Consider the following 115,343-nt stretch of genomic DNA (forward strand, 5'->3'; position numbering starts at 1 on the left):
TGCGGCTATCCTGGTGAACGCCTACGGAATCCAAGGCTCAAGTTTTTTTGTCATTCCCTCTCTCACCTACATTTTAGCCGCCCTGATCTGTGAAACTTACCGATGGCAAGCCGCTTATTCCCAAGCCACACTACTGGGCGCTTTAATTGCCATGAGAGTGGTAGGAACATCAGCACAACAAAATATCTGGCTCTATTTGCGATCGCGCCTGATCGATAACTGGATCGGAATCGCTGTGGGAATTGCTGTGGCCTTACTATTTTGGCCCCAGAATACTCGATCCGATCTCAACCGGAACTTGATGGGAATCCTTCAAGATATACCGCGCTTGTTCCAAAAAATCCTCGATCGCTACTTAAAAACTGATGGCGACGAGCGGGATTATCCTCTTTCTATTGAGCAGAACGAGCTTAACTTATTCAATCAGATTAAAAAATCAACACAAACTAGCCTTTCAATGCTCACAAAAGCAACCCATGAATTCGGTAGTGAGATATTGGTGGCAGAAAATTGGAGTGAAATCTTGGCAATTCAGAACCAATTGACTCGACAATTAGCTGATCTGATGGCTTTTAAGGGCGAAAAGCATGAACAAAATTTAGTGCGTCACTTCAGGGCGGAATTAAACCAATTGGCGATTCATCTTACCGACAGCTTTGATAGCTTGAGGGATCTGAGTAACGGCCAAAAAATCTTAGCTACCCCTTACCTGACAGAATTAGAAGAAGATTTAGCGAATATTGGGGGTAAACTTGATCATCTCCGAACAAGTGGAGAGATTGACCGGTATGATGTTCAAGAATCACTACAGTTTTATCAATTTATTCAACTTGTATCTCGATTTATCCAACAATGCGAGGGATTAGGAGGCAGGATAATCGATAAAACCAAAGTAGCTGCAACTTTCAGGCGAAGACACCTGATTACCTTTCCCAAATGGGCCCCTATACCCCTAAAACGCCTGAGAGAAATTGTCAGTCTTGGCGTGGTTATTGGTTTGTTACTGGCTATTATTCGTCACATCGAGTTTCCCTATCCTTCTGCTTACGAAAAAGTGGCAGATATTGTGATCATAGGTGCAGTGGTCACTGTCATTCAACCGACAAGGGGGCGAGCGATCGCAATCGGTTGGGCGGCTACTGTTTCCTTGAGTTTGACGATTCTCTGTATTTACCTGTTGGTCAAGTCCTTTGGTTATAATCCTTTTAGTAGCAGTCTGGCTTATTTTTTCGCCTACTTTAGTTGTGCTTGGCTGGGGTTTACGCCCATCGCTCGCATCGGTGCGATTGTAGCAGCCGATGCCATCGGGAAGGATATTTTTCCTTTTTTCGAGCAAGGAATTTGGGCTGCACTGATTTCAGTTCCCGTAGGTGCGTTTCTGGGGGTGTTGCTGACCACTGTATTTATGACAAAATCGGCTACAAATCAACTGGAAACAGATTTTTCTGTGACTTTTAAGAAAATGGGACAGCTATATCAAAAACTGCTGACAGGCTATTTTCAGGATAGGATACCACCGTCAGATATCGCCCAACTGAAGCAGGCAATCACAGTGGCGATCGCCCAACATCCAGCCTCGGTTAAGATTGCCAGTCTCGAACAAATTTCCACAGTTTTAGCAACCAAACACCAAAATTTTTGGAATTTTTCTATCGGCTACGAACAAAAACTCTGGGCTCAATTGGATGCTTTACAAGATGGGCTACAGCAACCGCTTCCTGAACCGATACGACAAAAGTTTTTACCTGAATTACAAGCGATCGCACAACAGACCGCGATCGCTTTTGATGAAATGGCTGAGGCGATCGCTTCCCAGGTCATTCTCAACCCACCAAAGTTAGGATTGCTCATCCAAGAAATTGAATCTCTTGAGAAGCAGTTACTGAGCTTGCGGGTTGAAAGTCGAAGTTATCCCTTAAATGAGCTAATCGCCTTTAGCTCGGCTTTTATGACGATGAAAGCCATTGCCAGCAACTTAAATCAAATGAGTCAAGACTTACCTGCCTACACCCAATAGGTAATAGGCAAATATTATCAGCCTGAAGGATTTCTGCTCTCAGGGCTGTATATTCAGTAGAGTGTAGAGTGTAGGGTGCGTTAGGCGGCTATCAATTTAGTCAAAAAACCAAAATTAATAATTCGCCGTAACGCACCCTACAAGATCAGCGATCGCACTTCCTCTACTAACGTTAAAGGCAAGATTGAGAAACATCTCTCCCTTGCCTTACGAACTTAGATTGGGTTACAAGAACCCTAGAGATTTAGCGATTGCAATGAGTGCAGCGATAGCCTGTAAGAAGGGTAAAAAACGCCTAATAACTAATCTAAATCTTCGATAATAAGATCGAGAAGTTTTATCTAGACGCTTGATACTCACCTTTAGCCTTTGGCAAAAAGACTGAAGTGACTGGTTTGATTTGCGCTGCCCGTTGCCGTTGAGCTTACTTCCCTTTAACACTGTCTTCCTCCGGATCGAGTGAACCGGCATTGCTCTCCCTTTGCAGGAAAGATAACAGTGGAGATCAGGGACTAAGGATTAACCCGATTGCCCACACAGCGGACTATCTTTCGATAGTCGTGTTAGTCTGCCGTCTTAGTCCCATCAACTCGGAAAGGTGTGGTGTACCCCTTGTAGACAAAGGATAGTTTCTTAATTATAGCGGATCGAATCAAGCCCGCAATTACAGTTTGCCAGTACCTCCGTTCCTGAATCTAACTCAATATCTCGTGTTCTTGAGCATAGCGCCAGACTACGCGATCGCTACTTTCCATCGACAATCTAACCTCTCTAAAGGTGACAAATTGGACAGACTGAAACTCAAGTTAACCGCGTTTTGCCAATATACCAAGAAAAATCAGCTTCAATCAATGTGCATGGTGCGTTCCCCAAAATCTATTGGTGGAACAGTAGGACTTGCATTAGGGAACGCACCCTACGGCTACAAGGGAAAGTGTAGCTTCACGGCGCAAATTCACAACTCCGCGTATCATGAATTCTTATTTAAGCTCCGCGAACCAAAGTGATACACGGCACGGTGTCCAATCCGAATTCCAAAAGGCTGGGCATCAGGGTTACGCTCAAATAGCCGATTGGTTGCAGCTACGACCGTTTCATCAACCTCAAAATCTCCGGTTTCGATGTCGATCGCGATAATTTTACCCTCATTACCCGCTTCGACTTGCTGCCGAATGCCAGACTCGTAGAGTTCTTTCCCCCGACGAGCCATCTCCTCTTTGCTGTAACGCCTTTGCCGAACTGTCATAGCCTTGCCCCATTGACTGCCTTCTCCATTTTAACCCAGCAATTCTCATTTTGAAACGATTTTGCGTTGTTTCAGCGATCTAGAGATTCGTTAAGAATTATTAACCCCTCTAGGTGCAAGGGTTTTAATGTCATGAAACCTTAAAATGAGAACTGCTGAGACGTTTACGCAATCACTGCGAGATTTCTAATTGATACTGGACATGATGTGGTTCTTGTTGCTCAGCTTGAACTCATGAGTTTCTCTCCTATGTCTGTTCAATAAGTTTTTGCGGCTGTCTAACGGTGAAGTGCAGCGGCGGCAGATAACCTCTAACTCAGCACCAGCAGCTTTCGTCCGCTGCCACGCAGTGTTAGGTGGCTGGCAAGAACATCAACAACCTACTCCAAAAGAGCTTTAGGGCTAACTTTAGGGCTAACTGCAAACTCTAGCTGTGAACGGTAGAAACAAACATCGAACTCCATAAAAAAATTCACCTGCCCCAGAATGAGCGGAACATTTGTAGCCTGTGTCCAAGCAAAAACCAGTTGAATAGGCTCAAACTGCCCAACGACGGCTTGGGCAAGCACGACACGCGCCTCGTACTGAGCCAAATTTCCTGTCAAACTCAGTGCTGTTGTTTGTCGTTCCCAATTGTACCCAAGCTCGACCCCTATTGAATACGGCAGCACATTAACACTTGCACCAGTGTCCAGCAGTCCGGATGCTGCAATAGAAACCTGTTGATGAACCAGGGTGAATGGCAAGTAGGGGCGAAAACTAGCTTCACCTAAAGTGGCATCGCCAGCAAGAAATGGATACCGCTCGGTGTTAGGCATGGTTTTGAGCTTTGGTAGCCTGTAGCGCTTTTAACATTGTATCCGCAGCCTCATCCGCGCCATAGGGAGACCATACTGGATAAGCTTGTTCAGGCTTAATTAGCTCGGTTTCCTGCTGGGCTAGCTCAGAGATCAGAAACTGCATAATGTAAAACTTGTCTGAGCGGCTCAGTTCTCTTAATGTCGCGATTAATTTTGATGAAACCATATACTCGTGAAGCTAGGGTTACTTTTCTATTGTAGTCGCTCCAGTCCGGGGCAGCGGTATTAGCTGATTGTACCTGATGCGTTTCATTTTTGAATCGGCGGAGTTTGTACCATAAAAAAATTATGAGAGTTGAGCTATTTCTCGATCATGATGATGGGATATTTCTTGGTACAGAGACTTTGCAATGCTTTGATATGTTTTGGCAAGGTCATCACACTTCACTACTCGAAAAAGGGTAAATATAACTTGTCCAAAAATAGGATCTTCGTCGATCGCTAAAATCACCCTTAGCTTTTGCGAAACCTTCAACGTGTACAGAGAAGATTCATATCCATTTAGTCCTGATAACAGAGGGAAGCGATGAAGCTTACGATAAACGTGCTTTTTTTGAGTTGGGAATAGACTGGCACAATCATTGATTTTTTTGACTGTTATAGCTTTGTCGTCTTTGCCCAGTTGGTCAAGATCCTTTTCAAATCCGCTCGTTGACTCAATTACAATGTCCACGATATGAACCGCCTATCTATGATAACTGCTGACACTTAATCTCTAGCATAGCAATAAAATCCTTTTACTATAGTAGAATGACGTAGATCGCACCGTTACATTTCATTAACGCACCCTACAAGATCGACGATCGCACTATCACCAATTTCTCTACAAGCGTCAGCATATCCTTGGTAGCACCATTGTTTTAGTTCATGCCCTCTTCTTTGGGAATCTCTTTGCATTTCCAGTTGTTGCTGTTGGGACTGTCTTAAATGGGAGTCACTAACTTGCCCCGGAACTGTTTTACACTCTGGATATTTCTCAGAGAATCTTCCTAAGGTTTCTTCAAGAGTATTGCGCCAATTTTCCCAACTCTGAGCAGTAGAAGGTTCTGATGGTCTATTGTTCACAAAATACATTCTTATTTCCATGTCGTAATAGGCACATTGTTCTTGTGATAAACGTGGGGTTCTAGCCCGATTATTGGAAGTGGTTCTAGCCCGATTACTAGAATTGGAAGTATCCTTCTTGGGGGTTGTTGTAGTGCTTCTCTCAGAATTGATTACTGTTTGTGATGCTCTACCTCTAGGTAACTTAAATTTTTGTTCAGAATTGATTACTGTTTGTGATGCTCTACCTCTAGGTAACTTAAATTCTCGTGCAGAAACTTCATTACCACAGAAACTCAAATTTATTGCAGTTCCAACAAAAACTAGAAAAATCGTGAATTTTGACGTTTTCATGTGATTGAATTAATTGAATTAAATTTCTTAAACTTCTTGAAGTCTAACGGCAGTAAGTTGAGCCGCCGCAATTAAGTTTTGACTTTTGAAGATCACATTTGAGAAGTCGGCTCCAACGCATTGTTAGACTTCTGCCTTTGGGCGATTTGCATGAGTAGTCGAAGTGCCTCATTAACCGAGTCACTTGTTGGAAATGCCCGAGCAACATCTGGATCGAGTAATACTACATTCGTTCCTGCCCTGTAGCGCTCGACATATTTTCCTCTAACACCGCCCTGCATCTTGCTAAAGTCATACTCAAGCCTTAAGTCGTCTTCTAGCTCGTGGTTACTCTCCATCTTCATAAAACCTCCGCTCATTTCGGGTTGCCTCTCGTGCGCTAATAATCCGAACTCGATCTGCTCGATCTGTATGAGAGACTATTAGGATTCGACTAGCACTGGATACCCCAATAATAACGTAACGCTCCTCACTATAGGAATGATCTGGGTCAGGGAATGTTATAGATAAAGGATCGTTGAAGACAGTAGATGCCTCGTTGAATGAAACACCATGCTTTTTCAAGTTTGAGTTTGCTTTGTCTGGATTCCATTCAAATTGCATCTAAACAACACTTGCTACTCCACTTCAAAACTCAAGTTTAGCATCAAATTTGTTGGATTCCATGCTATTTAAGGGGTTAAACTCACTTAAGCTCCTAATTTGCTATAACCAGTCTAGGAGAGCCGTGTTTTCAAAAGTGAAAGGTGCGTGGGACGCACCCTACAAGATCGGCGATCATACTATCTAAATTACTTCTTGTACTTTATTTTAAGTTTATAACTACTTTTTCCTTTTTGTCCCAGTGTTACATTTACGTTTTGACTGGTTTCCAAACCCTTTAAATCGAGACCTTGAACTATTTCCTTGTTTAATTCTATCTCAAATTCTTCCACATTGTTCTCTTTCCCTGCTCTAATGATAGCCGCAATATTTTGAGCATCATCATCGGTAACAGATACATTCTGGGAGGCACTGGATAAAAACTCTGCAATGGCACCAACAGTACCTGCAACAACGCCTAGTACAAAAAAACCCGGCGTTACTGCGTGCATATTACCAGCAACAGAAAGACCCGGCGTTACTGCGTGCATATTACCAGCAACAATAGCATCAGCACCAGTAATACCAGCACCACCACCACCGACAAGGATAGGTTTGCTCTTTTCTCCACTCATTTTGCTTCTCCGGTAAAAAGTTTTTTAGGGAGTCTAACTATATATTATGCGGAAATTTTCCGTATATTACGCCAAATACACATTTTTTTAAGAATCTTTCCGTATATTACGCTCAAATGGAGCGATCGCGAGAAGTTTTCCGTATAATATTACGATAAGCGTGTTATGCCGATTAGCGTACTCTTTTATGAACCCTCCCCCACCCCGAAAACTCCTGGGGGTAGTGCGAGAGACGATCCGCCCTACCGCATTACTCCTACCGCACCGAACAAACATATCTGGACTGGATTAAGCGTTATCTGCTCTTCCACCAGAAAAAACATCCCCGTGAGATGGGAAAAGAAGAGATCAAGTCCTTTTTGAGCCATCTTGCCGTTGATAAAAACGTTGCCGTCGCTACCCAAAACCAAGCCCTCAACGCCATCCTCTTCCTTTATCGAGAAGTTCTTAAAATTGAACTGGAAAATATCGGTGCATATTTACGGGAAAAGCGCTCCAAACGTCTGCCCACCGTCCTCACCAAAGAAGTAAAAATGGCTGATGATTTTAGCGATCGCATAACAAACCGCGATCGCTGCCCAGGTAATTCTCAACCCACCAAAGTTAGGATTGCTCATCCAAGAAATTGAATCTCTTGAGAAGCAGTTAATGAGCTTGCGGGTTGAGAGTCGAAGTTATCCCTTAAATGAGCTAATCGCCTTTAGCTCGGCTTTTATGACGATGAAAGCCATTGCCAGCAACTTAAATCAAATGAGTCAAGACTTAGCTGCCTACACCCAATAGGGGCTAAATCCCTTCTTTTCTGGCTAAAAGGACGGGACAATTGACATTAACCCGCACATAATCCGAGAGGGAAGTACCGAGAAGGCGATCGAGATCTGGTAAACTCTTAGCCACGGAAGGACGGCGATCGGGCGACCCCAACAGTAAGAGATCCACATTATAATCATCGACGAGTTTGCACAGTTGTTCCCCCGGTTTACCCCCCGTCACCAGACAGCGATAGGGTATATTCATCCGTTTCACTTTTGCTACTGCTGGCCCTAAAATCGGGTTTTCTTCCATTTCTTTGGCGGAAGTGGGGGCAAATTCTGGTTTTAAGTCGGGGTTGACGCGGGCCAGAATTAACTCTGCTGAAGGATAATCCCGCAGGAGATGAATAGCCAGATCGAGAGCTAAATCAGCCGAGCTAGACTTGTCGAGAGCTACCATCACCTTTTTGATTTTTTTGACGTAAATATCGTCTTTTACCAATAACATCGGGTGATTAGTCAGTTGAAAGACGTATTGACTGACGGAATTTTCTAGAATTGCCTCCAGTCGCTTCAGTCCTCGGGAACCCATCAGGATCAAATCGGCCCCGATTTCGTCGGCAACTTGACAGACGGTATCTTTGGGATCCCCTTGCCGCAGAATCGTGGAGACTTTGCTCGGTTCAATTTTGACTTCTTGCAGGATTTTAGTCAGCATTTGGGTTCCCTCTTCCCATTTACTGGCCAGAGCTTCGGTGGTAATCTGAGGGGGAACAACCCGGAGAATGGTAATCGACGCTTTCCGGATAGCCGGGAGATCCATCAATGCTTGTAGCATTTCTTGGGTTTGACCTGCGCCGGAATCAGCGTATAGTATTTTCTCTAGCATAAGATTAAACTCGGTCTATGATCTTAATGGTTTTCGCTAATTTTCAGCATACTGCTAATGTTGTTCCCGAAATTTAACAACTTATTAAGCGCTTTTTCTTAGCTTCATGCGATGCCGAAGGCACTGCGTAGCAGCTCGCATTTAAGGGCATTTTAAGTATTTATGCTTAATTGACTAGAAATACTTGGCTCAAAATCATCGGATCAAGCGTTCATTTGTATTATATTTTGCCTGCAATGCTGGCGCTCTCTTTTAATCACAGCTAAATCGACCATTGAATTGATGATTATTCATTCTTAATTCTCCAGCAACCACGAGAATTTTTATTTTTACAAGAGGTGTAGTTATGTCTTTATCAATTCGGGTAATTATCCTAGTAGCGACGACAATTTATCAGGCGCTATCTGTTTGGTTAGAAGAACAAAAAGCACCGCCGGGTAATTTGGTTAATCTGGGTAAATATCGCCTACATTTTTGTCTAGCGGGAGAGGCTAATCCCACTATTATTATTGACCATAGTTTAGGAGGAATTGAGGGATACTTTTTGATAGAAGAATTATCACAATTAGCTAGGGTTTGTATTTATGATCGAGCGGGTTATGGTTGGAGCGATTCTAGTCCATATCCCCGGACTAGCTACCAAATTGTTCAGGAATTAGATAAATTACTAACCCAAGCAAAAATAGAACCACCTTATATTTTAGTTGGTGATTCTTTTGGCAGTTATAATGTTCGACTGTATGCTCATCTGTTCCCAGAAAAAGTAGTAGGTTTGGTACTCACAGATGGTTTACACGACAAAGGAATGCTGAAAATGTCGCCAGCATTAAAGGCATTAAAATTATTTTTCATCTCGGGATTTTTGATGTCGATTATCGGCTCAATTTTAGGCATTATCCTAGTTTTGAGGGTTCTAGGATTTTTTGAATTATTAAAACCAGAATTGCGTCGCTTTTCCCCAGATTCTTGTAATCGAGTTAAGCGTTCTTTCTGTCGCGCTAAACACTGGATGACTATGAGTCGAGAAATGCTTAATCTCGATCAAAGCGCTCGTCAGGTGAGTGAGGCTAACAATTTCGGTAATTTACCGATAGTTAGTATAAAAGCTAATTCTTTTTTTAAACCTTCCCTTTGGACTCGCTTTATTCCCCTCAAAAGTGCCAACCGACTCCGGGAGGAGATGCACCTAGAATTAGGCAAGTTATCCAGAGATTTTCTGGAAATACAAGCGGATAAAAGTAGTCATTTTGTCTGGATGGATCAACCGGATGTGATGATCGATGCGGTCAAAATTTTGCTTGACAAAATTAACTCTGTGTGCTAAGTAATTACTCACCGTTCGCTAATTTCTCGAACCGAAAATTTGGTAAATTGTCTTAAATGCAGTCTAGCAAACGCATTGATTGTTCTACTCGGATATTTGTTAGTACAAAAAGACCATTTTGAGGTTAACGAATTGATTGGGGTTTGAGCGAGCCAATTGGAGATCGCACTCTCGACACTGTTCTACCTACCTTATTCGCTAAAAAGCATACAGTATAAAGGTAACAGCAATTTTAAAACCCTTCCCTTAAAAAATTAAGCGAACAATGAGTTGTGACACTTAGACTGCGGAGTATGGGACTTCTGCTGACGCTAAGATAAAGTCAAATCTCCCAATCACTTTAAAACCTTTGTGATAGGCGTTTGCATTTTAGAGGAGTAAATTAAACCTGACTCATTCTAGGAGTCGATAGCGATTAGTTTCAGCGACGTACTTCCGACCTGGAATTTCATCGGGGGGAATTTGATTGCGTAGCACTAGACGCATATCCCTGACAACCCGGGGGACATTCAGATAATAGCCATGCTCTGAAGGATCGGTAAAACTAGATACCACGCGGGTACAATCGATCGGATAGACATTGCGAGGAAGTTGTCGAGGCTGGATTGGACCATCTGTCCCCAGACGGGCGGTATTGCCTTTAAGCTTATCACTGGCCCAGAGAGCGAGGTCGTTGCGGTTGAAATAGACACTTGTCCGGCGCGTGATGCGGGGTAGAGAAAACAATTTGTAGTCGAGATCGAAAGCATCATCATCCTCATCAGCTGCCATCATCAGAACCTGATCGAACAGTCTGGGCAGTTGGTTGCTTACTTGTCTTCTCAATTCCTGTAAAGCATGGCGCAATACATAATTGCCCATGCTGTGGGCAGTGAGATGAAGTCTCTGTTGGCACCGCGCCTCAGTCTGATTAATGAAATCGGCAACTTTGAGGAAGCCGCGGGCAAATGCCGCCCCAGAAGCGGCAGCATCTTGGCGATCATTCTTGTAAGCGATCGCATTGGCGGCTCTCGGATCGGAAAACAGAAGCGCACCGTCTGAAGGCCAGGAAAACAAACATATATTCAATTTGAGGGGAGGCTCGGTATCGCCAGGGTCTCTGGCAGTCAACACTTGGTGCAGTTGAGCTGCAGCCGTGAGAGCAGCACGAAATGAAACGTTGAAGCCGTGAATGAAGATCAGCGTATCTTTGGCATTCTCGATCATCTGTTTGCGGACTTGCAAGGCGATCGCCTGACTGCCCAAAACGGGCGGATCACCCAGCAGATTTTCTGGGGCAACTTGGATTTGATACTGAGAAAAGTTCTCACCCGTTACCTCGGCTTTTCCAAAACGCAAGTTAGCCAGTCCATCCTGACTAAAGGTACTCCCGAAGTCAAAACCCGCCTCTAAATCATTTGAGATAACTAGGTTGCGGTTTGTAGCAAAGTAAATCGTCGTCATGCAAAATCTCCATATTTTCTTCGGTTTTTTGGGAACAGGATAGGCTAAACCACTTTAGCCCATTGCCCCTGCTCTTTTCCCTGTCTAATCCCGTGTTCAACTATATTTTTAGTCTTGATTTACAAGGCTCTCAGAAATTAGCACAGATAAAGCATCCTCGGGAACCTTGATTCTGTAGTTTTTAGTTGCACATCAGGTTGTTTAACAATTTTACTTCCCCTTTGCGCGGGTAGTTTTGCCAACTTTAAGGTAAGTAGAACAGTGCCGAAAGTGCGATCGCCAATGGGTTCGCTCAAACCCTAATCAATCAGCAATTCTCATTTTGAAACGATTTTGCGTTGTTTCAGCGATCTAGAGATTCGTTAAGAATTATTAACCCCTCTAGGTGCAAGGGTTTTAATGTCATGAAACCTTAAAATGAGAACTGCTGCTAATCAATCCGTTAACATCAAAGTGGTCTTTTTGTACTAATAAATATCCGAGTAGAACAATCAATGCGTTTGCTAGACTGCATTTGAGACAATTTACCAAATTTTCGGTTCGAGAAATGGCTCTCTTGGGTTTGGTGGGTAAAATGTATTCTAAGATACCTTCGTCCTAGCGAGGGGGTGGAACGAACCACAAAGACACAAAGGACACAAAGATTGATCGATCATATTGTAAGTAAAACTTATCACACAGAACCTAGAAGAGCCGAGAAATGAACGAACGGTGAGTTAATAGGGTAAAATTAACTTCTTGGTTAGGATGGACGAGAGGCAAGAGATTCGATCGAGATTAGCTGAAATCCTAGAGACTTATTGCCTAATTAGGGTTTGCTGAATAAATCTAAAAACCTTGTTGGATAAAACTTTTAGACTTTTTTGCTATCAAAAAGTGTCAGCCACTGGAGTGAACGGGGGGAGAATAAAACCCTACACCCTACACCCCACCAACAGACTTTTTCAGCAAACCCTAATTATTGAGGGTAATAATCTGAGCGCTAAAACCCTGTTTAGTTAAATCTTGTACCCGTTGTTTAGCTTGGTATTGTTGCTGAAATAACCCCACTTGAATAACATTTTCTCCCGCGCGGATAAATGCGAGGGGTTCAATTTCTTTGATTTTTGCCAACGCTGCTGTACTATTACTCTGAACTTCAACGCGAAAGAGTTGATTAGTCGCAATAACCCGCTGCTGTGGTGGGGGAGAAGGGGGTTTATTGGTGCGATTTTGCGGTGTGGGAGCAGGTGGATTGACAGTTTGACGATTATGATTATTAACCAGCGTAGCATCGGCAGGACGCACGGTAGCGGGAGCTTGAAAAACGTATTCTCTCAGGGGTTGATTACTGGAAACTGGATCCGCCACCGGGGGGCGAACTGATGGAGAATTAACCGGGGGTAAATTTAAGGGTGAACATTGGGAACAATTAACAGCACTGGGACTGTCTGAACGTTTAGTTGGTTGTCTCACCGCCGGCGGTGGGGGCAAACGACGACCGGGATAAAGATTCTGGGCAAAAGATAAGTTTGCTTTTAGCAGCAGCGTTCCTTGAGCGATTATCCCGACTTTTAACCAAAATAAAGCCGAGAAAAACAGTAAGTTTGTTCTCATCATGCTGGTTTGTCCTCACACGAGATTTGGGTACACCATGTCCAAATTTTAAAGGAGGAGATGCTAGTCTAGAAAGTATATTGGTTAAAAATCATTACAAGATTTATGGGAAAAGTTGTTGTCGGTCTATCGGGGGGAGTAGATAGCTCTGTTGCCGCTGCCGCCTTACACGCTCAAGGTTATGATGTTATTGGCTTGACCCTGTGGTTAATGAAGGGTAAAGGTCAGTGCTGCTCCGAGGGAATGGTAGATGCGGCGTTTATTTGTGAGCAGTTGGGGGTTCCCCATCATATCGTCGATAGTCGCGAGCTTTTCCAAAAAGAAATTATTGATTATCTAGTTTCCGGTTACGAAGCGGGAATCACACCGCTGCCCTGTTCTCAGTGCAATAAAGCGGTAAAATTTGGACCGATGCTGCATTATGCTAGGGAAACCCTAGAAACAGACACTATTGCCACCGGTCACTACGCTAGAATTCGTTTTTCTCCTGAAAATAACCGTTATCAACTGCTGCGTGCCGTCGATAAAAATAAAGATCAATCCTATTTTCTCTATGATCTAACTCAAGATGTACTGCGTGGGACTTTATTTCCCTTGGGAGAACAAACCAAGGCAGAAACCCGCAGAATTGCCCAGGAATTTGGCTTAAAAACGGCAGATAAACCCGATAGTCAGGATTTATGCTTGATTGAAGCTCACGGAACTATGCGATCGTTCTTGGATAAGTATATCGCCGTTAGTGAGGGCGATATCGTCGATCTCGATGGCAAAGTTTTGGGTAAACATAGCGGTATCCATCATTATACGATCGGACAACGCAAAGGCATCGGTATCGCCGCCGCCGAACCTCTCTATGTGGTAAAACTTGATCCCGTCATGAATCGGGTTATCGTCGGTAATCGCGAAAGTGCCGTTAGTGCCGATTGTCTTGTCGGACGGATGAACTGGGTTTCTATTGCTGAACCCACCACCCCTATCCGCGCGCAAGTACAGGTCCGTTATCGTTCTCCGGCCGTTCCTGTCAATGTTATCCCCCTAGAAAATAATCAAGTGAAGCTGGTTTTTGATGAACCACAATTTAGCATCACCCCGGGCCAGGCAGCCGTGATTTATGAAGGGGAAATCGTCATCGGTGGGGGGATTATTTCAGGAGCCACCCCATAGGGAGAGCCACCAATTCACAGAATAACCTGATTATGGTTCAGGGGTCATTCTGCCAATTAGGGACTCTCCCCGGCAGGTTTAGCTAAAAATTAACGACGGGGTACAGAAGCCTCGATGTTAATATTCATAGCGGAGACTCTTGGTACAGGATTTCCTTTGGCGCTACCGAGACCCCGGGCCATGGCCAAGAAGCTGGAAGGATCGCCAGCTTTGGGTTTTTGCTCTTGGGGAACATAGCGACGGACAGCATTCTGCCAAACGATTTGGGGGAAGCCCAAAATACCACGATAGTAGCCATCGTAGCGAGGCGAGGTGATGTTGAATGGACGTTCACCAATTTCGCGGCTGGCTAGGGTGCGACGACGTTGGTAGGGAACGGTATCATAACCAAAGCTTTGCAGATACTCGTCACTGTTGAGAAGTTGATCGACAAAACCTTGAATACCTTTGGTGGCAACGACAATCGACCAAGCAATTTTTTCTCTTTCGCTATAGACATCGCGACCGAGAACTCTTTGTACTACCTGTTCGACAAAGCGATAGTTGCTGTTTTTCTCGTAGAAGCTGTTATAGAAGGTTTTCGATAACAGTAAACCACGAATGAAATCCCGCACCGATAATTGTCCATTGCGTAATTGGGATTCGAGGAAGGGTTCCCGATCCCATTTGAAGGCATGGAAGAAAATCTGACGGTAAGCGGCTTCGATTAAATCGTCCAGGTCGCCAGGGGAGAGGACATTTTCCGTCGTGTAAACTTTCGGTTTTTCGTCTCCACCGACATCATAACCAGCTACCCGCACGTTTTGGGACTTGGGGGCGTAATTTAAAAGAGGAATGGCCAAGGGTAAACCTCCGTATCCTTAGAAATGCTTAAAAAACTTTCCTCCTAATGATAAGGGAGTAGGTGTCAACTAGAAAAGAAATATTAAAAATTCTTACAATTGTTAAGAAAACTTGCTTATCATCCGGGGTGTTGGGGAGCGCCTGAGCAGGGAGATGGGAGAAAAAACTGATGACTGATGACTGATAACTGATAAGTAGGTAGGCGTTAAAGGTTGTCAGACACCCCCCTTATCAAGGGGGGCAGGGGGGATCCCCCCGCCTATCGGCACCCCCCTTATCAAGGGGGGCAGGGGGGATCGAACCTAAAATCCATTTTTAATTTAATTATAACCAGCTACTTAACTGAATTTACCAGCCACTAATCGAATAGGATGAAGGTTCGGGGGAATCACTAGAGACTGACTCCGATGACTGATTGCGGGATTCAGCACAAAAAGTGGCCGTATTAAAACCGCCAAAACGTTGAACTGTGCTAGTGCGGAGACGTAAATCGGCATCGGCAAACCAAAAACGCTCGATCGAGGTCATAGTTTCGTATTCTGTAATTAAGACTAAACCTTCCTGTTCATCAATGTGATAACGGCCCGCCACGGGAATGATTTCCGCATAACCTCGCTCCCGCAACAGAACACCAGCTTGGGGATTATCTTCGTCGGGAATTAGCGCAAAAACGGTGGTTCCTTGATGATTTTCGTTTTCTTTGTCCCACTGCATCGAACCATCCCAACTGACAAAGGCACCCCCCACAGTCTTAGCGGGATCGACTTCGTGCATTTCACAGATAGCGATAATTTTCGGGTTATCGGCGCTTAAAGCTTCCACATAAATCTCGGAATCGCCAGTTTCTGAGCGTCGAAAGGGTAAATGATGGGTGGTGCGCTGAGATTTCCACTGTCCCGCACTTTTCTGAAAAAAGGTCATCCCGTCCATAGTTTTTATCCTCTGTTTTTTCCATCTATTTTAACGCCATCGTCGTTTTCTGTAACCCTTGTCCTCCTCTCTCTCTCATTCATCCCCAAAATAATCATGATCAATTCTCTTGATTTCATAGATTTTTTGGGTCGATACACCTAAGTTATAATCAATCATCAATTGACTTAATTCTTCCCCATCAATCAGCACTATTTTTATCTCATTTCTAGGAGCATATTCTAAAGCCTCTTGGGTAAAATAGGAAGTGGTGATGAAAATACCTTTTTTGGCTCCTTGTCCCGCTAATGCTCCGACAAATTTCTGGATTTCTGGACGACCAACGGCATTATTATCAGCCCATCTTTTGGCTTGAATATAGATTATATCTAAACCGAGTCTATCTTCTTTTATTATCCCATCAATCCCTTGATCACCGCTCTTACCTACTGCCTTACCTGCATCTCTAATCGAGCCACCATAACCCATTTTTACCAGTAATTCTACTACTAATTTTTCAAAAGCATCTGGGGATAATTTTCGCAGAATAAAAAGTAAGTCTGTTGCTAATACTTGACGAATTTCTTGATAGGATTTTTCTAGTAATTCCTCGGGATTTTGCTCTTGATCAGAAGTTGATAAATTTCTTTCAAGAGTAATAGTTTCATTTTGCTTATTGACTCTAGTAAATTCTTGAAACTCAGGAAATTGCCTGAGAAATTTTGTATCAATTCGAGCAGGATTTTGAGATAAGATTTCTTTTCCTTTCTCAGAAATTACAAAAGTTGCCCTTTGGGGTGAGTCAATTAATCCCGCTTTCTTTAAATAGGTTTTTGCCCAACCGACTCGATTAGCAAAAATTTCCTGTTGTCCACTGGGAAGCATTTCTTTTCTTTCCGCTTCCGTGACTTGAAACTCTCTGACCAAGGCTTCAAAAATTTCTCGATATTTATAAACTTTGCCATCTGCAAGTATTTTTAATAGGGGCAACATAATCGATTGAAAATCGGGAATGGGCATAGTTCAGATGAAAAGCGGGGGCAGTCATCGCAATTATACAGCAACAAGCTCCAAAAATTTAGATAGATAATAATACCAAATCTGTTTTTAATAGTGCGATTAACTCCCAGTCGAACTTTAAAAACCCACTCCCTACTCCCCTAATTCCCCACTTCCCAGAAAAGCCTTTTCAGTGATCAGTAAACAGTGAACTGATAACTGATAACTGATAACTGATAACTGATGCAAAACTGACGGCTTTAAATATAACTTAACTCAGTAAAAAAGACCTATTCGGATGGACAAGAAAGCCTTTTTTTAGGGCCTCTCGTCCTAATAACATCCGAAAACCCATAACATCACGATTAGTCAAGGTTAATTCGATCGGCCATTGACGACCGCCAAGCAATACACTTGTTCTGATAACTGGACGTAGTTGACTTTGACCACCGGAATTTTTTACCTGTCGCCATTCGAGGATTTCTGCGGTGATGGTGACAGTGTGGTGACTATCTTTTTGGTAGGGATGAACTTGAAAGCGCAGCCAATTGCGATCGCCATCTCGAAAAGGATGCAGATGAAAAGCGTGTAGGGCCGAGGAGCGAGCGCCTGTATCAATCTTGGCTTTAATTTTGGTAATGCCTAAATCGGGTAAATCCAGCCATTCTCGCCAACCGATGATGATTTTATCGGGTTTCATCCGTCTATTTAGTTTTTTCTTCTTCAATCTCCCGCTGCATTTGGGCGATTTCTTCGGGAGTCATCGCTTCCAGACGTTTTTTAAAGACGGCATCTTCGTAATCTTTGCGCTGTTTGCCGTAGGTCATATTATCGGTGGCGACTCGAAACAGATAGGTAAAAATCCAACCGATGACACCACCCACCAACACCGCTTGACTCCAAATTCCCGCCGAAGCACTATCTAAACCGGTTTTTTGCAGGATAATGTAGAGGATGCCGCCCATAGCAAACATCCCTATACCGATCCCGATGACATCAATGCGTCTCATGGGTTTTTTGGGTTGATAACTTAAGCTTTGAGGGTACGACGTTGGGGACGGAAGTTAAGGAAAGGACTTAACAACAGCATCCCGGGAAAGAAAAAGCTCATCAGAAAGTACATAAACCCTCTTTCCCAAGAAGATGCCACATACCAGCGCGTATTGAGGTAGTAGTAGATAACGGCGGGAATGACGAGCAAATACAAGACACTGAGAGATAGGTAGATCAGGGCGATGATAATGGTTTCTTGCGTCAGAATTGATTGCATAAGGATTGATTTTTATCAATGGCTGTCGGTGAACTGCAATTCACCTGCTGATTATTTTACCCTGTCTTTCCCCCTTTGCGGCGATCGAATTGGCGGGCTAAAATAATTTACTGAAAATACTCTTGCTAATTAAATTATTTGTGATATGATAGGAAATTGTCGGTTAAATAACGGGGGCGTGGCGGAATGGTAGACGCTACGGACTTAAAATCCGTTGAGCCTTATAAGCTCGTGAGAGTTCGAGTCTCTCTGCCCCCATCGATCGAAGTCTATCTCTCCCTGCCCCCTAGTAAAAACTTTTTCAGCCAGCCCTATCTAAAATATCCAATAATTCTAGGGGATGATCAATGAGATGATCGGGGTTAAATTGAGTGAGAATTTGAGGGGAATTAAAGCCCCAAGCGACTGCCACCACCTGCACTTGACTTTTTTTGGCAGCAGTAATATCTCTGGTTTCATCGCCGACATAAATCATTTCATCGGGACAGAATTTATTTTGTCGGATCAGGCGATCAATAATTTTGTGTTTGCCGAATAAAGGCGTTCCCGAACAGATAAAATCAAATAAGTTTAAGAGTTGGTTATTTGCTAAAAATATGGTGACATTTTCTTTAGTATTAGAAGTTATTATTCCCAATCTATAGCCTCTTTCTTTAAGAGTAAGGAGGCAGGGATGCCAGCCATGGAAGGGTTTTAGGCAGTCAATTTGTTTATTTAATTCCCGTTTAACTCGATAGAGTAAAAAAGGTATTTTAACGGGGGAAACTTGGGATTGTTTAATAATTTCTTGGGAACTAAGGTTTTTTAGTCTGGCCAAATCTTCCTCGTTGACGGGTTGATAACCAAAATTTTTAGCCAAACGATTGACAATCTCCACGAAAGTATCGTGGGTATCGGCGATAGTACCATCAAAATCGAACACGACTACTTTAATTGTCATCTTGTGCGGGGTTCGGGGAATGAGCTAAATTAGCCTGGGCATTACGTCGCCACTGCTGGGGTTTAATTCGACGTAGGGCTGACGAGATGAAACGACGATCCCACTCCTCTATAGTTAGATTAGCTAATTCATCCAACCTTGGCGAAAGGTTTTCCGGACGAGGTTGAAAATACTCCACGTCGGTAACTTGGGCAAAACGTTGATTCCAAGGACAGACATCTTGACAGATATCGCAGCCAGCTACCCAACCTTGTAAATTCTTGGCAATTTCTGTAGGCAAAGTTACAGCACGATTTTCGATGGTATGGTAGGCAATACAGCGATTAGCATCCACCACAGAGGGACTAACTATTGCTTGGGTGGGACAGGCGCTTAAACAACGGCTACAGGTGCCACAATGGGCGCTATGGGGTCGATCGGGTTCTAAAGGTAAATTAGTTAATATTTCCCCTAAAAATACCCAACTGCCGTAATTGCGAGTAATTAAGTTACCATTCTTGGCAATCCAGCCGATCCCTGCTCTTTGCGCCCAAACCTTATCCTGTACTGGTCCAGTATCCACATAGTAACGGGTTTGAATTTGCTCCCCCTGACTTTCTAACCATTGACTGAGGGCTTTTAATTTTTTACTTAATACTTTGTGATAATCCCGTCCCCAAGCATAACGGGAAATTTTGCCATGGTTTTGTTCTTGACTGTGTTGCTGGGGAGTGTAGTAGTTAAGGGCGAGACAAATTAGCGATCGCACTTCCGGCCAAAGAGTTTTGATATCCTGTCGTTTCGGGTTAGTCATCCAATCCATATCAGCGTGATAACCCCGCTCTAACCAGCTTTTTAGATGAGATGCCGCCGAGTCTTGACTATCCACAGAGGCAATACCGACCCCATGGAAACCTAACTCTAGTGCTTTTTCTTTGATTTGTGTTTCTGTCACCATAGAAATATCTTAAGTCAAGTATTTGTAACAATTATTTACAATGATCGATTTATCGAGCCAAATCCCAGGCTGAACAATTAGAAACCATGATTAACGAAGAAACTGTGGTTCCCGTCCCCGCTATATCGTCCTCATAAGTAGTCGTGCAAAATTAATTTCCTAGTCAAGATAGGCAAAAGGCAAGAGGCAGGAGGCAAGAGGTGGTTAGATATGTGTAATTAATTTTGCTTAGGTACTTACTAAATCCAGTTATTAAAAACTGATTATTTATTTTCCGTTTTGCATGAGTGCATGAGTAGAAAACGGGTTTCTCCGAGAAACCCGTTTTCTGTGCGTTACTCAACGGATTTAGTATAACTATTGACTTGCTCAATTAACACCCGTCCCTAAAATGACTTGTACTTTGCTAGTACAATTATAGTAAGAAGTAAAATAAGAAAAATTAGAATAAATAACCATGTCTCAACCGATTACCATCGAAGATATCTATAAACTTTTTGAGAAAACTAACGAAAAGTTTGAACAATCACGCCAAGAATACGATCGCCGGGCTGCTGAAGCTAAGGCCGAAGCCGATCGCCGAGCCGCCGAAGCTAAGGCCGAAGCCGATCGCTGGGCCGCCGAAGCCGATCGCCGGGCTGCTGAAGCTGATCGCCGTTTGGCCGAGCTAGAGAAAACAGTCGCTAATACCAGTCGTGCGGTGGATAGTTTAACCACTCGCTGGGGAAGATTTGTCGAGGAATTAGTCGAACCTGCTGTTATTGGCCTATTTCGTGCCAAAGGTATCGATGTTAAAGAAACCTACAGTCGTGCCAGGGTAAAACGGCAAGGAATAGCCATGGAGATTGACATTTTAGCCGTCGATGAAACCGAGGTAGTTTTAGTAGAATGTAAGTCTCGTTTATCGAAAGATGATGTCAACGATTTTTTAGAAAAATTAAGTCGATTTAAACAAGCATTTCCCCATTATAAGAACTATCAGGCTTATGGTGCAGTGGCGGGAATAGAAATAGATGAAGGAGTAGATCGTTATGCCTATAAACAAGGTTTATTTGTAATTAAACCATCGGGAGAAACGGTAGAAATCATTAATGATTCTGGTTTCGAGCCTAAATTATGGTAGGAGAAAGATGTTCCCCTCATCTGGCAAAGTATTGGCAGCAGGTCTAATTTTTCCAACCTAGCACTAGACTAACCTATGGATATGATGCAGAATTACTATTCATATCTTGCTTCAGTAACATCTTACCTAACTAATTTTTGAGGATTCAAAAACCGCAAAAATAAGGACTAAATCACCTAAAATCTGTGAATAGAGCATTTTAAATTCTCCTGACTACTGACGGCCGACTCTTAACCATAACAACAATTTTTGATTTTGACCAGAGGTCTAGTAACGTCTTGTCCTAAAATTGCCAATAGCCAGTTTCAATGCACAAGAGTCTGATGGCTAAAAACTGGCTCCAGTTTTTGCCCGGGATAGCACAGCTTGATCGCAGTGGATCGTAAAATGGGATAATGCTAACTTTGAGAGTCAAAGAGACTATGAGTGAATTCGACTACGATTTAATTATTATCGGTGCTGGAGTTGGTGGCCACGGAGCAGCCCTACACGCGGTCAAATGTGGGCTAAAAACGGCTATTATCGAAGCCAAAGATATGGGAGGAACCTGTGTTAATCGCGGTTGTATTCCCTCTAAAGCTTTACTGGCAGCCTCGGGACGAGTGCGAGAATTAGCCGATAGTGACCATCTGAAAAGTCTAGGTATTGCCATCGGTGGCGTTAATTTTGACCGTCCGACCATTGCCGATCATGCTAACAACCTTGTCAGTAAAATTAGAGGCGATCTCACTAATAGTCTTAAACGTCTCAAGGTTGATACTATCCACGGTTGGGGAAAAATCGCCGGCCCGCAAAAAGTTAGCGTCATCGGGGATAGTGGCGAAAAAATCTACACCGCTAAGGATATTATGCTCTGTCCAGGGTCGGTTCCCTTTGTCCCACCGGGGATCGAGATTGATCATAAAACGGTTTTTACCAGCGATGAGGCCGTTAGATTAGAAACTTTACCCAAGTGGATTGCAATTATCGGTAGTGGTTATATCGGTCTGGAGTTTTCGGATATATACACCGCTTTGGGTTGTGAAGTGACGATGATCGAAGCTTTAGATAGTCTCATGCCTGGATTTGACCCAGAAATCTCGAAAATCGCGGAAAGAGTTCTGATTAAACCTAGAGACATCGAGACTTATGTGGGAGTTTTGGCAAAAAGTATTAAACCGGGGAATCCTGTGGCCATTGAACTGGTGGACGCAAAAAGCAAAGAAGCGATCGAAATTTTAGAGGTAGATGCTTGTTTAGTCGCTACAGGAAGAATCCCAGCGACAAAGAATCTCGGACTGGAATTTGTCGGGGTAGAACTGGATAAACGCGGTTTTATTGCCGTTAATGACAAAATGCAGGTAATTCAGGACGGTGAACCGATTCCCCATCTCTGGGCCGTGGGCGATGCTACGGGTAAAATGATGTTAGCTCACGCTGCTTCGGGTCAAGGGGTAATAGCCATTGAAAATATCTGTAATCGCCCAAAAACCATCGATTATCGCAGTATTCCCGCTGCTGCTTTTACCCACCCCGAAATTAGTTATGTGGGTTTAACGGAACCGCAAGCAGAAGCCTTGGCACAGGAAGAAGGGTATAAGGTTGCTGCTGTCAAGACCTATTTTAAGGGAAATTCCAAAGCTTTAGCGGAAGGAGAAACGGAAGGCATCGCTAAAGTCGTTTATCGTCAGGATACGGGGGAATTACTCGGTGTTCATATTATCGGTATCCACGCATCGGATTTAATTCAAGAAGCGGCCAATGCGATCGCTGAACGTAAATCTGTCCATGAACTCGCTTTCCGCATCCACACCCATCCGACTCTCTCAGAAGTCCTCGACGAAGCTTACAAACGCGCTGAAGTGGCAGCGTAGAGTCAGTTATCAGTTATCAGTGATCAGTTAAGTACCTAAGCAAAATTAATTACACATATCTAACCACCTCTTGCCTCTTGCCTTTTGCCTATCTTCACTAGGAAATTTATTTTGCACGACTACTTATCAGTGATCAGTTATCAGCTTCTGAAGGCAAGAGGTAACAGGCACTCGTGCAAAAGACAGAATCTAGCAATTTTCCAAGTTTCCGACTCCTGAATTCTGACTCCTTTCTCTTTTTTTACTTTTTACTTTCAAGATTATGTTTGGATTAGGTTGGCCAGAAATAGTAATTATTGCTGTGGTTGTTCTCCTGATATTTGGACCAAAAAAAATACCCGAATTTGGGGCAGCTTTGGGGAAAACTTTACGGGGATTTAAAGAAGAAATCAATCAAGATGATCAAGAAATTGAAGACAGTGACGAGAAGATGAGATAGACTGCGGCTGTCAGGGCGAATGCAATTCGCCCCTACAATAATATTATTGCGCCAATGGTAGGGGCGAACCGTGGTCAGTGAGTTGATCGAACTGCGTGCGCCCAAAAATTGAGATGCACCCAAATTATCCCTATTCTTCTTCCTTCCACACAAAAACCAGAATATCCGTTATCAGTTATTAGTTATTAGTTATTAGTATTAAATAGTAGTTTTCCACTGTCTTTTCACTGATTACTGATTACTGATTACTGATCACTGAATATCTGCTTCTCCCCCGACGACCACATCGCGGATGCGGAGACTGGGGCCACCGCAGCCGACGGGTAAACCACTTTGACCCCCTTTTCCGCAGCCTCCCGACTCATCCCAGTAGAAATCATCCCCAATTGCCTCAATATTGGCTAGGGTTTTAAAGACATTACCGGAGAGAGTCACATCTTTAACCGGTTCAGCAATTTCTCCATGGCGAATCATCCAAGCTTCCCCGGCGCTAAAAGTGAACATTTCGCCGTTAGTCATGCCTCCCTGCCAATTTTGGGCATAAACTCCCGTTTTTATCCCCGAAAATAACTCTTTAACCGCAGTGGTTCCCCGTTCAATCCAAGTGTTGGTCATGCGGACAATGGGCGGATAATGATAATTGAGACAACGGGCGTTACCGGTCGGTTTTTCGCCTAATTTGCCCGCCGTTTCCCGCGAATGCAGTCTTCCCACCAAAACCCCATCTTTAATTAACTGAGTCGTCGTCGCAGGGGTTCCCTCATCGTCATAAAAATAACTGCCCCGATGACCTTCTGGACCTGCTCCGTCAAAGATTTGCAGGTTATCTGGTCCAAAACGTTTGCCCATACTCATCACCTCCAAAAGGTCGGGATTTTCGTATAACATATCTGCCTCGGAAAGGTGGCCAAAAGCCTCATGGACGAACAGACCGGTTAAAATGGGATCGATGACGACGGTGTAGGTATCGCCCTTGACAGGGGGCAGAACTAGGGCTTGTAGGGCCCGTTTAGCCGACCCTTGCACCTGTTCTTCTAAATTGACCAGATCCTCGAAAGCTTTTCGGGAACCGGTGGTTTCCCGGCCCGTTTGTACACTGTCCCCATCCCTAGCGGTGGCCGAAAAACGCATTTCTACGTCTGACCATTTTTGTTCGATTAAAGTCCCGTCAGAAGTGGCTAAAAGAATATGTTGACTACTATCGCTGTAACGGACGGAAGTGGTGGCAATACTGGCATGGTGTTGACGCAGTAAGTTATTATAGCGATCGCAGAGTGCTTTTTTATCAGCTAATGCCACTAAACGCGGGTCTGTTCCCGTTAAAGGCAATTCACAGGAGATAATTACAGGTTCTACCGGAGCAATCAGGGTTTCTTCTTCCCCAATTAAACGGGCAGCAGCGATCGCATCTTCTAATCGTTCCTGTAAACTGGATAATTGATTAAAGCTGGCAAATCCCCAACCTCCTTTATAACAAGCGCGTACCTGACCACCGATAGCAATACCTTCGCTGAGGGTTTCCACTCGTTCGGAACGCAGTAGAATATTCGTCCCCCGCGCTTCTTCTAGACGAATTGTCAGGAAATCAACGCGGTTTTTATAACGGTTAATCAGTTCACTAATTAGGTTTTTATAGTCGGTTATAGTATCGGTCATAGGAATTATGAATTATGAATTATGAAGTGGGGTGATGGGGTGTGGGGTTTGGGGTGATGGGGTAGTGGGGAGATGGGGTGTGGGGTGTGGGGTAGTGGGGCATTTGGCTGAAATTTCCCTAAACCCCTATATCCCTAAACCCCTATATCCCCTTTCTAACTGATAACTGATAACTGATAACTGATTACTGATTACTGATAACTGATAACTGATAACTGAAATTAGGCGAGATAATCCTGTAAAGCTTTCACCTCTAAAGGTTCTGATTGCAGGGATTTTAAGGCCGCTACTGTCGCTTTTGCCCCAGCGATAGTGGTGATAATTGGTAACTTATAATCGAGGGCAGTACGGCGAATTTGTCGGCCATCGTTTTGGGATTCTTCACCACTGGGAGTATTGACAATAAACTGAATCCAGTCATTTTTGATCCAATCGATAACGTGGGGACGGCCTTCGTGAATCTTTAGCACTAAATCGATATTTTCGCAACCGTTTTCTAACAAAACTTCACGAGTTCCGGAAGTAGCGACGACGCGAAAACCGAGGGATTGCAGATCCTTAACCACGGGAACCATGGGGGTTTTATCGCGATCGCTCATCGAGACAAAAACCGTCCCACTGGTGGCTAAAATCACGCCGGCGGCCATTTCCGCTTTAGCGAAAGCTTTGCCAAAATCGCTGTCAATCCCCATTACTTCGCCTGTAGAACGCATTTCTGGTCCCAGGAGAGTATCAGCACCGGGGAACTTCTGGAAGGGTAAAACCGCTTCTTTCACGGCGATATGACGGGGAATTGCTTCGCTGATGATACCCAATTCCGTCAGGGTTCGGCCCGACATGACGAGGGAGGCAACTTTTGCTAAAGGAACTCCCGTTGCTTTGGAAACGTAGGGAACAGTACGACTAGCGCGGGGATTCGCTTCTAAGATATAAACTGTCTCTCCCTGTACCGCATACTGGATATTCATCAAACCGATTACTTTTAACGCTTTCGCTAGTTCCACCGTCCATTGTCGAATTGTGGTTAAAACCGAGGCGCTCAGGGACGTATGGGGGATAGAACAGGCAGAATCGCCCGAATGTACGCCCGCTTGTTCGATATGTTCCATTAATCCCCCGATAACGACTGTTCCCGTGGCATCTGAGAGGGCATCCACATCCACTTCGATGGCATTTTCGAGGAATTTATCGATTAAAATCGGGTGATCCGGTTCTATCTGTACCGCATACTTCATATAGCGTTCCAATTCGCTATCGGAATAGACGATTTCCATTGCCCGACCGCCCAAAACGTAGGACGGACGTACTACTACAGGATAACCGATGCGTTGAGCCACTGCTTGGGATTCTTGGAAATTGCGGGCAATACCGTTGAGGGGTTGTCGGATATCTAATTGTCGGAGGATTTGTTCAAAACGTTCCCGATCTTCGGCGGCATCGATCGAATCGGGTGAAGTTCCCCAAATTTTGGTATTTACCGGACAATTAGGCGATTCTAAATATTTTTGCAGGGGAACTGCCAGTTTTAAGGGAGTTTGCCCACCGAATTGAATAATTAAACCCTCTGGTTGTTCCGCTTCGATGATATTTAAGACATCTTCTTTAGTCAGGGGTTCAAAGTAAAGGCGATCGCTGGTATCGTAATCGGTGGAGACAGTTTCCGGGTTAGAGTTGACCATAATCGTCTCAAAACCGGCTTGACTGAGGGAAAAAGCGGCATGACAACAACAGTAGTCAAATTCTATCCCCTGGCCGATGCGATTGGGACCACCACCGAGGATCATCACTTTACGTTTATCGGAGGGTAAAACTTCCGATTCTACCCGTTCGTAGGTGGAATAATAATAGGGTGTTAGGGCTTCAAATTCTGCTGCGCAGGTATCCACCATTTTATAGACTGGAACAATACCTAAACCCTTGCGATAACTTCTCACTTCGTCCTCGCTGCTGTTGGTGGCGAAGGCGATTTGGCGATCGCTAAAACCCTGTTGTTTAATAGCGAATAGGTTCTCTTGGCTGAGACTTTTCAGGGGAGTTCGCTTGAGAAACTTCTCGGTTTCCATCAAATCAGCCAATTTATCGAGGAACCAGGGATCAATCCCGGTTAGTTCGTGGATTTCCTCCCCATTCATGCCCAATTTAAAAGCATGATAGATACTATAAACTCGTTCGGGGTTAGGTGTTCGCAAACTAGCCCGGACTTCCGAGAGGGGGGGGAGAGTTTCGACTTTATCGCAACCAAAGCCAAAACGCCCCGTTTCTAGGGAGCGCAGAGCTTTTTGAAAGGATTCTTGGAAAGTTCGACCGATAGCCATGGCTTCCCCGACGGATTTCATCTGGGTGGTTAGAATCGGTTGGGAGCCGGGGAATTTCTCGAAGGCAAAGCGAGGAATTTTGGTGACGACGTAATCGATAGTCGGTTCAAAGGAAGCCGGGGTTTTTTTGGTGATATCGTTGGGAATTTCGTCTAAAGTGTAGCCTACTGCTAGTTTAGCGGCAAATTTAGCGATCGGGAATCCCGTGGCTTTTGATGCCAGGGCCGAAGAACGGGATACCCGGGGATTCATCTCAATCACGATTACGTCGCCGTTAGTGGGATTAACGGAGAATTGGATGTTCGATCCGCCGGTTTCTACGCCAATTTCCCGAATAATTGCCTTAGAATAGTCCCGGAGGCGTTGGTATTCTTTATCGGTTAGGGTTTGGGCGGGCGCAACCGTAATCGAGTCGCCGGTATGAACCCCCATCGGGTCAAAGTTTTCGATCGAACAGATGATCACCACGTTATCGGCTAGATCGCGCATAACCTCTAATTCGTATTCTTTCCAGCCAATTAGGGATTTTTCGACGAGAATTTGCGATGTGGGCGAACAATCTAGCCCATACTGAGCCATCGGTTCAAATTCTTCTTGGTTATAGGCAATACCGCCCCCGGTTCCCCCTAAAGTGAAGGCCGGCCGGATAATGAGAGGATAGGAACCGATCTGATGACCGATCGCTTTTGCCTCCTCTAAATTGTTGGCAATCCCCGAAGGACAAACGGGAACACCGATTTTCTCCATTGCTTTTTTGAATAGTTCCCTATCTTCGGCTTTTTCAATAGCGGGAAGTTTTGCCCCGATCAGTTCCACGTTATATTTTTCTAAAACGCCGCTTTTGGCCAAAGCTACCGCAGTATTGAGGGCAGTTTGACCACCCATAGTCGGTAGAATCGCATCAGGACGTTCTTTAGCGATAATTTTCTCGACAATTTCCGGCAGAATTGGTTCAATGTAGGTGCGATCGGCCATTTCTGGATCGGTCATGATCGAGGCGGGGTTAGAATTGACTAAAATTACCTCATAACCTTCTTCTCGTAGGGCTTTACAGGCTTGAGTTCCCGAATAGTCGAATTCACAGGCTTGTCCGATGACAATCGGGCCAGCGCCCAAGATTAGGATTTTCTTTAAGTCATCACGGCGTGGCATAGGCTTAGGGTTGCTTGACGATAAACCCCAATCATTGTATATCTTGTCACCCTCGATCCCGCAAAGCTTTATTTAGGTTTAATGACCTTGTTTGCTTGAGCAGGCGGTCAGCGGTCGGCAGGAGATTATTTTTATTTATTCTTCCCACTCCCCACTCCCCAATTCATAATTCATAATTCATAATTCCCACACCCCACTCCCCCATCACCCCACTTCCGACTCCCCAATTCATAATTCCCACTGATAACTGATCACTGTTTACTGATCACTGATATCGCGTACAATGATAAGATTGTTTTCAAAGATACAATAGGCGTTTGTCTTCGCTAGAGAGTTTATGAAAGTTGGCGATCGAGTTCGTGTAATTGAGTCCGTGGTAGTTTATCATCATCCTGAACACAAATCGAATCCTTTTGACGTGAAAGGACTAGAGGGAGAGGTGAAAGCGTTTGTCACCGAATGGCGTGGCCGACCGGTTAGCGCCAACCTACCTGTCCTCGTCGAGTTCAGTAAAAAGTTTAAAGCCCATTTTCGAGATTTTGAGTTAGAAATCGTGGAAAAAGCCGCCGAATAGGGACTTTTTCGCTTATTTAAGCTACAAAGCGAATAAATTTATTTTTGCCCACCTGTAGGACTTTTCCGGCTAAAGCTTCGGCTGTCTCAAAACTTTTGTCCACATCGGTGATTTTCTCGCTATCGATCCTGACTCCACCCCCCTGAATCTGTCTTCTCCCTTCGCCGCTACTTTTACATAAGCCGGTGGCCGCAAGAAGATAGAATAGTTTTAGGGGAAAATTGACCGCTGCTAGGGAAAATTCGGGTACAGAGTCCGCAGCTGCCGTATTTCCCTGTAGAACTATCTCCTGCGCCGTTTTTTGTGCTTTTAATGCCTCCTCTGTCCCGTGAAACTGGGCAACTACCTCGATCGCCAGTTGTTTTTGTGCCTCTCGCGGATTGCTTGGCATAGCATCTAAAGGCAAATTTGTCAATAGTTCGTAATAATCTTTTAACAAAGCGTCGGGGGTTTTTTCCAGTTTCGAGTACATGGACAGGGCCGATTCCCGCAATCCCACATAATTATTCAGGGATTTGGACATTTTTTGGCTGCCATCGGTTCCGATTAAAATCGGTAAAAGTAACCCGAATTGCGGTTTTTTGCCGAAATACTTCTGTAAATCGCGACCGACGGCAATATTAAATTTTTGATCGGTTCCTCCCAATTCGACATCGGCCTCGACAGCTACGGAATCATAACCCTGCATTAAGGGATAGAGAAATTCATGGATAAAAATCGGGTTTTCCCGGTCGTAGCGTTCGGAAAAGCCTTCTTTTGCCAACATTTGCCCGACGGTCATGGTGGAGAGAAGTTCGAGAATTTGCGAGAGGTCTAATTTCCCCAACCATTCCGAGTTATAGCGAATTTCTAGACGATTAGGGGTGTTAAAATCTAAAATTGGGCGTAATTGTGCCAGATAATTCTCGGCATTAGCTCTCACTTCTTCGCTCGTCAATTGTTTTCTAACTTCCGATTTTCCCGTCGGATCGCCAATTCTAGCGGTAAAATCACCAATAATCACCACTGCTACATGACCGGCATCCTGGAAAGCACGCAGTTTCCGAAAAGGGATACTATGACCTAGGTGAATATCGCTGCCGGTGGGGTCAATACCTAGTTTAATTCTTAAAGGGCGATCAGTGGTTTGCAGTAGTTGGGTTAAATTTTCCCTAGGATCTTGGGAGTCGGGTTGATGGGGGAATAAATCACTGGTTCCACGGGTTAACCAGTCTAGGGAGGAAGATACGGTCATTGTTGCTCATTTTCCACAGCCTTCCCATTATAGTTTTTTATTATGTCAAGTAACAAGCAAAAGGTAAATAAACTGGTATCTTTAGTAAAAGTCGATAACATCTTGACAATTCTCTCGATCGAATATAGAGTCTTAAAATCTTCTTTTTCAAAATTATCAAAAAATTTTCTGTCTTGAATTGCGATCAGATAAGCCAATGAATCCTAGTTGTAATAACTCTATCCCCGTGCAGAGGATCAAAGTTTCTGTAATTGTCTCTACCTATAAATCAGCAGAGTTTATCCGGGGTTGTCTAGAGGATTTAGTTACTCAAACTCTTTATGAAAAGGGAGAAGTAGAAATTATTATTATCGATAGTGCTTCTCCGGAGAATGAAGGGGAGATTATCCAAGAGTTTCAAGAAAGTTATCCTAATATTATTTACCAGAGAACTCAAGAAAGAGAAACCCTCTACTGCGCTTGGAATCGCGCGATTAAACTAGCTAGGGGTTCCTATATCACCAATGGGAATACTGATGATCGTCACTGTTTCAATGCTCTGGAAATTATGGCTAATTATCTAGATAATAATAGGGAGATTAGTTTAGTTTATGCCGATCAATTAATTACTACAATCAAAAATGATACTTTTGCCACCACCCCAGCTTTAAAGCATTGGAATTGGCCAAATTACTCCTATCAACAGATGCGTCAAGGTTGTTGTGTGGGTTCCCAACCAATGTGGAGAAAAATGCTGCACGATAAATATGGTTATTTTCAGGAAAATTTTCGCTGTGCTGGTGATTACGAATTTTGGTTAAGAATCGGCAGTCAAGGGGAAAAAATGGCTTTGATTCCTGATATTTTAGGTTTATATTATTTAAATCTCCAAGGTTTAGAACATGGCAGCAATGGTCAAGCATTAGAGGAACATTATCAAGTGTGTAAAATCTATGAAATTCCTCACCCAGAGATTAAGGAGTTAGAAGTTAAACCCAATCCAGTTAAGATGGAAGATTTAGGCATAATTTTACAGGAAGAGGAGCGAGAAAAATTACAAACAATTCAAGCTATCTCCCAGAATAAACCCCCAATTATTGTTATTGATGGCCTAATTTTTCAAATCGATCAAGGAAAATTAGCCAGGGTTTGGTCTTCAATTCTAGAGCATTGGAGTCAATTAGAATTTAGTCAACACATTGTTATTTTAGATAGGAATAACACCGCACCACGATGGGAAGAATTTAAATATTGGCCCGCAGAATCCTACGATTATAATTGTACGGGAAAGGATGCCAGAAAAATTCAAGCTATTTGCGATCGCCTACAGGCTAATTTATTTATTTCCACTTTTTATACCAGTCCCCTAAGCACTCCTTCTCTACTTTTGCTTGCTTCTGAGTTCCCAGAAGAAAACCGCAATTTACCAGTAGATTTAGAAAAACACTATGCCATTTTATCCGCTTCTAGAATCATCGCTTTTTCCTCTGATATCGCCCAAAATTTAAGAAGGTTATATCCGAAAATTACCCCCGAAAAAATTGATATTATCGAGTTTTTTGAAGTTAATCAAAAACTGGCGGAAGAAATCAGTAATTTTCTCTGGTATGCGCTCAGTGAACGGAACGAATCAAGTCAGAATCAAGTCTGGTTAGAGTTAAGAAAATTACAGGAAGCACAACAGACAATGTATCTGAAACAACAGCAAGATTATCATACTATGCAAGAGATGGAAATATCACTAAGAGAATTAGAAAATAATCATAATTATCTCCAGAAAAATAATCAGGAATTACAGGAACAAATTAACTATTTGTCCTCCCGTAAGGGAATAGTAAAAACCCTAGCGAAAACTTCTATTTTACTTCTTGCTAAGATCAAGAAAAAACTCCCAATATTTTAGGGAATTAAGAGAAAGTTTCCTAACAATGATCCGATCCTGGCACGGCAGTGCCTAAAAGTGGTAAAGTAATGTTAAGAATTAGAGGAGAAAACACTGTGCCACATTCGATCGTCACTGGAATTTGTGAAGGGGTTGCTGATTGCGTTTCCGCTTGTCCTGTTGCTTGTATCCATCCAGGACCGGGTAAAAATGTTAAAGGAACCGATTGGTATTGGATTGATTTTGCCACTTGTATCGACTGTGGTATCTGTCTTCAAGTATGCCCCGTCGAAGGTGCAATTCTGCCGGAAGAACGTCCCGATTTACAAAAAACTCCCTAATTTATCAGTTATCAGTTATCAGTTATCAGATGTAAGTTTTAAGTTATCAGATGTAAGTTTTCAGTTTACTGATTACTGAAAATGCGTCCCACTCCCCCACTTCCCCATTCACAACTGATATTACTCTCTCCTATCTCCTTTTTACCTTACCATGGATTATCTTTTAGAAGTTGAACAAGTTTATGCTGGTTATGTGCAGGATTTATACATATTGCAAGGGGTTAACTTTCGCATTGCACCGGGGGAATTAGTCACGGTTATCGGTCCCAATGGTGCGGGAAAATCCACCCTTGCTAAGACGATTTTTGGTTTATTAAAACCCAGTGCTGGAACTATCACTTTTAAGGGAAAAAATATCACTGGTTGGAAATCTAATCAAATCGTTCCCCTCGGTATGGGTTATGTTCCCCAAATTGCTAATGTTTTCCCATCCCTGAGCATCGAGGAAAATCTGGAAATGGGAGCTTTTACCAGTAAAAAAGCGATTAAACCGCTAAAAGAGCGCATTTATGCCATGTTTCCCCGGTTGCTTGAGCGCCGTCGTCAGAAAGCTGGCACTTTATCTGGAGGAGAAAGACAGATGTTAGCCATGGGACGAGCGCTAATGTTGCAACCAGATTTATTAATTCTCGATGAACCTTCGGCAGCTTTATCTCCTATCTTAGTAACCAGCGTTTTTGAGCAGATAAAAGCGATTAATCAGACGGGAACTGCGATTATTTTAGTGGAACAGAATGCCAAAAAAGCCCTAATGATGTCCGATCGAGGTTATGTTTTAGAAAGTGGTCAAGATCGTTTTCAGGGATCGGGTCAAGATTTACTCAATAACCCGAAAGTAGGGGAATTATACCTCGGTGCAGCCTACCATGGCGCAGATGGAAAGGATTGATATTAAAAGGTATAGGAGCAGGGAATTATGAATTATGAATTATGAATTATGAATTATGAAGTGGGAAGAATAAATAAAAATAATCTCCTGACGACCGACGACCAGCTACTCAAAACGAAGTTTCACTTTTTAGCATACCAGCGCCATAAAACTCGGGCTAAACGTTGGGGATCGTGACGAACTTTGGCAGTAACTTCATCTTCTGCCATTACATTCGCTAAAACAATGCGATAACCCATTTTTCCCACTTCCTCGCGATCTAAAAACACAGGATGACTATGCTCTTGGGCGTATAATTGTAGAGATTGGGGCGATGGTGCAGTTCTTTGGGCTAAAACCGCATCAAAGACGCGTTCCTCACAAACTCCTTCGATCGCGCGCAAATGATCAGCCACCGAATAATTATCCGTTTCCCCCGGCTGGGTCATAATATTACAAACATAGACACGGGGAACTGTCACCTGTGCCAGGGCCTGACGAATGGCGGGAACCAACAAATTAGGGATAATACTGGTATAAAGACTACCCGGCCCGATGATAATATAATCTGCTTCCTTAATTGCCGCTAAAGCCGCCGGTAAAGCGACTGGATCGACAGGATGACAGCCAATCTGACGAATTTGCCCCATAGCTTCGGTTATCTTTGATTCTCCCTCAATAATGCGCCCATCGGCTAACTTAGCCCAGAGACTAACATCGGTAAGGGTAGCAGGTAGCACTTTACCGCGAATCGCCAAAACTTTGGCACTAGCATCGATCGCCTGTTCCAGATCGCCGGTAATCTCGGTCATAGCACTGATAAATAAATTACCAAAACTGTGGCCCGATAAACCATCCCCGGCATGAAAGCGATATTGAAACAATTCCGTTAATAACTTTTCCTCATCGGCCAAAGCGGCGATACAATTGCGAATATCCCCCGGGGGTAAAATACCCATTTCCCGACGTAATCGGCCCGAAGAACCGCCATCATCAGCTACGGTGACAATAGCGGTGATATTGGAACTATACTGTTTTAAACCGCGTAAAAGCGTCGATAAACCTGTACCGCCACCAATTGCTACAATTTTCGGGCCGCGATGGAGACGACGATGGGTGCGTAGGCGATCGACTAATTCCTCCGATGCGTCCGGTTGTAGTGCTTCTGTAATCGTTTCCACGGTGCGACTCTGACCCCAGAATAACAAAAAGACACCCAGCAAAACCGCCAGCGGCCCAGAAACAGAATTAGGGACCAAACGTGCGGTCGTTTCTAATGCTTGGGAAACAAACTCTAAAAAGCGATTAACTGGGGTTAATTTTACCCAAATAGCTAAACCGAAGGAGGTGAGAAAAACGCCGGTTAAACTGATTAAAAGCCAGCGTTTGACAAAAAGACCGGGAGAAAGCCATTTAAACCAACGATTAACCCGTTTAGGCGTTTTTCTGCCCACAGAAGCGGCTATTTTCCCCTTCTGAGCGTTGAGTTCCCGTAGCGTCTGTTTAAATGGACTCATAGATGTGGCCTGGCAGCGAACGCATTGATTCTGGAGAGACTGTAGCCGAAAAAGGGGACAAACTCAAGTTAACCTAACCTCCCACTTGGGAATAGGCCGCCTCAGAAATTGTGGGAATATCGGCGTATTTGCCGATAACCGACTGTATAATGCTGTAAACACAGGCGGCAAATGCTCCCAAAAAGACGACGTTAAAAAGAGTTTCTAGCACAAAATTCGCCCCTAAACGCTCATCGAAGAACTTTAAGACCGATCCCAATAAATACACCAAAATAGCGATTAAAATCGCCTGCATGGTGTTAAACCGGATAAAATGACTGATGCGGGGATTGCGTACCACAGCGAAAAAGAGGACGAAAAAGATAATTAAACTGCCAAAGGTTCCCAGAGAACTATAGAGAAAAGCTAAGGGAGTTAAAACTATTGCTAAGGCCGCTCCTAAAAAAGGAATTTGCTGGAAGATAAAGATACCGAAGGCAAAGGCCGAATATAAGGGTAAAAGATATACTAAGGCTGCAAAAATGCGATCTTTTGTATCGGTTGAGCCGCGCCAAGTCATAATCTATTGTCTCCTGAGACTACTGCTAACTCTCTCCAAGATAACCCGGCAGCCCACCAGACTTCGCGTAACCGAAAAAATTGATTGAGGCCGAAGATTGTTGGGCCTCGATCGATTTTTTCTCAAACAGAGACGGGGTGCTTGGTTTCCTGTAACAGAGCCAGATATTCCTCCTTAAAATACTGTAGGGTACTTAAAATCGGATTGGGAGCGCTTTGACCAAGACCGCAAAGACTGGTTTCTTTGACCATTTGACAGAGATGTTCTAGGTTTTCGAGGTCGTGAATATCGGCCTTTCCGTCGATAATTTTGGCCAATAATTCAAACATTTGTACTGTTCCCGTGCGACAGGGGATACATTTACCACAGGACTCCTCGCGACAGAATTCCATATAGAATTTCGCCACTTTGACCATACTGGTACTATCATCCATAACCACCATCCCCCCAGATCCCATCATCGAACCGAGTTTGGCTAAGGATTCGTAATCCACGGGAGTATCGAGTAAATTAGCGGGAATACAACCCCCAGAGGGGCCGCCGGTTTGTACCGCTTTTACTTGACCATCGGGAACACCACCCCCCATCTCCTCGACAATTTCCCGGAGAGTAATGCCCATTGGCACTTCAATCAGCCCATTATTGCTGATTTTTCCCGTTAAAGCGAAGATTTTTGTGCCTTTACTGGTGGCAGTACCGATATTGGCATACCAAGCGGCCCCCTCGCGGATAATAGCGGCGATATTAGCGTAGGACTCGACGTTATTAATCAGGGTGGGACAACCATCGAGACCCGATTGGGCCGGATAGGGGGGACGGGTGCGGGGAGTGCCGCGGCCGCCTTCAATGGAATGGATGAGAGCGGTTTCCTCTCCACAGACAAAAGCTCCCGCTCCGATGCGGATATCCACCTTAAAATCGAAAGTGGACTCGAATACTTGGGAACCCATTAAACCGAATTTTTTAGCCTGATTAATCGCTTTTTGCAGACGATCGATCGCTAGGGGATATTCGGCTCTAACATAGATATAACCATGATCGGCCCCCACGGCATAGGCAGCGATCGCCATTCCTTCTAGGACTAAATGGGGGTCACTTTCCAAAACACTACGGTCCATAAACGCCCCAGGATCTCCTTCATCAGCATTACAGATAACGTATTTTTGTTTACCCGGTTGTTTAGCCACCGTCGCCCATTTTAAACCAGTGGGATAACCGGCACCACCCCGGCCGCGTAAACCGCTTTTGGTGATTTCCTCCACCACCTGGGCCGGAGTCATCTCGTAGAGGGCCTTGTAGAGAGATTGATAACCACCGACGGCGATATATTCCTCAATGCGATCGGGATCGATTTTACCGCTATTTTCCCGGACAATTTTGACTTGATGGGAGAAAAAGGGATGTTTTGAGTCCCCTAATTGCACCTCGGTTTTGCCACCGTTTAAGGCCGCAATAATGCTGGCCGCACTTTCCGGGGTGACTTCTTCGTATAGGAGATCCTGGGGATCCACTTCCACTAACGGACCGCGACCACAAAAACCCATACAACCGACCCCCACCACTTCGACTGTATCCTCTAGGTGTGCCTCTTTGACGGCAGTGGCGAGGTTTTTTTCGATTTGGAGGGAGTTAGCAGCTTGGCAACCGGTGGAAGTGCAACAATGCACCCGGATGCTTTTTTGTCTAGTTTTTTCCTTTGCGGCCACTGCCAATAATTCTTGTAAGTCCATATTTTTTTCAATCCACTAAAGTGAAAAATTACTGGGAGAAACTCTTTAGTTTTGCTAAGACAGTTTCTGAATCTTGTTTCGGGGCCACGACTCCATCGAAGACCACGGCCGGTGCAATCCCACAGGCCCCGATACAACGGGCCGACACTAGGGAAATTTCTCCATCGACGGTGGTTTCTCCCACTTTGACATCAAAGCTGTTTTCGATGTCTTCGAGGATTTTGCCGCTGCCTTTGACATAACAAGCGGTCCCCATACAGACGATACAGGTGTGTTTTCCCGCCGGTTTCAGGGAAAAGAGATGATAGAAGGTTGCTACCCCATAGACGCGACTGAGGGGCAGTTTTAGCGCCCGAGCAACGTAGAGGAGAACATCTTCTTCTAGGAATCCGAAAGCTTCTTGGGCCTTGTGCAGGACTTCAATCAGGGCTGATTGATTATATCCTGCTCGCTTCATGGTAATGTCGAGGACTTTGAAGCGTTTATCGCCACTGGGATGCTCTTTTTTCTCCGTTTGACGAGGATTGGCAGTTTGCATAAATCTGAACCAAATAAATTTTAGGGGCGATGACGGGAAAAATATGGAGAGTTGTCGGTTTTCCTTGGTCATCTCCCTGCTTTTATTCTGACACTGGCTCCGGAGGGCGATCGATAACTTTATCTTTCCTTTAGTTATTGGGGGAGAGGGGATTTTTCTGTTATCAGTGACCGGTCAGGAATTTGGGAGATGCTGTAAAAAGCTGCCTCTTGCATGAGTGTCTCTCTCAAAAATAGCAAGATTCTGCACGACTACTTAATTGCTCAAGTGGTTCAAGGAACGTTTGTCAACCCTGATCAAGCTAATTTTTGTTAAGCCACTTCCCTAACCTGTGGAAGATTAATTTAACCTATTGTTCAAGAATCTGGGCTAATATGGAGATAAGTAGCATCGGCAAAGTTTAACTATGACTAACTAAGTAGTCGGACAAAAGTAAAGTTAACTGTGGGGTAAGAAGTCAGGCTTCAAGCAATTTAAATTACGAACAGCTTAATTTATCTAGACCTGTTAATAGGCAATTTATACCTCGAATGAGCTACAATTATCGGTCAAACGTGGTTAATAGCGAGCAGATGCGTCGCATTGAAGGGGCGATTTTTGCCTCCGGTATGCCTGTGGCCGCTTTAATGGAAAAGGCAGCCCTGTTAACGGCACAACAGTTTAAAAAGTCTTATTCTTTGGCTGATTTCTCCAAAATTGGCGTTATCGTTGGCCCTGGTCACAATGGCGGCGACGCTCTCGTGATTGCTAGAGAATTACATCTCACCGGTTATCAAGTATCTCTTTTTTCTCCGATCGCCAAACTCAAGGATTTAACAGCACAACAGGCTAATTATGTCAAGCATTTAGGCTTAATTTTTCAGAAAACTTTAGAATCTTTGCAGGATTGTCAGTTAATTATCGATGGTCTTTTCGGTTTTGGTTTAGAAAGGACTTTATCGGGAGATATTGCCGAATTAGTCGATAAAATTAATAGTTGGCAAAAACCGATAATTAGTATCGATATTGCTTCGGGAATTCACACCGACACTGGAGAGGTTTTAGGTACAGCAATTAAAGCCACTCATACCTTTTGTTTGGGACTCTGGAAGCGAGCTTTTTTCCAAGATTTTGCCCTACCCTATCTAGGCAAAGTGGAGTTAATTGACATAGGAATTAGTCCCCTTGACCTAGAAACAATTTTACAAGATTCACCGCCAATTCTGAGAGTTAATCCCGATCTAATTCGCCCTTATTTACCTTTACCCCGTCCTCTACTTACCCATAAATATCAGCAGGGACATTTATTAATTATCTGTGGTTCTTGTCGTTATGCAGGGGGGGCAATTCTCACCGGATTAGGAGCGCGAGGTAGTGGTGTGGGAATGCTTTCTATTGCTGTTCCTGCTGCCCTTAAATCTTTATTAATTAGTCATTTACCAGAAGCATTAATTATTGATTGTCCCGAAACTGCTACGGGAGCTATTGCCGAACTTCCCCTGGAATTAAATAATTATCATGTCCTTGCTTGTGGTCCTGGATTAACCACAGAAAATCCTGCTATTATCGAACAGGTTTTAGATAGTGATAAACCGATTATACTCGATGCCGATGCTTTAAATATTTTGGCTCAATTGGGTATAAAAAAATTGTCATCTCGCCAAAATAAGACAATTTTAACGCCTCATTGGGGAGAATTTAAACGCCTATTTCCTAACTTATCAGGTTCTCAAGACAGGATTAATATCACTCAAGAAGCATCTCGACAAAGTGGTGCAATTATCTTATTAAAAGGAGCCAGAACTATAATTGCCTCTCCAGAAGATAAAATGTATATAATCCCCGAAAGTACCTCTGCTCTAGCGCGAGGTGGTAGTGGTGATGTCCTAACGGGATTAATCGGCGGATTCTTAACCCAAATGTCGGATAATTCCCCAGAAGCAACCGCATTAGCGGCTTATTTACACGCTCAAGCCGGCATTTTAGCGGCCAAAGAAAGGACAGAATTAGGAGTAGATGGAGTAACTTTAGCTAATTATCTATTTGCTGCCCTGAAAGATTCGATCCCCCCTGCCCCCCTTGATAAGGGGGGTGCCGATAGGCGGGGGGATCAGAATTGATAATTTTTACTGTATCTAAGTAGCTGGTTATAATTAAATTAAAAATGGATTTTAGGCTCGATCCCCCCTGCCCCCCTTGATAAGGGGGGTGCCGATAGGCGGGGGGATCAGAATTGATAATTTTTACTGTATCTAACATTCAAATATCTTTCATAATATCCACTAAACCTAAGAGAGCCAAAATATTATTAATAGCATAAGTGTACTGTATTTAAACTGAGTAGGGGTATTTTAGTACAAATGCTCGGACTGCCTCAACCTAGCTCCGGCGCTCCCTTCTCCGCTGCAGTCTTAAGGATTAATTTAGATAGTCAGCATTTGATAAAACATAAGGAATGTTAACCAAAACCACTTATCGTTAGGAAGTTTGATAAGTTGGAGATTGAACAAAGTATAGAAAGTCTCTAGCGCTGACAACTATGGCTGTAATTGTCCAAAAATACGGTGGTACATCGGTAGGTTCCGTGGAACGCATTCAATCGGTCGCTCAACGGGTCAAAAATACGGTAATAGCAGGAAATACCGTGGTGGTGGTCGTTTCTGCCATGGGTAAAACCACCGATGGATTGGTCAATTTAGCCAAACAAATCGCCGCCGAACCCTCGCGCCGGGAGATGGATATGTTATTATCCACGGGGGAACAGGTGACGATCGCCTTGATGAGTATGGCCCTAGAGGAAATCGGACAACCGGCCATCTCCCTAACTGGCGCTCAAGTGGGAATTGTCACGGAATCCGAACATAGTCGGGCCCGTATTTTAGAAATTAAAACCGATCGCCTCTCCCGGCATCTATCGGAGGGTAAAGTAGTTGTGGTCGCCGGTTTTCAAGGTGTCAGCGATAGTGATCAATTAGAGATTACCACCCTAGGGCGCGGTGGTTCCGATACCTCGGCCGTGGCCCTAGCGGCCGCCTTAAAAGCCGATTTTTGCGAAATTTACACCGATGTACCCGGTATTCTGACCACTGACCCCCGTTTAGTCCCCGAAGCGCGTCTTTTAGACGAAATTACCTGCGATGAGATGCTCGAATTAGCCAGTTTAGGGGCGAAAGTTCTCCACCCGCGAGCGGTGGAAATCGCTAAAAACTTCGGGGTTCCCCTGGTTGTCCGCTCCAGTTGGACCGATGAGCCTGGTACTTGGGTGACATCCCCGGCACCGAAACCGCGCACCCTGCAAGGATTGGAATTGACAAAAGCAGTGGATGCGGTGGAATTTGAGGGCGATCAGGCGAAAATCGCCCTTTTACGGGTTCCGGATCGTCCCGGTATCGCTGCCCGTTTATTCGGGGAAATTGCCCATCAACAGGTGGACGTGGATTTAATTATTCAATCGATTCACGAGGGTGACAGCAACGATATCGCCTTTACGGTGATGGGAAATGCCTTGAAAAAAGCCCAATCCGTGGCCGAAGCGATCTCGCCGGTTTTACGTTCCCATCCCACTAATACAGAGGAAGCGGAAGTGATTATCGAATCCGGGGCAGCTAAAATCGCCATTACCGGCGCTGGTATGATCGGCCGGCCGGGGATTGCTGCCCAAATATTTAGCACTTTGGCCGCAGCGGCAATTAATATCGAAATGATCTCCACTTCTGAAGTAAAAGTCAGTTGTGTCATCGATGAAGCGGACGGAGAAAAAGCAATTAAAGTCCTTTGTGATGCTTTTCAAGTGGAGTATTCTGCTAAAGTTGCTAATCGCAAAATCCCTAACAATTTAGTCCCAGTCAGGGGAGTGGCCCTAGATAATAATCAGGCACAAATGGCCATTCGTAACGTCCCGGATCGCCCCGGGATGGCGGCGAGAATTTTCTCGGTTTTAGCGGCAAAAAATGTCAGTGTCGATATGATTATTCAATCCCAACGCTGTCGCATTGTCGATGGTATTCCCCGACGGGATATCGCCTTTACTTTGCCCCAATCTGATGCTAATTCCGCCCAAAAAATACTCTTAGAACTATCGGAAAGTTTGGGTTTACAGGAAGTGGTGGTTAATAATGATGTGGCCAAAGTAAGTATTGTTGGTTCGGGAATGGAAGGACAACCGGGGGTAGCATCACGCTTTTTTGAAGCTTTAGCAAAGGAGAAAATTAATATTTTGATGATTGCTACTTCTGATATAAAAATCAGTTGTGTGGTGAATCAGGAAGATGGAGTCAGGTCCTTACAAGTGGTTCACGCTGCTTTTGGATTAGCCGGACAGGGTAAAATTGAAGTACCTGCTTAAATAGGGGTTGCTGGATAATGGGAAAACCCTGTGAAGATAAGGCTTGTGATCTGTTAAAATCTGGTATTAGTGCCAGCAAATAGGATTGGGACTTTCAAAAACCCTGCATTATCATTTTTGTCATACACAAACTGGTATAAAAAAAGGAGTAAAGAAAGTCCTCTACCTCTTGCATGATTTCCTGTCCTGATATGTAGCCTATACTCAACGGATTTAGTGTAATTAATTTTGCTTAGGTACTTATGAGCAGTATAGACATAAATTAGCTTACCAAATAAAAGCAAGTTCTAAGACAAATTGAGATAAAATACTTTCCCCTGATAAACTCTCTGGATTGGCTAAAATTTCTACTGCCTGTCCTTGACGATAAATTTCTACTTCTCTAGTTTTTCTATTGATTAACCAACCTAAACGACTGCCATTATCTAAGTATTCCTGCATTTTTTTTCTAGCAGTTTCTAGGCTATCACTAGGAGACATTAATTCAATGACAAAATCGGGAGATAGAGGTAAAAATCTTTCCTTTTGTTGCGGGGTTAAAGCTTGCCATTTTTCTAAAGGTATCCAAGCAGCATCGGGAGAACGATCGGCCCCATTTGGTAATTTAAATCCCGTGGAGGAATCGAAAACTACACCTAATTTATGTAGGTTATTCCATAACCATAATTGGGCAGTGATTCCAGCGTTAGAATTACCGGTTTCTCCTCCAGTCGGTGGCATAATAATTAAATCTCCTTTTGCGCTGCGTTCCAAACGTAAATCTCGGTTATCCTGACATAATTGAAAAAACTGTTCATCGCTCAGTTGCCAAGATTCAAATTTAATTTCTACTACTGTCATCATAGATTCTCTTTTTATAGAATTATAGAATTACCAAATATTATCAAGTTCTAAGACAAATTGAGATAAAATACTTTCCCCCGATAAACTCTCTGGATTGGCTAAAATTTCTACTGCCTGTCCTTGACGATAAATTTCTACTTCTCTAGTTTTTCTATTGATTAACCAACCTAAACGACTGCCATTATCTAAGTATTCCTGCATTTTTTTTCTAGCAGTTTCTAGGCTATCACTAGGAGACATTAATTCAATGACAAAATCGGGAGATAGAGGTAAAAATCTTTCCTTTTGTTGCGGGGTTAAAGCTTGCCATTTTTCTAAAGGTATCCAAGCAGCATCGGGAGAGCGATCGGCCCCATTCGGTAGTTTAAATCCTCCAGAAGAATCAAAAACTACACCTAATTTATGTAGGTTATTCCATAACCATAACTGGGCAGTGATTCCAGCGTTAGAATTGCTGGTTTCTCCTCCAGTCGGTGGCATAATAATTAAATCTCCTTTTGCGCTGCGTTCCAAACGTAAATCTCGGTTATCCTGACATAGTTGAAAAAACTGTTCATCGCTCAGTTGCCAAGATTCAAATTTAACTTCTACTGTCATTATTATCCCTAGCCTACTCTCGTCTAAAATTCATGGTAACGCGCTAGGGCAAGAGATGTTCTTGGATGAAATTAGTGTAAACATCTCCAGCTAAAAAGGCGGGAGTTTCCAGTATTTTACGATGGAAATCAATAGTCGTCGGTACTCCTGTGATCGCACATTCCCGCAGGGCGCGTTTCATGCGTTTAATCGCAGTTTCGCGATTTTCTCCCCAGACAATTAATTTTCCAATTAGGGAATCGTAATAGGGGGGGATTTCGTAATCGGTGTAAACGTGGGAATCCATGCGGACACCGGGCCCGCCGGGGGGCAGATAACCGCTAATTTTGCCGGGGTGAGGGCGAAAATTGTGATCAGGATCCTCGGCATTAATACGACATTCGATCGAATGTCCTCTAAATATCACCTGATCTTGCTTAATTAGCAGTTTTTCGCCCTGTGCTACCCGAATTTGTTCTCGAACTAGGTCTATCCCCGTGATCATCTCCGTGACGGGGTGTTCCACCTGAATACGGGTGTTCATTTCCATGAAGTAAAAATTACCGTGTTTATCGACTAAAAATTCCACGGTTCCCACCCCGACGTAATTAATCGATTTAGCGGCTTTAACGGCAGCATTACCCATTTTTGAGCGTAAATGGGGGGTTAAGAAGGGGCTGGGTGCTTCTTCTAGCAGTTTTTGGTGTCGTCGCTGAATCGAACAGTCTCTTTCTCCTAAATGGATCACGTTACCGTGACTATCGGCTAAAATCTGAAACTCGATATGTCGGGGACATTCGATAAATTTTTCTAGATATACTCCCGAATTGCCAAAAGCCGCTTCTGCCTCCCCTTGGGCGGCTTTTAACATATCACCTAGTTCATCTGCACTCTTGACAAGACGCATCCCACGCCCACCACCCCCAGCAGTGGCTTTAATCAGAACGGGATAACCGATGTCATCAGCGATACGCTTTGCTTCCGTTTCCGAGGTAATTAAACCACCACTGCCGGGGATAGTGGGAACTCCCGCTTTCTGCATGGTTTTTTTAGCAGTGGATTTATCACCCATAGCTAGGATAGCACTGGGGGACGGACCGATAAAAGTTAACTGATGATCGGCACAAATTTCGGCAAAGCGGGCGTTTTCTGCCAAAAAACCGTAACCGGGATGGATGGCCGTGGCGTTGCGTGTTAGGGCAGCGGAGATGATATTAGGGATATTTAAGTAACTTTTGCTGCTTGGAGGCGGACCAATACAAACACTCTCATCGGCCAATTGAACATGAAGGGCATGGCGATCGATGGTAGAGTGAACGGCAACGGTTCTAATGCCCAATTCTTCGCAACTATGAAGGATTCTTAAGGCGATTTCCCCGCGATTGGCGATTAATATCTTGGCAAACTGCATTGGACGACCACGAGATCAGGCTGGTGTGATAGGCGACTATTTAGTAGAATATCTGGTTTTGTTACCTTCGGGAAATCGGGTTGGGGAAGTGGGAAGTGGGGTGTGGGGAGAATAAATAAAATAATCTCCTGCCGAGCGCCGACCGCTTCTTTCAAGTCAGAGAATAAATAGCCTAAAATAGAAAGCTAAACTCTTGTTTCTGTGGCCTGCATCATGAATAAGTCCCCACGTCGTTACCATATCACCACCTTTGGTTGTCAGATGAATAAAGCTGACTCCGAACGCATGGCGGGTATTTTAGAAGATTTGGGGTTTCAATGGTCCGAGGATGCCAACGAAGCCGATTTAATCCTCTACAATACCTGTACAATTCGCGATAATGCCGAACAGAAGGTTTATTCCTATCTCGGCAGACAGGCTAAACGCAAACAAACTCAACCTGATCTTACTTTAGTTGTCGCCGGCTGCGTGGCCCAACAGGAAGGGGAACAATTGTTAAGACGGGTTCCCGAAGTGGATTTAATTATCGGTCCCCAACACGCAAATCGCTTGGGAGACTTATTACAACAAGTTTTTGACGGTTCCCAGGTGGTGGCCACCGAACCCATCCACATCATGGAAGATATCACCAAACCGCGCCGGGATAGCAATATTACCGCTTGGGTGAACGTCATCTATGGTTGTAATGAACGCTGTACCTATTGTGTGGTTCCGGGGGTGCGCGGGGTGGAACAATCTCGCACTCCTGCGGCAATTCGAGCAGAAATGGAACAATTAGGACAACAGGGTTATCAAGAAATCACCCTTTTAGGTCAAAATATCGATGCCTACGGACGGGATTTACCCGGAGTGACCGCAAGCGGCCGACATCTGCACAATTTCACCGATTTACTCTACTACATTCACGATGTGGCCGGCATTGAACGTCTCCGTTTTGCCACCAGTCACCCCCGCTATTTTACCGAACGTTTGATTAAAGCTTGTCAGGAATTACCTAAAGTTTGTGAACATTTTCATATCCCTTTTCAATCGGGGGATAATGATATCCTCAAGGCCATGAAACGGGGCTATACTCAGGAAAAATACCGACAAATTATTGCTAATATTCGCGATTTAATGCCGGATGCTGCCATTAGTGCCGATGCGATTGTCGGATTCCCCGGAGAAACAGAGGCACAGTTTGAGAATACTTTAAAATTAGTCGATGAGATTGGTTTTGATCAATTAAATACGGCGGCCTATTCTCCCCGTCCCGGGACTCCGGCCGCTATTTGGGATAATCAATTAAGTGAGCAGGTAAAAAGCGATCGCTTACAAAGATTAAATCATTTAGTGGCCACAAAAGCTGCTGAACGTTCCCAAAGATATTTAGGCAGAATTGAGGAAATTTTAGTGGAAGACGTTAATCCTAAAGATGCTAGTCAAGTTATGGGAAGAACTAGAGGCAATCGCTTAACTTTCTTTACGGGAAATATTGAGGAATTGCGCGGCACATTTGTTAAGGTTAAAATCACTGAAGTCCGTCCCTTTAGTTTGACGGGAGTGATATTTTAAGTAGTGAAAAAAGTCAATAGCTATCGGGAATAATTTGGTATTTTATGGATATTATCGCTATTTTGCAGCAAGATTATCAAAGATTTCCCCTCGATCAAACCTATGATATTTATGCTGATAACGTTTATTTTAAAGACCCTCTCAATCAATTTCGGGGGATTAAACGCTATCGAGAAATGATTGGTTTTATGGGTCAATGGTTCCAAGCTATTAAGATGGATGTCCACGCAATTGAACAGCAGGGAAATATTATTAATACCCGTTGGACATTGCACTGGACAACCCCTTTACCTTGGCGGCCTCGCATCGCTATTTCTGGCCGCAGTGAATTAACTCTCGATGACAATAATCTGATTATTTCTCATATCGATTATTGGGATTGTTCGCGCTGGGATGTGCTGCGTCAGCATTTACCTTTCCGCACTTCTTAACCATATTTTTTAACCAGAAAATGCCGACCAACGAGCGCTCGTTTGCTTGACAAAATCCTGTAAAAATGCTAGTCGTTGATTTTGTTCCCAAACCTGTTTAACTTTATTCTGCAAACTCGTCCAATTCCAATCATTATTCAGCTGCTCGTTAATTTCCTGTTCTTGGAAATATTCAACTAAACTTAAACCAGCTAAACGAGTTAAATAGGCTGCTCCAATTCCCTGCACTGTACCACCAGCAATATAAGTAATCGCATTTCCCTTGAGAATCGTTCCTAACGCTTGGGTTGTCACCTCTACCATGCCCAATTGTACCATCATTTTCCCCAGGGTAGTCATGGCTGTTTTTGCTTGTTCAAAGGACATTTTTTGTTGATAAATTGCCCCTAAATCCACTAACATTTGAGCGTTAGTGGCTGCCGCTAAAACTAAATCTAGGGCTACAAGAGGATTAGCAAAAGTGGCAGTAGCGGCTATCCATTGGTATTGTTCGATAACAGGTAAAGCCTTTTTATGTCGGGATTGATTAAGTAATTGTTTGGTTTCCTTGGCTAATTCGAGCGCTTGTCTCCAGATAGTTCCAAGAACTAATTCGGACTTTTCTTGTTCGATAATTTGTCGGAGATGATTATCTAGATTATCAATATCAATAGCTTGGGGTTCCGTCCATTCCTTGATTTCTCCATTGCTTTGATGTTGACGAACTTTTAGGGGTTCAGGGGCAGCTGCTATGGCTAAAATATGATGAGCGGGAATAGTTTCTTTTAGTCTTTGTTTCAGGGAAAGAAGTATTTCTTCTCTGGTTTCGGCGGGTAAACGATCCTGTTTATTCAGTAACAGAATAACACGCTGGTGCATTCGATCGAATTGCTGGAGAATTTGCCATTCGGAATCGCTTAAATCCCCATTGATGAGATACAAAACTAAGTCAGCTGCCAGAGACTTTTTCTGGTTAGCGGTGGAGTCGAAAGTTAGAAGCGGTTCCGTTTCCAGAAAAGCGACAGATTCCCCAAAGTTGCCGCTTTCTAGTAGTTTTTTTAGGGCAGTTTTACCAGTTTTTCTCGCACCGGTAATGGCGATTTTTAGGTCTTGGCGACTAAATTCTTGATTTAATTGGGTTAAACTGGTTTTGAGTGGGGTTAAGTCTTGATTGGGGTCTTCTTTGGCTAGATAATTAATTATCTTCTCGGCTTTGCTAATCCCTTGTTTAACTTTTTCTAGACTCAGGGGAGTGGGGGGGGAAAAATCGATTTTCGTGTTGGGTTTTTGCCAAAACCAGATACCAGCACCAAGAGCAATCGCACCGAAAATACCCCAGGAACCGATTTCGCTCACTGTACTATTGAGAGTTTCCCCCAGGGTGAAAGCGATGGTAATGCCTATCCCCGTTACTAAAATCGGTTTACCCAATCTTACCGTCATTTTTCCTCATCCTCGCCAACTGCTTTGATTATTCTAGCTTTTTTGTGCTGGATTTCATCCCAAAATCAACTTTTCAGCCGACAATTCCCTGGGTTCGTTCCGGCCGCTCTTGCCTAAAAAGCCTCAGATATGTCATAATGATCGATTGCGTGTAAATTTACCCGATCCCCTGTTGTTATGGCTAGTAAAAAAGGCGTTCGCCTAATCATCACTGTAGAATGCACGGAATGCCGCAGTAATCCCGATAAGCGTACCCCCGGCGTTTCTCGCTACACCACCAGCAAAAACCGTCGCAATACCACCGGCAGACTGGAAATCAAAAAATACTGTCCCCACTGCAATAAGCACACCGTCCACAAGGAAATTAAGTAAGCACACTCTAGTTAAAAAGTCAAGCAATCTTTACAAATCTATGAGCTACTATCGTAAACGTCTCTCCCCCATCTCCCCCAGTCAACCGATTGACTACAAAGACACCGAACTCCTCCGCAAATTCATCACCGAACGCGGCAAACTCCTACCTAGACGCATCACCGGTTTAACTTCTAAACAACAGCGAGATTTAACGGAAGCGGTAAAACGGGCCCGTTTAATGGCTTTATTGCCTTTTGTCAACCAAGAAGCCTAAATTCAGTGATCAGTGATCAGTAATCAGTCAACAGTGATCACTGAAAATAACACATATAAGTAATAGGACAAAATTAACTTCTTGGTGAGGATAGGCACTCATGGAAGAAGTAGTTGCTCTCCCCGGTTTGGTGGGTAAAATGTATTCTAAGATACATTCCTCCTAGCGAGGGGGTGGAACGAACCACAAAGACACAAAGGACACAAAGATCGATCGCCTCTATGGTAAGTTAAACTGGTCGCAACGCGCTCGCTACGCGAGATCACACAGAACCTAGAAGAGCCAAGTAGTTAGATATGTGTAGTTAATTGTATCTAGCTACTTAACTTAAAACTTAAACCTGATCACTGATAAGTGATAACTGGTCACTGATAACTGGTCACTGATAACTGATAACTGATAACTGATAAGCGATCTCAGTATATTGGGGTTGCTTTCTCGTTTTTGCAAAGAAATATATCGAAATCGGCAGCGGATAGGAACATTTGTGCGAGAATCTAAAGAAATTGTTAAATCGCCCTAGGAGTAGCCAACGATTTTGTGATTATCGATCCAAATCCACCAATTAGCACAAGGGGAGGCTCTTATGGAAAAGCAGCCATCAGAAATCGAGATCGAGCTAGACACACAGCTAAAAGCGGAGGATTCCGAGCAGTTTCTGCGTAGTATATTTAATTCCGTGCAAGCGTCGATTTTTGTAGTGGACGTGCTGGAAAATAGAGATTTTCGCTATGTGGGAGCAAACCCCGTTCATGAACGCTGGACAGGATTGCGTTCATCGGATATTAAAGGCAAAACTCCCGAACAAATCCTTCCCCCCGATGATGCGCGTAGTGTGCGGCAACATTACAGTGACTGTGTGCGTTACGGAACGACCATTTCCTACGAACAGTATTTACCTTTTCAAAATATACCCTACTGGTGGCTAACGACTTTAACACCCCTACGGGATAACAATGGGTGCATCTATCGTTTAGTGGGAACCAGCACCAATATCACCGAACGCAAACGGGCCGAAGAAGCTTTAAGATTACAAGCAGAACGGGAACAACTACTGGGGGTAATGCAGGAAAGAATCCGGCAATCGTTGGATCTCGATCGCATTTTGCAAAGAACCGTTAAAGAAGTGCGACAATTCCTCAACTGCGATCGAGTGTTAATTTATCGTTTATTCCCCGATCATAGTGGCATGATTGTGGTGGAATCCTATACCCCGAGGATTAATTCTGTCTTAGGAAACAGCATCGAGGATCCCTGTTTTAACTTATCCCCAGAACGTCTGGAAAATTATCGTCGCGGGAGGATTCAAGTTATTGAAAATGTTCATAATTCGGGACTTGATCCCTGTTATCGCAGCCTACTCACCTCTTTACAAGTACAGGCTAACCTAGTGGTGCCAATTCTCTGCGATAACCAACTCTGGGGGTTACTAATTGCCCAAAATTGCCAAAAAACTCGCTCTTGGCAATCCCAAGAAATCGATCTGCTCAAACAATTAGCCATTCAAGTGGGAATTGCCATTCAACAAGCAGAACTACACCAACGGGTAAAATGCTTGAATACTGCCTTAGAATCGGAGGTTCAGCAAAGAACCGCTGAATTGCAGATGACTTTGAAGTATGAAGCATTAATCGGACGGATTACCGAAAAAATTCGCGATAGTCTCGATGAAAATCATATTCTGCAAACCACCACCAAGGAATTAGTCCAGGTTTTACCCGTAGAAAGGGCCCAAATTGAGCTTTACAATCCCAGTCGCAGCAAAGCCACTATTGTCCACGAATACACCACCCAAGAGTTTATCTGTCAGGGAATTAGCCGTCAAATTAGCGATTTTCCTGAAATCTATCAACCGCTGCTGCACAAACAAGTTTTACAATTTGTCGATTATCTTCCCCTTGGCAATCCGCAAATCTGTCGTGTTAACCGTTGCGCTTGTCCTATCTTTGACGATCAGGGTTTTTTAGGCAATATTTGGCTAATTCGACCAGCTAATCAGATTTTTAACTCCTTAGAAACTAATTTGATTCAACATATTGCCACCGAATGTGCGATCGCTATTCGCCAAGCGCGACTTTACGAATCTTCCCAAGCACAAGTCAGGGAATTAGAAAAACTGGAAAGATTAAAAAGCGAATTCCTGAAAACCCTTTCCCATGAACTGCGAACCCCGATTACCAGCATTCGTCTAGCGGTGGAAACCCTAGAAAGTCTCCTAGAATATCAAGGGATCGAGATCGATCCACAGGATTCGATCGGTCAACTGTTACAAATTCTTAACATTGAATCTCAGCGTCAGAGTAAGTTAGTTAATGATTTGTTGACTTTAACCTATCTAGATGCGGAAACCGAACCTCCAGCGATCGAAACAATCGACTTACTTTCTTGGCTACCCTTATTAGTAGAACCTTTTCGTACTCTCACCCGCGAGCGACAACAGCAGTTAATTTTAGATATAGATGGCGATATACCGGAGATTAACAGCAATCTTTGTGATATCGAACGCATCATAGCGGAATTACTGACCAATGCTTCTAAATATACCCCAGAACAAGGGACAATTAGGGTAAATGTGAGGCGTGCGGACGAGCAAATATTAATCAGTGTGAGCAATTCAGGAGTAGAAATCGCTCCAGAGGAATTATCAAGAATATTTGCCCCTTTTTATCGTATTCCTAACCAAGATCCCTGGCGCTACAGTGGCACTGGTTTAGGTTTAGCTTTAGTCCACAAACTGATTAAACCCCTGAATGCCACCATTGATGTCACCAGTGCCAATGCTGTCACCACTTTTACCCTCACCTTGCCAATCTAGTCGAGCAGAAAACTTTTTAGAAAAAAACCTTGCAATTATTTCGAGGGCGTGCTATATTGATAAAGGACTAAAAAAAGCCGAGATAGCTCAGTTGGTAGAGCAGAGGACTGAAAATCCTCGTGTCCGCGGTTCAAATCCGCGTCTTGGCATCGCAAAAACACTAAAATTTGCCCTGTATTTACTTTCTACTCTGCTAGGTTTTAGACAGAAAACGGGTTTCTCCGAGAAACCCGTTTTCTACTCATGCAAAACTGAAAAGTCTCCCCAACCCGCAACCACTTTTTGATTTTTGGCTTGACGTGAGCGGTCACGGATTGAGATAATCTAACAAGTATGTACGACAATGAAATCCTAGACTCTAGCAACTCCTTAAATAATCCTCTCGATGGGAGCGATCCGGATCAAGCAGCGGAAATCCCCCCCGATCCCGAGGAAATGCTCTTATTGCTTACTTCTGCTCATGTTAGCGAGAGGATGATCGCAGCCCGCGCCTTTTGTGAATTGCGGGAAGAAAGAGCGATCGCTCCCTTACTAGAGATGTTAAACGATGTCTGTCCCCTGGTGCGTGTCAGTGTCGCCTACGCTTTGGGTCGAAATCCCAGTCTTAGCTCTGTGGCTCCCTTAATCGATTTACTGGCCAGAGATTGGAATGGTTACGTCAGAAAAGGGGTTGTTTGGGCCCTAGGTAACTGTGGCGATCGCAGAGCGATCAATCCCTTGGTTCATGCTCTTAAAACTGATATTTCGGCGGTACGATTATGGGCCGCTAGTAGTTTGGCCCAGATTGCCAAGGTCAATTATGAAGATATCATCACCGTGTTGCCGCCTTTAATTGAAGGATTGCGCCGAGATTTAATCGCAGCGGTGCGGAGTAATTGCGCTTGGTCGATCGGTCAATTATGCCGAGAATTGCCCTTAAATGTGATTTATGCCACGGCGATCGATGCTTTGATCGAGGCCTTGGTGGAAGACGAGGATTTAGGTGTCAAGGAAGATGCTAGGGGTGCTTTATTAAAAGTGGGCGACCCGAGAGGATTACAATTGATCGAGGAATTAGAGCTTGAAGGAATTATCTAAACCGCTAATTTTGGGCGTTACGGGGGCATCAGGACTGATTTATGCTGTCCGTACCCTCAAATATCTACTTTTAGCCGACTACACGATCGATCTAGTGGCCTCCAGATCAGCTTACACTGTCTGGCAAGCAGAAGATAATATTCGGATGCCGCCAGAACCGGAGCTGCAAGAACAATTTTGGCGCAGTCAATCCGGGGTGATGGAAAGGGGAAAATTACGCTGTCATCGTTGGGGTGATGTGGGGGCAACGATCGCCAGTGGTTCCTATCGCACCCTTGGTATGATAATTATTCCCTGTAGCATGAGTACAGTGGCCAAATTAGCGGGGGGATTAAGTTCCGATTTGCTAGAAAGAGCGGCCGATGTGCAGATTAAGGAGGGCAGAAAATTGGTTTTAGTGCCGCGAGAAACCCCTTTTAGTTTAATTCATCTGCGTAATTTAACTACTTTAGCCGAGGCGGGCGTTAGAATCGTGCCAGCAATACCTGCATGGTATCACCATCCCCAATCGATCGAGGATTTGGTCGATTTTGTCATTGCTCGTACTCTCGATCAGTTAGATATCGATTGTGTGACAATTAATCGCTGGCAAGGACATTAACAGTTATCAGTTATCAGTTATCAGTGGGTAAGTTATCAGTGGGTAAGTTATCAGTTATCAGATGTAAGTTTTAAGTTAATTAGTTAGTTAGTTAGTTATCTTTAAGTAGTCGTGCAAAATTAATTTCCTAGTAAAGATAGGCAAAAGGCAAGAGGCAAAAGGCAAGAGGGGGTTAGATATGTGTAATTAATTTTGCTTAGGTACTTATCTTTATACCTGTTTACTGTTTACTGATCACTGTTTACTGATCACTGATCACTGAGTCAAGGGAGGTAAAAATGGGCTGGATTATGGTCTTATTTGCGATTGCTGTAGGCGGATTACTGATCTGGCAGAATCTGGGGGTGATCACTTTGGTCTTTTTTGGCGGTATTATGACGGTGAAACTGCCCCTAGCGGTCTGGGTGTTACTTTTCACCCTAGCGGGAATTATTAGTGGTTTAACCCTGCAATTTCTCTATAGTTTTGGTCGTCCTTTGGCTGCCCCAAAAGCTTCCCCTCCTATAGCCAATAATCCTACAGTTCCACCCCCATCTCCCCGACCTACCCATATTCAAGATACTGCTGCGTATCCACCCCTTCGACGTAGCTCAGGGCAAGCGGGTAACGATTGGGAAAGAGATAGCGGTGATGATTGGAATTTTGATGCACCCCCCCTTCAACGTAGCTCAGGGCAAGCTGAAAAACCGACTACCATTCAGGATCGGGAAGAATTCCCGCCTAGGGTTGCCGATCGGGAAAAAGCGAATTTTGTCAAGCCCCCACAGGACAGTTCTCAATCTGGCTCAGTTTATTCCTATAGTTACCGCACAGCCAAACAGACTCGCGGGGAAAAAGCCGATCAAGTGTACGATGTCAATTATCGGATTATTACGCCCCCTGCCGAGGATGAAAACCAACCCTTCGACGTAGCTCAGGGCAAGGATCGGGAGGTAAACAAAGGGGATGAAGAGGAGTGGATTTAATTTTCCCTTCGACGTAGCTCAGGGCAAGGACAGAGTGGAGGTTTCTACCCGAATCCCTCAGAGAAGATAGACTTTTCTGGCCTTGTCTCCTGTCTTACAATGGTTAAATCTAGGTTGTGCAGACAGAGCGCCATGAAACACACATTATCCGTATTAGTTGAAGATGAAGCGGGAGTTTTAACCCGTATTGCTGGATTATTCGCCCGTCGCGGCTTTAATATTGAAAGTCTGGCCGTGGGTCCTGCTGAACAGATGGGAGTTTCTCGCATTACGATGGTAGTACCGGGGGACGAGAACAGCATCGAACAGTTAACTAAACAACTTTACAAATTAATTAACGTCCTCAAGGTGCAGGATATCACCCAAACCCCCTGTGTGGAAAGGGAATTAATGCTGATTAAAGTTAATGCTACCGCCGATCGCCGAGCAGAAGTGATCGAATTAGCGCAGGTATTCCGAGCGCGGATTGTGGATATTTCCGAGGAAACCCTGACCATCGAAGTGGTGGGGGATCCGGGTAAAATGGTGGCGATTATGCAGATGCTAAATAAATTTGGCGTTCGTGAGGTGGCGCGTACCGGTAAAATTGCTCTGATTCGCGAGTCGGGAGTCAATACGGAATACCTCAAAGCTTTAGAGGCTAAAATGGCAATTTAGGCATATTGGGGATGAATTAGGGGGTTGGGGTGTTAGGGTTTTAGGGTGTTAGGGTTTTAGGGTTTTAGGGTGATGGGGTTTTAGTTGAAATTTACCACTTCCCCATTCCCCCACTTCCCCACTTCCCCATTCCCCCACTTCCCCATTCCCCCACTTGCCTATTGCCTTCAGAAGCTGATAACTGATAAAAACTATGTCTAACCAGTCGCCGAAAACCCAAATTAGTCAACTTGTCACCGTTGCCGTGCAGAAATTGCAAGGAAAGGTAAATTTTCAGGCGGTAAATCTCAAAAAAGGGGCGAGAGTTCCCGAATTACGCATTAAAAACGAGAATGGCAGCGGGGAAAGCAAATATCCCCTAATCGGCGATCGCTATTTGTTGGGTCGTAGTTCCAGTTCCTGTGATATTACTATCCGTAATAATGTGGTTAGTCAGATTCATTGTTCCCTACAGCGTGACCCGAAAAATCCCCATAATTTCCTACTCACAGACGAAAACTCCACTAACGGGGTTTATATGGGTAAACGTCGTCTCAAAAGCTTTTCCCTGCGTCATGGTGATACCTTTACCCTGGCCCCCCCAGACTTGGCCAATTGTGTCACCATCTCCTATTACTGTCCCCCTCCCCTGTGGGCGCGACTTTTGCGCTATGGTTTCTATGGTGCGGGGGGTATTTTCGGTTTATTAGTTCTAGGGATTATCTGGGAAAGTCGCAGAGTTAATGTTTATCCGCTCCCTTCCGGGGTGAGCGGTCCGGTGGTAGTTTACCCTAGAGATGGTCAAACTCCCCTCAATCCCATGGGACAGGAAACTCACCAAGAATTAGATAATCTGAGCGATTTTTCTCCCTATTTGCCTAAGGCGGTTGTCGCTTCCGAAGATAGTCGTTTTTACTGGCATTTTGGCGTTGATCCTTTGGGGATTGTCCGGGCTGTTATGATTAATTGGCAAGGTCGGGGCATTCGTCAAGGGGCCAGTACCCTAACTCAACAGTTAGCGCGTAGTTTATTCCCAGAAGTCGGTCGCCAAAATACTGCCGATCGCAAACTCAGGGAGGCTGTGGTCGCTTTACAATTAGAGGCGGTCTATAGTAAGGATACAATTCTCAAAACCTATCTCAATCGAGTTTATCTCGGTCTGGCCGGTTACGGTTTTGAAGACGCGGCTCGCTTTTATTTCGATAAATCCGCTAGAGATTTAGATATCTCCGAGGCTGCCACCCTTGTGGCTATGTTACCCGCCCCGAATCTATTTAATCCCATTCAAGATTACGACACTTCCGTACAAAAGCGCAATCTTGTCATCGATCGCATGGCTCAATTAGGCATGATTTCCCCAGAAGCGGCGGCCAGCGCCCGCAGATCCCGCATTGAAATCAGTCCCCAAGCCAAAAAATCCTTATCCCGTACGATTGCACCATATTTTTATAGTTACGTTTTCGAGGAATTACAGGATCTTTTAGGGGAAGAAGTGGCCAAAGAGGGCAATTTTATCGTTGAAACCAGTTTAGACCGCCGGCTGCAAGCGATCGCAGAAAAAAGCTTAAAAACTCATATTTTAAATCAAGGTTCCCGCTATCGATACTCCCAAGGTGCTTTAGTTACCCTCAACAGTCAAACCGGGGAAATTCTCGCTTTAGTCGGGGGAGTTGATTATCAAAAAAGCCAATTTAACCGCGCTATCCAAGCTAAACGTCAACCCGGTTCCACTTTTAAGGTATTTGCTTATGCTGCCGCCCTAGAAAAGGGAATATCGCCCTATAAAACCTATACCTGCGCTGGACTCTCTTGGCAAGGACAGGCCTATTCTCCCTGTGAACGCAGTAGCGGGGCCATCAATATGTTTCAAAGTTTAGCCCGATCGGAAAATAGTGTCGCCCTTCGCATTGCTCGTGAGGCAGGATTAAGTAATGTGGTCAATGTGGCGGAACGTTTGGGGGTGAAATCACCTTTAAATGCTGTACCGGGGCTAATTTTAGGGCAAAGCGAGGTAAATGTTTTAGAAATGACCGGAGCTTATGGGGTTTTTGACCACGGTGGGCGCTGGAATCGTCCCCACGCCATTAAACGCATTCTCGACGCTTCCGACTGTAAAAATGTGGAGGATTTGAGTACCTGTCGGGTTATTTATGACTATGGCGAGGATAACGAGAGAAATCAGCAGGTAATCTCCCCTAAAACCGCCGAAACGATGAATAGTTTATTGCGGGGGGTGATAACTAATGGTACAGGAGGCGCTGCCAGTATTGGCATGGGAGAAGCGGGTAAAACGGGAACTACTAATAATTATGTGGACCTCTGGTTTATCGGTTATCTTCCCCGTCGCGACTGGGTGACGGGCATTTGGTTAGGGAATGATAATAATTCTCCCACTTCCGGCAGCAGTCAACAGGCAGCGCAGTTATGGGGCGATTATCACCGTCAGTTAATCACTACACAAAATTAATCCCAATAAGTAGTCGTGCAAAATTAATTTCCTAGTGAAGATAGGCAAGAGGCAAGAGGCAAGAGGTGGTTAGATATGTGTAATTAATTTTGCTTAGGTACTTAGGGTTTGCCAGCAATTCTCATTTTGAAACGATTTTGCGTTGTTTCAGCGATCTAGAGATTCGTTAAGAATTATTAACCCCTCTAGGTGCAAGGGTTTTAATGTCATGAAACCTTAAAATGAGAATTGCTGGGGTTTGCTGAATAAATTTGAAATGTAGGCAAAGTAAAGGTTTTGGGGCTTTTCTCGCGAAACAGGTGCAAGATTTTGAGAGAATCGTCGTTCAAAACCTTGCGTCTTCATCGGCCCGCATCCTGTAGGGGCGAAGCATTCGGACAATAACCTATCGGTGAAAAGGTAGATTTTCTATCCGAATGCTTCGCCCGTACTTATTCAGCAAACCCTACTTAGGACTAGCTACTGTTGCCGTTGCCTGTTCCAGAGTTCCCTCAAACTAGAGACTTCCTACATAATAAGGGTGTCTTAGCCCCAGCTAAAACACCCGTACTGATTATTTCTGGGGGCTTAATTTTCCCGCAAAAATCAACAATTGTCCGACTCACCCCAGGGGATGGACAGGGGTAGATTAGATAACGACAATATTGGCTTGAGTGAAGGGTGTTGGGAATTGTGGAGTGAAAAAATTTGCGATTCGAACCGAACTAGCGCCACCAACACCATCTACGTCAAACCATAAAGAACCATTGCTAGTATTGTAGATAAATCTTTGATCTGCAGTAGCAGCGCTATTGACTCCCGCAGCAGAACGGAATTGTGCAGCACTCAAAGGACCAGCAGTCAGTCCACCACCGAAACCAGCGGCGGAAACATTGATAACATCACCTTCAGAGGCGTTAAAACCCCCGATCCAATCAAATCCTTCGATGGGACTGTTGAAAACAAAATTGTCAGCACCAGCACCACCAGTTAAAGTATCGATTCCAGCGCCGCCGACTAGGGTATCGTTTCCATCACCGCCGACTAGGCTATCGTTGAACCCACTGCCTGTGATGAAATAGGAATCAGTGGTGAGGAGATTCCAGATCCCATTTACTTGCGGACCCGACGCTTTCGTGTTAACAATACCGCCGCTTAGTTGATAAGTGCCAGCAGACCCACCTCTAACAAAGGTAAGGCTATTTGCTAACAGGGAAAAGGTCTGAGGAGAAAAGCCTCCACCGACCCTGGAAAGGGTCGCGCTATCAGCAGGTCCGAAGTTGGTTATTCTCCACGCTGTAGTAACGCCGCCGGTTAAAAGGCCCTGGGAAGTGAGATTATCCTCGGTAATGGTAATGCCTGGTCCTAATATAGAAATGGGGGTATCAGTAAAGGTGTTCAGGAAAGCGGCAACTGACGTAGTCACAGCAGGATTGAAAGTAACACCAACGGAGCGGCCAGCGAATGATGTAGTTACAGTGGGCATGGTTTTTCCTTTGAATGATATGTTTGAATGTGAAGAGTCTGATAGTCTTCCTCCCGATTATTATATACCGAGAAAAAAAATACAACCCTGTTTTCTCGGCCTGTTTCCTGAATTGTTGCTAATGTTCGTTATTTTACATCAGGTCAAGTTTTTATCAATTTTGGGTTAATTTTTGGCTGGGTATGACATAAATCACCCCAGAAATTAAAGTTAATGTCACCGATAGCCAAAAAGCCCCCTGAGCAATTAAATTATATTCAGAAGGCAAGGGAGCGATTAAGAGAGCGATAGCAATAATTTGGCTGACTGTTTTGCTTTTTCCCCACCAATTAGCCCCTTTTATGTCGCTATTTCCCGTTAAATTCGGATTAATGCGCCAACCAGCGATCGCTAATTCCCGAGCGAGAATCAAAAATACTCCCCAAGCAGCAATTACATCCATTTCAATCAGAGCTAAGAGGGGAGCGAGAACCAGTAATTTATCGACCAAAGGATCGAGAAATTTACCTAATTCGGTGATTTGATTGAATTTTCTCGCTAGATAACCATCGAGCCAATCGGTACTGGCAGCAATCAGAAAGATAATTAAACTTAACCAGCGATCGATTTCTGTGCCTTGATGCAACCAGTATAAAATTAATGGCAGTCCCAAGAGTCGCGATAGGGTAATCGAGTTGGGTAGGTTCATTTTTCAGTAAACAGTAAACAGTAAACAGTAAACAGTAAACAGTAATCAGTAATCAGTAAACAGTAAACAGTAATCAGTAATCAGTAATCAGTAAACAGTAAACAGTAAACAGTAAACAGTAAACAGTAATCAGTAATCAGTAAACAGTAATCAGTAATCAGTCAAAAGGCAGCTCTGAGCTTGTCGCTTAATAAGTAGTCGTGCAAAATAAATTTCCTAGTGAAGATAGGCAAGAGGCAAGAGCGGGGTTAGATATGTGTAATTAATTTTGCTTAGGTACTTACTATCTATTCACTGAAAACTGATAACTGAAAAATGATAACTGATAACTGATTTTAGCTGGCTAATTTGAGATCGAAATTACTTTGTTTATTGCCTAATTGCCTGAGCCAACGATAATTATAAGCTAAAGCACTCCAGAAGGTGGGATAAACGGCATAATTAACGCCAAATTCTTGGCAAACTTCCGCTAAAATTGGGGCTATCTTGGGGTAGTGAATATGGCAAATTTGCGGGAAAAGATGGTGAACGACTTGATAATTTAATCCTCCTAAATACCAATTTAAAAAGATATTTTTAGGGGCAAAATCTACGGTAGTTCGTACTTGAAAAATTGCCCATTCGTCTTCGATTTGATTGGCTGCCGAGGGTTGAATAAATTCGGCGGGTTCCAAAACGTGAGCTAACATAAATACATGACAGGCAAGCAATCCATAGGTCATAAAAACAATGAGAAAACCGATCGCTATTTCTAGGGGACTATAACCAACTAAGAGAGGAATGCCAATAAACCAAAAGAGATAAACAACTTTTCCGCTCAATAAAACAAATAGATCGATCGCTTTAGGATTGGGAATTTTAATCTCGCCAAAACGATGACGAAAGAGGATAGAGCGCACATCGGAGAATGACCAATAGATAGGAATTATACCGTAGAGAATTGGGATAAATAAATGTTGATAACGATGATACCATTTATGCTCGGCATGGGGAGTCATTCGCACGATACCATCGCCGTGAATTTCCACATCGTAGCCTAAAACATTGGTGTAGGTATGATGGAGATAGTTATGACGAAAACGCCAGAGATAACTGGAAGCACCGATGATATAATCGTAGGCCGTGCCAAGGAGAGAATTAACCCATTTTTTACTAGAATAGCCACCATGGTTGGCATCATGACCAATGCTAAAACCAATCCCTGCTAATCCTGCTCCTAAAACCAGACAACCGATGATTTTTAGCCACCAGATATCGGGACCAAAAAGCACAAATAACCAAGCGGCAATTACCCAAGTTAAAATCGTGATCGTCTTCAGGTACATGGCCAAATTATCTCTGGTGGGGATGCCGTTTTCGGTAAAATAAGCATCAACCCGTTTATTCAATTCCTTTCTAAAACCCTGATTTTCGGTAAAGGTTACTCGCATTCCTATTTTTGTCCTAGATGTTGGTATGACGGCAATTTGTGGCAGCTCATAGTGAATTTATGGGTCTTTTACTGGTTTGCTAAGGCTGTCTCACTACAACTGATAGTTTCTCATCAGTCTCTCATCTATTGTCAGAGAAAGAGGTGCGCTTGGCAAGGGAATCGCTGAATTTATTTGCTACTTTTGCAGAAAATCCTCGGTTTTTACCTAATCAGATATCAGATACCTGTAGCCGGTGATAGAGATGAGCGTTAGGTACTTTTGTACTACCATTAAAGCCATTGAAGGCGATCGAGTTTTCTGGTGCGAAGTGCCACAATTAAGAGGATCGATCAATGCGATCGCTGGAAAGGTGGCAAATGATGAAGCGGTGTATCTTGATCTGTGGCAATGGTTACAGAATGATCCTAATAACCAATTAGTCAAGTCTCATTGGATGGTTTTTTTACAATATCGCTCCTGTATGGTAACTCAAAGGGTCTATCAAAATGTTGGCGGTCGGATCGATGCTGATTATGAAACCCTATTCTACTATTTGCTGAATTTGCTGGCTACGGCAATCACCAACAATCCTAGCAATTTTTACGGCAACTTTCAGGATCAAAAGACCAAACTGGGATTTTTTCGCTTAATCTTAGAAAAATGGACAGATAAAAAATTAAGAAATACTCTCTATAATTTCCTGCGAGGAGAGCGGCAATTGAAAAATTAAACGCATCAACCTCAAAAGTTGACAAAGAAAAGCTGACCAGATACTGTCTGATCAATACAACAACCTATCAGACCTAAAAATGAAGCACTCAACATCTTAATATAGAACAAACAAACTTATTCTACTAACTTAGTCAAGAGAAAAAATTTATCTCAACGGCAAATGACCGTTTTGCTCAGATGTCATCAAAGCACAATATCACGAAAATAAGTAATCAAAATTCCCTCGGATGCTATCTACATGACACAGTATAAGCTAAGAGCGATACTTGCTCTAAAAATCTCAAACAACCCTTTAAAAATGTCAGCAATTTCGGTCTATTTACGGATTATGTGCAATTAACTTAATCCTTGTTTTTCCTATTTTTGAAATCTTAAAAATTAATGATGCAAGAGGTTAAATGAATAGCTAAGTAGGTAGGCGTTAAAAATTATCAGATGCCCTCCTTATTAAGGGTAATCGAGGGGGGATCAAGGGGGGATCGGCACCCCCCTTATCAAGGGGAGCAGGGGGGATCGAACCTAAAATCCATTTTAATTTTAATTATAACCAGCTACTTAATATGTTAAGATATGCCTAGATATTTGTAAACTTTTTCCTTTGTATGGATATCGTTATTATCGAGGATGAAATTGAAATCGCCCATTTGATTCAGCAAACTTTAGAGCGGGAATCATTTACTTGTCATCTGGCTTATAATGGTAGGGTAGGACTAGAACTATTTTATCAAAAGCAACCAGATTTAGTGATTTTAGATTTAATGTTACCGGAATTAGACGGACTAGAATTGTGTGCTAGAATTCGCCAAAAACCCGGGACAAAAGACCCCTATATTTTAATGTTAACCGCTAGGGGAGAAGAAATCGATCGCATTATCGGTCTATCTACGGGAGCCGATGATTACATGGTCAAACCCTTTAGTCCCCGGGAATTAACCGCTCGCGTAAGAGCTTTATTAAGACGTAGTTTAAGACACGATAGCCAACCCCAACAACTCCATCGCAGCCGTCATTTTATTATCGACTTAGATCAACATTCTGCTCTTCGTAAATTGGAGGGAATGCCAGAGGAAACCCTCGATTTAACCACCCTAGAATTTAATTTATTAGCTACCTTTGTCAGTTATCCCAATCGCGTCTGGAGTCGCACCCAATTAATCGATAATCTCTGGGGAAATGATTTTTTTGGCGATGAAAGGGTAGTAGATACCCATATCCGACGCTTACGCAAAAAAGTAGAACCCGATCCTGCTAATCCGATCTTTATCAAAACTGTAGTCGGTGTCGGTTATAAATTTGAGGATGACATTATCTAGAAACTATTGATCGGTAATTGGCAGTGAGCAGTTATCAGTTATCAGTTATCAGTTATCAGGTGTGAGTTTTCAGTGAATAGTATTAAGGGACAAACTCGCAGCTGCCTTTTTACTGTTTACTGTTTACTGCTCACTGTTTACTGCTCACTGATTACTGACCAACACCCCAACCCCAACAAAAAATTCTCCCTAAAGCCATTTAAGCAGTCTTTAACCCTTATGTGCTAGAATTTTTGAAGATTTTGCTATTCATTTAGGTTCAATCAGGGATCACAGCCTTTTTAGGGAAATTTTATGACAAGTAACTACGGCGTGGAACAGATACAAGTTCTCGAAGGGTTAGAACCAGTCAGGAAGCGGCCGGGGATGTATATCGGTACGACTGGGCCGCGGGGACTACATCATTTAGTCTATGAAGTGGTGGACAACTCGATCGATGAGGCCCTAGCGGGTTACTGTACTCATATCGAAGTGGATATCAAGGCCGATGGTTCCGTCAGCGTCACCGACGATGGCCGGGGTATTCCCACCGATGTCCACCCCACCACGGGTAAATCTGCTCTCGAAACCGTTCTCACTATACTTCATGCCGGCGGTAAATTTGGCAGTGGTGGCTATAAAGTGTCGGGAGGATTACACGGAGTCGGGATTTCCGTCGTTAATGCTCTTTCCGCATGGGTCGATGTGACAGTCTGGCGCGATCATAAAGTACATATCCAACGCTACGAAAGAGGTATCCCCGTCACAGAATTGGTCAGCAGTCCCAGTCAAGAGGAAAAAACGGGAACTAGGGTTAATTTTCTGCCGGATACCGAAATTTTTAGCCAAGGCATCGAATTTGATTACAGTACCCTCTCCGGACGTTTACGAGAACTAGCCTACTTAAATGCGGGTGTTAAAATCACCTTTAGCGATTACCGTCCCGAAGAACCCCACATCGAAACCTATTGTTATGAGGGGGGTATTAAAGAATACGTCGCCTATATGTGTCGGGAAAAAGAAACCCTGCACAAAGATATTATCTATGTATCGGGAGAAAAGAACGGAATTAATATCGAAGTGGCGTTTCAGTGGTGTATAGATGCCTATAGCGACAATATTCTCGGTTTTGCTAATAACATCCGCACCATTGACGGGGGAACTCATCTAGAAGGATTAAAAGCAGTTCTGACTCGTACTTTAAATAATGTTGCTCGTAAACGGAATAAAATTAAAGAAAACGAGCCTAATCTAGCGGGGGAAAACGTCCGTGAGGGTTTAACCGCCGTTATTTCCGTAAAAGTCCCCGAACCGGAATTTGAGGGACAAACCAAGACCAAATTGGGTAACACCGAAGTCCGGGGTATTGTTGATTCGCTGGTGGGGGAAACTCTCAACGAATACCTAGAACAAAATCCCCAAGTGGCCGACACGATTATCGAAAAAGCAGTACAAGCGTACAAAGCGGCGGAAGCAGCCCGACGGGCCCGGGACTTAGTACGACGGAAATCGGTCTTGGAATCCTCACCTTTACCGGGTAAATTGGCTGATTGTAGCGAAAGAGACCCAGAAAAGTCAGAAATTTACATCGTCGAAGGGGACAGCGCCGGTGGAAGTGCCAAACAGGGGCGCGATCGTCGTTTTCAAGCGATTCTACCTCTGCGGGGAAAAATCCTCAATATCGAAAAAACCGATGATGCCAAAATCTACAAAAATACGGAAATTCAATCCTTAATTACCGCCCTCGGTTTAGGGATTAAAGGAGAAGATTTCGACCCCTCACAATTGCGCTATCATCGCATTGTTTTAATGACTGATGCTGATGTGGATGGCGCCCACATCCGAACTTTGTTGTTAACTTTCTTCTATCGTTATCAGAAGAATTTAATTGACCAAGGTTATGTATATATCGCCTGTCCTCCTCTCTATAAATTGGAACGCGGTAAAAATCATTCCTACTGCTATAGCGATCGAGAATTACAGCAAAAGATAGCGGAATTTCCCTCCAATGCTAACTACACAATCCAACGTTTTAAAGGGTTAGGGGAAATGATGCCCCAACAACTTTGGGATACTACCATGAATCCCGAAACTCGCACTTTAAAACGGGTGGAAATCGAAGACGCAGCCAAAGCAGAGGAATTATTTACGATTCTTATGGGCGATCGAGTTGCCCCCCGGCGAGAATTTATCGAAACCCACGGACCGCGTTTAAATCTTACTGATTTGGACATTTAAACCGTAACTTGGGGCTGTGTTAGTCTAGGCTAATACAGCCCCCGATAAAATCCCTAAATCCAGTTACTGAAGATTGATTATCGATCTTTTCTCGCTCGTTTTAGAAAAGTGGCGATCCCCGCAACTGCGCTGATCGCCACTAGAGCGGAAGGTTCAGAAGTTCCCACTGGGGAAAAACTCGTACTTCTTTGAGAAAATTGAATGTTATCCAAGCCAATACTATCTGAATCACTACCGAGATTAGTCGCATCAAAACGGATCGTTAACGAGGAAGCGGCGAGGGAACCGAGATTCGAGGTATTGAAACTGGTTCGCGTGGTTCCACTGATGAATACATTACTTTGACTAAACACAGAAGTGCCACCGCTCAGGACTTGTACGGAGTCAATCGTGTAGTCTCCGCGCCAACCCGCGAGATCGAAAGAATCTAGCACCACCTCAAACCCTGGATCGGCGGTTAGGGTAACATCAAGAATACTGGTTCCAGACTCCTCGGCATAGATAACATTGGTAAGATTTCCATATTCCAATGACCACCATAACGTCTGGTTGTTCGGATAGTCCACGACCACGTTCGGTGTCAAGCCCCCAGCGCTACCGTAACTGAAAATACCATTCGTGAAGCTGGTAATACGATCACCGTATCCCCCAAAGGAAGAGGAGTTTAGAGAGTCATCGTTATTGATTCCCGTAATATCGAAGGTTAGTACCGCTGCGGATGCGGAATGAGTAAAGGAGGTCGCTAGGAGAGTTCCGGTAGCAAGGATAATGGCAGTTCTACCATAAAACGGCAAAACTGCCATTTTTTGATTTTTTTTCAGCATAGATTTAGGGTGAATCGGGTAGATTTTTGAAAGCTGACTGAACATTAGGGACTTGCGTAGGAATAATACCCCTGCCAGACAATCGATCTGTAGAAGAATCAGACCAGCCCCAAACAGCACATTATCAAAGCGCAAGTCCCTCAAATAATAGCTTATGAATTTTAGAAAATCAAATTAACCGCACTCGCTTTCATCGAAAAATCAGCCAGTAGCGGTGGATTATCGGGGTCTTCTAGGGCGTTTTTGGCAATTTCCGCCTCGCTCATGCCTTTAACTTTCTCCCAGTTCGTTTTGCCTTTCAACTTCGCCCACTGTTCGCGGGTGATTCTGGTAATATGTTCTTCGTTCACGGTTATTAGCCCTCCTAAGTAGTCGTGCAAAATTAATTTCCTAGCAAAGATAGGCAAAAGGCAAGAGGCAAAAGGCAAGAGGGGGTTAGATATGTGTAATTAATTTTGCTTAGGTACTTAGCACTAATTATTCGACGAACCGGGCCACGCCATGGATAAACCACCACTCAAGTGGAGCGATGTCGCCGTTGAGGATAACCAGCGATTCTCATTTTAAGGTTTCATGACATTAAAACCCTTGCACCTAGAGGGGTTAATAATTCTTAACGAATCTCTAGATCGCTGAAACAACGCAAAATCGTTTCAAAATGAGAATTGCTGGAGGATAACTACCTGAGATCGATCGAAATGGGATTTAATAAAAATAAGGCCGCATGACTAGCCATTTCTGCGGATAAATAAATCTTTTTATATTTAATAATACCCGTTTCTAAAAAAGAATCCCTTAACATGGCTTTTGTCCCACTGTTAAAATCCGCTTCGTAAAAAACTTCTTTAATTCCCGAAGAAATAATTAGTTTTAAACAGGAAATACAGGGTTCTAAAGTAACGTAGATACTAGCTCCTTGGGTAGAAATACCGTGTTTAGCCGCTTGAGCGATCGCATTAGCTTCAGCATGAATTGCCCGAGAGGGAATTTCTCCGGATTCTCGACAGGTTCCCAAACCGCGATAACAAAAACCTTGGGCCGTACAATGAACTGTTCCTGATGGAGAACCATTGTAACCCGTGGCTAAAACCTGCCGATCTTTGACAATTACCGCACCGACGGGAAAAGCTAAACAGGTGGATCTGGTGGCGGCTAATTTAGCAATCATTAAAAAGTATTCGTCCCAAGTCGGTCTTTTTTCTTCAGAGTTGATCACGGTTTCATACCAAGCTAGAAAAAGCGAAAAAGAGGGGTTTATCTCTGATAGTTTATCATTAGATGACCTCTAAACCAATTAAAGCACTATCCTGACCACCGATCGCATAGCCAATAGCGACAAGCAAACTGGCTAGTAAACCGAATATCGGTGAATAATATTACCTAAAATGTCGGATGAATGCCCCCGCTACATTTTTCGACAAGATACTCACTGGTGAGATCAGCGTTCGACCGAGCCTTCGACTGAGATCACGTCGAACCTCGAAATCGAGACGTTTAATACAAACTAACGGGCTACAAACTATCTGATGATCGACGTAAAATCAAATTTACTGACGGTTTTTAAGCAGGAGAATTTGATTTATGATGTAGTTAAAAAACCTTAGTTTATTATTCAAAGTAACAGATTAAACTGGTAAGAGTTGTTAGTAATACTGACGGTTATTATTGCCAGTTTTTGATTGACTTAAAACGGCAAAAATACCATAAACCAACGGGACAAATAACAGGAATTAACTTAAGATTAAAAGAATTTTATACCCATGCTCAAGGCAATACCGTAGAGAATCCACGTTATTTAAGAAAGTCAGAAAAACGACTCAAAAAAAGCACAAAGACGATTATCTAAAAAATTTTTTCAAGGAAAAAACAGTCTAAAAACTATCACAATCAACGGATAAAAGTAGCTAAACTTGATCTTAAAGTATCAAAACAACACAGAAACAAAGTAATTAAAGATGCTTCGGTATTAGTCCAGTCTAATTATCTGGTAGTCTATGAGGCTTTAAAGGCAAGAAACTTAGTCAAAAACCGTAAGCTGTCTAAGTCGATTTCTGATGCTTCTTGGTATCAATTTACTGAATGGTTTGAATTTTTTGCTAAGATTTAAGTAGTCCTGCAAAATTAATTTCCTAGTCGAGACTCCGAGACGGGAGACGGGATACAGCTATTAGGGATCGGATTTGAGTTTTCAGTTCACTGTTTCCTCACATCAGAAGTCTGACGGAGTAGTGGCTTAGATATGTAATTAATTGTGCTAAGATTTATCAAATTGTCTGTGTTGCTGTTTCTCCCCATTTGACGACTCAAGATTGTTCAGTTTGTGGGAGGAGAGTTCAAAAAACCTTAAGTACTAGAACTCATCAATGTCCTAATTGTAAGATAGTCTTAGATAGAGATCATAATGCAGCAATCAACATTCTTAAAAAAGGGTTACAATATTTGGGAAATCATCTCAAGGCCTCGACCCTTCGACGTAGCTCAGGTTTAACACTGAGCTTGTCGAAGTGAGGCCACTGTACTGTTGGGCAAACAGAAAACGACCCAAACACCTTGGGAGAGTCTGACTTCTGGATTTTCAGTGGAGACATTGAGAATCTAAGTTGTCTGGTTGAACAAGGAATTTCCGATAGTGATAGGTCAAGAATCCACCGTCAAGCTACGCTATGACGGTGGTAGTATGTCAATTAAGATTAATTCATCAATTGGATAATGTATAGAAAACTGGCCAACAAAATCCTTAAATTAGCTAATTCCCTATCTAGGTCATCGAAGCGATCTATTTTAATTGTCACCGACTGCCTTATTTTTGGTCTAAGTATCTATCTGGCCTTCTCTCTCAGGTTTAATCTGAGCCTCGAATATCAGCAAATTAGACCTTTTTTCGGGGAAATACTCAGCTTAATTGCGATTAAACTTCTAGTTTTCTATCTCAAAGGTATTTACCGTCCCGTAGTACGTTATACGGGGTTGGAGTTTCTTTCGTCCGTACTGCAAGCGGTTCTCTATAGTTCAGGGGTTTTAATCAGTCTTGCCTACTTTCAAAGGGATGCCTTTTTGCCGCGTTCAGTCCTAATTATCGACGCATTGTTAACCCTAGTATTGGTTATCGGGGTGAGATTGTTGATTCGTTCTGTCTTTCACCGTCTGAATATTTACGTCAGCAGTGTGGATAGAGAACCGACAATCGTTATCTATGGTGCAGGGGTTGTGGGTCGTCAATTGGCACGTTCCCTACAAAATGACCCCCACTATCGTTTATTGGCCTTTGTTGATGATAATCCCGATTTGCAGCACCGAGTGATCCAAGGCTTTAGGGTTTATCCCCCCTCTCAATTGGCACTACTGCACCAAAAAACAGCCTTTGACTGGGTTATTCTCGCTATTCCTAATGTAGCCAAGGCCAGAAAGCGGCAAATCATCGAAAGTCTAGAAACTTTACCCATCGACATTAAAACCGTTCCTCCCCTCTCAAAAATTTTATCGGGAGAAACGACCATCAATCAGATTCGCAGTGTCGATGTCTCGGAATTATTAGGACGGGAAGAAATTCTACCTCATTCCGAACTTTTGGGAAAAAATGTCACCGGTAAAGCGGTGTTAGTCACCGGGGGTGGTGGTTCCATCGGTTCGGAATTATGCCGACAAATCGCCTTCCTCAACCCAAAATGCCTGGTAATCTACGAATTAAACGAGTTTTCCCTCTACAAAATCGATCTCGATTTAAGCGAAAATTATAGCGATTTACGCAAGTATGCCTATCTAGGCAATGTTCTTGACCGCAATCATCTGGCCCGAGTCATCCAACAACACCAAATTGAGACAATTTATCACACGGCCGCCTATAAGCACGTTCCCCTTGTGGAAACCAATGCTAGTCAAGGGGTTTACACTAATGTTTGGGGAACCTTAAATGTCGCTCAGACCGCGATCGAGAATTCAGTTAGTAATTTGGTTCTTATTTCCACCGATAAGGCCGTCAGACCGACTAACATTATGGGGGCCAGCAAACGCTGTGCTGAGTTAGTTGTACAAGCTTTGGCCGCTTTAACCGACACTTCCACCCGTTGCGCGATCGTCCGCTTTGGCAATGTTCTTGATAGTAGCGGTTCCGTGGTGCCGCGTTTCCGGGAACAAATCGCCCAACGTAAGAATATTACCCTCACCCATCGCAATATTATTCGCTATTTTATGTCTATTCCAGAGGCGGTGCGTTTGGTTATACAAGCAGGAGCTATGGCTAAGGGGGGTGAGGTATTCCTGTTGGATATGGGTGAGCCGGTAAAAATTTACGATTTGGCCCTACAGATGATTCGTTTAAGTGGCTTGGAATTAGGGCAAGATATTGATATTGAAATCACAGGATTAAGACCGGGGGAAAAACTCTACGAAGAATTATTAATCGATACCGATAAAGCTCGTCCCACCGCTCACCCCAAAATTTTTTGCGCTCATGAATACTTTCTTGCTTGGGACGAATTACAAATCAAATTAGAGCAACTGCTTAATTATATTCAACTTAATGACCGTCAAGGCTTAGTTAAGTCCCTACAAGATTTAGTTCCTGAATACCAGCCTCCCCAGCAAATGGCCAGTAATTCGTCAAGTAAAAAGTGAAAAAGAGGAGTTTTAGCTCTCCTCTTTTTGACAGAATTTATTAATCTAATTGAACCGAATGCTCTTGTTTTAATTGCTTTTGGATAGTTTTTACCGTCCGCCCAATTTTATTGATTTCGGGGAAAGAAGGGCGATTTACTCTATCAGCTAGAGGAGAAGTTTGTTGAATAGCAATGCTTAAATAAAGAGGAAAAGCGAGGGTAAAGGCTAAAAAAAGACGTTGTAACATGATCCACTCCCACAAAAGTTATTCAGCGATTATTTTAGCCGACTGAAACTTTTACCAGAATAACGACTAACTAGGAAAATTTCAGCTAGTTTGTGACAGTCTGGCAATTGGTGGGACAATCCTAAAGAATTAGCGTTGAAACTCTCAACCCTAGACCAAGACTCTGATACATTGATCTAAGAACATGATCGATCGCCCTATCTATGCACAAAATTCCAGTTACTGTGATCACGGGTTTTCTGGGTGCGGGAAAAACTACCCTCATCCGTCATCTACTGCAAAATAATCAAGGCCGCCGGGTGGCCGTTATGGTCAATGAATTCGGAGAAGTGGGAATTGATGGTGATTTATTGAAAAGTTGTCAGACCTGCGACGACAACCCTAACGATAATATTGTGGAATTGACCAACGGTTGTCTGTGCTGCACAGTACAGGAAGAATTTCTCCCCACCATGCAGAAATTGCTGGAGCGACGGCAACAGTTGGATTGTATGCTGATCGAAACCTCGGGATTAGCTTTACCTAAACCTCTGGTTCAAGCTTTTCGCTGGCCGGAAATCCGCAACGGGGCCACGGTGGACGGAGTAATCACGGTGGTGGATGGTTTTGCTATCGCTAGGGGTCGTCTGGTGGCGGATTTAGATGCTTTAACGGCACAAAGGCAAGCAGACCCCAATTTAGAACACGAAACCCCCATTGAGGAGTTATTTGAGGATCAGTTAGCCTGCGCTGACCTGGTACTCTTAACTAAAACCGATCTCATCAGCGAAATTGAATTAGAAAAAATTATTAATTGGCTGAAAACACAACTGCGATCGACGGTCAAAATAGTTACTTGTGCCGATGGACAAATTAGCCCCGATGTGCTACTGGGATTTAATGCCGCCGTCGAGGATAATTTAGCTAGTCGTCCTAGTCATCATGATCACGAGGAAGAACACGATCACGATGAGGAGATCAATTCTGTGCAGTTTTGCCTCGATTCTCCCGTAGATGCCAGAATTTTGACCCAACGGCTCAAAGAATTGGTGGCCCGAGAAGAAATCTATCGGGTCAAGGGATTTGTTAATGTGGCCCATAAACCGATGCGTATGGTGTTACAGGGAGTCGGTGATCGCTTTGATTCTTTCTTCGATCGACCCTGGCAATCCACGGAAACGCGGCAAACTCGCTTGGTCTTTATCGGCCGCTCCCTCGATAGTCAGAGAATCGAGCAGGCCTTAACTAGGGTTTGCTGAATAAATGTGAAATGTAGGCAAGGTAAGAGTTTTGTGGCTTTTCTCGCAAAACAGGTGCAAATTTTGAGAGAATCGTCGTTCAAAACCTTGCGTCTTCATCAGCCCGCGTCCTGTAGGGGCGAAGCATTCGGGCAATAACCCATCGGTGAAACCGTAGATTTTCTAACCGAATGCTTCGCCCGTACTTCTTGCCGCAAACCCTAACTAGGGTTTGCGGCAATAAGTTTTTCCTAGGGACAGGGTGGGGTAGGGAGATTATTTTTATTTATTCTCCCTTCTACAATAATTACTCGCAGCCAGAAATACGTTGGGTACTATCATACTTTGTGCTTTTTGTCAAAAAAACTTTTTTTTTGCAATAAAACTACACAAAAAAAAGATCATCGTTGTGGGTGAAATTGACTGATTTAACCGTCTTAATTAGGATCACCTTCTAGGTGTGGCAAGGGTTTCAACCATTGCTGTCCAAAAAAGCACAGAATAACCCATTCTGAAATTCTATCAAATCGCTGTAACCAGCGTAACATCGTTGTTAAATAATAATCTTTCTCAATTAATTCTTAAGAATTTGTAAATATTGCGAAATGTTAATTTAAATATTCTCAAGTTTTTGCACTCAATCAATAAATTTTACTTATATTTATCCAACATCGGGTTAGAAGTCAGGAGTCAGGAGTCAGGTTTTAGATGTTGGGGTTTTAGGGTTTTGGGGTTTTGATTCAATTTCCCCATCTCCCCATCTCCCCATCTCCCCATCTCCCCATCTCCCCATCTCCCCATCTCCCCACTTCCCACTTCATAATTCATAATTCATAATTCCCCTACACCCCATTGAAAAAGCTCCGGCGATCAATCGCCTGGATAGATGGTTGGGGATTTAGGTTAGGGTAGTAAAAGATACAGATTACTCACCCTTGCAGACCAAAAATTATGACGAACACCAGTAACCCGCTGCTTGCCGGTCAAGGATTACCGGCTTTTGACCAAATCCAACCCGGCCTGATTGTCCCTGGGATGACGCAACTTTTGCAGGAACTGGCCAGAGAATTAACCGAACTAGAAGCAGAGATTGCCCCCACCTGGGAAAAATTAGTCGAACCCCTTACCCGGATTGAAGAACGTTTAAGCTGGAGTTGGGGGATTATCGGTCATCTGATGGGGGTAAAAAATAGCCCAGAATTGCGTCAAGCTTACGAAACCGTACAACCACAGGTAGTCGAGTTTATTAGCCGTTTAAGCCAAAGTAAACCCATTTATGAAGCATTTTTGTGTCTGCGTCAAGGGGAAAGCTGGGGGCAATTAGACGAGGCACAACAGCGCATTGTCGAAGCTTCCCTGCGGGATGCCCAGTTGGCCGGGGTAGGATTAGCAGGGGAGAAAAAAGACAGATTTAACGCGATTCAACTGGAATTAGCGGAAATAACCACGAAATTTTCTAATAACCTCCTCGATGCCACCAAAGGTTTTCAACTGAAACTAACAACCCCAGAAGATATCGCCGGTTTACCCCCTAGTCTCCTCAGTTTAGCCGCCCAAACCGCCCGCAGCCAAGGGGAAACTAACGCCAGCACCGAAACCGGCCCCTGGGTGATTACCCTCGATTTTCCCAGTTATTTCCCCTTTATGAAGTACAGCGATAATCGGGAATTGCGGGAAAAACTCTATAAAGCCTACGTTAGTCGGGCCGATCTGGGAGAATTGGATAATAATCCCTTAATCGATCGCATTTTGCAACTTCGTCAGGAACAGGCCCATCTTCTAGGTTATAGTACCTACGCCGAGGTCAGTCTTGCCCGGAAAATGGCCAATTCTGTGGATGAAATCGAGAAATTGCTTGACAATTTGCGCCAAGTAAGCTACGAAGCGGCAAAACAGGATTTAGAGGCCTTAAAAACTTTTGCGGGAACCGACGATCTCAAGCATTGGGATATAGCCTATTGGTCAGAAAAACAGCGTCAGGCCAAGTTTAACTTTAGTGCCGAGGAATTACGCCCCTATTTCCCCCTACCACGGGTTTTAGAAGGCATATTTAGTCTCGCTAAACGGATTTTTGGGGTAGAAATTATCGCTGCCGACGGTAAAGCACCTATCTGGCATCCCGATGTGCGTTATTTCCAGATTAACGACGAAAAGGGTGAAAAAATCGCCTATTTCTACCTAGATGCCTACAGTCGTCCCGCCGAAAAACGCGGCGGCGCTTGGATGGATGTCTGTATCGGTCGCGCCAAAACCGGCACCGAGGTGCGTTTACCTGTGGCTTATTTAATCTGCAATCAAACGCCTCCAGTGGACGGAAACCCCAGTTTAATGACCTTTGAGGAGGTAACTACCCTATTTCACGAATTTGGCCACGGTTTACAGCATATGTTAACCACTGTGGATTATTCTGGCGCAGCGGGTATTAATAACGTTGAGTGGGACGCGGTGGAATTGCCGAGTCAATTTATGGAAAATTGGTGTTATGATCGCCCTACTTTAATGAGTATGGCCAAACACTACGAAACTGGTGAGACTCTCCCCGAACATTACTACCAAAAACTGCTTCTCGCTAAGAATTATATGAGTGGTTCGGCCATGCTGCGTCAGTTACATTTGTCTTTAGTAGATTTGGAATTACACCATCGCTATCAACCCAATGGCAGCGAAACTCCTAAACAAGTCAGACAGCGTTTAGCAGCGACGACGACGATAATTCCTCCCCTACCAGAAGATGCTTTTCTGTGTTCTTTTGGGCATATTTTCGCCGGCGGTTATGCGGCGGGTTACTATAGTTATAAATGGGCAGAAGTTCTCAGTGCCGATGCTTTTGCCGCTTTCGAGGAAGTAGGATTAGATAACGAAGAAGCAGTGAAAGCGATCGGTCGCCGTTTTCGCGATACTGTCTTAGCTATGGGGGGAAGTTCTCATCCTATGAATGTTTTTAAGGCTTTCCGCGGTCGCGAACCCAGTACCGAACCGCTCCTCCGTCATAGCGGCTTATAAAAGGGGACTCTTCTAGGTTCTGTGTGATCTCGCGTAGCGAGCGCGTTGCGACCAGCTTAACTTACCATAGAAGCGATCGATCTTTGTGTCCTCTGTGTCTCTGTGGTTCCTTCCACCCCCTAGCCAGCAGGAATGTATCTTAGAATACATTTTACCCACCAAATCCAAGAGAGCCTAAAAGGGTGCGTTCCCTAATGCAAGTCCTACTGTTCCACCAATAGATTTTGGGGAACGCACCAGGCACATTGATTGAAGCTCTGAGTCTAAATGCGATAATGAATCTGATCCCCTAATAGGTTTATTTAGGGCTTGCTGAATAAATCTAAAAACCTTGTTGGATAAGACTTTTAGACTTTTTTTCCCTCAAAAAGTGCCAGCCATTGTGGGGATCGGGGGCAAAATTCAGGTACTTTTTCCCTGGAAATTAGGTAACTGACTACCTGAAAATGGGTAAAACCCCACACCTTACCCCCACGAAAAACTTTTTGCTGCAAACCCTACTTGAACAATCCGAGTCTCCCCAAAAGAAAAACTGCCTATCTCACCATTCAGATAACTGCTGTATTCAGTTTTCTTCCCCAGTGTCCGTCAACCGGGAGTAATACTAAATCCAGTTATTAAAGGCTGATTATCTATTTCTCCTCTTGCCCCTTGTATGAGTAGAAAACGGATTTCTCGGAGAAACCCGTTTTCTGTGCGTTACTCAACGGATTTGGTATAATGCCGATAGCTGGTTAAAACCACTAAGATAGGACGACGAAAGTAACTAAAGACGATTTTTTTGGTAAGATCAAGGCTAAACTAACCATCACGCCCTCTTGAGGGAATATTTATTTATGAGCGATATAGGGTTTATTTTGACGATAATCAACAATTTCCTGCAAATTTACTCGGTAATCCTAATTGTTAGGGTTTTACTGACTTGGTTCCAAAATGCTGGTTGGGCCTATCAGATTATGTCTTTTCTCAGTCCGATTACCGATCCCTATTTAAACCTCTTTCGCTCGATTATCCCACCCCTAGGCGGGATGGACTTGTCCCCGATCCTCGCTTTCCTGCTGCTCAACGTTGTTCAGAGTGTCGTAGCCACAGGGGCCACCAGTCTGGTCAGTAGCGGTTTCTAAATCCGGGGATCCACACTACTGGTAAAACCGGAAGCTTTAAATTTTTCCAGTCGCAGGGGGGTTGGTTGATTGGTAGAAACAGAAATTCTGATCTCGAAATCACTAATCCCCGGTGGCACTTCAGGGATTGCCCCGACTCGGCTACGATTTTGTAAAGCTGGTTCCCCGTTAGCATCGTAAATCCGACCAAAAACATCGGCATCATAGACGGTTTTTCCAGAATTATTTTTAGCTTTGCCAGTGATTAAAAAACAATTAGCCGGAAAACTGGTTCCCCCACTGGTGACACTCCCCTCGGCTAATTCCGGGGGACAGTCTTTGTAAGAGACATCTAATAGTTGAATTGGGGTCAAAGCTTGAGCAGAAGGGATGATAAGCCAGCTAGACAGCCAGAAGAGAACAGAAAGCAGTAAAACGGTGAGCGAGCGTGGTGTCATAGATGAGTGATTTTACGGTATGATTCCCCCAATACTTAGATTATCGCGGATCGTCATCCTTTGAAATCAGCTTTTTTAGGACTCTCATGGAATGGATTCCTGCAGACGCTCCCGATAGTTGCGACTGGTTTCCCTGGGAGGTAATAGCAGTAAATGAGAGTGAGGATGATTCCCGTCCTGTTAGTTGCCGTATTCGCTTTCACAACGGTGAAGAATGGGAAATACAAGGAATATATCAGTGTAATCGACCTAATTGGCGTTTTCTGACCTGAAGGAAGATCACTGCTCGGTTATCGGCTAAAATTAAGAACTGTAAAGAAAACAGATAAATTTTATGGCCGCTAAAGTTGAGATCTATACTTGGAGTTTCTGTCCTTTCTGTATCCGCGCTAAAGCATTACTCAACAAAAAAGGGGTGGAGTTTACCGAATATTGTATCGATGGTGATGAACAAGCGCGAGCCAAAATGTCCGATCGAGCCAATGGTCGTACAAGTGTACCACAAATTTTTATAAACGATCAACACATCGGGGGCTGCGATGACATCTATGCTTTAGATAGAAGTGGTGGTTTAGCTCCCCTGTTGCAGAATTAAGGATAAAAACTATTAATGAAACTAGCCTTTATTATCGATCCGATCGAGTATCTAGATCCAGGCCATGATACCAGTGTAGCTATTATGGAAGCGTCCCAATTATTAGGTCATGAAGTCTGGATTACTTCCATCACTGATCTCAGTGCGATTGCGGGAAAAGCTTGGGCAAAACTAACTAAAATTGAACTGGTTCCTGTGGAGTTAAAAGATAATCATTGGGTGGCTGTATCTCAATGGTATCAAAGACAAGAGACAGTTTTTACCTGCCTAGAAAACTTCGATTTTGTCTGGATGCGAAAAGACCCACCCGTGACAATTACCTATCTTTATGCCACCTATTTATTAGACTTGATTGACCCCAAAAAAACTCAAGTAATTAACTCAACTAGGGGGTTACGCCATGCCAACGAAAAGTTATATACGATTCACTTTGCTCAGGTAATGCCCGCCACAATTGTTTCCCAAGATAAAGCGACGATTAGGGAATTTGTCAACCAAAAAGGAGCGGCAGTTATGAAACCTTTAGGTGGCAAAGCGGGGGAGGGAATTTTATTTCTTAGTCCCGAAGATCGCAATCTCAATTCAATGATTGAAATTAGCACGAAATGGGGACAAGAACCGGTAATGATTCAAGATTATTTACCAGCTGCCAAAGAAGGAGATAAACGCATTATTGTCCTCAATGGTGAACCCATCGGGGCAGTTAATCGCATTCCCACCGGTTCAGAATTTCGCGGTAATATGGCCGTGGGTGGACGAGTAGCAAAAACAGAAATCAGCGATCGAGAATTAGAAATCTGTGCCACTTTATCCCAAAAATTACGAGAAGATGGCCTATATTTTGTCGGATTAGATGTGATTGGTGGCTATCTGACGGAAGTTAATGTCACCAGTCCCACTGGCATTCGCGAGATCGATCGATTAAACAATGTTAGTTTAGGTCAACAGGTGATTAAATGGCTAGAAAATCATTTGGGCAGCAGAGATTAGGGATTAGGGAAATGGGGAGATGGGGAGATGGGGAGATGGGGGAATGGGGAGATGGGGGAATTCAACTAAAACCCCAACACCCTAAAACCCTAAAACCCTAACACCCTAAAACCCTAAAACCCCAACACCCCAACACCCTAAAACCCTAAAACCCTAAAACCCTAAAACCTATTTTTAACTTTTAACTTTTTTCTTTGCCAATGAATGCTTTATCAATACCAACGTGGATAGTTCATGTATCGAGTGTCGTAGAATGGATAGCGGCGATCTGGTTGGTCTGGACCTATAGCGACATCAGTAGCGATCGATCGTGGCGAATGTTATCTTGGGGAATGTTACCCGCTTTAATTGGGGCTATGTGTGCCTGTACATGGCATTTTTTTGATAATATCAGTGCCTTATCCTGGTTAGTCACCCTACAGGCAGCCATGACTGTCTTAGGAAATTTTACCCTCTGTGCTGCCGGTTGGTGGCTGTGGCGTTCCAGTAAAATCAGCGTTAACAATGAATAAAGAGAGTTTATTTGCCATTTCCCTGTTTCCCTATCTGGGGTTTCTTTGGTTTGTCACCCGTTCGGAAAAAATGCCCCGTTTAGCCTTAATTGGCTTTTATGTGCTGTTAATCTTCGTTTTTATCACTATTCCTGCCGGTATCTACGCCAAAATCCACTATGGTAAAGAATTAGCTAACGTCGATTGGTTACACGGCAGCGCCGAACTTTTCCTCACCCTCTCCAATATTCTTGTCGTTTTAGGTTTTCGTCAGGCAATTTTAGCCAAAAAGGAAACAGAGAACAGGGAACAGGGAACAGGGAGCAGTTAACAGTGAACAGTAAACAGTAATCAGTAATCACTGAACTGACAACTCACATCTGATAACTGATAACTGATAACTGATAACTGATAACTGAATTGTGATACAATCGCCCCAAAACGTCCCCGCGTCAGTCAACTATGTCCCCGATTACACCGTCCATCAGTGTCAATGAACCCAACCCGCAGGCTGCCATCCAGACTTTATCGGTAGTGGTTCCCATATATAACGAAGTGGACAGTATCCCCCATCTCGTCGAGAGTATCGCCTCGATTTTGCGTTCTTATCAAATTAACTACGAGATTATCTGTGTTGACGACGGTTCTAAGGACGGTTCTACCGAGGTTTTAACTAATTTAGCCAAAAATCGCCATGATCTCAAGGCGGTAATATTGAGACGCAACTACGGACAAACCCCCGCTATGGCTGCCGGATTTAATTATGCCACGGGACAGGTCATCATTACCCTCGACGGCGATTTACAGAACGATCCCAATGATATACCCCTATTATTGGCCAAATTGGAGGAAGGTTATGACCTCGTGAGTGGCTGGCGCAAAAATCGCCAAGATGACCGGGTAAAACGGCTTTTACCCTCAAAAATAGCTAATTGGCTGATTGGCAAGGTAACAGGGGTCAAATTACACGACTACGGTTGTTCTTTGAAAGCGTATCGAGCCGAATTAATCGCCGATATGAATCTCTACGGAGAATTACATCGCTTTTTACCTGTATTAGCTTTTATTGAAGGGGCAAAAATAACCGAAATTCCCGTTAATCACCACCCTAGACGGTTCGGACAGAGTAAATATGGTTTAGGTCGCACAATTCGCGTGATTATGGACTTATTTACTGTCTTTTTTATGAAAAAGTTCCTCACCCGTCCGATGCACATTTTTGGACTCTACGGACTGATATCCATGGTGCTGGGGATTATTTTAGGTACTTATCTGACTATTCTCAAACTGGGTTTCGGACAAGAAATCGGCGATCGACCTTTGTTAATCCTAGCTGTGTTATTCTTTTTGACTGGGGTACAATTACTCTGTTTTGGTCTTTTGGCAGAAATTTTGATGCGAACTTACCACGAATCCCAAAAACGTCCTATCTACCGCGTTCGTACTGTTGTTGGGGATAGGGGATTTTTCAGTGAACAGTGAGCAGTAATCAGTGAGCAGTAAACAGTAATCAGTAAACAGTGAACAGTAAAAAGACAGTAGGAAGCTGCTATTTAATACTGCCCACTTAATACATACTGCACACTTAAAACTCAAATCTGATAACTGATAACTGATAACTGATAACTGATAACTGATAACTGATAACTGATAACTGATAACTGATAACTGATAACTGATAACTGATAACTGATAACTGATAACTGATAACTGATAACTGATAACTGATAACTGATAACTGATAACTGATAACTGATAACTGATAACTGATAACTGATAACTGATAACTGATAACTGATAACTGAAAAAAATATGACTATTTGGGAACTTGATTTTTATTCGCGGCCGGTGGTGGATGAGAATAATAAAAAAAGATGGGAATTGTTAATCTGTGAAACTCCAGCAACAATCGATCGCCCCTCCGATACAATATTTAAATATGCCAGTTATTGTCCTAATACGATGGTTAATTCCCAATGGTTAGGAGAGGCAATTACTGCAGCTATCAAGGCAGCGGGAGTAACTCCCAAAAAAATTCGCTTTTTCCGTCGTCAGATGAATAACATGATTAGCAAAGCTTGCGAGGATATCGGTGTTCCCGCTTCCCCTAGTCGTCGCACTCATGCTTTAACGAGATGGATAGAAGAAAGAATGGTTAATTTCTATCCTCAAGAAGTTGGTTATGATCAAAATTTAACTAAAACCGCTTCCGTTAATTATCCTCCTTTAAATGCTGTTCCCCTTCCCGATGCTGTCCGGGGAGATAAGGCAGATAAATGGGCTTTTGTTACGCTAGAATTATCTTCTTTTCATGATATAAAAGATTGGGATATTAGCTTCGGAGAAAATTTGCCTATACAAGGGATGGGATTAGATGAGAATCTAAAAATCCCCGGTTTAGTTGTTTTTTCCCCCCGCGCTTTACCCCTAGCTGGTTGGATGTCAGGGTTAGAAATGGCTTATTTAAAGTTAGAAACTGGTTCCCGTCCCGTGCTACGTTTAGAAACGGGTGCTAGTGATAGCTGGATTCTCGTCAACGTGACTAATACCGAGACTTTAAACGAAGCCAAAAACTTTGAAGAAGCTAAACAAAAAGCCAACAATCTGCATTTTTTAGCCGTTCAATCTAACCCTGAATCGCAATCCTTCGCTGGTTTTTGGCTATTACAAGAAGGCTCTCAAGAGTAAAGTTGAGTCAAGGTGGGTTTTCAATCCACCCCCACAGAATTAACTTAAAAACATTGTCTAGTCCAACTACCGTGTAACCCGTAGGGAATATGATGTTTAAGATGGATAACTGCTAGGGAATTAGTGATATCTTTAGCATCTAAGATTAACACATTCGATCGATGATTAGCCGCATCGTAGGTGACTACCAATAACCAACCATCATCTTCAGCAATTCCATCGGGTTTAGGCACAAAAATTGGTTCACCCGCAAATCCCCGGGGAGCAAAAGAATGTAACTGTTTTTCTCCCGTTAATAAGTCCAGTTTTAAGATTGCTTGCAAAGGAGCATTACCAGTGGCATGATGAGTGGCAGCGATGTATAAATAACGGTAATCTCGACCAACTTTTGCAGGATTGATGCTGGGAAACTCACAACAATGCTCTAGAATACATTCTCTTGTAACGGTATTTTCTGATAAATTTAGTGTAAATCGCCACAGATGTCCAGGAGCTAAACTATCAAAATCTACCGATTGAAAATTGCTATTTGAATCCAGTTGTGGTAAGGATTGATAACAAATAGAATCGATATAAATTTTTTCCTCCCCCTCGACGTAGCTCGGGGCAAGTTGTTCAAAAGCATTGCTATGATGGAAGACAAAACCCGATGGAGTTTCTAAAACTTTCACTTCTCCTTTGTTAGGATCCCGGGGGATAATAATAATCTTAGTTAACTTGTCTGGTTGATTAATAACGCATTCTCCCGCACCTTTTAACCCAAAAAGAAAAGGGAAAGGATTATAACCAACCGGGTTTTGGAAAAAGATAGCGTAGTGGGGAGTAATAACAAAATCGTGGATAAAACAAAAGCCGGGGATACTGTGGGTATGACGACGTAATAACTTACCCGTGGGACTAATTTCGTAGAGAGTAATGGCACTCGATAAACCCGTTTTGATGGCAAAATTTACCAAACAAGGTTGATGATTATCGAAGATACAAGCGGGATCAATGCGAGGATGAGCGGCAAAAGCATCGCCTTTTTCCAAGATACCATCGAGATAGTCTAAACCAATAGTATCAAGGGTTTTAGCATCGAGGCGATGGGGTTCGGCCGCTTCCCAAAGTGCCAGTAATTTATTACCCCAGTAGATAACATTAGTATTAGCAATATTTTTCAGACGCAAATCAAAAGCATTGCCGAAAATTCCCCCCGGTTTTTTCGTGCCGAAAACACCGCGATAAAGGGGTTTTCCCGCTTTCTGTTCCTGGAGATAACCCTGGGTTTTCACAAAACGATTACGATAATGTACGCGGCCATGATTGAAGCTAATCGCGCTGATCATACCATCCCCATCGAAGGGATGAGCGATCGCAGTGCCAGCGATATCGAGTAAACCAGGGCCATTTTTAAAGACTGTACCCTGTAAATCGGCGGGAATTTGCCCCTCGATGTCTTCCACCTCGTAATCGTACTCGTTAGGTTGGGATTGATAGCCTTTTTGCCAATCCTGACGATTATAGGATTTTTCGCCAATTGTCGGAGTTAATACCATGGTAGTTTTAAGTTTATATTTACTTTTCTTAACATAACTTAAAACTACCAGAGATAAAAAGAAGGGGGTGCCGAACATTTATTCACCCCCTCCTTGTCGTCTTGTTATTTAACAAACAACATTTCTTGATAGGTAGGTAGGGGCCAGAAATTGTCCGCCACTTCCCCTTCCAGCGTGTCAGCATATTCGCGCACCTTATCCATCAAGGGACGGATCGTTTGAGCGGAATACTGCATATGTTCCTCGATCGAGTCAAAATCGTGTTTAGCCATGGCCGCACTCAGTTTGCTAATGCTATCCATCAGTAATTTAATCAGATTCGAGACGGTTTGGGCGCTTTCCTTATCCATCTCGATGCCGATCGCCGCCGCATTAGCGATCGCTGAGGACAATTCCGACAAGTAGCGAACGGCAGCGGGATAAATAATCGTTTTAGCCATACTCACCACCAGTTTCGCCTCCACTTCGATGGCCAGCAAATACTGTTCCGCATAGACATCAAAACGACTTTCCAGTTCCACGGGGGTAAGCACACCCATGCGGGTAAACAGTTCTTCGATATAATCGGCCCTCAGCACGGGTAAAGCATCGGCAGTGGTGCGGAGATTAGCCAAACCGCGCTCTTCTACCGCCATTTTGTGCCATTCTTGGGAATATCCGTTACCTCCGAAGATCACATTTCTGTGTTTGTCCATGATCTCCTTAAGAACACCCTGGGCAGCAGTATTGAGGTCTTCCCCGGCTTTCATCCGGCTTTCTAGGTTATCCGCCACCCAAGTCAGGGAATCGGCTAGAATCGTGTTCATCGCCACCAGCGGACCAGAAACTGACTGATTAGAACCCACAGCGCGGAATTCAAAGCGATTGCCCGTAAAAGCAAAAGGAGAGGTACGATTGCGATCGCCTGGATCCTTGGGGAATACCGGCAGGGTATCGACACCCAGATCCATCAATCCTGGAGCATCAGAACCCTCAATTTGTCCTTGGCTAATTTGGTCGAATACCTTTTCTAACTGACTGCCCAAATATACCGAAATAATGGCGGGAGGAGCTTCATTTGCCCCTAAACGGTGATCATTGCTGGCAGTAGCCACCACTGCGCGTAAAAGCGCCCCGTACTTGTGAACACCACGAATCACCGCCCCACAGAACAACAAAAACTGCATATTAGCGTGGGGAGTATCGCCCGGATCTAACAGATTACCTTGGGTGGCGTTGCCGACGGACCAGTTAACGTGTTTTCCCGAACCATTAATTCCCGCAAAGGGTTTTTCGTGCAGTAGGCAAACAAAACCGTGTTTTTTAGCCGTACTTTTCAGCAAAGTCATAATTAACTGCTGATGGTCACTGGCCACGTTAGCAGCCTCGAAAAAGGGGGCAATCTCGAACTGTCCGGGGGCGACTTCATTATGGCGGGTTTTGGCCGGAATGCCCAGGCGATACATTCTTTCCTCTACTTCCTGCATAAAAACCTGAACCCGTTCGGGAATCGCGCCAAAATAATGATCGTCGAACTGTTGACCCTTGGCGGCGGGTTTACCAAATAGGGTGCGACCGGTGAGCAGTAAATCGGGGCGACTATGGGCAAAATGAGCATCTACGAGGAAATATTCCTGTTCAGCACCGCAGCTGGAGTTAACGGGGGCGACTTCCGTATGTCCTAAGAGCTTCAGCACCCTGGTGGCGGCTTTACTCATCGATGAAATCGAGCGTAAAAGCGGCGTTTTTTTGTCGAGGGCCTCTCCTGTCCAAGAGATAAAAACCGTGGGGATACACAGGGTGACACCATTATCCGTCTCCATGACGTAGGCGGGACTGGTGACATCCCAAGCGGTGTAACCCCGCGCTTCAAAGGTGGAGCGAAGTCCGCCGTTAGGAAAGGAAGACCCGTCCGGTTCTCCCTGTACTAAGACTTTGCCCGTAAATTCTGTGATCACTGAACCGTCGCTCTGCACGGAGATAAAACCATCGTGTTTTTCGGCGGTGGCGTTAGTCATCGGATAGAAGACGTGAGCATAGTACAGCGCCCCTTTGGACGTGGCCCAATCCTTCATCGCTGCCGCCACCGCACTGGCGATGGAAACGTCTAATTTTCCCCCGGTTAAAATCGTGTTTTTGACCGATTTGAATACATCTTTGGGAAGACTGGCCTGCATTTTGCTCAGGGTAAAAACATCGGTTGCCCACAGGGCCTCTAAACGTTGAGGAAGTTTGCTAGGTAGGGGTTTACGATCCGTTACTTGAGAGATAGCTTGAACACGCGTTCCATAACTCATAAGTATTTTTCCTATTGTGTTGTGTCGTGGATAAGGGGTTACTTTAACTTAGGCGATGACAAGTTTCCTACTGATTTTGATGTTGAATTCCGGTCAGAGGCTATTCTCCGCTTAATAATTTTGATCCCACGGCACAAGCTTCTCTGCGGTTTTTATCTGCTTGCGCCGGCCTCTTTCCCGATCAATTAGCAACACCAGCCTTCATCTTAAGAACAGATAATCCAGAGCTTTGTATCAAAGATTACAAATATCCCAAACCCGATCTTCCCCAAGCGATCGCACTGAGAAAACGGGTTTCTTTGAGAAACCCGTTTTCTGGAGTATAGATAAAAATCTATAGAATCGATAAAAAAGTGATATTTGACAAAATCGGGGGGGGGGGTAGAGTTTGGGCAGGATTTTTTCAAAATTGCTCATGAATACTACAACTACCTTTAAATCTATCTCTCTCTCTGGTGTTGTCCTCGCCAGCACAGTTAGCGCGATCGCTGGAATGACTGTCCTCCCCGCCAGCGCCGTCACCTTTACTGGAACTGGTACTGGTTTCAACATCCCCGACATCAACGCCACAGGTGCTTCCAGCACTATTACCGTTCCCACCAGTTCCAACTTCTCGATCACCAACATCACCGTCACCCTCAATAACCTAATCCACTCCTACGTCGGTGATTTGATCGCCAATCTCACCTACGTCCCAACCAACACGACAGTCACTCTGTTCAACCGGATTGGTCGGGTTAGCAGTGGGTTCGGTGACGACAGCAACTTCAACGGCACCTACAGTTTCAATGATGCCTCCACCAGCAACATCTGGTCCGTAGCGGCTTCTGGGGGTAATACTTTTAACATCCCCTCTGGTAACTACTTCCCCACCGGTGCGAACAGTTCCACCGTCGTACCTATGCTCACTTCCTTGGGTGGATCCCAGACCGCTGGCGACTGGCGGCTGAGGATTTCAGATCTTTCGAGTCCTGATACTGGCCGTCTTGGCAGTTGGACGCTGAATTTGCAGGGGACTCCTCTTGCTCCCGTTTCTGTTCCCGAATCAAATTCTGTCTTAGGTTTGCTGGCCCTAGGCTTACTGGGAACGGCAGCGGCATTTAAGCGCCATTTGGACTGAGAAAACGGGTTTCTTTGAGAAACCCGTTTTCTGGTAAGCTGTTTAAGTATAGTGATATCGTGCTGCTAAAAACTCAATGCGGTCATCTTTGACTCGATAGACTAGACGGTGTTCTGTGGTAATTCGGCGTGACCAGGTATTAGCTTCAAGATACTTTATGGGTTCTGGTTTGCCTATTCCAGTAAAGGGATCGGCGGTGACAGATTCTACGAGATCGAGTAGGCGAAAGGCGATTTTTTTATCTGTTTTGTACCACCATCTTAAATCTTCTCGAAATTAACTGTCAAAGACAATTGCCCTACTCTTGGCGTTCAATTCCTAACTCCTGACAAAGTTCTGTAACTGTCTGTCCCGGTATTGTTTTAACGTCCCTCTCCATTGAACGTTCCAGTGCTGCCAATAACTTTCGAGCATTCGCAGGCGATCGCAAAAGATAAACGGTTTCTAATAAGCCAGTTAATTCCTCTGCGCTCAGTAGTGCCATATCTTTATGACCAGGGCGCGTAATAATCGCCATACTATTCTCGCTTTCCAGTCGATCCAGAAGGCTCGCTAAATTTTCTTGAGCTTGAGTGTAGGTAGTTTGGATAGAAAACATAAGGCGAGGGCAACGAGTTGATTCGATTTTAGCTTATTTCATCAATTTAGAAAAGGGGTTTCTTTAAAAAACCCCTTTTCTGGACTGTCAATCTCTTGTCTCGATTAATTCGGGGACAAGTTCAGGTATAAAACCGGGTTCAGCTAAAGAACCAGTAACATGATGTTCAAAGACTTCTGCGGGGGGAAAAGTTTTCTTGACTTCCTGAGATTGCGGATCCGTAGAAGGTAGCCATTTAATTAGGGGTAAAGGTAGGAGAGTCGAGAGATTAGTAATCACCACCAATAACCAAAGGTTATCAAAATTAGTTTCGGTGACTCCCAACCAATGGGTTAATAAAGCTCCGATTTCTTGGGAAACTAATCCCGACATATTCCAGATAGACATTAATAAAGCGAATAGAGATGCTTCAATGCCCACGGGACAAAGACGGGCCGATAAAATTAAGACGGGTAAAAAGGCAATTTGTCCCATGACGGTGAGGATGAGACTATCCCCCAAACTAAACCAATGATCGTCAATACCGAGCGCTCGATTGGTATGGGTAACTAAGAGTAGGGTAGTCATCCCTAAAAGCGCAGAAATCACCGTACTCCAACCCAAAATTAAACGAAAGGAAATCGCTTTTAAAAACCTTTGATATACCCAGATACCCAGGATCGAGGCTAAACTGGTGACTAAGCGCACTCGTCCTAAAAATTCTGGTTCAAATCCTAACTCGTTGGTGGTGAAGTAAAAAAAGGCAGAATCGGCGCTAGGAGTAGCCTGCCAGAGAAAAATAAAGGCAGTGGGTAATAAAATTGATTTTTGTCTAATGGCTGACCATAATTGCCCGATTTGCTCCTTGACTTTGGGCGTAGATCGTCCATCGTTATTATTCTTGATTTTTTCCTCTGTAATTAAAAACGCCATGGCTGAGGCAATCAAGGGAAAAATAGCCGTGAGAGCGAAGACGGGACGAGTGCCGAGGTGTGCCAGTAACCAACCACCGAGATAAGCTGTAATTAAGCCGCCTAGGGCCGATATTCCCCAAGTTAAGGACTGTAGAGAGCCGGATTGAGTGAAGGACTCTCTGCGGGCCCTTTCTACTACCAAAGAATCGACGATGACATCACTAATGGTGACAGAAAGGGAACCAAGCAGGATCGCCGCCGTCGCTTGCCAAGCATTCTCCACCACAGTGGCTAGGGCCAACCAAGCTAAAACACCGAGAATTCCCGATAAAATGAGGTAAGGCCGACGACGATAGCCAAAAATGGGCAAACCATCCGAAAGAAAGCCAAAAGCTGGTTTAATCACCCAAGGAATCGCCGCCACTCCGATTAATGCCCCCATCTGGGAGGGACTCAAGGCCAAATCGTCTTTTAAAAAGAAGCTAACCGCTAATCGGGAGAGTCCGAGAATGCCCTGCACGAAATAAACCCCTAAAATGCCAATTAATTCGGGATTAGGGTCATTTCCGAACAAGATAGTCTCTTTAAGGAATTTTTTCCCGCGATCGATGCCAAGGCGATTAATAAGCATGAAGTTTCATAAATATTTGTTACTGTCTCTATAATAATGATTGATCGCTCGATCGGTGCGTTAGCTGTTAGGGTTTAACTGTTGAGCTTTAGGTTTTGGCGGTTGGGTATTGGGTTTTAGGGTTTTAGTTGAATTTCCCCATAGAAGGCTTATTGTCGTGTTATTGGGAAAGTTTTTTGCGATCGCTCCATCAATATACAGAAAGATTCTTAAAAAAATGTGTATTTCGTGTGATACATAGAAAGTTTATTTATAATATCTGGTTATGCAACCTAATCTATCGGTGGAGTCAAAACTTGAATCCTAATATTGCTTTTTGTTACTAAAGTGATTGAAAAGTGTTAGTAAATCCTCGGAACAATCAAGATGATTAATGTCAAAACAAGAGAAGCAATTGACGAGTTTAACATAACAAAAAACTCGACAAATGTTGGTGAGATTTATGATTCTCTAGAAAGATTGCGACCTGACAAACTTAGTTCAAATACCATAGTCCAGCTAGTTAGGTATATAGAAAGTTTTGCAAACAAAAATATAATATCTGCTCAACATTACAATAGCTTTGGAACAGGCGGCGATAAAATTAAGACGATTAATATATCAACAATAGCCTCGATAATTGCTTCTAATTTTCTCAATGTCTACAAAGTTGGAACAAAAGCAGTTACATCTATTTGGGGAAGTTCTGATTTTATCAAATCACTTAAATCAAATCTTTATCAATTTCCGATAGCCATAAGAGATAAAGCCTTCTATCAAGAAGGCTCGGGATATTTTTCGTTAGATGAATTGGGTTATCCGTATTCTAACCCACTGAGAGAGGCTCGGTTAATGATTTACCGAGAAAGTATTCCTGATATCTATAAAATTATATTTCCTGTTTCAAATCTTACTAATTCAAGTGGTCAAGTTAATGGGGTATATTGCAGTAATTATATAGATCATTATATTGATGTATCAATTGCCTTAGAAAGGAATAGCTTGATTGTACACTCGACTCATGAAATTGATGAGATTTTTGCAGGAAGAAACTTAGTAATCCGGATTTTTAATGGAAGATTAGTTAAAAGTGAAGTAAATCTACCAGAACATTATGTTAATGATGATTACTTTGAATTTATGTCAGAATCAGCCGACATAAAGAATCACATCTCAAAGTTTGAAAAAATTCTTAAAGGCGAATGTTCCGAAGACATAAGTTTAACGATTGCTTATAATGTTGCATGTATTCTCAACCTTGAATATCAAGATATTTTATTAGATGAACTTGTAGATCGGGTTTCTACATTTATGAAATCTATTCCGTATGTGCCAGTATGAACAAAACAAATAAAGCACCTATACCTTATAGTTTTTGGGCAGCAATAGTAGGATTCAGCTTATCTATAATTAATGATTTCGGAGATTATATTCCATTTTTAAAAGGTCATGAAATTGACTTAATTCTATTTGTAATTATTGTAATCACTCTTGATCAACTGAACCAAAGGGGTTCACTTGAGGGATTCAAAAGCGAAGTTATTTCAGCAGTTCAAAATATTGACAGTAAGCACCTAGAGCTTAAACAGGAATTAATTTCTGAAATTCGTAATATTGACATCAAAACTTTGGAAGTAATTAGGAATGAGAGAATTGGGATTGTCACTCAAATATCTATTGCAAGGATTTTTGATGATTTTGTTGGTGATGAATATTATGCGTTTAATGCTCCTTTACAGTATGAAAACGAGAACTTGGGGGACAGGCTACAATTTCATGTTAGAAGATATAAAAATGTAAACTTTAAAGTTGCTCATTACTATTACCCAATTTTTTCATGTCCTGATAAGAGGGTTGTCCGAGAATGGATGGCTGGAATTAATGGTTTCTACCAAAATTTGATGGATCATGGTCAACTCACGGAAAATGAGAAAAAAAAGATTATCTTTTATATTCCTACAAAACAATATGATTTCTCTCCAGCTTTAAATATTTCCTACTTTATAGGCAAAAAAAATAGAGGGTTTGAAGCTATTGTTTATATACATAATGAGATTTTCATGGATATTCAAAGAAGGAAGCCCAAAATCATGCTTACAATCTATGACGATAAAGTTATCGAGCTACTGCGTGATCATAGAGCAGATGCAATCACAAGAAATATGCCAAGAATACAAAGGATTATTGGAATTGACGACTTTCTTACATATTTACAAGAGGAACTAGAGAAAATGGCTCTCCTAGACTGATTATAGCAAATTAGCTGTAGGGGCGTTCCCTAATGCAAGTCCTACTACTCCACCGATCGATTTTGGGGAACGCACCTTGCTCATTCATGGAAGTTGATAAGTCTAGGTGATCTAATAATACTAAATGCGTTGGTTCTTCGTTACTTGGTATGGTTCGATAGGGGAGGATAAATCGACTAAATCCTGATCTGGCAAGAGACTTAATTGATTAGTTCGCTCTAGATCAAAAGCAATTGACAAAAATCGCCAAATGCCTTTCTATCTAAGGGTTCCATCCCTTATAATCTCCGTCCATTACATGACACAAACCGAAGAACCAATGGGTTGAGTATAACCTAACTTATAAAGGACAGGCACTCATGGAAAACGACAACTTTTGATCCCATACTAAATCCAGTTATTAAAAACTGATTATCCATTCCTCCTTTTGTCTCTTGTCTATCTTGATATGTAGCCTATGCTCAACGGATTTAGTATCACAACTCAGATAACTGCTGTAGGTAGTGAAAACTCAAATCTGATCACTGTCAGACGAATGTAGCGAAATATACGGAGCGATCAAACCAATTTGTAATATATGTGGCCTATACAATAGGATGATGCGAGCGTCGTCCACACTTGCATCGGGAGGGAACCGTGACGACTTTTCTGGCTTCGCTCAATTTACTGCCTTCTAGTTCTCCCGCTGCCAATTTTCGCACTGGAGAATGGACTTTTCCCACACTCTACTCCACTCTGGCTCCTGCGGCCCTAGCAGATTTGGTTTTTTCTCGTTACGAGATTGATGTACCGAAAAATTGTCAATTTTGGCATCGGGGTTTAAGTGATGTGTATCTCCTCGAAACTCTGACAACTCCCTATATTTTGCGCGTGTCTCACTGCCATTGGCGCAGCAAAATGGAAATCGACTTCGAGTTAGAATTATTAGATTATCTCGATCGCTCTCAGGTTCCCGTCGCCGCGCCAATTCGAAGCAAAAACGGTGATTTATCCCTAGAAATTAATGCTCCGGAAGGGAAACGTTACGCTGTCCTCTTTCCCTATGCTCCGGGGGGGATTGCCATTGGGGATATAGATATAGAACAAGCCTATCATTTAGGGGCGATCGTGGCTAATTTACATCGGGTGACGGCAGATTTTCAACCCCTAGCCTATCGTCATCCCCTCAACCTCAAATATCTTCTCGAGGATTCCCTGCAAATTATCGCACCTTTTCTGCACCAACGACCGAGCGACCTAGACTGTGTTTTAGAAACTATTGGGGAAATAGAGGAAGAAACCGCCAAATTACCGACAGAATCTCCCTATTGGAGCATTTGTTGGGGCGATCCTCATAGTGGTAATGTGCATATCACCCCTGATAATCAGATGACCCTATTTGATTTCGATCAGTGCGGTTATGGTTGGCGAATTTTTGATATCGCTAAATTTCTGCAAGTTTCCCTACAATCCGGTTTAAATCGCCAGGTTCGCCATGGTTTTATCCAAGGTTATGATCAAACAGTGCCTTTAACTGAGGGTGAATTATCTTGTCTTCAGTATCTCACCCAAGCGGCTTATATTTGGTCTTGGTCAATTAGCTTAAATAACCTGCGTTTAACTGATTATAGTCGTCTCTGTGCTAATTATTTTAGTAGCCGTTTGGCCATTCTCAAACGTTTAAGAACCCAAGAATGGGAATTATTTTAAAGCAGCTTCGATGCTGCTGGTGATCAAATTGCGTGGGAACAGGGTGTGGCGTTTTACCCGTGTTTAGAAGGTTTTTAGATTTATTCAGTCAGTCCTAACTAACCAAGATCAACTTTCTTGCTGGTCAATGGCCAAACGAGGGATCGATCACTGTATGCTGGTAAGTATAGATAATCACTAGGTAAAGACTTTCTTCTCCATCTGCCAAAAGTGAAGCAGGCTTTACCGCTTTTGAATAGTCTCTCACAGCCTCACAGACAGATGGTATTATGTCCAGAAGAAAGAAGAAGTTTCCCTGTGGTCACAAGGGTTATGGCCAAGTCTGCCATCATTGCGCTCAACTAGATGCCGCTTGGGAAGAAAGAAAACGTCAAAAAAATGCTTGGGAAGCCACTTTTTCCCAAGATCCGATCGATTTGCGGGAATTACCGAAAAATGTCGTACTTAAAGCTAGGGAAATCCTGCAAGGATTGCAAGATCACCGCAATTATCGAGATTTCCATGGTAAACGATTGCGACACGATCGCTTTATTATCAGTATCCCCGTTACTCGCAATTATCGCCTCATCTGTCGCGACCACGGCAATCTCCTCGTCCCAGAAGCGGTGATCTCTCACGAAGATTATAATGTTTGTAAACCGGGTAGGTGAAGCTAATCTTTAGTTTGCTTGGGAAGATTTATCCCTGTTTATAGCTTCCCAATCTGGCAGCCAATTTTGATCGAGAATCTCCTCGAGATTAGCTAACACTTCCACAGGGAAAATACTGGCATCTAATCTGGTTTCGTCAATCATCAGATTGCGAGCATCGAGATAACATTTTGCTAAAATTTCCCTTAAATAGGACTTTAAGCTGGGACTATCTTCTAAAATATCAGCAATTTGTAGGCGAAAATTCCTGATTTCTTTTTTCCATCCCGCTTGGTTGTAATCTCGTTGGGATTGCCAGTAGGTTAACTTCAGTAAATGTTCTAGGAGTCGAGTTAAGAGACTCTTAAGCGCTCGTCGATTATTTTTTCCCAAATCTGTCAACTCCTCTAATAAATTCTGCCAATCTACCGATTGAAAATCCCCTTGACGCAATTGGTTGATAGTCTTTTCTAACCAAAGTTGATAATCCCTATCATAGAGATTTAAAATAGTAATATTCATGATTTTTTACTCCTTAATTTCACTGTTCAGAATCCTTGCTGATAGCTTCCCAATCTGGCAGCCAATTTTGATCGAGAATCTCCTCTAGATTAGCTAACACTTCCACAGGGAAAATACTGGCATCTAATTGGGTGATATCAATAATTATCTCCCGAGCATCGCTGTAACATTCCTCAAGTATCTCGGATAAATAGGGTTTGAGACTGGGACTATCTCTCAGTAATTTCTTGATTTGTTTCCGAAAGGTTCTAATTTCCCCTTTCCATGCTGCTTGATTATAATCCCGTTGGGATTGCCAGTAAGTTAACTTCAGTAAATGTTCTAAAAGTCGAGTTAATAAACTTTCTACTGATCGTCGTTCACTTTTCCCAAAATCTGCCAACTCCTCTAATAAATTCTGCCAATCTACCGCTTGAAAATCTCCCCGACGCAATTGGTTGATAGTGTTTTCTAACCAAAGTTGATAATCGCTATCGTAGAGATTTAAAATAGTAATATTCATGATTTTTTACTTCTTAATTTCACTGTTCAGAATCCTTGCTAATAGCTTCCCAATCTGGCAGCCAATTTTGATCGAGAATCTCCTCTAGATTAGCTAACACTTCCACAGGGAAAATACTGGCATCTAACTCGGTTTCGTCAATAAGTAGATTGCGAGCATCGAGATAACATTCCTGCAAAATTTCCCTTAAATAGGACTTTAAACTGGGACTATCTTTAAGAATTTTTTTGATCTGAATCCGAAAATTGCGAATTTCTTTTTTCCATCCCGCCTGATTATAATCCCGTTGGGATTGCCAGTAAGTTAACTTCAGTAAATGCTCTAAAAGTCGAGTTAATAAACTTTCTAATGCTCGTCGTTCACTTTTTCCCAAATCTGCCAACTCCTCTAATAAATTCTGCCAATCTACCGATTGAAAATCTCCCCGACGCAATTGGTTGATAGTCTTTTCTAACCAAAGTTGATAATCGCTATCGTAGAGATTTAAAATGGTAATATTCATCATTTTAAAAATGGGGAAAAATCAGGAGTTAAGCTGCTGGTGTCCAAAGTATAGAAGAAATTTGGCTCTTCTAGGTTCTGTGTGATAAGTTTAACTTACATTATGATCGGTCTTTGTGTCCTTTGTGTCTTTGTGGTTCGTTCCACGCCCCCGCTAGGAGGAATGTATCTTAGAGTACATTTTACCCACCAAATCCAAGAGAGCCAAAAAACCGCCAAAAAGAGTGATAATAAACCTAGCTATTCCCAGAGTAACAAGGAAAGCCCGATGGTGAAAACAGTCATAGGTGTGGATTTAGGTGGAACCGCTATTAAAATTGGTAAATTTGACCAGGAGGGCAATTGTCTCGAATCTCTCACTTTACCCACTCCCCAACCCGCTACACCCAAAGAAGTCGCCAGTACCATACATCAAGGCATTTGTCAAGTAAATTTAGATAAAAGTTGTCAAGCCATCGGTGTGGGAACACCTGGTCCTGCGGATGCTCAGGGGAGAATTGCCAAAATAGCGATTAATTTGGCAGGATGGCGGGATATTCCTTTGGCCGATTGGTTAGAGGAAAGCACGGGAATGCCGACAATTTTAGCCAATGATGCCAATTGTGCCGGTTTAGGGGAAGCTTGGTTAGGAGCGGGCAAACGCTTTCAAAACTTGATCCTGTTAACCTTGGGGACGGGAGTAGGAGGGGCAATTATCCTCGATGGTAACTTATTTGTGGGCAGTAAGGGAACAGCCGCAGAATTAGGCTTAATAACCCTCAATTTTGACGGTCCATTGTGCAATAGCGGTAATCAGGGTTCCTTGGAACAATACGCTTCCCTACAAGCTATTCGCCGGATGACCGGCAAAGAACCGAAGCAATTGGCAGAATTGGCCGAAAAAGGCGATCGAGAGGCTTTAGAATTCTGGCAGGGTTACGGTTGTTTACTAGGGGCTGGTATCGCCAGTTTACTCTATGTTCTCACCCCAGAGGCGGTAATTATCGGCGGCGGTATTAGCGCCAGTGCTAAGTTTTTCTTTCCGGCTCTCCTCACAGAAATCGAAAGACGGGTTTTACTTAGTTCCAGAGAAGGATTGGAGGTATTAACGGCTGAGTTAGGTAATCGCGCCGGGATGGTGGGGGCTGCTAAATTAGCTTGGCAATTAGTGGACTTGCGCGGGGAGTCTATTTATTATGGGGGGATCTGACTAAAATCGTCTGACTTGAAAGAGGGTGTAGGGTGTGGATTGTAGGGAAAGAAATCTTTTTTATCTGTGGGGGTGAAAAATTTTTCCTCAGGACTGACTTAATCGTGAATAATTAAGTGGCGATCACAATCGATGCTCACCGCTCCTTGGCGCTGAAATTCCCCTAACAAACGCGTCACCGTTACCCTCGTCGTACCGATAGCATTGGCGAGATTTTGATGGGTTAAACGGATCTTTAAACGACTGCCTTGGGCGATTGGTTCCCCCATTTCCCGCTTTAATAACTGTAGTAACTGCTGAAGACGTTCCTCCACTCGTTTGAGTCCTGCGATCGCAAGGAGCGATTCCGTTTGTTGTTGACGACGGATCATTTGATTTAACATCATCCGGGTTAATTCCGCCGAATTTTCTACCTCGGAGATCGTGTACCACTTTAGGTACAGTTCCGACAAGGCTCTGGCGTGATAGGATTCTAGATGGGTCAAATTTAAGCCGAAAAAGTGGGATGAATGAACCCAACCTAGTAAAATTTCTTCTCCACTCTCAGATACTTGACTTAGTTGCGCCATCCCCCGATAAACTTGCCAGACTCCATCAACCACCAGAGGGATATTTTCCCCGCGATCGTAAAAGTGGAGCCGACGACTCTCGCTATAGTCTTCTCGGAAGGGTGAGACGCTGGGATTATAGGTCAGCAACATGATCAAAGTTCTCCTGGATGGGGGGCTAACAATTTTAACCCCACTTTACTGTATCAAGGTAAACATTAGGTAATCTCCAGATTAACATTGATTAGTTTTTTAGCCGTCAGCTTTGAATCAGTGATCATAAGTAGTAGTGCAAAATTAATTTCCTAGTAAAGATAGGCAAAAGGCAAGAGGCAAAAGGCAAGAGGGGGTTAGATATGTGTAATTAATTTTGCTTAGGTACTTATTCAGAGGGGGGTTACGCACCCTAAAAAGAAAGGTTCTTCGGTTTGTGTTATGCAATGCACGGAGATTATAAGGGATGGAACCCTTATATAGAAAAGCATTTAGCGATTTTTGTCAATTATTTTTGATCTAGAGCGAACTAATCAATTAAATCCCTTGCCAGATAAGGATTTAGTCGATTTATGCCACCCTATCGAACCATAACAAGTAACGAAGAGCCAAAAGAAAAAGAGAAACTAGGGGTAAACCCTGATATTCTACCGCTTCTCAAACTACCACTACTATCAAATCACTACCAATTATTATACTAAATCCGTTGAGTACAGGCTAGTTATGAGGAGAGGCAAAAGGCAAGAGGCAAAAGGCAAAGGGGAATAAATAATCAGTTTTTAATAACCAGATTTAGTATTAGATATAACTTTTAAGTTAATTCGTTAGTTATCCTCATCTTTCATCCCCACTTACTGATAACTGTTTACTCTTGACCGCTGAATGCTTCCCCATCGAAGTCAAACATCTTTAAAAATGTTAAAAAAGCGGGGTAATTGTTCTCCATTACCCCAACGGAACAAATGAATAATTAATCAGGTAATTTATACTGTTCCACAATCTTTTTAGCATATTCAGGAACATGAGCCGCTAATTTTTCAGGATAATTACGTTTAACATAAAGGTAATTACGGGTAAAGTGAGAATCAATGGAAAAGCGAGCGTACTCTAGTCCTTTAGGTCCGATTTTTTCAATTACTACTCCCATCATTTTTGCCGCCCACATCGGCAAGGTTACACCTTTATCATAGGCAGGAATGCTATTTTGTACAGCCTGTTTTCTATCACCACTAGACATAACATCTTGAGTATCTAATTGGTCTTTAACTAACTCTAACATTTCCTTGCCTGTATCATTACGAACTACAATCCATTGCCAGCCAAAAGGTGCGCCCATATAGCCCACAACTAAATCAGCAAGGGAGTTAACGTAATCAAAACAAGTCATACAGGAAGGGGCAAAAACATCTTTTAATTTATTAGTTTTTAAGCCAAAAAAGGGAACCATTTCGATCGAGCCGTCCTCGTGTTTAAAGTGTACCCGAAAATCTTGCATAAATTCGTAATGCACCACGGTTTCCGGGGAACGACTGGTAGTTTCTAGAAACTTTTGCAGTCCTGAGCGGGTAACATTATCGACGCAGGGAGTCCCTAAGACATATAACTTTTCTAAACCTAATTTTTTTTCTACTGCTCTTAGGGCTTGAATTTGACAACCAACTCCGATAACTAATAACCGTTTCATGCCCGATTTTTCAATTTCTTCTAGGACTGATAAATTGGGAGAAAGAGTCGGTTTATTAACTTTAGCGGCCAGAATTTCTTCCGTGGTACGGGCGAGAATCGGCTGCGGTTGAAAGCGATCCTCGGTGGTATTCTGCACACAAACTACCCCTTCTACTAAACCACGATTGAGCATTTCACAAGCAATTGTACTGACGATTCCCGTCCATTGCGCCCCTGGAATAACTTGTTTTTTCTTGGCAGCCATCATCTCTTGATGCACACCAAAATAGAGATCATTTTCCTGATTTAAGTCGCGACTTTTGCCGTGTGCTTCTGCTTCTAAATCGGTGATTTGTTGATTGAGAAAAGCACAAGCTTCTTTAACATAGTGAATATAATAAGTGTCACAAAGTCCGCACTCGCTACACAATTCCTTCGCAGGACGACGACTATTAGACTTGAGGGCTTTGGCTTTGAGGTGTGGCGCAAGGGAGTTCATAATCTTAAAAGGCAACTAGGTCAAGGTTTTTTTTCTATCGATCGTTTACCTTACCGCATTAGATCGCTTTGTTACCAATCTTTTTAAAGAAATGTAACGATTACCCAGATTAGGATCAGAGCAAAGCTTCTAAGGTGGCGATGACGGAAGCTGCTAAAGTTTCTAAATCATAACCGCCTTCTAAGCCGAAAAGCAGCGGTTTATTGAGAGTTAAGAGGTATTTGGTTAAAATTCCATAATCCTGTGGGTGTAAACAAACTCCCGCCAGAGGATCCGCTTGATTGGCATCATATCCAGCACTAACAATCACTAAATCCGGTTGAAAATTTTTCAGAAAAGGCATGACTTGCCCCTCAAAATGTTCTTGATAATCCTTAATCGTACTTCCCGCCGGTAAGGGAATATTCAAAACATTATTAAACTCACCTTTTTCTCTTGCTTCTCCCGTGCCGGGATAAAAGGGGAATTGATGGAGGGAACAATAGGCAATCTGGGGATGATTTTCGACTATATCCTGGGTGCCATTGCCGTGATGTACGTCCCAATCAAGAATCGCTACTTTTTGCACTCTTTTGTTTTCTAAAGCATAATAGGCCGCAATAGCAGCATTAGAAAACAGACAGAAACCCATGCCATAGTTAGAAGTAGCATGATGTCCAGGAGGACGGGCTAAAATAAAGGCAGGATTGCCAGTAGATAAGACTCGATCGACTCCATCTAACCAGCCACTAATCGCTAGTAACGCCACATCGTAACTACGGGCAGAAACGGGAGTATCTGCATCCAATCTTCCCCCACCCCGTTGACAAATTCGCCGCAATCTCTCAACATAATCTTGATTATGAACTTGTTTAATCAAAGTGATCACTTCGTCGCGAATTTCGAGCGGTGTCGGTAAATACCATGTTAATTTTGACTGCCATTCTGTTTGTTTTAAAGCCTCGACAATTGCCGTTAAACGCGCCGCTTTTTCGGGATGGTAAATACCTGTATCGTGATCGAGAAATTCATCGGAATAGATAATCGAGATCATAATCAAATTACTACTTAACTCGTTGATTTTTGAACAACCCAATGGTTTTAATCTATCAGAAAAACAGGGGCTTGAGGAGCTATAGTGAAAAAACTTTACTGATTAGGCCACTTTTGCCAGATGATGCAATTATCTCCCTCTAAGGTGACAGGAAGCAAAAATGCTGGCAAATTTTCGGAAATTTCAACTAGAAGTTAATGGCATTACTATCAATGGTGTCAAAGGTGGGCGCGGTTTTCCGCTGCTTTTGCTCCATGGTTATCCCCAAACCCATCAAATGTGGCATAAAATCGCCCCCCGATTAGCAGCCAATTTTACGGTGATCGCCACGGATCTGCGCGGCTACGGAGATAGCGATAAACCCTTACCCCTAGAAGATTCTAGCAATTACTGCAAGCGAGTTATGGCTCTAGATCAGGTGTTGCTGATGGAAAAATTGGGTTATCAGGAGTTTTATCTGATCGGTCACGACCGAGGAGCGCGAGTTTCCCACCGTCTCGCTCTTGATTTTCCAGAAAAGGTTAAAAAACTCGTTTTACTCGATATAGCACCGACGCTGGCGATGTACGAGGCTACTGATCAAACTTTTGCCACTGCCTACTATCATTGGTTTTTCTTGATTCAGCCTTCCCCTTTTCCCGAAACCCTGATCGCCGTTAATCCCGATTATTATCTGCAACATTGCTTGCAAAGTTGGGGGCGAGATTTTAGCGCTTTTACAGAGGAAGCTTTGGGGGAATATCAGCGTTGTTTTCGAGATTTAAGCACGATAACCGCCACCTGTGCCGATTATCGGGCCGCCGCTACCATCGATTTAGAGCATGATCGTCAGGATTTAGACCAGAAAATTTCCTCTCCCCTCTTGGTTCTTTGGGGAAAAAAAGGTTTCATTGCACGTCAATACGATGTGATCGCTCTTTGGCAGCAGCGAGCTAATCAAGTCACAGGACAGGCGATCGCCAGTGGTCATTTTTTACCGGAAGAAGCACCAGAAGAGACGGGACAGGCGATCGAGGAGTTTCTTTGCTAAGTAGGGTCTGCTGAAAAAGTTTTTCGTGGGTGTAGGGTTTTACCGATTTTGAGGGAGTCAATTATCTAAAATTCAGGTAAAAAGTACCTAAATTTTACCCCCGATCACTCCAATGTTTGGCACTTTTTGAGAAAAAAAAGTCTAAAAGTCTTATCCAACAAGGTTTTTAGATTTATTCAGCAAACCCCACTTATTAAAGGCAGATCCGCCTACACAATTGCTTAGTTAGCTGACCTACAAATTTCTTGATTCTTGTCAGTAAGAATCGCTAATTTTTTGCTGTTTTGACTACGTTGAACCAAGTTCTACAGAGACGAAATTTCGCCTCTGTTAGCCGCACCAATAGCCGATTGAATCCCTAATAATTTTCTTGCGGATTTGTGGTGGGAGGATTTTCTTGGTAGGAAAAGCTGTTACCAAACTCGAATTCCTGTCCGTAGGCCTCCTCTCCGTGTTGAGGCACATCTAACCCTTCTGCTTCCGTATTCGGTTTAACCCGCAGATCCATAAATAAACCGAGAACTTTCAGAATCACAAAAGTACCGACGGCAGCAAAGATATAAGTAGCAGCAACGCCAACAAATTGCGTCCAGACTAAGCCGGGGTTGCCAAATAGTAAACCGTTATTACCGAGAGAATTAACCTCTTTTGTGGCAAAAACCCCCGTAAGGATCGCCCCTATTGTCCCACCCACACCATGGACGGGATAGGTGTCCAAAGAATCATCAAAGCGCAATTTTGCCCGGAGACTAACCGCAAAAAAACAACTAAGGGCAGTGATCGAACCAATCAGAATCGCACCGATGGGTAGAACAAAACCGGCAGCGGGAGTAATACCCACTAATCCCCCCAAAAATCCACTAGCAATACCGATCGCTGTCGGTTTACCCCGTAAAATCCATTCTATCAGCATCCATGTCAAACCCCCAGCCGAAGCGGCGATCGTGGTATTAACAAAGGCCGTCGTAGCTAGGGAACTAGAGGAAAGCGCGCTACCCCCATTAAAACCAAACCAACCGAACCAGAGTAAACCGATACCGAGGAGAACAAACGGCACATTATGGGGTGCATAGGTTTGAGTTCCAAAACTACGCCGCGGACCGATTACCCAAGCGGCCACCAGTGCGGAAATCCCAGAACTAATGTGAACAACAGTTCCACCGGCGAAATCCAGCGCCCCAGTGGCTGCTAACCAACCCTTACCCCAAACCCAGTGAGCTAGGGGAGAATAGATAAAGGTGGACCAAAGCAGTAAAAACCAAAAATAGGCTTTAAAGTTAACCCGTTCCACGATCGCACCCGAAATTAAAGCCGGGGTGATGATGGCGAACATCATCTGATAGACCATAAACACTTGATGGGGAACGGTGGGTGCATAACCGATATTGTCAGGTGTGGCGGCGGTGACACCGTTGAGAAAAATCCAATCTAGTCCCCCGATAAAAGCTTCAATTCCCTCGCCAAAACCACTTTTACCCGGGGTGACATCGAAAGCGAGACTATAACCCCAAAGCACCCAAGTTACACCGATGACGCCCATGGCCACCAAACTCATCATCATGGTGTTGAGGACGTTACGCGAACGCACTAAACCCCCATAAAAAAAAGCCAGTCCGGGGGTCATTAATAAAACTAAAGCCGACGAGATCAGCATCCAAGCGGTATCTCCAGCACTAATCGGATTGGGGGGAGCGGCGGCGATGGTTTCCGCAAAAACTGGGGCAACTCCGCAATTGAATCCCAGTGCCAGCAAAAGTACGATTATTCCTACGATCTTTTTCATTGACGGTTGCTGCCTAGTAGCAAGATTAATTTTTTCTGTCCGGAAAGAGACAAAAAACCGAAAGAGAAAAGGTTTAGAAGCCAATTATAGCCACCGATCGCATCGGGGCGAGGCCTTCTTCCTTTTCTCTTTAACTTTGTCGGGGATCTAATTAATCTATCTTTACAAGGTTTACCCTAACGACTGCTAGGCGTTTCCATGTCAACACTGGAAGCATAATGGCCGCCAGTAACGATATCGGACTCCTTGACGAAACCGCTATAGGCTTCCATTCCGTGTTCGCCTATATCCAAACCTTCCATTTCTTCTTCGGGAGTAACACGAATACCGAGGGTAGCCTTAAGGATTGTCCAAACAATACCACTGACAATCAGGGTAAATGCCCCTACTGCCACAATTCCGATAATTTGGTTAATAAACAGTTGGAATTGACCGGTGATTAAACCCGCATCTTTGTTGAAGATACCGACGGCTAAAGTTCCAAACACACCACAGACGAGGTGAACGGAAGTCGCACCCACGGGGTCATCAATTTTCAGGTTATCGAAGAAAGCCACCGAGTAAACCACGACCACACCGGCAATTAAACCGATGATTGCCGCCGACCAATAGGATACACCATCACAACCGGCAGTAACGGCTACTAAACCGGCCAGAATACCGTTAATAATCATCGAAAGGTCGGGTTTACCATCTTTCGCCCAAGCGGTAAAGGTAGCGGCAATGCCACCCGCAGCCCCGGCGAGGTTAGTGGTGACAGCGATATAGGGTACAGTTTCATTAACCGCTAAAGTAGAACCGGGGTTAAAACCAAACCAGCCAATCCAGAGAATTAAACAACCCAAGGTCGCAATACTCATGTTATGGCCGGGTAAGGCATTGGTGCGACCGTTGATGTATTTACCCATTCTCGGGCCGAGAATAGCCGCCCCCGTTAAGGCAGACCAACCACCGACCGAGTGAACCACCGTCGAACCGGCGAAGTCTTTAAAACCAAGGTCGGCTAACCAACCGCCGCCCCAAACCCAGTGACCGGTGATCGGGTACATGATACCGACGATAATTAAGCTAAAAACAAGGAAATCGGTGAATTTAATCCGTTCTGCCACCGCCCCAGATACAATGGTTGCCGCCGTTCCCGCGAAAGCGACTTGGAAGAGGAAAAACACCGAGGTGGGCAAAGAGGCAGGCATAACGTAGCTGGCGGGATCGCTACTGCTGAGAAACCATCCTCCTGTACCGAAAAATTCGTTACTGACAGACCCAAACATCAGGGAGAAACCGATCGCCCAAAATGATATGGTGGAGAGGGCGAAAACGATCAGGTTTTTGGCGAGAACGTTAACGGCGTTTTTCTGGCGACAGAATCCCGTTTCTAGCATCGCAAAACCCGCGTTCATAAAGATCACGAGGATAGCGGCAATTAAAACCCAGATTGTATTGAGGGCGTTTTGGACATCTTCGGGGGTTAGGGGTTTCGCATCTTGGGCCTGTACGGCTGTATTCCAAACCACGAAAATAATCGCGGACAAAGGAACACAGGCTAACCAGACAGGGTTAATTTTCGGTAATAAACCGACAAATTCCCCAGATTTTCGAGCAATTCGTTTCATCGTTAATTCGTTTACTTTGTTGAGTTAGTAGGTCGATTCATTACTGTTGAAAATAATCACCGAGCAATTATGTCCGTTCAACCGCTAAATCCTAGGAACAGGGGTCAATCATTTCAGAAGACCAAACACCTAGGGATTTATCTTGATGTGTGAGTAGTCAATGTTTTTCGATCTTTGTTTTTTTGATTTGAGATTTCTGTATTCTTTGATACATTTCATTTTAAAATAATAATAGTATAGAAGTGACCAATAATTAGGGCTTGCTGAATAATGGTAAAACCCTTTTAAAATAAGGCTTTTGACCTGTTACAGTCCGATGTTAGTGCCAGAAAATCGGATTGGGACTTTCAACAACCTTGCATTATTCTTTTTATAGTACATGGCTTGGTACAAAAAACAAGGGCAACAGAGCCTGAAACGACCGGCTACTGATGACCGACTCCTACCCCCGGGAAAAACTTTTTCAGCAGACCCTAATTAAGTTATTCAGCTTTTTAGCTATCGGTTGTCAGTATTCAGGCTTCGACGGTGAGACTTCGGGGTGAGCTTTTGTCGAACGCTGGCTCTCCCCGGTTTGGTAGGTAAAATGTATTCTAAGATACAGTCTTACGGGCGAGTGAGTGGAACGAACCACAGAGATACAAAGGGAGCATCTCACTTACGCGATGAGTAATTATACTTAGCCTAAAAGCCACTCTTAATCGTGTCTTGGAACGAAATAGAGGCTTTTAAAGACCGCGTACATGGAGAATTAAAACAAGAATTACCCTCGAAAAGCCTATTTTTCTACTAAGTATTTATGCTTATTGCAAAGGTGAGATGCTCCCGATACAAAGGACACAAAGATCGATCAATCATAATGTAAGTTAAACTGGTCGCAACGCGCTCGCTACGCGAGATCACACAGAACCTAGAAGAGCCTATTTTTTACCCTCAAACAGTGAAAGAAACTAAACTTTTAGGATTGTATAATATGAATTTTCCCTCACCTGCGCCGACACCCTTTCAAGTTGCTTTAGAGCGTTACCAGAATGCTCTAAATTATTTAGATACTTCTCAGAAGAAATTTCTGAAAAAAGAACAGGCTTTAGAAATTATTACCGCCAGAGATGCTCTTCAGAAACAAATAGAAGTCGAGGCAGAAATTTCGGTTGATATGTGGTCAAAATTAATCGAACAAGATAGTAGATTAAAACAGAAAAGTTACAAAGTAAATCAGGTTCTTGATTTAGCTGAATATCGGGAGACTTTACCTATTTCTGCTCAAGCTTGGTGGTGGCATTTAGAAAGCAGGGAATCTCTGCATCCTTGCAATCGCTTTGATTGGCTATGGAGAATCGGTAAACTGGTTTTATTAGGGGTTAATTTTACATTAATCGGAACGATTGCTACTCGGTTTCTTAGTGGGGGTTCAGGTTTGCTAGAAATAGGAGGTGTTATTTTTTCGACTTTCATTTCTTTATTACAAACTGAAAATGCTCTCACACGGACGCGCCAGAAGGGTTTTGTTAAGTTAATGAAATTTCTTGGGATTGCTGAACATTGGTATGAAGAAATACAGTTTTCTGTAACAGTAATAGTTTTTGCTTTTCTCTTGGGAATTTATCTAAATTTCTCTTGGTTTTCTGAGTTTTATAAGCAAGAAGGAAGCCATTTACAATCTCCTCCGCCAGCAAGTCAAGAACTTCCTAATTTAGCCTCAGCCGAAGAGAAGTATTTAAAAGCAATTGAGTTAGATCCAGATAATTTAGATGCTCATTATAAGTTGGCAACACTTTATGAAGAGTTACAGGATTTGACTAATGGGAAGAAACACTATTTAATTGCGGCAAAAGGTGGTTTTATAGATGCTTATAATAATCTTGCTTATTGGTATCTGCGCGAGAATAAGAATGCAGAAGCGGTAGAGTTACTGGAAAAAGCTAAGAGATTATTAGCAGAAAAAGATGAAAAGTTAGACCAATTTACTGAAGAGGAGAAACGCAATTTAGCAGTACAAAAATATAGTATTTATAAAAATCTAGGCTGGGCCAGATTTAAGCAAAATCGCAGTGAAGATGCAGTTCCTAATCTTTTAGTCGCTATTAGTATCGCTGAAAATCCAGCTTATCAGAAATTTATCCGCAATCCCGGTGCTGCTTTTTGTATTTATGCTCAACTTTTAGAAAAAGAAGACAAGAAATCATCTCAGGAAAATTGGCGTAAATGTCTTAATTTAGCTCAAGGGAGGGAAATTAATACGGAGGAGGAGCAATGGTTATATGAAGCGAGAAAAAAATTAAAGTGAAGTAAAGTTTAGTGACTATTCTCTGAGTAATGCGCTAAATCCTTCTTGCTGAAAATGCTTATCAAAGGTTAATATTTCAGAGATTTCCAGTTGTCTCATAATCTGCATGGAAGCACAATCAGTTAAGCTATAACCTTTATCTAATCGTCTTTGATAAAAATCAAAAGCCTGCTCAAATTGTTCACTGGTTTGGGGAATGATTTCTATACTAGAATCGTTTTTCAAATCGTTGGTTAAGTTAATAGCAGATTGGCGTAGATAATCTCCTCTTCCTGACAATGCGTTAAGTAATTCTGTCAAAATCATTTCGCTAGTAATTCCTGTAAATTTTCCTAGTCTTACTGTCATTAGTGTGGCAAGTTCATGGAGATTGTCTCTATAATCAGCGAGTGCTTGCAAATAGGATGTATCTAAGAAAATTTTTCTCATTCTTCCTCATCTTCTCTTGGTGCGCCGTACATATAGTGTTCAAAATTACGCGCAAAGTCTGTAGGTAAGTGTTTTCGCCATTCTGACTGGGGAACAAGTGCGCCAATTTCTGCAATTCTTTGCCAAAAAGGTTTTTTGCGGAATTCGGGATCAGCTTGAAGTTGAGCGAATTTTGCTTGTAATTCAGCTATTGTCGGAAGTTCCTCTATTGTCGGAATTTCTTCTGTGCGAGTGGGATTGTTTGGGGGATTCATAATCATTTAGTGGGATTGGTTTACTACATATATTATAACTTTGAATTGACGTTAGTTCTGTGTTTGTTATTCTTCCTCATCTTCTCTCGGTGCGCCGTACATATAATGTTCCGCGTTGCGCGCAAAGTCTGTAGGTAAGTGTTTTCGCCATTCTGATTGGGGAACAACGTTACCAATCTCAACAATTCTTTGCCAAAAAGGTTTTTTGCGAAATTCTGGGTCATTTTCTAGTGCATCCCATTTAGCATCGAGTTCTTCCATTAAATTGTCTGATTCTGCGTTAGATTGAGGGTTTTGTTTGTCCATACTTGATAAAAAGTGATAGTTTGTTTTTATCATAGCATTTTCGAGTTGGAGCGAGGTACGGAGATTATCGAGGGTAATTAACCACAGAGACACAAAGAACACAGAGATTATTCACCGATTTTATAATTTATACTGATGATGGCAAGAGAGCCGAATGTTTAACTGAAAGCTTGACATTGTTTTATGTGGCGTGTTTTATTTGCCTTTGATCCTCATCGACAAGCAATTTTACTTGTTGGGGGGAACAAGTCAGGTAACAAAAGATGGTACAAAGAAAATATTCCTATAGCAGATCAACGTTATCAAAAATATCTGGAAAAACTTAAGGAAGAAAAGTCATGAAAGAATATACCAACTTCTCGGAAGAATTTAATAAACTTTGTGGAGAACGACAAGCAATTATTAAAGCAAGAGCTTCCCAAATTTATCTGGAGGAACTTACGCTTAAGTATTTGCAGGAAAAACTAGGTTTATCTTTATCAGAATTGGCAAAGTATCTTGAAGTACAGCAATCAATAGTACCTAAACTTAAACAAGAGCAAAATCTAGAGCTAAATACACTGCGCAAAGTAGTTAACGCCTTAGGTGGAACTGTCGAAATTATTGTTAAAATTCCCAACAAAGAACCTATAATTATTGGTGACTATTCAGAAACGAAGTGTAATTAACCACAGAGACACAGAGGACAGGGAGATTATTTGCCAATGTTATAATTTGTACTCAATAATAAAGGTGTTCGCTTTTGGAACACAATATTTAAGATGGAATTAACGGGAAGACTCCATGAACGCTATAAAGCAAAAATCTTAAATTGGTAAAAATCTAATCCGAAAAATACGATCTGTTACTGACACAATTGCTCCCGTCTTTAATGCTTTTGTACAATCTCGTAAAACTATAGTTAAACGCTGATTAATTAGATTGTAGTTTTCATTGCCTAAACGGAATAGGATGACACTTGGTAAATTATCACCACTAATAGCGAGAAGTTGAGAAAAATCTAGATCGACAGTTAAAATTATCCGCTTTTCTCTTTTTGCTTTGGCAAGAATTTCCTGATCAGATAAAGTTTGTAAGCCTTCATCTCGAAGATGAACGACATCATAACCTTGTTCTCTTAACCATGAGACTGTACGCAGAGAAATCCCCATATCGGCTAGAAACTCTATCTCCATTACTCGATTAATTCAAAATGATGAACTTGTTCTCTGGCTAACCAAGAAGCATATAATAAACATTGGTGAATATCTTCTCTTTCTAGGTCAGGGTATTCCTCTAATATTTCCTCTATCGGCTTTTCGTTAGCAAGTAGATTAAGAATTAAAGAAACAGGAATACGCATTCCTCGAATACAGGCTTGACCTGCCATAATTTTGGAGTTAAAAGTAATTCGGTCTAATTGTTTTAAGGTCATATAGTTTCCAGAAATATGAAGATGATACCTGTGGTAATTTTATTATAGCTAATTCTATAGTTGCGAGTGGAAGTGGGAAATTACTCCTTCTGTGAGGGTGCAAAGCTTGTCTCCAACCCCATAGGGAAGATTAGGGAATGGTGAGGTTTTAAGTTGTAGTAGTATAGTATAACAAGTTAGACGAGAAAACGGTTTTTTTAAAAAAACCCGTTTTCTGAAATCGCACCGGATTATGACTAAAGTTCAACAACGAACCTAATTAAAGCCAAACCCCAATTGATTCAACCCATGAATAAATTTCTCAAAATCTTTACCCCCATTTCCCTGATATTAATTACAGTAGGATTTCCGGCGGCGACTTTTAGCAACACTGTTGGAGTTAACACGATTTTTCAGGTAAAAGGGAAAGTTACCGTTAAAAAACCACAATGGAAAAAACCCCTTCCTGCTTCTGTCGGACTTACCCTCAGTTTTGATGATAAGTTAGAAGTGGCAGCTAACGCTTCCGTTAAGGTTTATTGTAGTAATCTCAAGCAGTGGATGGTTAAACCGGGAAAGTATATTGTTTCTAATGGCTGTCCTCGGGGAAATCCTGTGATTTCACTTCCCAATAGTAATAATACAACCCTCCACAGGAGATAAAGAGAAAGTTTTAGCAAAATTACCTTATCTAATTACTCCCCGTCAAACGAATATTCTCACCAATCGTCCTCCACTGCGGTGGAATGCTGTTCCGGGTGCAACTAATTATACTATCAAAATAGATGGGGTTAATTGGGAAACGCAGACAAATAAAACTGAAATAGTCTATCCTGGTGAACCTCCTCTGGAAGCAGGAAGGCGATATCGAGTAACCATAGAAGCTGATAATGGTGCGTCTTCTAGACGTGATGATGAAAACGTCGGGTTTACAGTATTAGATGAACAGACGAAGAAAACGGTTTTAGATGCTGTTAAAGCTGTTCAACAGCAGCAATTATCCCCGGAGGAAGCAGGGTTAGTTTTAGCGCATCTCTATCGAGGTTATGGGTTGTATGGGGATGCGGTTGAGGTATTAGAAGGATTGGTTAAGCAAAATAGTCGGGTTGCTACGGTTTATCAACTGTTAGGGGATACTTACCTTAAGATGGGTTTGCCTCAGTTGGCAAAAAAACCTTATGAAAAAGCGTTAAAACTGGCAACAAATACGCAGAATTTGTCAGTGCAAGCGGAGATACAAGCGGGTTTAGGAATAGCTTATCGTCTCTTGGGAAATAAGGATGAGGCGATACAGTGGTTAACTAAGGCGAAGGGGACTTATAATCAGTTAGGGGATACTTTGCAGGTTCAGGAATTGGATAAAATAATTAATGACATTTTAAGGAGGGAGTAAGGATGGAAGTTATAGCACTCCCGTAGGGGCGAAGCATTCGGGCAATAACCTATCGCTGAAACCGTAGATTTCTTATCCGAATGCTTCGCCCCTACAACTTATTTGAAATTACTATAAATTATGGATGATGACTACTACTTTTGTACGGAGGTAATTACACAATGGATAAAGATAAACTCATAAAATATCGTCAAGCAGTGCAAAATTTGTTAAGTCGCTATGTAGCAGAAGATGTTACCGGTGAAGACGTAGAAGTACAATTAATATTTGATGTGGAACGGGATCATTATCAGTGGATGAATGTAGGATGGGAAGGTTTAAAACGAGTTTACCGCTCGATTGTTCATTTTGATATTCGTGATAATAAGATTTGGCTACAACAAAATTTAACGGAATTGAATCCAGCAGAGGATTTAATTTCAATGGGTGTTAAGAGGGAGGATATTGTTTTGGGACTGCAACCACCTTATAAACGGCCTTATACTAATTATGGTACTTAAAACAAATTCTCCTTGTCCCCTTGTTCCAAGGCAAAGCCTTGGAACACAATATCTAAGGCTCTGCCTTAAAGTAATGTTATAACTGTGGTGAGGTTGTTTTTAGTAGTGAAACGGCAGAAAAAATCAGAATTTTACTACAGCGAAAGGCTCAACCCGACAAATCTATTCAAGTTGATGTTTTTGCCTATCAATAAACTCTAGGGATAAAAAACCAATGAAAGTATCAATCAAATCAGGGATAGCGGTTGTCGTCATTACCGGGATGATGGGATTATCGGGAGTCATGTTAACCCCAACGGTGGGACAGGTGATTTCTCAGGTTTCACCGCAAGATAAATTAGCCGAAGCAGAGAGGCTAAATCAGCAAGTTATTCAATTGTATCAGCAGGGGAAATACAACGAGGCGATTCCCCTAGCAGAACAGGCTTTAGCTATCATCAAACAACAATTAGGAGACAACCATCCCCTAACTGCACAAAGTCTCAACAATTTGGCATTCCTTTACGATTCTCAAGGAAGATACAGCGAAGCCGAACCCCTCTACAAACAAGCTTTAGCTATCATCAAAAAACAATTAGGAGACAACCATCCCCTAACTGCACAAAGTCTCAACAATTTGGCAGAACTTTACAGAGTTCAAGGAAGATATAGCGAAGCCGAACCCCTCTACAATCAGGCTTTAGCTATCATTAAACAACAATTAGGAGACAACCATCCCCTAACTGCACAAAGTCTCAACAATTTGGCAGCACTTTACGGTTCTCAAGGAAGATACAGCGAAGCCGAACCCCTCTACAAACAAGCTTTAGCCATCAGACAACAACAATTAGGGGAAAATCATTCCGATACCGCACAAAGTCTCAACAATTTGGCAGAACTTTACAGAGTTCAAGGAAGATATAGCGAAGCCGAACCCCTCTACAATCAGGCTTTAGCTATCATTAAACAACAATTAGGAGACAACCATCCCCTAACTGCACAAAGTCTCAACAATTTGGCAGCACTTTACTATTCTCAAGGAAGATATAGCGAAGCTGAACCCATCTACAAACAAGCTTTAGCTATCATTAAACAACAATTAGGAGACAACCATCCCCTAACTGCACAAAGTCTCAACAATTTGGCATTACTTTACAAGTCTCAAGGAAGATATAGCGAAGCCGAACCCCTCTACAAAGAGGCTTTAGCTATCAGCAAACAACAATTAGGAGACAACCATCCCGATACCGCCACCAGTCTCAACAATTTGGCATTACTTTACTATTCTCAAGGAAGATATAGCGAAGCCGAACCCCTCTACAATCAGGCTTTAGCTATCAGCAAACAACAATTAGGAGACAACCATCCCGATACCGCCACCAGTCTTAACAATTTGGCAGAACTTTACCAGTCTCAAGGAAGATATAGCGAAGCCGAACCCCTCTACAATCAGGCTTTAGCTATCAGCAAACAACAATTAGGAGACAACCATCCCGACACTGCACAAAGTCTCAACAATTTGGCAGCACTTTACAGAGTTCAAGGAAGATACAGCGAAGCCGAACCTCTCTACAAACAGGCTTTAGCTATCAGGAAACAACAATTAGGAGACAACCATCCCGACACTGCACAAAGTCTCAACAATTTGGCAGCACTTTACAGAGTTCAAGGAAGATATAGCGAAGCCGAACCCCTCTACAAACAGGCTTTAGCTATCAGGAAACAACAATTAGGAGACAACCATCCCGATACCGCCTCCAGTCTCAACAATTTGGCTGTATTTTACCAGTCTCAAGATGATATTCCTCAAGCAATTAATTATCTCAGCCAAGGACTTGCAGTACAAGAATACAACCTCTCAGAAAATCTAAAAATGGGGGATGACAAGCAAAAACAAGATTATATGGCAAAGGTTTTAGGGAGGACTGATGTGGTGATTTCCCTCAATCTTCAAGCTGCACCGAATAACCCAGAAGTAACCCGTCTCGCCTTGAAAACTATCTTAGAACGTAAAGGACGAATTTTAGATGTTTCAACCAATAGCTTACAAATTCTCCGACAACGTACTGATGACCTCGAAAGTCAACGATTATTAACTCAACTGATTGAAGTTCGGACTCAACTATCTAACCTGACTTTTAAAAACCCAGAAATTTACCGTCAACAAATTAACGAAGTTACCGCAAAAGCAAAAGAAATAGAGGGTAAAATCGGTGTTCGTAGTGCCGAATTTCGTAGCCTATCCCAACCCATTACCCTCGAAGGTATTCAAAAGCTAATTCCTGCTGATGCTGCTTTAGTTGAAATAGTCCGCTATCGACCTTTTAATCCTAAAAATGATAGTTTTGGCATCCCTCGCTATGCTGTTTATATTCTCTATCCCAATGGTGACATCAAAGCTAAGGATTTAGGGGAAGCTAAACCGATTGATGACAAATTAATTTACTTTCGTGACAATCTTGCAGACGCACAAACTCCTCTCCCTCAACTGCAAAAATCAGCGCGTCAACTTGATGAGACATTGATGCAGCCTATCCGTCAATTATTAGGCAATACTAAAACAATTCTGCTTTCTCCTGATGCTGCACTTAATTTAATTCCCTTTGAAGCTTTAGTGGATGAAAATAATCAATACTTAGTGGAAAATTATCATATTACCTATCTCACTTCTGGACGGGATTTATTGCGTCTAAAAGATAAATTTGCCAGTCAACAATCTCCGCTCATTGTAGCTGATCCTTTCTACGGTAAAGCAGGGGAAAAAGTCGCTCTCACTCGTTCCATCGACCTGTCTGAGTTTACTTTTCCCGGTCTTCCGGGTACAGAGGAAGAAGCTAAAGCGATTAAAAATATCTTACCTCAAGCCACTGTTTTAACTGGTTCTCAAGCCACAGAAAACGCCGTCAAACAAGTTAAAAAACCGAATATTCTCCACATCGCTACCCATGGTTTTTTTAAACCAGAAAGCAATGTTATTGAGAATCCTTTATTGCGTTCTGGGTTAGTTTTAGCGGGAGTTACAATCGGTCAAAGTGCAGGAGATGATGGGGTTTTAACTGCTTTAGAAACTACCAATTTAAACTTAGTCGGAACCAAATTAGTTGTCCTTTCTGCTTGCGATACGGGGAAAGGAGATATTAAAATCGGTCAGGGAGTTTATGGATTGCGCCGCGCTTTAGTTATTGCAGGAAGTGAAAGCCAATTAATTAGCCTTTGGAAAGTATCTGATGATGCAACTAAAGATTTAATGGTCGCCTATTATGGACGCTTACAAAAAGGAGAAGGACGCAGTGAAGCTTTACGACAAATTCAACTAGGAATGCTCAAGGGTGAGAAGCAAAAACATCCTTTTTATTGGGCCAGTTTTATTCCTTCTGGTGATGCAACTTCGATGCAATTTGACTGATTAAGGGTTAGGAGTTAAACTTAGTGGTAAGATTATTGGTATCACAAACAATTACTAGGAGAGTCACACAATGGCAACATTTACAGAAAACGACCTCAAAGAATTAAAAGACTTTATTGTAGGACAATTCAAAGAAGTTAATGACAAAATAGACAAATCATCTGAACAACTTAATGGCAAAATAGACAGATTATCTGAACAACTTAATAGCAAAATAGACAAGCTATCTGAAGAAGTGAATAACTTAAGAGTTGACCTAGCAAATGTTAAAGGAGAATTAACAGGTGTGAATAAACGACTAGATAACTTGGAATTTACTAATCGAACCATCTTTGTTGCTATTGTTGCTGCACTAATGGCAGGATTAGTTAAGTTATTTTTACCAAACCTTCCTACTAATCCTTAACTGTGATTCAAAAAGAAAACGGGTTTTTTGAAAAAACCCGTTTTCTGAAATCGAATTCAAAATAGGAAATAGCGTTGGGCCATGGGTAAAACTGTAGCAGGTTCACAGATTAATAATTCCCCGTCAGCACGCACTTCGTAGGTTTCGGGATTAACTTCCATGCGCGGTAAAGCGTCATTTAGCTTCATACTAGCCTTACTGATATTGCGCGTATTCGACACAGCTACGGCGGTTTTTTTCAGCTTTAACTTCTCAGGGATGCCCGCTTTCATAGCATATTTAGAAACAAATGTCAAGGAAGTTTTGGCGATCGCACCACCAAAAGAGGCAAACATAGGACGCATATAAACCGGTTGGGGTGTGGGAATACTGGCATTAGCATCGCCCATTTGCGCCCAGGCGATTAAACCGCCTTTCAGGACAATTTCCGGTTTTACGCCAAAAAATGCCGGTTTCCAGAGAACCAAATCGGCTAATTTGCCCACCTCAATGGAACCGACATAATCGGAGACACCATGGGTAATAGCAGGATTAATCGTATATTTAGCAATATATCGTCTTGCCCGCAGATTATCATTCTCGCCCGTTTCCCCAGTCAGTCTGCCCCGTTGTACCCGCATTTTGTGGGCAGTTTGCCAAGTGCGGATAATTACTTCTCCCACCCGTCCCATCGCTTGAGAATCGGAGGAAATGATACTAAAAGCCCCTAAATCGTGGAGAATATCCTCGGCGGCAATAGTTTCCCGGCGGATGCGGGATTCGGCAAAGGCCACATCTTCGGGAATACTCCGGTCCAGATGATGACAAACCATCAACATATCAAGGTGTTCCTCTAAGGTATTCGTCGTATAGGGACGGGTGGGATTAGTAGAGGAGGGTAAAACGTTCATTTCCCCGCAAACCTTGATAATATCGGGAGCATGACCACCGCCGGCCCCTTCCGTGTGGTAGGTGTGAATGACGCGATTTTTAAAAGCGGCGATAGTGGCCTCAACAAAACCGGCTTCATTGAGTGTGTCCGTATGAATCGCCACCTGCACATCGTACTTATCGGCCACGCTTAAACAAGTATCAATGGCTGCCGGAGTGGTTCCCCAATCTTCATGGAGTTTTAAGCCAATTACCCCCGCTTTTACCTGTTCCGCTAGTCCTTCCG

Annotated in this window: 109 protein-coding genes, 2 tRNA genes and 5 pseudogenes (2 of these 116 running past the window's edge); 58 read left to right on the plus strand and 58 right to left on the minus strand. The window is 43.2% G+C overall.

All coding sequences use genetic code 11. The annotated features are described in order from the left end of the window. A protein-coding gene (locus ACE3JL_RS11590) for a hypothetical protein (RefSeq protein ID WP_375329527.1) crosses the window boundary here: on the plus strand, window positions 1-2,017 show its 3' portion. Its footprint begins 194 nt before the window's first position; the window shows 2,017 of its 2,211 coding nt (coding positions 195-2,211); the start codon falls outside the window, past its left edge; the stop codon is at window positions 2,015-2,017. 970 nt (window positions 2,018-2,987) lie between these two features. Here the strand turns inward: ACE3JL_RS11590 and ACE3JL_RS11595 are convergent. From ACE3JL_RS11595 to ACE3JL_RS11630, 8 genes are all read right to left on the minus strand, one after another. Next, a complete protein-coding gene (locus ACE3JL_RS11595; RefSeq protein WP_002753435.1) occupies window positions 2,988-3,263 on the minus strand; it encodes a hypothetical protein in 276 nt (91 codons plus the stop codon). A gap of 380 nt (window positions 3,264-3,643) precedes the next feature. After that, window positions 3,644-4,081: an aspartyl protease family protein gene (locus ACE3JL_RS11600; protein ID WP_190357128.1), complete on the minus strand. Its 438-nt coding sequence runs from the start codon at window positions 4,079-4,081 to the stop codon at window positions 3,644-3,646. Continuing rightward, complete coding sequence (locus ACE3JL_RS11605) at window positions 4,074-4,289, minus strand: hypothetical protein (RefSeq protein ID WP_036403432.1); 216 nt, start codon at window positions 4,287-4,289, stop codon at window positions 4,074-4,076. The genes ACE3JL_RS11600 and ACE3JL_RS11605 overlap by 8 nt, the downstream gene beginning before the upstream one ends. Window positions 4,290-4,409: 120 nt before the next feature. Then, window positions 4,410-4,796 carry a hypothetical protein gene (locus tag ACE3JL_RS11610; RefSeq protein WP_185241021.1) on the minus strand — a complete coding sequence of 129 codons (387 nt, stop codon included), beginning with the start codon at window positions 4,794-4,796 and terminating at the stop codon, window positions 4,410-4,412. Window positions 4,797-4,891: 95 nt separating this feature from the next. Then, window positions 4,892-5,521, minus strand: a complete 630-nt coding sequence (locus ACE3JL_RS11615; RefSeq protein ID WP_375329528.1) for a hypothetical protein — start codon at window positions 5,519-5,521, stop codon at window positions 4,892-4,894. A gap of 92 nt (window positions 5,522-5,613) precedes the next feature. Then, entirely contained in the window at window positions 5,614-5,880 is a 267-nt protein-coding gene (locus ACE3JL_RS11620; protein WP_375329529.1) for a hypothetical protein, read from the minus strand. After that, window positions 5,849-6,124 carry a BrnT family toxin gene (locus ACE3JL_RS11625; protein WP_375329530.1) on the minus strand — a complete coding sequence of 92 codons (276 nt, stop codon included), beginning with the start codon at window positions 6,122-6,124 and terminating at the stop codon, window positions 5,849-5,851. Before ACE3JL_RS11625 ends, ACE3JL_RS11620 begins: the two co-directional genes overlap by 32 nt. A 188-nt stretch (window positions 6,125-6,312) precedes the next feature. Further along, window positions 6,313-6,738, minus strand: a complete 426-nt coding sequence (locus ACE3JL_RS11630) for a hypothetical protein (protein ID WP_375329531.1) — start codon at window positions 6,736-6,738, stop codon at window positions 6,313-6,315. Window positions 6,739-7,037: 299 nt separating this feature from the next. Here ACE3JL_RS11630 and ACE3JL_RS11635 point away from each other — a divergent pair, with 299 nt between their 5' ends. After that, window positions 7,038-7,367 (plus strand): site-specific integrase, encoded by a 330-nt coding sequence (locus ACE3JL_RS11635; RefSeq protein ID WP_375329607.1) that lies wholly within the window; start codon window positions 7,038-7,040, stop codon window positions 7,365-7,367. 19 nt (window positions 7,368-7,386) lie between these two features. Further along, a complete protein-coding gene (locus ACE3JL_RS11640; protein WP_375329532.1) occupies window positions 7,387-7,521 on the plus strand; it encodes a hypothetical protein in 135 nt (44 codons plus the stop codon). A gap of 3 nt (window positions 7,522-7,524) precedes the next feature. On the opposite strand, the gene ACE3JL_RS11645 is transcribed toward ACE3JL_RS11640, so the two are convergent. Further along, window positions 7,525-8,379: a universal stress protein gene (locus tag ACE3JL_RS11645; protein WP_271991996.1), complete on the minus strand. Its 855-nt coding sequence runs from the start codon at window positions 8,377-8,379 to the stop codon at window positions 7,525-7,527. A gap of 346 nt (window positions 8,380-8,725) precedes the next feature. Here ACE3JL_RS11645 and ACE3JL_RS11650 point away from each other — a divergent pair, with 346 nt between their 5' ends. Then, the gene (locus tag ACE3JL_RS11650) at window positions 8,726-9,703 is read left to right on the plus strand and encodes an alpha/beta fold hydrolase (RefSeq protein ID WP_375329533.1); all 978 of its coding nucleotides are present in this window, start codon (window positions 8,726-8,728) and stop codon (window positions 9,701-9,703) included. Window positions 9,704-10,096: 393 nt separating this feature from the next. Here the strand turns inward: ACE3JL_RS11650 and ACE3JL_RS11655 are convergent, their stop codons facing one another. Together ACE3JL_RS11655 and ACE3JL_RS11660 are read right to left on the minus strand one after the other, a co-directional pair. Continuing rightward, window positions 10,097-11,146: an alpha/beta hydrolase gene (locus ACE3JL_RS11655; protein WP_271991994.1), complete on the minus strand. Its 1,050-nt coding sequence runs from the start codon at window positions 11,144-11,146 to the stop codon at window positions 10,097-10,099. A gap of 954 nt (window positions 11,147-12,100) precedes the next feature. Next, window positions 12,101-12,745 carry a hypothetical protein gene (locus tag ACE3JL_RS11660; protein WP_375329534.1) on the minus strand — a complete coding sequence of 215 codons (645 nt, stop codon included), beginning with the start codon at window positions 12,743-12,745 and terminating at the stop codon, window positions 12,101-12,103. Window positions 12,746-12,847: 102 nt separating this feature from the next. Between ACE3JL_RS11660 and mnmA the strand changes: the two genes are divergently transcribed. Continuing rightward, the gene (gene mnmA / locus ACE3JL_RS11665) at window positions 12,848-13,906 is read left to right on the plus strand and encodes a tRNA 2-thiouridine(34) synthase MnmA (RefSeq protein ID WP_375329535.1); all 1,059 of its coding nucleotides are present in this window, start codon (window positions 12,848-12,850) and stop codon (window positions 13,904-13,906) included. A gap of 89 nt (window positions 13,907-13,995) precedes the next feature. Here the strand turns inward: mnmA and ACE3JL_RS11670 are convergent, their stop codons facing one another. From ACE3JL_RS11670 to ndhL, 6 genes are all read right to left on the minus strand, one after another. Then, a complete protein-coding gene (locus ACE3JL_RS11670; protein ID WP_002791480.1) occupies window positions 13,996-14,748 on the minus strand; it encodes a phycobilisome rod-core linker polypeptide in 753 nt (250 codons plus the stop codon). Window positions 14,749-15,097: 349 nt separating this feature from the next. Next, on the minus strand, window positions 15,098-15,679 hold the full coding sequence (locus ACE3JL_RS11675; protein ID WP_002781010.1) for a phycobiliprotein lyase: 582 nt from the start codon (window positions 15,677-15,679) through the stop codon (window positions 15,098-15,100). Window positions 15,680-15,754: 75 nt separating this feature from the next. Beyond that, the gene (locus tag ACE3JL_RS11680; protein WP_375329536.1) at window positions 15,755-16,678 is read right to left on the minus strand and encodes a restriction endonuclease; all 924 of its coding nucleotides are present in this window, start codon (window positions 16,676-16,678) and stop codon (window positions 15,755-15,757) included. A gap of 250 nt (window positions 16,679-16,928) precedes the next feature. Beyond that, entirely contained in the window at window positions 16,929-17,357 is a 429-nt protein-coding gene (locus ACE3JL_RS11685) for an ATP-dependent zinc protease (protein WP_271991808.1), read from the minus strand. A 4-nt stretch (window positions 17,358-17,361) separates the two neighbouring features. Continuing rightward, a complete protein-coding gene (locus ACE3JL_RS11690) occupies window positions 17,362-17,667 on the minus strand; it encodes a DUF3007 family protein (protein WP_002763321.1) in 306 nt (101 codons plus the stop codon). A 20-nt stretch (window positions 17,668-17,687) separates the two neighbouring features. Further along, window positions 17,688-17,927 (minus strand): NAD(P)H-quinone oxidoreductase subunit L, encoded by a 240-nt coding sequence (gene ndhL / locus ACE3JL_RS11695; protein ID WP_002732218.1) that lies wholly within the window; start codon window positions 17,925-17,927, stop codon window positions 17,688-17,690. A 172-nt stretch (window positions 17,928-18,099) separates the two neighbouring features. Here ndhL and ACE3JL_RS11700 point away from each other — a divergent pair. Beyond that, window positions 18,100-18,185: transfer RNA gene (locus tag ACE3JL_RS11700), tRNA-Leu, on the plus strand. A 43-nt stretch (window positions 18,186-18,228) separates the two neighbouring features. Here the strand turns inward: ACE3JL_RS11700 and ACE3JL_RS11705 are convergent. Beyond that, window positions 18,229-18,867 carry an HAD-IA family hydrolase gene (locus ACE3JL_RS11705; protein ID WP_271991805.1) on the minus strand — a complete coding sequence of 213 codons (639 nt, stop codon included), beginning with the start codon at window positions 18,865-18,867 and terminating at the stop codon, window positions 18,229-18,231. Further along, window positions 18,857-19,804 carry a tRNA epoxyqueuosine(34) reductase QueG gene (gene queG / locus ACE3JL_RS11710; RefSeq protein ID WP_375329537.1) on the minus strand — a complete coding sequence of 316 codons (948 nt, stop codon included), beginning with the start codon at window positions 19,802-19,804 and terminating at the stop codon, window positions 18,857-18,859. Before queG ends, ACE3JL_RS11705 begins: the two co-directional genes overlap by 11 nt. Window positions 19,805-20,261: 457 nt before the next feature. On the opposite strand from queG, the gene ACE3JL_RS11715 reads away from it, so the two are divergent. From ACE3JL_RS11715 to tatA, 3 genes are all read left to right on the plus strand, one after another. Further along, window positions 20,262-20,927 (plus strand): DUF3782 domain-containing protein, encoded by a 666-nt coding sequence (locus tag ACE3JL_RS11715; protein WP_271991800.1) that lies wholly within the window; start codon window positions 20,262-20,264, stop codon window positions 20,925-20,927. Window positions 20,928-21,349: 422 nt separating this feature from the next. Next, a complete protein-coding gene (gene lpdA, locus ACE3JL_RS11720; RefSeq protein ID WP_271991798.1) occupies window positions 21,350-22,780 on the plus strand; it encodes a dihydrolipoyl dehydrogenase in 1,431 nt (476 codons plus the stop codon). 262 nt (window positions 22,781-23,042) lie between these two features. Then, window positions 23,043-23,219 (plus strand): twin-arginine translocase TatA/TatE family subunit, encoded by a 177-nt coding sequence (gene tatA, locus ACE3JL_RS11725; RefSeq protein WP_002763330.1) that lies wholly within the window; start codon window positions 23,043-23,045, stop codon window positions 23,217-23,219. A gap of 252 nt (window positions 23,220-23,471) precedes the next feature. Here the strand turns inward: tatA and ACE3JL_RS11730 are convergent, their stop codons facing one another. Both ACE3JL_RS11730 and carB read right to left on the minus strand, forming a co-directional pair. Beyond that, window positions 23,472-24,875 carry a TldD/PmbA family protein gene (locus tag ACE3JL_RS11730; protein WP_375329538.1) on the minus strand — a complete coding sequence of 468 codons (1,404 nt, stop codon included), beginning with the start codon at window positions 24,873-24,875 and terminating at the stop codon, window positions 23,472-23,474. Between the two features lie 221 nt (window positions 24,876-25,096). Beyond that, window positions 25,097-28,342: a carbamoyl-phosphate synthase large subunit gene (gene carB, locus ACE3JL_RS11735; RefSeq protein WP_375329539.1), complete on the minus strand. Its 3,246-nt coding sequence runs from the start codon at window positions 28,340-28,342 to the stop codon at window positions 25,097-25,099. 337 nt (window positions 28,343-28,679) lie between these two features. Between carB and ACE3JL_RS11740 the strand changes: the two genes are divergently transcribed. Next, window positions 28,680-28,916, plus strand: a complete 237-nt coding sequence (locus ACE3JL_RS11740; RefSeq protein WP_271991792.1) for a ferredoxin-thioredoxin reductase variable chain — start codon at window positions 28,680-28,682, stop codon at window positions 28,914-28,916. Window positions 28,917-28,932: 16 nt separating this feature from the next. On the opposite strand, the gene tyrS is transcribed toward ACE3JL_RS11740, so the two are convergent. Together tyrS and ACE3JL_RS11750 are read right to left on the minus strand one after the other, a co-directional pair. After that, a complete protein-coding gene (tyrS, locus tag ACE3JL_RS11745; protein ID WP_375329540.1) occupies window positions 28,933-30,150 on the minus strand; it encodes a tyrosine--tRNA ligase in 1,218 nt (405 codons plus the stop codon). After that, window positions 30,147-30,347, minus strand: coding sequence for a hypothetical protein (locus ACE3JL_RS11750; protein ID WP_002744415.1), 201 nt, complete (start codon window positions 30,345-30,347; stop codon window positions 30,147-30,149). Before ACE3JL_RS11750 ends, tyrS begins: the two co-directional genes overlap by 4 nt. Here ACE3JL_RS11750 and ACE3JL_RS11755 point away from each other — a divergent pair. The 3 genes from ACE3JL_RS11755 to ACE3JL_RS11765 all read left to right on the plus strand — a co-directional run bounded on the left by ACE3JL_RS11755 (window position 30,347) and on the right by ACE3JL_RS11765 (window position 33,241). Beyond that, complete coding sequence (locus ACE3JL_RS11755) at window positions 30,347-32,032, plus strand: glycosyltransferase (RefSeq protein ID WP_375329541.1); 1,686 nt, start codon at window positions 30,347-30,349, stop codon at window positions 32,030-32,032. The two genes, ACE3JL_RS11750 and ACE3JL_RS11755, sit on opposite strands and share 1 nt — an antisense overlap. Before the next feature lie 95 nt (window positions 32,033-32,127). Then, window positions 32,128-32,352 (plus strand): ferredoxin family protein, encoded by a 225-nt coding sequence (locus ACE3JL_RS11760; RefSeq protein WP_016516721.1) that lies wholly within the window; start codon window positions 32,128-32,130, stop codon window positions 32,350-32,352. Between the two features lie 151 nt (window positions 32,353-32,503). Then, window positions 32,504-33,241: an ABC transporter ATP-binding protein gene (locus ACE3JL_RS11765; RefSeq protein WP_271953180.1), complete on the plus strand. Its 738-nt coding sequence runs from the start codon at window positions 32,504-32,506 to the stop codon at window positions 33,239-33,241. Window positions 33,242-33,363: 122 nt separating this feature from the next. On the opposite strand, the gene yvcK is transcribed toward ACE3JL_RS11765, so the two are convergent. From yvcK to hoxE, 4 genes are all read right to left on the minus strand, one after another. Then, window positions 33,364-34,737 (minus strand): uridine diphosphate-N-acetylglucosamine-binding protein YvcK, encoded by a 1,374-nt coding sequence (gene yvcK / locus ACE3JL_RS11770; RefSeq protein ID WP_375329542.1) that lies wholly within the window; start codon window positions 34,735-34,737, stop codon window positions 33,364-33,366. Between the two features lie 73 nt (window positions 34,738-34,810). Next, window positions 34,811-35,296, minus strand: coding sequence for a Tic20 family protein (locus tag ACE3JL_RS11775; protein ID WP_375329543.1), 486 nt, complete (start codon window positions 35,294-35,296; stop codon window positions 34,811-34,813). A 122-nt stretch (window positions 35,297-35,418) separates the two neighbouring features. After that, a complete protein-coding gene (gene nuoF / locus ACE3JL_RS11780; RefSeq protein WP_375329544.1) occupies window positions 35,419-37,026 on the minus strand; it encodes an NADH-quinone oxidoreductase subunit NuoF in 1,608 nt (535 codons plus the stop codon). A 28-nt stretch (window positions 37,027-37,054) separates the two neighbouring features. Next, window positions 37,055-37,564: a bidirectional hydrogenase complex protein HoxE gene (gene hoxE, locus ACE3JL_RS11785; RefSeq protein ID WP_271991778.1), complete on the minus strand. Its 510-nt coding sequence runs from the start codon at window positions 37,562-37,564 to the stop codon at window positions 37,055-37,057. 530 nt (window positions 37,565-38,094) lie between these two features. Between hoxE and ACE3JL_RS11790 the strand changes: the two genes are divergently transcribed. Both ACE3JL_RS11790 and ACE3JL_RS11795 read left to right on the plus strand, forming a co-directional pair. Then, window positions 38,095-39,663, plus strand: a complete 1,569-nt coding sequence (locus ACE3JL_RS11790; RefSeq protein WP_271991776.1) for an NAD(P)H-hydrate dehydratase — start codon at window positions 38,095-38,097, stop codon at window positions 39,661-39,663. 419 nt (window positions 39,664-40,082) lie between these two features. After that, window positions 40,083-41,888 carry an aspartate kinase gene (locus ACE3JL_RS11795; protein ID WP_375329545.1) on the plus strand — a complete coding sequence of 602 codons (1,806 nt, stop codon included), beginning with the start codon at window positions 40,083-40,085 and terminating at the stop codon, window positions 41,886-41,888. A 267-nt stretch (window positions 41,889-42,155) separates the two neighbouring features. Here ACE3JL_RS11795 and ACE3JL_RS11800 read toward each other — a convergent pair whose 3' ends face one another. Genes ACE3JL_RS11800 through accC form a run of 3 tightly spaced genes read right to left on the minus strand, consistent with a single transcriptional unit; the run spans window position 42,156 to window position 44,718 of the window. Further along, window positions 42,156-42,731 carry a Uma2 family endonuclease gene (locus tag ACE3JL_RS11800; RefSeq protein ID WP_375329546.1) on the minus strand — a complete coding sequence of 192 codons (576 nt, stop codon included), beginning with the start codon at window positions 42,729-42,731 and terminating at the stop codon, window positions 42,156-42,158. A gap of 27 nt (window positions 42,732-42,758) precedes the next feature. Beyond that, window positions 42,759-43,328: a Uma2 family endonuclease gene (locus ACE3JL_RS11805; RefSeq protein WP_375329547.1), complete on the minus strand. Its 570-nt coding sequence runs from the start codon at window positions 43,326-43,328 to the stop codon at window positions 42,759-42,761. A gap of 43 nt (window positions 43,329-43,371) precedes the next feature. Next, window positions 43,372-44,718 carry an acetyl-CoA carboxylase biotin carboxylase subunit gene (accC, locus tag ACE3JL_RS11810; protein WP_271988750.1) on the minus strand — a complete coding sequence of 449 codons (1,347 nt, stop codon included), beginning with the start codon at window positions 44,716-44,718 and terminating at the stop codon, window positions 43,372-43,374. 213 nt (window positions 44,719-44,931) lie between these two features. Between accC and miaB the strand changes: the two genes are divergently transcribed. Continuing rightward, a complete protein-coding gene (gene miaB, locus ACE3JL_RS11815; RefSeq protein WP_271988751.1) occupies window positions 44,932-46,272 on the plus strand; it encodes a tRNA (N6-isopentenyl adenosine(37)-C2)-methylthiotransferase MiaB in 1,341 nt (446 codons plus the stop codon). 44 nt (window positions 46,273-46,316) lie between these two features. Further along, window positions 46,317-46,703 carry a DUF2358 domain-containing protein gene (locus tag ACE3JL_RS11820; protein ID WP_375329548.1) on the plus strand — a complete coding sequence of 129 codons (387 nt, stop codon included), beginning with the start codon at window positions 46,317-46,319 and terminating at the stop codon, window positions 46,701-46,703. A gap of 9 nt (window positions 46,704-46,712) precedes the next feature. Here the strand turns inward: ACE3JL_RS11820 and ACE3JL_RS11825 are convergent, their stop codons facing one another. Then, complete coding sequence (locus tag ACE3JL_RS11825; protein WP_375329549.1) at window positions 46,713-48,125, minus strand: DUF697 domain-containing protein; 1,413 nt, start codon at window positions 48,123-48,125, stop codon at window positions 46,713-46,715. 177 nt (window positions 48,126-48,302) lie between these two features. On the opposite strand from ACE3JL_RS11825, the gene rpmG reads away from it, so the two are divergent. The 9 genes from rpmG to ACE3JL_RS11870 all read left to right on the plus strand — a co-directional run bounded on the left by rpmG (window position 48,303) and on the right by ACE3JL_RS11870 (window position 57,314). Then, window positions 48,303-48,497: a 50S ribosomal protein L33 gene (rpmG, locus tag ACE3JL_RS11830; protein ID WP_002734724.1), complete on the plus strand. Its 195-nt coding sequence runs from the start codon at window positions 48,303-48,305 to the stop codon at window positions 48,495-48,497. A 40-nt stretch (window positions 48,498-48,537) separates the two neighbouring features. After that, on the plus strand, window positions 48,538-48,753 hold the full coding sequence (rpsR, locus tag ACE3JL_RS11835) for a 30S ribosomal protein S18 (RefSeq protein WP_002732313.1): 216 nt from the start codon (window positions 48,538-48,540) through the stop codon (window positions 48,751-48,753). Between the two features lie 586 nt (window positions 48,754-49,339). Next, a complete protein-coding gene (locus ACE3JL_RS11840; protein ID WP_271988754.1) occupies window positions 49,340-51,568 on the plus strand; it encodes a GAF domain-containing protein in 2,229 nt (742 codons plus the stop codon). 76 nt (window positions 51,569-51,644) lie between these two features. After that, window positions 51,645-51,717, plus strand: a tRNA-Phe gene (locus ACE3JL_RS11845). Window positions 51,718-51,901: 184 nt separating this feature from the next. Next, entirely contained in the window at window positions 51,902-52,645 is a 744-nt protein-coding gene (locus tag ACE3JL_RS11850) for a HEAT repeat domain-containing protein (RefSeq protein WP_271988755.1), read from the plus strand. Next, window positions 52,629-53,246, plus strand: a complete 618-nt coding sequence (locus ACE3JL_RS11855; RefSeq protein WP_375329550.1) for a flavin prenyltransferase UbiX — start codon at window positions 52,629-52,631, stop codon at window positions 53,244-53,246. The genes ACE3JL_RS11850 and ACE3JL_RS11855 overlap by 17 nt, the downstream gene beginning before the upstream one ends. A gap of 278 nt (window positions 53,247-53,524) precedes the next feature. Next, the gene (locus tag ACE3JL_RS11860; RefSeq protein WP_271988757.1) at window positions 53,525-54,211 is read left to right on the plus strand and encodes a hypothetical protein; all 687 of its coding nucleotides are present in this window, start codon (window positions 53,525-53,527) and stop codon (window positions 54,209-54,211) included. Between the two features lie 132 nt (window positions 54,212-54,343). Next, window positions 54,344-54,868, plus strand: a complete 525-nt coding sequence (ilvN, locus tag ACE3JL_RS11865) for an acetolactate synthase small subunit (RefSeq protein WP_043999720.1) — start codon at window positions 54,344-54,346, stop codon at window positions 54,866-54,868. Window positions 54,869-55,061: 193 nt separating this feature from the next. Further along, entirely contained in the window at window positions 55,062-57,314 is a 2,253-nt protein-coding gene (locus ACE3JL_RS11870) for a PBP1A family penicillin-binding protein (protein ID WP_375329551.1), read from the plus strand. Window positions 57,315-57,942: 628 nt separating this feature from the next. Here the strand turns inward: ACE3JL_RS11870 and ACE3JL_RS11875 are convergent. The 3 genes from ACE3JL_RS11875 to ACE3JL_RS11885 all read right to left on the minus strand — a co-directional run bounded on the left by ACE3JL_RS11875 (window position 57,943) and on the right by ACE3JL_RS11885 (window position 60,897). Next, complete coding sequence (locus ACE3JL_RS11875) at window positions 57,943-58,719, minus strand: calcium-binding protein (protein ID WP_375329552.1); 777 nt, start codon at window positions 58,717-58,719, stop codon at window positions 57,943-57,945. A gap of 214 nt (window positions 58,720-58,933) precedes the next feature. Beyond that, on the minus strand, window positions 58,934-59,467 hold the full coding sequence (pgsA, locus tag ACE3JL_RS11880; protein ID WP_375329553.1) for a CDP-diacylglycerol--glycerol-3-phosphate 3-phosphatidyltransferase: 534 nt from the start codon (window positions 59,465-59,467) through the stop codon (window positions 58,934-58,936). Window positions 59,468-59,802: 335 nt separating this feature from the next. Next, complete coding sequence (locus ACE3JL_RS11885) at window positions 59,803-60,897, minus strand: acyl-CoA desaturase (RefSeq protein WP_271988309.1); 1,095 nt, start codon at window positions 60,895-60,897, stop codon at window positions 59,803-59,805. Between the two features lie 244 nt (window positions 60,898-61,141). Here ACE3JL_RS11885 and ACE3JL_RS11890 point away from each other — a divergent pair, with 244 nt between their 5' ends. From ACE3JL_RS11890 to gyrB, 3 genes are all read left to right on the plus strand, one after another. Next, window positions 61,142-61,609, plus strand: coding sequence for a hypothetical protein (locus ACE3JL_RS11890; protein WP_375329554.1), 468 nt, complete (start codon window positions 61,142-61,144; stop codon window positions 61,607-61,609). A 604-nt stretch (window positions 61,610-62,213) separates the two neighbouring features. Then, window positions 62,214-62,924 (plus strand): response regulator transcription factor, encoded by a 711-nt coding sequence (locus ACE3JL_RS11895; RefSeq protein WP_002737246.1) that lies wholly within the window; start codon window positions 62,214-62,216, stop codon window positions 62,922-62,924. Between the two features lie 294 nt (window positions 62,925-63,218). Continuing rightward, window positions 63,219-65,141: a DNA topoisomerase (ATP-hydrolyzing) subunit B gene (gyrB, locus tag ACE3JL_RS11900; protein ID WP_375329555.1), complete on the plus strand. Its 1,923-nt coding sequence runs from the start codon at window positions 63,219-63,221 to the stop codon at window positions 65,139-65,141. A 77-nt stretch (window positions 65,142-65,218) separates the two neighbouring features. On the opposite strand, the gene ACE3JL_RS11905 is transcribed toward gyrB, so the two are convergent. The 3 genes from ACE3JL_RS11905 to ACE3JL_RS11915 all read right to left on the minus strand — a co-directional run bounded on the left by ACE3JL_RS11905 (window position 65,219) and on the right by ACE3JL_RS11915 (window position 67,181). Continuing rightward, complete coding sequence (locus ACE3JL_RS11905; protein ID WP_375329556.1) at window positions 65,219-65,965, minus strand: hypothetical protein; 747 nt, start codon at window positions 65,963-65,965, stop codon at window positions 65,219-65,221. 161 nt (window positions 65,966-66,126) lie between these two features. Further along, complete coding sequence (locus ACE3JL_RS11910; RefSeq protein WP_271988293.1) at window positions 66,127-66,315, minus strand: hypothetical protein; 189 nt, start codon at window positions 66,313-66,315, stop codon at window positions 66,127-66,129. A 329-nt stretch (window positions 66,316-66,644) separates the two neighbouring features. Further along, window positions 66,645-67,181, minus strand: a complete 537-nt coding sequence (locus tag ACE3JL_RS11915) for a dCMP deaminase family protein (RefSeq protein ID WP_271988294.1) — start codon at window positions 67,179-67,181, stop codon at window positions 66,645-66,647. 282 nt (window positions 67,182-67,463) lie between these two features. Between ACE3JL_RS11915 and ACE3JL_RS11920 the strand changes: the two are divergent. From ACE3JL_RS11920 to ACE3JL_RS11930, 3 genes and pseudogenes are all read left to right on the plus strand, one after another. Beyond that, window positions 67,464-68,063 (plus strand): annotated as a pseudogene (locus ACE3JL_RS11920) (RNA-guided endonuclease InsQ/TnpB family protein); the annotation flags it as partial. 158 nt (window positions 68,064-68,221) lie between these two features. Beyond that, window positions 68,222-68,632 (plus strand): annotated as a pseudogene (locus tag ACE3JL_RS11925) (zinc ribbon domain-containing protein); the annotation flags it as partial. Window positions 68,633-68,674: 42 nt separating this feature from the next. Continuing rightward, a complete protein-coding gene (locus ACE3JL_RS11930) occupies window positions 68,675-70,579 on the plus strand; it encodes a polysaccharide biosynthesis protein (protein WP_375329557.1) in 1,905 nt (634 codons plus the stop codon). 40 nt (window positions 70,580-70,619) lie between these two features. Here ACE3JL_RS11930 and ACE3JL_RS11935 read toward each other — a convergent pair whose 3' ends face one another. Beyond that, window positions 70,620-70,808: a hypothetical protein gene (locus ACE3JL_RS11935; protein ID WP_150975871.1), complete on the minus strand. Its 189-nt coding sequence runs from the start codon at window positions 70,806-70,808 to the stop codon at window positions 70,620-70,622. 203 nt (window positions 70,809-71,011) lie between these two features. On the opposite strand from ACE3JL_RS11935, the gene cobW reads away from it, so the two are divergent. The 3 genes from cobW (at window position 71,012) to ACE3JL_RS11950 (ending at window position 76,152) form a co-directional block, all read left to right on the plus strand. Beyond that, window positions 71,012-72,046, plus strand: a complete 1,035-nt coding sequence (gene cobW, locus ACE3JL_RS11940) for a cobalamin biosynthesis protein CobW (protein WP_150975870.1) — start codon at window positions 71,012-71,014, stop codon at window positions 72,044-72,046. Window positions 72,047-72,976: 930 nt separating this feature from the next. Then, window positions 72,977-75,028, plus strand: a complete 2,052-nt coding sequence (locus ACE3JL_RS11945) for a M3 family metallopeptidase (RefSeq protein ID WP_271989865.1) — start codon at window positions 72,977-72,979, stop codon at window positions 75,026-75,028. An 836-nt stretch (window positions 75,029-75,864) separates the two neighbouring features. After that, a complete protein-coding gene (locus ACE3JL_RS11950) occupies window positions 75,865-76,152 on the plus strand; it encodes a YggT family protein (RefSeq protein WP_002766817.1) in 288 nt (95 codons plus the stop codon). Here ACE3JL_RS11950 and ACE3JL_RS11955 read toward each other — a convergent pair. Then, window positions 76,149-76,589: a hypothetical protein gene (locus ACE3JL_RS11955; protein ID WP_271989867.1), complete on the minus strand. Its 441-nt coding sequence runs from the start codon at window positions 76,587-76,589 to the stop codon at window positions 76,149-76,151. The genes ACE3JL_RS11950 and ACE3JL_RS11955 overlap by 4 nt on opposite strands. Before the next feature lie 86 nt (window positions 76,590-76,675). On the opposite strand from ACE3JL_RS11955, the gene ACE3JL_RS11960 reads away from it, so the two are divergent. The 8 genes from ACE3JL_RS11960 (at window position 76,676) to ACE3JL_RS11995 (ending at window position 81,353) form a co-directional block, all read left to right on the plus strand. Further along, window positions 76,676-76,861 carry a hypothetical protein gene (locus ACE3JL_RS11960; RefSeq protein WP_271989869.1) on the plus strand — a complete coding sequence of 62 codons (186 nt, stop codon included), beginning with the start codon at window positions 76,676-76,678 and terminating at the stop codon, window positions 76,859-76,861. A gap of 62 nt (window positions 76,862-76,923) precedes the next feature. Then, complete coding sequence (grxC, locus tag ACE3JL_RS11965; RefSeq protein WP_375327569.1) at window positions 76,924-77,184, plus strand: glutaredoxin 3; 261 nt, start codon at window positions 76,924-76,926, stop codon at window positions 77,182-77,184. A gap of 15 nt (window positions 77,185-77,199) precedes the next feature. Next, entirely contained in the window at window positions 77,200-78,174 is a 975-nt protein-coding gene (gene gshB / locus ACE3JL_RS11970) for a glutathione synthase (protein WP_375327570.1), read from the plus strand. Continuing rightward, window positions 78,141-78,275: a hypothetical protein gene (locus ACE3JL_RS11975; protein WP_375327571.1), complete on the plus strand. Its 135-nt coding sequence runs from the start codon at window positions 78,141-78,143 to the stop codon at window positions 78,273-78,275. The genes gshB and ACE3JL_RS11975 overlap by 34 nt, the downstream gene beginning before the upstream one ends. A 99-nt stretch (window positions 78,276-78,374) precedes the next feature. Continuing rightward, entirely contained in the window at window positions 78,375-78,686 is a 312-nt protein-coding gene (locus ACE3JL_RS11980) for a DUF2499 domain-containing protein (protein ID WP_002741768.1), read from the plus strand. Then, on the plus strand, window positions 78,679-78,996 hold the full coding sequence (locus tag ACE3JL_RS11985) for a DUF3593 domain-containing protein (RefSeq protein ID WP_375327572.1): 318 nt from the start codon (window positions 78,679-78,681) through the stop codon (window positions 78,994-78,996). The genes ACE3JL_RS11980 and ACE3JL_RS11985 overlap by 8 nt, the downstream gene beginning before the upstream one ends. Before the next feature lie 131 nt (window positions 78,997-79,127). After that, on the plus strand, window positions 79,128-80,147 hold the full coding sequence (locus ACE3JL_RS11990; RefSeq protein ID WP_375327573.1) for a glycosyltransferase: 1,020 nt from the start codon (window positions 79,128-79,130) through the stop codon (window positions 80,145-80,147). A 330-nt stretch (window positions 80,148-80,477) separates the two neighbouring features. Then, window positions 80,478-81,353 (plus strand): Tab2/Atab2 family RNA-binding protein, encoded by an 876-nt coding sequence (locus tag ACE3JL_RS11995; protein WP_375327574.1) that lies wholly within the window; start codon window positions 80,478-80,480, stop codon window positions 81,351-81,353. 44 nt (window positions 81,354-81,397) lie between these two features. On the opposite strand, the gene ACE3JL_RS12000 is transcribed toward ACE3JL_RS11995, so the two are convergent. Further along, entirely contained in the window at window positions 81,398-82,891 is a 1,494-nt protein-coding gene (locus ACE3JL_RS12000; protein WP_375329608.1) for a carotenoid oxygenase family protein, read from the minus strand. A 104-nt stretch (window positions 82,892-82,995) separates the two neighbouring features. Then, entirely contained in the window at window positions 82,996-85,167 is a 2,172-nt protein-coding gene (locus tag ACE3JL_RS12005; protein WP_375327575.1) for a glutamine synthetase III, read from the minus strand. Window positions 85,168-85,582: 415 nt separating this feature from the next. Between ACE3JL_RS12005 and ACE3JL_RS12010 the strand changes: the two genes are divergently transcribed. Continuing rightward, window positions 85,583-86,287: a proprotein convertase P-domain-containing protein gene (locus ACE3JL_RS12010; protein ID WP_375327576.1), complete on the plus strand. Its 705-nt coding sequence runs from the start codon at window positions 85,583-85,585 to the stop codon at window positions 86,285-86,287. A gap of 42 nt (window positions 86,288-86,329) precedes the next feature. On the opposite strand, the pseudogene ACE3JL_RS12015 reads toward ACE3JL_RS12010, so the two are convergent. The 3 genes and pseudogenes from ACE3JL_RS12015 to ACE3JL_RS12025 form a co-directional block, all read right to left on the minus strand. After that, window positions 86,330-86,602: pseudogene (locus ACE3JL_RS12015) on the minus strand (Txe/YoeB family addiction module toxin). Next, complete coding sequence (locus tag ACE3JL_RS12020) at window positions 86,586-86,885, minus strand: type II toxin-antitoxin system Phd/YefM family antitoxin (RefSeq protein ID WP_002753456.1); 300 nt, start codon at window positions 86,883-86,885, stop codon at window positions 86,586-86,588. The pseudogene ACE3JL_RS12015 and the gene ACE3JL_RS12020 overlap by 17 nt, the downstream one beginning before the upstream one ends. 87 nt (window positions 86,886-86,972) lie before the next feature. Continuing rightward, the gene (locus ACE3JL_RS12025; RefSeq protein ID WP_375327577.1) at window positions 86,973-88,409 is read right to left on the minus strand and encodes a folate/biopterin family MFS transporter; all 1,437 of its coding nucleotides are present in this window, start codon (window positions 88,407-88,409) and stop codon (window positions 86,973-86,975) included. Between the two features lie 366 nt (window positions 88,410-88,775). Here ACE3JL_RS12025 and ACE3JL_RS12030 point away from each other — a divergent pair, with 366 nt between their 5' ends. The 4 genes from ACE3JL_RS12030 (at window position 88,776) to ACE3JL_RS12045 (ending at window position 92,976) form a co-directional block, all read left to right on the plus strand. Further along, a complete protein-coding gene (locus tag ACE3JL_RS12030; protein WP_271972326.1) occupies window positions 88,776-89,729 on the plus strand; it encodes a hypothetical protein in 954 nt (317 codons plus the stop codon). Continuing rightward, window positions 89,726-90,637, plus strand: coding sequence for a hypothetical protein (locus ACE3JL_RS12035; protein ID WP_287169336.1), 912 nt, complete (start codon window positions 89,726-89,728; stop codon window positions 90,635-90,637). Before ACE3JL_RS12030 ends, ACE3JL_RS12035 begins: the two co-directional genes overlap by 4 nt. Before the next feature lie 636 nt (window positions 90,638-91,273). After that, a complete protein-coding gene (locus ACE3JL_RS12040) occupies window positions 91,274-92,326 on the plus strand; it encodes a phosphotransferase enzyme family protein (RefSeq protein WP_375327578.1) in 1,053 nt (350 codons plus the stop codon). A gap of 269 nt (window positions 92,327-92,595) precedes the next feature. Beyond that, the gene (locus ACE3JL_RS12045; RefSeq protein WP_002735921.1) at window positions 92,596-92,976 is read left to right on the plus strand and encodes a hypothetical protein; all 381 of its coding nucleotides are present in this window, start codon (window positions 92,596-92,598) and stop codon (window positions 92,974-92,976) included. A gap of 9 nt (window positions 92,977-92,985) precedes the next feature. Here the strand turns inward: ACE3JL_RS12045 and ACE3JL_RS12050 are convergent, their stop codons facing one another. The 3 genes from ACE3JL_RS12050 to ACE3JL_RS12060 are packed head-to-tail and all read right to left on the minus strand — an operon-like array spanning window position 92,986 to window position 94,484. Continuing rightward, window positions 92,986-93,477 carry a DUF29 domain-containing protein gene (locus ACE3JL_RS12050; RefSeq protein ID WP_271990156.1) on the minus strand — a complete coding sequence of 164 codons (492 nt, stop codon included), beginning with the start codon at window positions 93,475-93,477 and terminating at the stop codon, window positions 92,986-92,988. 19 nt (window positions 93,478-93,496) lie between these two features. Beyond that, window positions 93,497-93,979 (minus strand): DUF29 domain-containing protein, encoded by a 483-nt coding sequence (locus tag ACE3JL_RS12055; protein ID WP_271990153.1) that lies wholly within the window; start codon window positions 93,977-93,979, stop codon window positions 93,497-93,499. Window positions 93,980-93,998: 19 nt separating this feature from the next. Beyond that, entirely contained in the window at window positions 93,999-94,484 is a 486-nt protein-coding gene (locus tag ACE3JL_RS12060) for a DUF29 domain-containing protein (RefSeq protein WP_375327579.1), read from the minus strand. A 264-nt stretch (window positions 94,485-94,748) separates the two neighbouring features. Here ACE3JL_RS12060 and ACE3JL_RS12065 point away from each other — a divergent pair, with 264 nt between their 5' ends. Next, window positions 94,749-95,669 carry an ROK family protein gene (locus tag ACE3JL_RS12065; protein WP_271990183.1) on the plus strand — a complete coding sequence of 307 codons (921 nt, stop codon included), beginning with the start codon at window positions 94,749-94,751 and terminating at the stop codon, window positions 95,667-95,669. Window positions 95,670-95,767: 98 nt separating this feature from the next. Here the strand turns inward: ACE3JL_RS12065 and ACE3JL_RS12070 are convergent, their stop codons facing one another. From ACE3JL_RS12070 to ACE3JL_RS12080, 3 genes are all read right to left on the minus strand, one after another. After that, on the minus strand, window positions 95,768-96,370 hold the full coding sequence (locus tag ACE3JL_RS12070) for a Crp/Fnr family transcriptional regulator (RefSeq protein ID WP_150975854.1): 603 nt from the start codon (window positions 96,368-96,370) through the stop codon (window positions 95,768-95,770). An 811-nt stretch (window positions 96,371-97,181) separates the two neighbouring features. Next, a complete protein-coding gene (locus ACE3JL_RS12075) occupies window positions 97,182-98,375 on the minus strand; it encodes a Coenzyme F420 hydrogenase/dehydrogenase, beta subunit C-terminal domain (protein ID WP_271988610.1) in 1,194 nt (397 codons plus the stop codon). Window positions 98,376-98,490: 115 nt separating this feature from the next. Next, on the minus strand, window positions 98,491-99,408 hold the full coding sequence (locus tag ACE3JL_RS12080) for a histone deacetylase (protein WP_271988611.1): 918 nt from the start codon (window positions 99,406-99,408) through the stop codon (window positions 98,491-98,493). A gap of 160 nt (window positions 99,409-99,568) precedes the next feature. Between ACE3JL_RS12080 and ACE3JL_RS12085 the strand changes: the two genes are divergently transcribed. Continuing rightward, window positions 99,569-100,438, plus strand: coding sequence for an alpha/beta fold hydrolase (locus tag ACE3JL_RS12085; RefSeq protein WP_271988613.1), 870 nt, complete (start codon window positions 99,569-99,571; stop codon window positions 100,436-100,438). A gap of 358 nt (window positions 100,439-100,796) precedes the next feature. Here the strand turns inward: ACE3JL_RS12085 and ACE3JL_RS12090 are convergent, their stop codons facing one another. Then, window positions 100,797-102,221, minus strand: a complete 1,425-nt coding sequence (locus ACE3JL_RS12090; protein ID WP_375327580.1) for an ammonium transporter — start codon at window positions 102,219-102,221, stop codon at window positions 100,797-100,799. Window positions 102,222-102,397: 176 nt separating this feature from the next. Then, window positions 102,398-103,834, minus strand: a complete 1,437-nt coding sequence (locus tag ACE3JL_RS12095) for an ammonium transporter (protein ID WP_375327581.1) — start codon at window positions 103,832-103,834, stop codon at window positions 102,398-102,400. A 973-nt stretch (window positions 103,835-104,807) separates the two neighbouring features. Between ACE3JL_RS12095 and ACE3JL_RS12100 the strand changes: the two genes are divergently transcribed. After that, window positions 104,808-106,121 carry a tetratricopeptide repeat protein gene (locus tag ACE3JL_RS12100; protein WP_375329609.1) on the plus strand — a complete coding sequence of 438 codons (1,314 nt, stop codon included), beginning with the start codon at window positions 104,808-104,810 and terminating at the stop codon, window positions 106,119-106,121. A gap of 15 nt (window positions 106,122-106,136) precedes the next feature. Here the strand turns inward: ACE3JL_RS12100 and ACE3JL_RS12105 are convergent, their stop codons facing one another. Genes ACE3JL_RS12105 through ACE3JL_RS12115 form a run of 3 tightly spaced genes read right to left on the minus strand, consistent with a single transcriptional unit; the run spans window position 106,137 to window position 107,110 of the window. Then, entirely contained in the window at window positions 106,137-106,550 is a 414-nt protein-coding gene (locus tag ACE3JL_RS12105) for a type II toxin-antitoxin system VapC family toxin (RefSeq protein WP_052276320.1), read from the minus strand. Then, a complete protein-coding gene (locus ACE3JL_RS12110) occupies window positions 106,547-106,810 on the minus strand; it encodes a hypothetical protein (RefSeq protein ID WP_002766985.1) in 264 nt (87 codons plus the stop codon). The genes ACE3JL_RS12105 and ACE3JL_RS12110 overlap by 4 nt, the downstream gene beginning before the upstream one ends. Window positions 106,811-106,870: 60 nt before the next feature. Next, on the minus strand, window positions 106,871-107,110 hold the full coding sequence (locus tag ACE3JL_RS12115; protein WP_052276321.1) for a hypothetical protein: 240 nt from the start codon (window positions 107,108-107,110) through the stop codon (window positions 106,871-106,873). Between the two features lie 183 nt (window positions 107,111-107,293). On the opposite strand from ACE3JL_RS12115, the gene ACE3JL_RS12120 reads away from it, so the two are divergent. Together ACE3JL_RS12120 and ACE3JL_RS12125 are read left to right on the plus strand one after the other, a co-directional pair. Beyond that, window positions 107,294-107,452, plus strand: a complete 159-nt coding sequence (locus tag ACE3JL_RS12120; protein ID WP_004157212.1) for a type II toxin-antitoxin system RelE/ParE family toxin — start codon at window positions 107,294-107,296, stop codon at window positions 107,450-107,452. Then, on the plus strand, window positions 107,449-107,778 hold the full coding sequence (locus ACE3JL_RS12125; RefSeq protein ID WP_375327582.1) for a transcriptional regulator: 330 nt from the start codon (window positions 107,449-107,451) through the stop codon (window positions 107,776-107,778). Before ACE3JL_RS12120 ends, ACE3JL_RS12125 begins: the two co-directional genes overlap by 4 nt. A 138-nt stretch (window positions 107,779-107,916) precedes the next feature. On the opposite strand, the gene ACE3JL_RS12130 is transcribed toward ACE3JL_RS12125, so the two are convergent. Together ACE3JL_RS12130 and ACE3JL_RS12135 are read right to left on the minus strand one after the other, a co-directional pair. Then, complete coding sequence (locus tag ACE3JL_RS12130; RefSeq protein WP_375327583.1) at window positions 107,917-108,285, minus strand: DUF5615 family PIN-like protein; 369 nt, start codon at window positions 108,283-108,285, stop codon at window positions 107,917-107,919. Then, window positions 108,285-108,524: a DUF433 domain-containing protein gene (locus ACE3JL_RS12135; protein ID WP_002736820.1), complete on the minus strand. Its 240-nt coding sequence runs from the start codon at window positions 108,522-108,524 to the stop codon at window positions 108,285-108,287. Before ACE3JL_RS12135 ends, ACE3JL_RS12130 begins: the two co-directional genes overlap by 1 nt. 288 nt (window positions 108,525-108,812) lie before the next feature. Here ACE3JL_RS12135 and ACE3JL_RS12140 point away from each other — a divergent pair. From ACE3JL_RS12140 to ACE3JL_RS12160, 5 genes and pseudogenes are all read left to right on the plus strand, one after another. Next, window positions 108,813-109,896 (plus strand): annotated as a pseudogene (locus ACE3JL_RS12140) (tetratricopeptide repeat protein). A gap of 161 nt (window positions 109,897-110,057) precedes the next feature. Then, window positions 110,058-110,396 (plus strand): XisI protein, encoded by a 339-nt coding sequence (locus ACE3JL_RS12145; RefSeq protein ID WP_002735894.1) that lies wholly within the window; start codon window positions 110,058-110,060, stop codon window positions 110,394-110,396. Between the two features lie 74 nt (window positions 110,397-110,470). Beyond that, window positions 110,471-110,590 (plus strand): annotated as a pseudogene (locus tag ACE3JL_RS12150) (YgiT-type zinc finger domain-containing protein); the annotation flags it as partial. Window positions 110,591-110,610: 20 nt separating this feature from the next. Continuing rightward, window positions 110,611-113,781, plus strand: coding sequence for a tetratricopeptide repeat protein (locus ACE3JL_RS12155; protein WP_375327584.1), 3,171 nt, complete (start codon window positions 110,611-110,613; stop codon window positions 113,779-113,781). Window positions 113,782-113,851: 70 nt separating this feature from the next. Further along, the gene (locus tag ACE3JL_RS12160; RefSeq protein WP_159254403.1) at window positions 113,852-114,187 is read left to right on the plus strand and encodes an LPP leucine zipper domain-containing protein; all 336 of its coding nucleotides are present in this window, start codon (window positions 113,852-113,854) and stop codon (window positions 114,185-114,187) included. Window positions 114,188-114,243: 56 nt separating this feature from the next. Here the strand turns inward: ACE3JL_RS12160 and ureC are convergent, their stop codons facing one another. Continuing rightward, on the minus strand, window positions 114,244-115,343 hold the 3' portion of the coding sequence (ureC, locus tag ACE3JL_RS12165; RefSeq protein ID WP_002785480.1) for an urease subunit alpha. It continues 610 nt past the right edge of the window; 1,100 of the gene's 1,710 nt are visible here — the last part of the coding sequence; its start codon lies beyond the right edge, outside the window — the gene reads right to left on this strand; the stop codon is at window positions 114,244-114,246.

The organism is Microcystis sp. BLCC-F210, assembly GCF_042134685.1.
In the GTDB taxonomy this organism is placed as follows: domain Bacteria; phylum Cyanobacteriota; class Cyanobacteriia; order Cyanobacteriales; family Microcystaceae; genus Microcystis; species Microcystis aeruginosa_D.

Bases quoted from the DNA above. Each gene is read 5' to 3' on its own strand.
- ACE3JL_RS11595 (WP_002753435.1), bottom strand. From the start codon at position 3,263: ATGACAGTTCGGCAAAGGCGTTACAGCAAAGAGGAGATGGCTCGTCGG.
- ACE3JL_RS11600 (WP_190357128.1), bottom strand. From the start codon at position 4,081: ATGCCTAACACCGAGCGGTATCCATTTCTTGCTGGCGATGCCACTTTA.
- ACE3JL_RS11605 (WP_036403432.1), bottom strand. From the start codon at position 4,289: ATGGTTTCATCAAAATTAATCGCGACATTAAGAGAACTGAGCCGCTCA.
- ACE3JL_RS11615 (WP_375329528.1), bottom strand. From the start codon at position 5,521: ATGAAAACGTCAAAATTCACGATTTTTCTAGTTTTTGTTGGAACTGCA.
- ACE3JL_RS11620 (WP_375329529.1), bottom strand. From the start codon at position 5,880: ATGAGCGGAGGTTTTATGAAGATGGAGAGTAACCACGAGCTAGAAGAC.
- ACE3JL_RS11625 (WP_375329530.1), bottom strand. From the start codon at position 6,124: ATGCAATTTGAATGGAATCCAGACAAAGCAAACTCAAACTTGAAAAAG.
- ACE3JL_RS11630 (WP_375329531.1), bottom strand. From the start codon at position 6,738: ATGAGTGGAGAAAAGAGCAAACCTATCCTTGTCGGTGGTGGTGGTGCT.
- ACE3JL_RS11640 (WP_375329532.1), top strand. From the start codon at position 7,387: ATGAGCTTGCGGGTTGAGAGTCGAAGTTATCCCTTAAATGAGCTAATC.
- ACE3JL_RS11645 (WP_271991996.1), bottom strand. From the start codon at position 8,379: ATGCTAGAGAAAATACTATACGCTGATTCCGGCGCAGGTCAAACCCAA.
- ACE3JL_RS11650 (WP_375329533.1), top strand. From the start codon at position 8,726: ATGTCTTTATCAATTCGGGTAATTATCCTAGTAGCGACGACAATTTAT.
- ACE3JL_RS11655 (WP_271991994.1), bottom strand. From the start codon at position 11,146: ATGACGACGATTTACTTTGCTACAAACCGCAACCTAGTTATCTCAAAT.
- ACE3JL_RS11660 (WP_375329534.1), bottom strand. From the start codon at position 12,745: ATGATGAGAACAAACTTACTGTTTTTCTCGGCTTTATTTTGGTTAAAA.
- mnmA (WP_375329535.1), top strand. From the start codon at position 12,848: ATGGGAAAAGTTGTTGTCGGTCTATCGGGGGGAGTAGATAGCTCTGTT.
- ACE3JL_RS11675 (WP_002781010.1), bottom strand. From the start codon at position 15,679: ATGGACGGGATGACCTTTTTTCAGAAAAGTGCGGGACAGTGGAAATCT.
- ACE3JL_RS11680 (WP_375329536.1), bottom strand. From the start codon at position 16,678: ATGCCCATTCCCGATTTTCAATCGATTATGTTGCCCCTATTAAAAATA.
- ACE3JL_RS11685 (WP_271991808.1), bottom strand. From the start codon at position 17,357: ATGAAACCCGATAAAATCATCATCGGTTGGCGAGAATGGCTGGATTTA.
- ACE3JL_RS11690 (WP_002763321.1), bottom strand. From the start codon at position 17,667: ATGAGACGCATTGATGTCATCGGGATCGGTATAGGGATGTTTGCTATG.
- ndhL (WP_002732218.1), bottom strand. From the start codon at position 17,927: ATGCAATCAATTCTGACGCAAGAAACCATTATCATCGCCCTGATCTAC.
- ACE3JL_RS11705 (WP_271991805.1), bottom strand. From the start codon at position 18,867: ATGACAATTAAAGTAGTCGTGTTCGATTTTGATGGTACTATCGCCGAT.
- queG (WP_375329537.1), bottom strand. From the start codon at position 19,804: ATGGTGACAGAAACACAAATCAAAGAAAAAGCACTAGAGTTAGGTTTC.
- ACE3JL_RS11715 (WP_271991800.1), top strand. From the start codon at position 20,262: ATGTCTCAACCGATTACCATCGAAGATATCTATAAACTTTTTGAGAAA.
- lpdA (WP_271991798.1), top strand. From the start codon at position 21,350: ATGAGTGAATTCGACTACGATTTAATTATTATCGGTGCTGGAGTTGGT.
- tatA (WP_002763330.1), top strand. From the start codon at position 23,043: ATGTTTGGATTAGGTTGGCCAGAAATAGTAATTATTGCTGTGGTTGTT.
- ACE3JL_RS11730 (WP_375329538.1), bottom strand. From the start codon at position 24,875: ATGACCGATACTATAACCGACTATAAAAACCTAATTAGTGAACTGATT.
- carB (WP_375329539.1), bottom strand. From the start codon at position 28,342: ATGCCACGCCGTGATGACTTAAAGAAAATCCTAATCTTGGGCGCTGGC.
- ACE3JL_RS11740 (WP_271991792.1), top strand. From the start codon at position 28,680: ATGAAAGTTGGCGATCGAGTTCGTGTAATTGAGTCCGTGGTAGTTTAT.
- tyrS (WP_375329540.1), bottom strand. From the start codon at position 30,150: ATGACCGTATCTTCCTCCCTAGACTGGTTAACCCGTGGAACCAGTGAT.
- ACE3JL_RS11755 (WP_375329541.1), top strand. From the start codon at position 30,347: ATGAATCCTAGTTGTAATAACTCTATCCCCGTGCAGAGGATCAAAGTT.
- ACE3JL_RS11765 (WP_271953180.1), top strand. From the start codon at position 32,504: ATGGATTATCTTTTAGAAGTTGAACAAGTTTATGCTGGTTATGTGCAG.
- yvcK (WP_375329542.1), bottom strand. From the start codon at position 34,737: ATGAGTCCATTTAAACAGACGCTACGGGAACTCAACGCTCAGAAGGGG.
- ACE3JL_RS11775 (WP_375329543.1), bottom strand. From the start codon at position 35,296: ATGACTTGGCGCGGCTCAACCGATACAAAAGATCGCATTTTTGCAGCC.
- nuoF (WP_375329544.1), bottom strand. From the start codon at position 37,026: ATGGACTTACAAGAATTATTGGCAGTGGCCGCAAAGGAAAAAACTAGA.
- hoxE (WP_271991778.1), bottom strand. From the start codon at position 37,564: ATGCAAACTGCCAATCCTCGTCAAACGGAGAAAAAAGAGCATCCCAGT.
- ACE3JL_RS11790 (WP_271991776.1), top strand. From the start codon at position 38,095: ATGAGCTACAATTATCGGTCAAACGTGGTTAATAGCGAGCAGATGCGT.
- ACE3JL_RS11795 (WP_375329545.1), top strand. From the start codon at position 40,083: ATGGCTGTAATTGTCCAAAAATACGGTGGTACATCGGTAGGTTCCGTG.
- ACE3JL_RS11800 (WP_375329546.1), bottom strand. From the start codon at position 42,731: ATGATGACAGTAGTAGAAATTAAATTTGAATCTTGGCAACTGAGCGAT.
- ACE3JL_RS11805 (WP_375329547.1), bottom strand. From the start codon at position 43,328: ATGACAGTAGAAGTTAAATTTGAATCTTGGCAACTGAGCGATGAACAG.
- accC (WP_271988750.1), bottom strand. From the start codon at position 44,718: ATGCAGTTTGCCAAGATATTAATCGCCAATCGCGGGGAAATCGCCTTA.
- miaB (WP_271988751.1), top strand. From the start codon at position 44,932: ATGAATAAGTCCCCACGTCGTTACCATATCACCACCTTTGGTTGTCAG.
- ACE3JL_RS11820 (WP_375329548.1), top strand. From the start codon at position 46,317: ATGGATATTATCGCTATTTTGCAGCAAGATTATCAAAGATTTCCCCTC.
- ACE3JL_RS11825 (WP_375329549.1), bottom strand. From the start codon at position 48,125: ATGACGGTAAGATTGGGTAAACCGATTTTAGTAACGGGGATAGGCATT.
- rpmG (WP_002734724.1), top strand. From the start codon at position 48,303: ATGGCTAGTAAAAAAGGCGTTCGCCTAATCATCACTGTAGAATGCACG.
- rpsR (WP_002732313.1), top strand. From the start codon at position 48,538: ATGAGCTACTATCGTAAACGTCTCTCCCCCATCTCCCCCAGTCAACCG.
- ACE3JL_RS11840 (WP_271988754.1), top strand. From the start codon at position 49,340: ATGGAAAAGCAGCCATCAGAAATCGAGATCGAGCTAGACACACAGCTA.
- ACE3JL_RS11850 (WP_271988755.1), top strand. From the start codon at position 51,902: ATGTACGACAATGAAATCCTAGACTCTAGCAACTCCTTAAATAATCCT.
- ACE3JL_RS11860 (WP_271988757.1), top strand. From the start codon at position 53,525: ATGGGCTGGATTATGGTCTTATTTGCGATTGCTGTAGGCGGATTACTG.
- ilvN (WP_043999720.1), top strand. From the start codon at position 54,344: ATGAAACACACATTATCCGTATTAGTTGAAGATGAAGCGGGAGTTTTA.
- ACE3JL_RS11870 (WP_375329551.1), top strand. From the start codon at position 55,062: ATGTCTAACCAGTCGCCGAAAACCCAAATTAGTCAACTTGTCACCGTT.
- pgsA (WP_375329553.1), bottom strand. From the start codon at position 59,467: ATGAACCTACCCAACTCGATTACCCTATCGCGACTCTTGGGACTGCCA.
- ACE3JL_RS11885 (WP_271988309.1), bottom strand. From the start codon at position 60,897: ATGCGAGTAACCTTTACCGAAAATCAGGGTTTTAGAAAGGAATTGAAT.
- ACE3JL_RS11890 (WP_375329554.1), top strand. From the start codon at position 61,142: ATGAGCGTTAGGTACTTTTGTACTACCATTAAAGCCATTGAAGGCGAT.
- ACE3JL_RS11895 (WP_002737246.1), top strand. From the start codon at position 62,214: ATGGATATCGTTATTATCGAGGATGAAATTGAAATCGCCCATTTGATT.
- gyrB (WP_375329555.1), top strand. From the start codon at position 63,219: ATGACAAGTAACTACGGCGTGGAACAGATACAAGTTCTCGAAGGGTTA.
- ACE3JL_RS11905 (WP_375329556.1), bottom strand. From the start codon at position 65,965: ATGCTGAAAAAAAATCAAAAAATGGCAGTTTTGCCGTTTTATGGTAGA.
- ACE3JL_RS11930 (WP_375329557.1), top strand. From the start codon at position 68,675: ATGTATAGAAAACTGGCCAACAAAATCCTTAAATTAGCTAATTCCCTA.
- ACE3JL_RS11935 (WP_150975871.1), bottom strand. From the start codon at position 70,808: ATGTTACAACGTCTTTTTTTAGCCTTTACCCTCGCTTTTCCTCTTTAT.
- cobW (WP_150975870.1), top strand. From the start codon at position 71,012: ATGCACAAAATTCCAGTTACTGTGATCACGGGTTTTCTGGGTGCGGGA.
- ACE3JL_RS11945 (WP_271989865.1), top strand. From the start codon at position 72,977: ATGACGAACACCAGTAACCCGCTGCTTGCCGGTCAAGGATTACCGGCT.
- ACE3JL_RS11950 (WP_002766817.1), top strand. From the start codon at position 75,865: ATGAGCGATATAGGGTTTATTTTGACGATAATCAACAATTTCCTGCAA.
- ACE3JL_RS11955 (WP_271989867.1), bottom strand. From the start codon at position 76,589: ATGACACCACGCTCGCTCACCGTTTTACTGCTTTCTGTTCTCTTCTGG.
- ACE3JL_RS11960 (WP_271989869.1), top strand. From the start codon at position 76,676: ATGGAATGGATTCCTGCAGACGCTCCCGATAGTTGCGACTGGTTTCCC.
- grxC (WP_375327569.1), top strand. From the start codon at position 76,924: ATGGCCGCTAAAGTTGAGATCTATACTTGGAGTTTCTGTCCTTTCTGT.
- gshB (WP_375327570.1), top strand. From the start codon at position 77,200: ATGAAACTAGCCTTTATTATCGATCCGATCGAGTATCTAGATCCAGGC.
- ACE3JL_RS11975 (WP_375327571.1), top strand. From the start codon at position 78,141: ATGGCTAGAAAATCATTTGGGCAGCAGAGATTAGGGATTAGGGAAATG.
- ACE3JL_RS11980 (WP_002741768.1), top strand. From the start codon at position 78,375: ATGAATGCTTTATCAATACCAACGTGGATAGTTCATGTATCGAGTGTC.
- ACE3JL_RS11985 (WP_375327572.1), top strand. From the start codon at position 78,679: ATGAATAAAGAGAGTTTATTTGCCATTTCCCTGTTTCCCTATCTGGGG.
- ACE3JL_RS11990 (WP_375327573.1), top strand. From the start codon at position 79,128: ATGTCCCCGATTACACCGTCCATCAGTGTCAATGAACCCAACCCGCAG.
- ACE3JL_RS11995 (WP_375327574.1), top strand. From the start codon at position 80,478: ATGACTATTTGGGAACTTGATTTTTATTCGCGGCCGGTGGTGGATGAG.
- ACE3JL_RS12000 (WP_375329608.1), bottom strand. From the start codon at position 82,891: ATGGTATTAACTCCGACAATTGGCGAAAAATCCTATAATCGTCAGGAT.
- ACE3JL_RS12005 (WP_375327575.1), bottom strand. From the start codon at position 85,167: ATGAGTTATGGAACGCGTGTTCAAGCTATCTCTCAAGTAACGGATCGT.
- ACE3JL_RS12010 (WP_375327576.1), top strand. From the start codon at position 85,583: ATGAATACTACAACTACCTTTAAATCTATCTCTCTCTCTGGTGTTGTC.
- ACE3JL_RS12020 (WP_002753456.1), bottom strand. From the start codon at position 86,885: ATGTTTTCTATCCAAACTACCTACACTCAAGCTCAAGAAAATTTAGCG.
- ACE3JL_RS12025 (WP_375327577.1), bottom strand. From the start codon at position 88,409: ATGCTTATTAATCGCCTTGGCATCGATCGCGGGAAAAAATTCCTTAAA.
- ACE3JL_RS12030 (WP_271972326.1), top strand. From the start codon at position 88,776: ATGATTAATGTCAAAACAAGAGAAGCAATTGACGAGTTTAACATAACA.
- ACE3JL_RS12035 (WP_287169336.1), top strand. From the start codon at position 89,726: ATGAACAAAACAAATAAAGCACCTATACCTTATAGTTTTTGGGCAGCA.
- ACE3JL_RS12045 (WP_002735921.1), top strand. From the start codon at position 92,596: ATGTCCAGAAGAAAGAAGAAGTTTCCCTGTGGTCACAAGGGTTATGGC.
- ACE3JL_RS12050 (WP_271990156.1), bottom strand. From the start codon at position 93,477: ATGAATATTACTATTTTAAATCTCTATGATAGGGATTATCAACTTTGG.
- ACE3JL_RS12055 (WP_271990153.1), bottom strand. From the start codon at position 93,979: ATGAATATTACTATTTTAAATCTCTACGATAGCGATTATCAACTTTGG.
- ACE3JL_RS12060 (WP_375327579.1), bottom strand. From the start codon at position 94,484: ATGATGAATATTACCATTTTAAATCTCTACGATAGCGATTATCAACTT.
- ACE3JL_RS12065 (WP_271990183.1), top strand. From the start codon at position 94,749: ATGGTGAAAACAGTCATAGGTGTGGATTTAGGTGGAACCGCTATTAAA.
- ACE3JL_RS12070 (WP_150975854.1), bottom strand. From the start codon at position 96,370: ATGTTGCTGACCTATAATCCCAGCGTCTCACCCTTCCGAGAAGACTAT.
- ACE3JL_RS12075 (WP_271988610.1), bottom strand. From the start codon at position 98,375: ATGAACTCCCTTGCGCCACACCTCAAAGCCAAAGCCCTCAAGTCTAAT.
- ACE3JL_RS12080 (WP_271988611.1), bottom strand. From the start codon at position 99,408: ATGATCTCGATTATCTATTCCGATGAATTTCTCGATCACGATACAGGT.
- ACE3JL_RS12085 (WP_271988613.1), top strand. From the start codon at position 99,569: ATGCTGGCAAATTTTCGGAAATTTCAACTAGAAGTTAATGGCATTACT.
- ACE3JL_RS12090 (WP_375327580.1), bottom strand. From the start codon at position 102,221: ATGAAAAAGATCGTAGGAATAATCGTACTTTTGCTGGCACTGGGATTC.
- ACE3JL_RS12095 (WP_375327581.1), bottom strand. From the start codon at position 103,834: ATGAAACGAATTGCTCGAAAATCTGGGGAATTTGTCGGTTTATTACCG.
- ACE3JL_RS12100 (WP_375329609.1), top strand. From the start codon at position 104,808: ATGAATTTTCCCTCACCTGCGCCGACACCCTTTCAAGTTGCTTTAGAG.
- ACE3JL_RS12105 (WP_052276320.1), bottom strand. From the start codon at position 106,550: ATGAGAAAAATTTTCTTAGATACATCCTATTTGCAAGCACTCGCTGAT.
- ACE3JL_RS12110 (WP_002766985.1), bottom strand. From the start codon at position 106,810: ATGATTATGAATCCCCCAAACAATCCCACTCGCACAGAAGAAATTCCG.
- ACE3JL_RS12115 (WP_052276321.1), bottom strand. From the start codon at position 107,110: ATGGACAAACAAAACCCTCAATCTAACGCAGAATCAGACAATTTAATG.
- ACE3JL_RS12120 (WP_004157212.1), top strand. From the start codon at position 107,294: ATGTGGCGTGTTTTATTTGCCTTTGATCCTCATCGACAAGCAATTTTA.
- ACE3JL_RS12125 (WP_375327582.1), top strand. From the start codon at position 107,449: ATGAAAGAATATACCAACTTCTCGGAAGAATTTAATAAACTTTGTGGA.
- ACE3JL_RS12130 (WP_375327583.1), bottom strand. From the start codon at position 108,285: ATGGAGATAGAGTTTCTAGCCGATATGGGGATTTCTCTGCGTACAGTC.
- ACE3JL_RS12135 (WP_002736820.1), bottom strand. From the start codon at position 108,524: ATGACCTTAAAACAATTAGACCGAATTACTTTTAACTCCAAAATTATG.
- ACE3JL_RS12145 (WP_002735894.1), top strand. From the start codon at position 110,058: ATGGATAAAGATAAACTCATAAAATATCGTCAAGCAGTGCAAAATTTG.
- ACE3JL_RS12155 (WP_375327584.1), top strand. From the start codon at position 110,611: ATGAAAGTATCAATCAAATCAGGGATAGCGGTTGTCGTCATTACCGGG.
- ACE3JL_RS12160 (WP_159254403.1), top strand. From the start codon at position 113,852: ATGGCAACATTTACAGAAAACGACCTCAAAGAATTAAAAGACTTTATT.